Genomic DNA, 114105 nt, shown 5'->3' with positions numbered 1-114105 from the left:
TTGGTCGACATCACCGGCGTCCCGGCCGTGCGGCTACTCTTCTTAGTCACCGCTTTCGTGGGCGCCGTAGGCGTAATGAACTCCACCCTCTATTCTGCCGCCAGGATGATGTACGGCCTGGCCCAGTTCGACTTGGTGTCCCGCTGGTTCGACCGGCTCCACCCGAAATACGGCACACCCACCCGGTGCATCTGGTTCACCGCCTCCTTCGTGCTGCTGGCCCCTTTTACCGGGAAGCTTTTCTTCCTTCCCCTCATCAATATTGCCTCCTTGGCCACCATCGTCATGTGGGTCATGACTCTCGCCGCGGTGCTGTGGCTGCGGAAAAAGTATCCCGACCTCCACCGCCCGGTTTATATGCCGGGCGGACGGCCCATGGCGGCCTTTGGTATCGCCGCCTCTTTGTTTCTCTGCGCAAACATTCTCCTCCCCTTCTTCCCCGGGGCGCTTGGCACATTGGAATATGGGGTGGCCGCTGCGCTGGCTGTGGTGGGCGCTCTGCTCTACCACCACAGGGACCGCATGGTCACAGACGCGCTCCGGGCGTCAAGCATGTTCGGCGGTCTTCTCACAAGAAAGCCTTAGTCGGCCGCACCCGCACAAACACGCCGGGTTCCCCTAGAAAATCCTTTCTCCCCACGATCGTTTTACCGCCCCGAAACGCCGGACGCAGATTCTGCGTCCGGCGTTTCTTATGCGCGCGCCACTCTGACCTGGAGCTCCGTCACATACTCCTCCTCCCGGTTGGTATCGTGGGCGTCGATGTGGTAGAGCTCCAGAGGCGGGCCGTCCGGAGTCAGCCCCTGGGCCTCCAGACCGGCCCGCAGTGCTCTCCAGTGTTCCTCCAGCCGATCATAGGCCCCGCGGTAGAAGAGACTGGCATACTCTCCCCCAGGAAGCGCCGCGTCGTGGGGACGCTCCTGCTCTGTGAGGAAAAACACGCAGGAGAAGTGGTTGTATACGCCCTTCTTCAGGCTCTCACCGTCCAGGATCGCGCCCATAGTCTGCTTTCCAATGATCTTGATGGAGTCCTGGTGGCGCTTCTCCAGCTTCTTGAGCAAAAAGTCGATCTCCCGCTCCAGGATCACGTCTTCCCGCAGGAAAACATAGGGCCGCGCCCCTATGGTTCTGCTTGTCACCCGCCCCGTCGCCGCCCCGCCATACCGCAGCAGGCGGCTCCGGCGCTCCGACGCCTCCGCCCTGGCCGCCTCCAGTTCGGCCATTTTCCGGCGGAGCAGCGCCTCCTCCTCATCCAGAAAATCCAGGGTCACCTCCACCGTGCGCCGTTCCAGGTAGGCTCCGATCTCCTCCACCGGCACCCCCAGCTCCCGCTGGGCCCGGATGATATTCAGAGTGCAGATGTCCTGGATGGTATACATTCGGTAGCCGTTCTCCCCCCGCTCCGGGTGGAGCAGCCCTTTTTCCTCGTAGTACCGCAGGGTATCCGGATGCAGACCGAAGAGCTTGGCGATCTCATGGATTTTATAGAGGTCTTTCATTTTTCTTCCTCCCGGGTATTGACTTTCGGATAATACGAGGGTTTATAGTTGTGATGAGAGAAAAGGAGGTTTTACTTTGGACCTGCTCAAGAGGTTTTTCAAGTTCGTCATCCCATCCATCGTCTCCATGTGGATCTTCTCCCTTTACACCATGGTGGACGGCATCTTCGTGGCCTGGGGGGTGGGAGAACACGCCCTGACGGCCGTGAATCTGTCCATGCCCTTTACCTCGCTGGTCTTTATGGTGGGGATCCTGCTGGCCACCGGTACTTCCACGGTCATCTCCATCGCGCTGGGCCAGGGGGATCTGGACCGCGCCCGGAATTATTTCAATCAGAATCTGTTCGTCACCGGCATTGCCAGCCTGCTGCTGGGTGCCCTGGTCCTCCTCAACCTGGAGCGGGTGGCCCTGTTCCTGGGTGCCACCCCGGACACCCTGGTGTATGTAAAAGAGTATGTAGGCACCATCGCCGCCTTTGCCATCTTCTTTACCATATCCTATAACCTGGAGGTCCAGGTCAAGGCCAACGGCGCCCCCCACATCAGCACCATCGGTGTGATCTCCTGCGCCCTCATGAATATGGTGCTGGACGCCGTTTTTGTACTGGTCTTTCATTGGGGCGTGTGGGGGGCCGCCTTTGCCACGGGTCTCGCCCAGGTCACGTCCACCTGTGTCTTTTTCGGCTACTTTCTCACCCACCGGGAGCGGCTGCGGGTGGGGAGGTTCAAGCTGGATCTTGCCGCTTATCGCCGCATTCTGCCCCTGGGCCTGTCCGAGGGCCTCAACGAGCTCTCCAACGGTCTGGTCATCTTTCTTTTTAACCACACCATTCTCCGGGTCATCGGCGAGGGCGCGCTGGCATCCTACACCATCATCAGCTACGTCAATACCCTGGTCCTCATGACCATGACAGGCACCGCCCAGGGCATGCAGCCACTGGTCAGCTTCCATTTGGGGGCAGGGGAACGGAAAAACTGCCATAGACTGTTGAAATACGGCGTATCCCTGATCGCCGCATTTTCCGTCGTCTCCTTCGCGCTGGGAGAATTAGGGGCTCCCGCCATCGTCTCCGCCTTCCTCCCCACCGACAGCGCCGTTTTCTCCTACTCCATTTCAGCCCTTCGGATGTATTCCTCCTCTTTCCTGGTACTGGGCTTTAATGTCATCTTTGCCGCCTTCTTCACCGCTGTGGAGCGGCCTGTTTTCGCCTTTTCCATCTCCTTTGGCAGGAGTCTGGTATTGCTGGTGGCCTCCCTGTTAATCCTCTCTTCTCTGTTTGGCGACAAAGGCATCTGGTTTTCCACACTCTGCTCCGAGCTTCTCTGTCTGTGCCTCACCGCGTTCTGCGCCTGGCGTTACTTCCGCAGCCACCGGCATGAGAACCCGCTTCCGGCGGCGGAACAAGTCTGAGGCTATCATACCTCAATTTCATGCTTCTCCGCAAGGGAAAAGGCGGTCTGCTGTGGCAGACCGCCTTCTTTTATCCTCGTCTTGCTTTGACTGCCCGCTCTATACGCCTGAGCGCCTCGTCCAGAATGCAGCGGGGACAGGCCAGGTTGATCCGCACAAAACACTCCCCCGCCTCACCGAATTCATAACCTGCGCAGAAGGCCACGCCCGCCTTCTGGACCATGAAATGTTCCAGTTCCTTTCCCCGCAGACCCAGCGCGCCACAGTCCAGCCACGCCAGATAAGTCCCTTCCGATGGAATCATGCGGATCTCCGGAATGCGTTCCCGCAGAATCCGCTCCAGATGCCGCTTGTTCTCCGAGACATAGTCAATGGCCGCATCCAACCACTCCTCTCCGTCGTTATAGGCGGCAATGAGGGCCTCTATACCGAAGATATTGTCCAACCGGGTCTGGGCGGCCAGCATTTCGCTGTTGAACCGTTCCCGCAGCCCCCCGTCTTCCAGGACTACCGTAGCCATGCCCAGCCCTCCCAGATTGAAGCCCTTGTTCGCGGAATAACAGATCATGGATCTTTTTAGCACGTCCTCCCCCAGAGTACCAAAGGTCACATGGGGATGTTCCTTCGGGACAAAATCACAGTGGATCTCGTCCACCATCATAAAAATGTCATGGCGCAGGCAGATATCGGCCAGTGTCCGCAGTTCCTCCCGGGTCCAGACCCGTCCAGTGGGATTGTGAGGGCTGGATAGGAGCAGGGCCTTTACACCGTTTGCCGCCTTGGTCTCCAGATCCGCAAAGTCGAAGGTGAACCGCCCCTCTCTCCAGACCAGCGGGGTCTCCACCAACGTCCGCCCGCTCTTCTGTACCATGTCAAAGAGAGGGTCGTAGTTGGGCATCGGGATCATCACCTTGTCTCCCGGTTCTGTGATGAGCCGCAGAAGCACATACATCGCATAGATGACGCCCGGAGGCGCGAAGGCCAGATGCTCCTGCTTCACCTCAAACCCATGGCGGCGCTTGAGCCAGCCCATCACCGCGTCGTAATAGGGCTGCTGGCGGATCCCATAGCCGTAGATGGGATGCTCCGCCCGGCGCTTCACCGCGTCCACCACCGCAGGGGCACAGGGAAAATCCATATCCGCCACCCACATGGGGATCACATCATCCCGGCCATAATATGTGCCGTTGGCATCCCACTTAAAGGAGGCTGTCCCCCGACGGTCGATCCATGTATCAAAATCAAATTTCATTCCGCCCCACCTACCCATACCACAACGATCCAAAGAGTTATGGCGGCCGCTGTCGATGCCCGCGCCCGCCGTTGTCCGGCCAATTTCTGCACATAGAAGCGCCGCTCCTGCCTCCGTTTCTCTCGGATGGCCCCCTCTTGGCGCGGCTATAGCTTGACCATTCAAATAATTTTATTTCATATTGATTATAATTTATTATCATATATTTTGTCAAGAGTAAAATTTTTTATCCTCCAGGATTGAATTTTTTCTCTTTCTGCGCTAAAATGATACTGCTACGCGGCAAATGGCAGAAAGTAGGGATACTATGAGCAACCGCGCACAACTGGAGCGCTACATTCCCATGGTCACTTTTATCAGCGAAATTTGCGGTAAAAACTACGAAGTCATTCTCCACGATGTCTCTGATCCGGAGAATTCCGTGATCTCAATCTTTAACGGCCACTTAAGCGGGCGCAAGGTGGGGGACCCCATGACGGAGCTGGCCCGTAATCTGGTCCGGGATCAAATTTATGAAACACAGGATTTTATCGCAAATTACGAGGGCCGTACCCGCAACGGAAAGCAGTTTGTCTCCTCGACGTACTTTATCAAGGAGCACGGAACGCTGATCGGCCTGATTTGCATCAACCACGATGTCTCTGATTTTTTTGCGATCTCTCAGCATCTTCACGGCCTGATGCGGGCCTTTTCCCTGCCCGGTGAAGACAGCCGGAACAGCTACACGGAAGATCTGGACGACTCCATTCCGGGCCTTTCCACCACTCTTATCCATAACACTGTGCTCAACTTCGGGGTGCCGCCATCCCGGATGACGCCTCAGGAAAAGGAGCAAGTCATCCAAGCCTTAGAGCACCAGGGGGTATTCTCTACCAAAGGTTCCGTCGGTCAGGCCGCCAAAGAGCTGAATATCTCAGAACCCACAGTCTATCGCTATCTCCGCCGTATCCGCACCTGGGGCGACTCCGACGTGTGATCTTCTCCAGCCTCGCTGTTTTCAGGGAGGCCGTTTTCCTTTGCAAAAAAGATCGCCTGTCCTTACGTAAGGACAGGCGATCTTTTTTGTTCTACGCGCCATCTCATTTTTATTTTGTTCTATTGTTCAGAACAGATTATTTATTTTGTTCTATTATTACATTTTCCATTTTTCTCTTATAAAATGAATATAAATGTAATATAATTAATTTATACAGAATTTTTCTTTATTTTCTGCATTTTATCACTTAACTTTTTTGTGCAAAGTGCTATGGTTTTATTTGGGAAATACTCGTATGGGAGCGGCAGGTCACCTACTGTTCCATCCCGCTTTTTTGAAAGGAGCGTATACCATGGGAAAAATAACACAGGACCACTTTGATCTCTATATCAGCGGAAAGTGGGTCCCCGCCAAGGACGGGGCCACGTTTCAGACCCGCTGTCCCGCCAACGGGGAGCTTCTGGCCGACTGCGCACAAGCCACTCGTGAGGATGTGGATGAGGCCGTGAGCGCAGCTTGGGATGCCTTTCAATCCTGGCGCAACGTCACGACCAACGAGCGCGCCGCTATTTTGAACCGAATCGCCGACGTCATCGAGGCCAACGCGGAGCATCTGGCTATGGTAGAGTCCATGGACAACGGCAAGCCCATCCGTGAGACCATGGCCATCGATATTCCTTATTCTGCCCGCCATTTCCGCTATTTTGCAGGCTGTATCATGGCGGAGGAGGGCTCGGCCAACATTCTCGATGGCAACACCCTTTCTCTAATTCTCCGGGAACCCATCGGCGTTGTTGGGCAGATCGTCCCCTGGAACTTTCCCTTCCTTATGGCCGCCTGGAAACTGGCGCCCGTGCTGGCCGCCGGCTGCTGTACTGTGTTCAAGCCCTCCAGCGATACTCCGCTCTCTGTCCTGGAGTTGGCCAGACTTACACAGGATGTGATTCCGACCGGTGTCTTCAATGTCATCACCGGGTCCGGCTCCAAGGCCGGGCAGTACATCCTGGACCACCCCGGTTTCCGTAAGCTGGCCTTTACCGGCTCCACCGAAGTGGGGGGCTGTGTGGCCTGCGCGGCTGCGGAGCGGTTGATCCCCTCTACCCTGGAGCTGGGCGGCAAGTCGGCTAACATCTACTTTGACGACTGTAAATGGGATATGGCCATGGACGGCGTGCAGTTGGGCATTCTCTTCAACCAGGGGCAGGTCTGCTGCGCCGGTTCCCGTGTCTTTGTACAGGACACCATCTATGATCAATTTGTCGAGGAGGCCGCCCGCCGCTTCAACGCCGTAAAGGTGGGAATGCCTTGGGAGCCGGACACCCAAATGGGCGCTCAGATTAACGAGCATCAGGTGAAAAAGATTCTGGAGTACATCGAGATCGCCAAGCAGGAGGGCGCCAGGGTCGCCTGCGGAGGCGAGCGCGCTACCGAAGGCGACCTGGCCAAAGGCTGCTTTATGAAGCCCACCCTGTTGGTGGACGTAGACAACCATATGCGGGTCGCCCAGGAGGAAATTTTCGGACCTGTGGCCTGTGTCATCAAGTTCCACGACGAGGATGAGGTCATCGCCATGGCCAACGACAGCGCCTACGGTCTGGGCGGTGCCGTCTGGACCCGGGACATCAACCGTGCCATCCGCGTGTCCCGGCACATAGAGACCGGACGCATGTGGGTCAACACCTACAACGCGATCCCCGAGGGCGCCCCCTTCGGCGGCTATAAGTCCTCCGGCATCGGCCGTGAGACCCACAAGGTCATTCTGGAACATTATACGCAGATGAAAAATATTATGATCAATCTCTCTGAATCTCCCTCCGGGTTCTATCCCGAGAAGTGAGGTATCCCCTTTCAAAGCGGAGCGCGGAGACCGATATCGGTCTCCGCGCTCCGCTTTGCTCTCCCCTGCCCTATTTCCAATAGTATACCACCAACAGCGTCCCACGCTCTACTGACACGCTGCCCGCAACTCCCGTGAACTCATTGCTTACGCCCAAGGGGAAATCACAGGTAAGCGCCGCGCCCTCCAGCGGATATTTGAGCCCCCGCAGCCAGACCCCCTCCGCTCTGTCCCCCATGCAAAATACAGAGAGGAGTCCCCGATGCTCGGGACCGAAGCTCCACATCCCATTGGTGACCGCCCTGGCAGTCCACCCATCTCCGATGAGGGCGCCCTGACAGCCCCTTCGGGACAGCCAGACCAGGGATTGGAGATTTGCCAGCGTATGGTCCACCCGCCCTCCGGTCCCGCCATAGAGGCAAAAGGAGCGGAACCCCCGCTCCCGTCCCAATCGGATGGCCGCCATCATATCGGTATCGTCCTTTTCCACGGGCAGGTCCACCACATTCGGATGATCCGGCCGAAAGCCTATGGAATCAAAGTCCCCCACTACCAAATCCATAGTGACGCCCCGCTCCAGCAAGATCTGATATCCGCCGTCCGCCGCAATGACAAAGTCTCCCCGTTCAGGCGCAAAGCCCTCCTCATAGAACGTTCCCGCGCCCACAATATAACAGATCGGTCCCTCCATATGGCGTATCCTCCCGCTCGTTTTCCTCTATCTTGCCGCAAATCTCTGAAAAAAGCAATACCGGCCCGACTTTTTGCAGAGGCCGAACCCACCGCAGGAGCGGACCGCTTTCCCTTTCAGGCGGAATCTCGCCAAGCAGAACCGCCTCCGGGTCACCGGAGGCGGTTCTCACTTTACCGCTTCTTATTTTTGCCGCAGCGCTTGCCACAGGATGCACAGTTCCCGGTGCACCCTCCACAGCCGCAGTCTCCCCGTATCTGACTTTGAATGTGGCGAATCAAGTAGAAAAGGGCCCAGACGACCAGCACGGCAATCCCGGCATAAATCACATATTTCATCCCATGCGCCTCACCGGAACAGCAAGCTTCCGATCTGGAATACCAAAAAGGACCCCAGATAGGCCGCTCCGATCTGCCAGGCAATGGACCGCAGCGTCCACTGGAGAGAGTTCATCTCCTTGCGAATGGTGGCTACTGCCGCCACGCAGGGGACATAGAGCAGTACAAAGACCAGAAAGGCGTAAGCGGCCACCGGCGTCTGGAAGGTGCCCGACAGCGCCCCGGCGATGGCCGCGCCGCTGTCTCCCAGGGAGAAGCCATAAAACATGCTCATAGAAGACACCACCGCCTCCTTGGCGACCAGGCCGGAAAGCAGGGCCACCGCCGCCTGCCAGGTACCGAAGCCCAGCGGCCGAAGGACAGGGGCGATCAGGCCGCCGACGGCCCCCAGGAAAGAGTCCCCGGCATCCGCCACCATGGTGATCCCTCCGTTCCAGCCAAAGCTCTGGAGAAACCACAGCACTACGCTCATGGCCAGGATCAGAGTACCCGCCTTGACCAGGAAGCCCCGCACCTTTTCCCAAACGTGCATCATGCAGTTCCGAAAGGTCGGCAGGCGGTAAGGAGGCAGCTCCAGCACAAAGGCTGCCGGCTCCCCCCGAAACATGGTCTTCTTCAGGATGAGGCCGGAGAGAATGGCGCAGCATATCCCGATGACATAGAGGGAAAAAACCACAAGCCCGCTGTACCTGGGAAAGAACGCCGAGGCCATCAGTCCATATACCGGTAACCGCGCGGAGCAGGACATGAAAGGCACCAGCATGATGGTCATGCGGCGGTCCTTTTCATTCTCCATGGTCCGCGCCCCCATGACCGCCGGAACCGTACACCCAAACCCCATCAGCATGGGGATGAACGCCTTTCCCGAAAGGCCGAAGCGGCGCAGGAGCCGGTCCATGATAAAAGCGGCCCGCGCCATATAGCCGGAGTCCTCCAGGATGGAAAGGAACAGAAACAGCAGGGCGATCTGGGGCAAAAAGGTAAGCACACCCCCCACACCCGCGATCACACCCTCCACCAACAGGGAGTTGACCCAAGGCGCCACTCCGGCGGCAGTGAGAGCCCCGTCCACCCATCCGGCAAACCAGTCTCCCACCAGCGTCTCCACTCCGTCGGAGAGAAGGGAGCCCAAGGGGCCAAAGGTAAGCGCGAACATAGCCAGCATCATCAGGAGAAAGACCGGTATGGCCAAATATTTGTTGGTCACAATGGAATCGATCTGATCCGAGCGGGTCAGCGCACCGTGGGGTCGGCCCTTTTTCACAGACACCCGGACCACATTTTGTATGAACTGGTATCGGCTGTCCGCGATGAGCGTCTCCCGGTCACCCAAGGCATAGGCATCCTCATATTCCCGGCAGACGGACTCCAGTCTGGATTTTGTGATCTCGTTGAGGTCCAAGGCCTTTTCCACCAGCTCATCTCCCTCGATGAGCTTGATGGCCGTCCAGTGGGCGGGCAGCCCCACCGCATAGGCTCGGTCATGGATCAGCTCCCCCACCCGATGATGGATCTGGTGGGTATAGTCGTCGTAGAGGTCGTCGGGCTCTACCGTAACTCCCACGTGCATCTGCTCATGAGCGATGCGGAGCATCTCCCCCACATTCTCACCCGAGCGGGCCGTGATAGGGATGACCGGTACGCCAAGGGTCTCGGAGAGCCGTGCCACATCGATCTGATCCCCGTGCTTCTCCACCTCGTCCATAAAGTTGAGCGCAATGACCATCGGCCGCTCCAGCTCCAGAAGCTGGGCCGTGAGATACAGATTGCGCTCGATGTTGGTGGCGTCTACAATATCGATGATGGCGTCGGGTTTTTCTCCCACGATGAAATCCCGGGCCACGATCTCCTCCATGGAGTAGGGAGAGAGAGAGTAGATGCCCGGCAGGTCCACAATGGTGACATCCTTACCGTCTACCTGGGCCCTGCCCTCTTTTTTCTCCACCGTAACACCGGGCCAGTTGCCCACATATTGGTTGGACCCGGTCAGCGCATTAAAGAGCGTGGTCTTGCCGCAATTGGGGTTTCCCACCAGTGCCAGCTTCATCTCCCGGGTATCGTGACTGGCATAGTCCGGCGGACCCGCGTGGTATTCCCGCTCATGCTCATGGTCGGCGTTCATCCGCCGGAGCATCTCCTCATCGGGGATGTGCTGGACCATTCCTTTCCGGCGGCTTCGCTCCATACGACAGGCCTGCGCCTCCGCGTCGCTGGCGGTGACGGCGATCTGGGCCGCATCCTCCTTCCGCAGGGAGAGCTCATAACCCCGTATATTCACCTCAATGGGGTCCCCAAAGGGCGCCACTTTCCGCACGGTAACATAGGTTCCCGGCGTAAGGCCCATATCCACCAGTCGGCGTTTGACGGGCCCCTTATCGCTCCCCACCCGCAGGATCACTGCGCTGTCACCCGGGGTGAGGTCCATCAGGGTCCCGCCCCGCCGCTGCTCTGTTGTTGCTTCCATTGCAACTACCTCGTTTATTAGTTCGTTTTAACTTTCGACGCGCTCATTATACTATACCTCGTGTGGAATGACAAGCGAAACTCTCCCGTGTCTCCAGCGGAGCCGGGGCCTACCCCCAAAAACTGTGGAAATGCTGGAAGTGTCCCCACTTTCCACTCCCATCGCTGGCAAAATTTATGTCAACTAATTTTCTCCCGTTCCATTGACGAATTCAGTCCTATCCTATAAAATAAAAGGGATTTTTCCGACTAAGGAGCGGTCCTCATATGCGACAAAAAATTCCATCTCTCCTGCTGGTCCTGGCCCTGCTGTGCTCTCTGACGGCGGCTTGGGCGGCCCCGCCCAACGGAAGTCTCTCTATTGAGCTATGCGACTGGAATGCCAAAACCTATACGCCTGCCACTGCGGAGGCAGTGCGTTTGACCCTCAACGGTGAGACGCTCTCCGGAGACGTACCGGCCATGATCATCGATGGGCGCACCCTGGTCCCTGTGCGGTTGGTAGGTGAGGCGCTGAGCGCCCAGGTTTTGTGGGTCCAGCAGACCGGACAGGTTATTTTAAAGCGCGGAGAAGACCTTATCGTTCTTACACTGGACAGCGACAGCGCGGTGGTCAACGGCGTCCCCGCCTCTCTGCCCGATGGCGTCCCCGCCCAAGTGGTCCGCTATCAGGGCGCGGACCGGACGATGATCCCTCTCCGTTTTGTCTCCGAGCAGCTGGGCGCGGAGGTCCTCTGGGATCAGGAGACCTACTCGGCCCATATCACGGCGGACACATCGGAGGAACCCACGCCCGACCCGCTTCCACCCGAACAGTCGGATAAACTGGTCACCGATATTCAGGCCGACGCCAATGCGCAGACCGTGCTGATCACCACGGACCACACACCTGAATACCAGGTCATGGACCTGGGCGACCGGCTGGCCGTGGATGTACTGGGTGCCTCCCTGAGCTCCGGTTTCCCGGGGACGATCGTTGTAGACAATGAGCTAATCTCCGCTGTTCGCTATGCAGAGCACGGACCGGGCCTGCGCGACGGCTATGACCACGTCGTCCGGGTAGTGCTGGACTTGCAACCCGGAATCTCCTACGCGAAAAATGTAACGGTAGAGGCCCAGGAAAATGGCGTTCTGCTCACCACCTTCCTGGAAAACCGGGACGATGTGGACTTTACTCCCACTGTCCCCATCGACCCGGAGAAGTCCACCATCGTCATCGATCCCGGCCACGGCGGCAGCCGCCCCGGCGCCCGGTATGAGGGCATCGCCGAAAAGGATATCAACCTGGCGGTGTCCAAAAAACTGGAGACTCTCTTGAAAAATCACGGCTACAATGTGGTCATGACCCGCAGTACCGACGTCGATGTGGGACTCTATGAGCGTGCGGACATTGCCAACGCCGTAAACGCCGATCTCTTTGTCTCCATCCACTCCAACGCTGCGGAAAACCGCCCGGACTATCAGGGCATCTATACCTATTACCACCCCTCCAGCCGTCGGGGCGCCCGGCTGGCGCAAGCCATTCAAACTCCGCTGTGCCGTATGACCGGCGGCATTGACCGCGGCATCAAGGACGCCGATTTCGTGGTCATCCGTGAGACCAAGATGTGCGCCGTACTGGTGGAGATGGGTTTTATGACCAACCACGAGGAGCTCATGAATCTTATTGATGACAGCTATCAGGACAAACTGGCCCAAGGCATCTCCGAGGGCATTGTCAGCTACCTGAATAGCCTCCAATCCTGAAAAGGGTCTCTGCAATGCAGCCTCAGACTGCGGGTGGACGGAATACATGAAAAAGTGATGGGTGCAGCCGGATCTGGCAGCGCCCATCACTTTTTCAGCATACCCTCTGGAGTCCTATTTTTACAATGGGTCTCTTCCCTCTACCGAAACAGCCAGGCAGCCACGCCCATCAGTAAAATGCCCACACCGTTCACCACCAGGAACAGCCCCAGATAGCTCCCTGGCCGGGCCCCCTGTGAGCGGAGATACAATTTGAGCGAGATCAGGCTGGCCAGAGAGGCGATCGGCGTCCCCAGGCCGCCTACATCCGTGCCGACCAGCAGCCCGCGCCAGTCTTCCGTAAATCCGGAGAGCAGCACGGCGGCGGGCACATTGCTGATCACCTGACTGGCCAAGCCTGCGGTCATGGCCGTGTTGCTCCCCAGCAGCCCCGTGAGCAGCTCCCGCACTGTCGGAATGCGCCCCAAATTGCCGGAGAAAAGGAAAAAGCAGACAAACGTGGCCAGCAGCCCATAGTCCACCCGCAGGAAAAGAGGTCGTGTGCAGAAAAGCGCCGACAGCACCACCACTGCGAACAGCACGCCGTATGGCAGCACCCGAAACACGGACAGCAGACTCAATCCAAAAAGGACCAGCATCAGCCATAACAGCCCTTTGTTCTCTATGTTGCGTGCTTGACAAAATTGTACCTCAATCGCCTCGCCGCTGACACAGAGCGCCGCGGTGCAGAGTCCCAGCAGGCTCACCGCCGTCAACGGCAGCATGACTGCGAAGAAATCTCCCATCGGAATCTCAAATTTGGAGCAGAGAAACAGATTCTGTGGATTTCCTACCGGTGTGGCCATGCTGCCCAGGTTTGCCGCTACCGTTTGAAGCACAACAAGATACGCCAGACGTTCCTGCCGTCCGATCAGCTCCAGCATCAGGATAGCAAACGGGACAAATGTAAGCAAAGCCACATCGTTAGTAATGAGCATGCTCGAAAAGAAGGGCAACAGGACCAGCGCCAGGCTGAGGATACGGAAGCGTTTCCGACCGACCAGCAGACGTTGGGCCAGGACCTGGAAAAGTCCAGTCTCCTCCAATCCAGCCACCACCAGCATCAAACAAAACAGCAACGCGAGCACCCTTATATCCAGGTAGCCCAAATAGGTCCGGTCCGGCGGCACAAACAGCATGGACACTACAGCGCAGAAGAAGGCGATGCACAGCACCGCCTCCCTCTTTGCGAACCTGCCCAGTTCAGAACAGACCCGTGATTTTCCCATTTTCGTCCACATCGATGTTCTCCGCCGCGGGTACCTTGGGCAGACCGGGCATGGTCATGATGTCTCCGGTGAGCACGACCACAAAGCCCGCTCCGGCGGACACCTTGGCCTTTTGTACCGTGATGCGGAAGCCCTCAGGAGCGCCCAGCTTCGCCGCATCGTCGGAGAGAGAGTACTGCGTCTTTGCCATACATACCGGAAGCGTTCCATAGCCCAGCTCTGTGAGGCGCTGGAGCTCCTTGTCCGCAGCAGGGGCATAGTCCACGCCGTCCGCGCCGTAGATTTTCCGGGCCACGGACTCGATTTTCTCCTTCAGAGACAGCTCAGAGGCATAGGCGAAGCGAAAATGCTTCGCCCCCTCCTCCAGAATGCGCAGGACCTCTTCCCCCAGCTCCACGCCGCCGGCGCCGCCTTTGCCCCACACCTCGGAGAGGGCCACCCGGACGCCGTATCTGCCGCAGGCCTCCCGAATCATCCGCACCTCGGCGTCCGTATCGCTCTCAAACTTGTTGATGGCCACAACGGCGGGCAGACCGTATACCTTTGTAATATTCTCCACGTGCCTGAGCAGGTTGGGCAGGCCGCGTGCCAAGGCCTCAAGATTCTCTTTCCCCAGCTCGGTTTTGGGGCAGCCACCGTGGTGCTTGAGGGCGCGGACGGTGGCCACAATGACCACCGCGTCCGGTGAGAGCCCGGCGGCGCGGCACTTGATATCCAGGAACTTCTCAGCGCCCAGGTCCGCGCCGAAACCCGCCTCCGTAACCACATAGTCCCCCAGCTTCAGAGCGGCATCTGTGGCGGAAACGGAGTTACAGCCGTGGGCGATGTTGGCAAAGGGTCCACCGTGGATGAAGGCGGGCGTATGTTCCAGCGTCTGGACCAGATTGGGGCGGATGGCATCCTTCAGCAGGGCGGTCATAGCCCCCTGCGCCTTCAAGTCAGAACAGTATACCGGCGCCCCCGCACGGTTGTACGCCACCACCATACGGCCCAGCCGCGTCTTCAGATCCATGAGGTCAGAGGCCAGACACAGCACCGCCATGATCTCGGAGGCCACTGTGATATCAAATCCGTCCTCCCGGGGCACACCATTCACCTTGCCGCCCAGCCCACAGACGATGTTCCGGAGCTGGCGGTCGTTCATATCCACGCACCGCTTCCAGGTGATGCGGCGTACATCGATATCCAGCGCATTCCCCTGCTGAATATGGTTGTCCAGCATAGCGGCCAACAGATTGTTGGCCGCGCCGATGGCGTGGAAGTCTCCGGTAAAATGGAGATTGATGTCCTCCATGGGCACCACCTGGGCATAGCCGCCGCCGGCGGCCCCGCCCTTTACGCCGAACACCGGGCCAAGAGAGGGCTCCCGCAGCGCCAGCACCGTCTTTTTTCCCAGCAGCGTGAGGGCGTCTGCCAAGCCTACGCTGGTGGTGGTCTTTCCTTCGCCGGCAGGCGTAGGATTGATGGCGGTCACCAGAATCAGCCTGCCTTTTCTGGGCCGGTCCCGCAGGGCCAAGGTATCCACCTTGGCCTTGTACTTACCGTAGTATTCCAGCATCTCCTCGCCAAGTCCCACCTTGGCTGCGATCCGGGAGATGGGCAGCATTTCCGCTGCCTGTGCGATCTCAATGTCCGACTTCATCCATGTTTAACCCCTTTCCATTCTCTTTCGGAGCATCCGCTCTGTCATATGTCACGGGTTGAGGAGCGCCGCGGCGGCGGTGCCGATCAGATTTGCATCCGCCACCTGCCGGAAGGCATAATATCTGCCCAGCCGTCCGGTGATATATTCGGCGCACAGCCGCTCCAGCTTGCCCCGGAACAAATGTCCTTTGTAGAAGGTGGACCCCTCCGCCACGATACAGGCGGGCCGATGGATCCGCATACCCGCACCGGTCTGGAGCAGGATTCCCGCCAAGTTGGCGCACACCAAGCGGGCCGAGCGTTCCACCAGGCGATCAATGATGGTATAGACCATCTCCCGGTCCTCCTCTTCCTGGCATATACCGGCCAGCACCCCATTTCCATAGGGTCGGGCGCAGAATGCGTCGGCCTGGACCATGGTAAGACCGTCCAGCTCCAACAAGCGCTGAGAAGAGCCCGGAGTAAAAAGTCCGTCCATGGCCCCCTGGCGCAGAGTCCGGTAGACCACCTCTCCCTGGTAGCGGCCCGACACCATTTTCTCATAATGGCACATGCCAGGATCCACCGAAGCCTGGTCCAACTGCCTGTCAAACTCCCCCTGGCACCCTCCGTCAAAGCGCGCCGACTCCATATTGACGAGCATATCACCCTTCTCCCAGGGCGTCGTCACCCGTTTCAGGCGCTCCGGCCGCTCTGCATAGCAGGTATTGACGCCGGTGCCATAGATGAGTCCCACATAGCCGTCGAACACCTCATCCCGCAGCTCTGCCACGCCGCCCAGCAGTGCGGCCACCGTGTCGTTCAGGACCACAAAGCGTACCCCCGCCGCCCCCTTCGCCTCCAGAGCGGCGGAGAGGTCCCGTCCCAGCTCCATGCCCTCAAACCCAACGATCCGGACCTGTTTGGCGATCCCAAGCACCCTCCCATCCCGGTTTGGAAGGCTCTCGGCGGCATAGGAAAAGCACAGCCCCACCCGGCGGCTCCGGTCCGTAAGGGGCAGGATTGCATCCGAGACCTGTTCTATGAACTCCGCCCAAGTGATGGCGCTCTGGGAGCCGGGCATGGGAAACACGCTCAGGTCCTCCACCTCCGTTCCTTCTGGGTGGACAGTAACAAGGCCGATCCTGAAATTGGTGCCCCCGGCGTCGATGACGATGGTGGGCTCCTCCTCAGGGACCTCTCCCTCCAGGGACAGATAGGTGGGCAGCATCATCATCCAGGCATCTTTTGCTCCCTGGAGCCCCCGCTCCATATCTCTTTGAAACGCCCGGGCACAGGCATCCACATCTGTAAAAGAGGGGTCCATGCCATATGCTTTGAGAAATTCTTCCACACGTTCCACCGCGTTGGGCATTTTTCGTCACCTCACTTGTTCATTGCAAAAAGCGGGACGGGTTGTCACCCGCCCCGCTTCTCTATTCTACCTGTTTTCTTACTTCTTGGCAAGGTATTTCCGCATATCCAGCGCACATGCAAAGAGAATAATGGCGCCCTTGATAAGATAGAAAAAGTTCTGATTCATGCCGGGGATCATATTCAGACCGATAAAAATCAGCCGGAGCATGAGCACGCCGATCACAATACCGCTGATCTTGCCAATACCGCCGACAAAGCTGACTCCGCCGATGACGCAGGCCGCGATCGCGTCCAGCTCATAGTTGAAGCCGGTATTGGCCGTATTGGAGGCGATACGGGCACCCTCGATAAAGCCGGTAAAGCCATACATGGCGCCGGCCAGGGCAAACACCATGACCGTAGTGAGAAACACATTCACCCCGGAGACCCGAGCGGCCTCCTCATTGGAGCCCAGGGCAAACATGTTCTTGCCAAACTTGGTCTTATTCCAGATGAACCACATAACAAAGGTGAGGATCACGGCGTAGAGGACGTACCAAGGCACGGACGCACCGCCGATATTGAACATTTCCCCCTTGACGAAGTCGGTATAGCTCTTATCCAGGTTGGCGATGGCCATACCGTTGTTGTTACCCATGGTCACGTAGATCAGCAGCAGGGTATAGACGATGAGCTGGGTGCCCAGGGTGACGATAAACGGATGGAGCTTGAACTTGGCCACAAAGAAGCCGTTGAAGGCTCCGATGGCGGCGCCGATGACCATGGCGACGACGATGACCACGGGGATGGGCAGCGCGCCGATCTCCGGCCACATCTTATTGGCCATGTTGAGGGTGCTCTGCAGCAGGGAAGCAGATACACAGGCGGTCAGGCCCACGATACGTCCGGCCGACAAGTCGGTACCGGTGAGAACAATACAGCCGCCGATGCCCAGAGCCGCGGGCAGATAGGCCGCCGTCTGGGAAATGATGTTGACAATGGAGCCGGTGCTCAGGAAATTCGGGTTGATGATGGCAATGTAGATGACGGCAATGACCATCAGGATGATCAGGGCGTTATTGAGGACGAAGTTGCCCACCTTTTGGGGTGTGATCATGCCACGGGCCGACGTCTGAAGATTCTTGGACTCTTGACTCATATCGCTTTCCTCCCCTTATACATATTTGGCCGCCAGGGTGAGGATTTCCTCCTGGCTGGTATTCTTGGCATCCACCTCGCCTGCCACCTGGCCGCCGGACATCACCAGGATACGGTCGCACACGCCCAGCAGCTCCGGCATTTCAGAGGAGACCATGACGACCCCCTTGCCCTGGTTTGCCAGATCGATGATGAGCTGATAGATCTCGTACTTTGCGCCCACATCAATGCCGCGGGTCGGCTCATCCAGCAGCAGGACTTCCGGCTTGGTGAGGAGCCACCGGCCGATGATGACCTTCTGCTGGTTGCCGCCGGAGAGGGCACGGATCTGGGTGCTCTGACCAGGCGTTTTGATGTGCATGGCCTGGATCGCCCAGTCGGTGTCCTCCTTCATCTTTTTGTCGCTGAGGCAGATGCCCCCCATCAGGTAGCTGTTGAGATTCGAGATCACGGTATTTTCCCGGATGTCCCGGATACCGAAAATACCGGTGGCCCTGCGTTCCTCCGTCAGAAGGGCGAAGCCGTTTTTGATGGATTCCTTGGGCGTACGGTTTTGGATCGTCTTTCCATGGAGCTTGATCACGCCGCCGCCCTTAGTCATGGCGCCGAAGAGATTCTCCAGCACCTCAGTACGGCCCGAGCCGTCCAGACCGGCGATCCCCAGGATCTCTCCCTTCCGGAGCTGGAACGAGGCGTCCCTGAGGCGGGTATATTTGCCGGAGAGATGTTCCACCTCCAGGATGGTCTCACCCGGCTCGTTGGTCTTGGGCGGGAAACGGTTGGTGAGCTCACGGCCTACCATCAGCTTGATGATCTCATCCATGGTAAGCTCCTTGGCGGGCCGTGTGGCCACCCAGGTCCCATCACGCATGATCGTAACATCGTCGGAGATACGGAGGATCTCCTCCATCTTATGGCTGATGTAGATGATGCCGCAGCCCTGGTCCCGCAGCATATTGATGATGCGGAAGAGATGCTCCACCTCGGTCTCCGTCAGGGAGGAGGTAGGCTCGTCGAACACAATGATCTTGGAGTGGTAGCTCACCGCCTTGGCGATCTCCACCATCTGCCGCTTGGAGACGGGCAGCGTACGCATGATGGCGCTGGGGTCCACCTCCACCTCCAGATCGCTGAAGATCTCCTTTGTCTTTTTCCGCATGATCCCCTCGCTGACCATGATACCGCCCACGGTGGGGTACCGTCCCAGCCAGAGGTTGTCCTGAACGCTGCGGGTCAGGGCCTGATTGAGCTCCTGGTGGACCATCGCCACACCGTTCTCCAAGGCCTCCTTGGAACTCTTGAAGTTGACCTCTTTGCCATCCAGGACGATGGTACCGCCATCCTTGCTGTAAATGCCGAACAGGCACTTCATCAGTGTGGATTTTCCCGCGCCGTTTTCTCCCATCAGGGCGTGAACGGTACCGGGACGGACGGTGAGGGAGACCTTGTCCAGGGCCTTGACGCCCGGGAACTCCTTGGAGATGTCACGCATCTCCAGCAATGCGTTTTCTTGCATTTGCATCCTCCTCTCTGTTCTGTGGCTCCTTGTGAAGCCGACGCTTCAGACGCGACGGAGCGCGGCGCGGCTGAAGCAAGGGCTTCCCAAGTCGATTGGGAACGAGCGGGGCTGCCGATGGTTGGCAGCCCCGCTCGGCCATTTGTGCTATTGATGCCGGGGATCTCGCCAGGCGGGGCCGATATCAGTCCTCGCTGTTGGCGTCGTAGATGCCGTAAGGCACGCGGATCTTGTTGACCTTGACGCTTCCATCCTCGTTCAGGTCGACATTGTACCCGCCGTCGGCATTGATACCGTCCATCAGCCCGGCGCCGCCGCTGACGTTGCCGACCAGGGCGGTGATGGTCTCCGCCATACCCACGGCGTCCTGTTTGACGGTAGCCGTCATCTGGCCGGCCTTGATGAGGGCCTTGGCGGAATCGGTGGCGTCCACGCCAAAGACGGGGATGCTCTTGCTGCCCTCCTCGCCGGTGTTATAGCCGGCGGACTGGAGCGCGGAGACAGCACCTTCGGCCATACCGTCGTTGTTGCAGATGACCAGCTCGATCATATTGCCGTTGGCCTCGGAGTAGGAGGACAAGTTGGTGCTCATAAAGTCGAAACCGGCCTGAGAAGACCAGGAGCCGTTGGGGTCGACCTGATACTTGGTGGCGGCGTCGGCGCCCATGAAGTACTCCAACTCAGGCTTGCCGGCCTCGACCAGGACAGCGTTGGCGTCCTCCACGCCGTACTGGGTGCGGGCCTCAGCCTCGGCATTGCCTTCCTGCCCCTTCATCATAGCATAGGTGATCTTGCCGTCGCCGTTGAGGTCCACGGCGTCCCAGTTCTCTACCAGGTACTCGCCGATCATCTTACCCTGCAGGTGGCCGGCCTCGGGAGCGTCGGTGCCCACAAAGGCGCACTTCTCGTAGCTGTTGACCACGTCGTCGGAAACCTCGCGGTTGAAGAAGATGATGGGAATATCCTTGGCCTTTGCGGCGTCAACGGCGCTCTGGGCGGCCTCGGGAGAGGCGGTCTCGACAATGTTGACGATCAGCAGATTGTAGCCGTCGGTGATGGCGGTGTTAATCTGGTCGGTCTGGGTGGGCTGGGAGTTGGCGCCGTCAAAATCCTGATAGGTCACGCCCAGCTCGTTCAGCTTGGCGTCCAGGTTGGTACGAACGCTGGTGATGTACACGTCGGAGTACTGATAGTAGAATACACCGACCTTCAGATCGCTGGCAACGGGAGCGCTGGTATCTGCGGGAGCAGGCGTGCCGCTGCCGCTGCCGCCGGAGCAAGCGGCAATGCTCAGGCACATGGCCCCGGCCAGGAGCAGAGCAGACAGTTTCCTCAGTTTCATGGAAAAATCCTCCTTGATTTTGATTGGCGAATGTTCGCCTAGTAGTATCCTACCGAAAAAGGGGACAAATAGCTATAGGAAAAATTACTTGATTCCATAAATAATCTCTCCACACCCTCCGTGTTTTTGGCTATGTTGTCCAATCCATGAAATTTTTTATGCTTCAAAAAGTCCTGCAACCCTTGCAATTACCAGCTTTTTTGCATGTGCATGGGGATCAGCACCGTCTGATCCTTGATTTCTGCCGCCTCCTCGGGCGTCTCATTCAGAGCCAGGGCCCGTGCCAAGCGGAAAATGGTCTCTCCATGGGCGGCGTAGTCCATGACCACCGTCCCCAAAAGTCTCTCCTCTCTCACCGCCTCCAGACCCTGGGGCGTCCCATCGATCCCCACAATGTTATGAAAGTCCATGCTCAGCCGCTCCACGGCATCGGCGGCGCCAAGCGCCATATCGTCGTTGTTGCACAAAATGAGCTCCAGATCCGGATACCGCTCAAAATATCCCTCCGTAAGAGCGGCAGCCTGGTTCCGGTCCCAGTTTGCAATGCCGCCGTCCACCCGTTCCAAGGGTATCCCCCCATCCTTCAGCGCCTGTACGGAGACCTCGGTACGGATCATGGCATCCTGGTGGCGGCTCTCACCCTCCAGCATCACGTATTGGAGCACGCCGTCCCCGTTAAGATCCAGGGACGCGGGGTCCTCCTCCCACTTGTCCAGCACGATCTGGGCCTGGAGCTGGGCGGACTGCCGGGCGTCGGAACCCACATAGTATACCCTGTCCCAGGTCTGCAAATCCTCCTGGACGGGTTCCCGGTTAAAAAATACCACAGGCACATCGGCGGACCGTGCCTTATCGATCACGTGGGCGGCGTCGGTGCGGTCCACCAGATTCACACACAGCACATCGTAATCCAGGGAGAGGAACCGGTCTATCTGCTCGTTCTGGGTGGTCTGGCTCTCTCCGGCATCGGAAATGGTGAGATAGACCCGCTCGCCGTTCTCCTTGCTCCACGCCTCCACGCTCTCCTGCATGGCCGCAGTCATATTGGAGATGTAGGTGTCGTCTCCTTTATAGACTGCCACGCCGATCCGCAGGGGGGACTCCTCATGTTTGCCCTGGCCTCTGCATCCGGACCCGGCCAGCAGCAGGAGCGCGCCCAGCACAAGCGCGCTTGCCGCCCGTCTTTTCACAATGTCCCCTCCCTTCTATCCGATGGGGAACAGGATCTGATCCATGGGGTCGGTAAACATGTTCTCCGCCGTGGCCACATAGGACTCCAAAACGCGGTTTTCCTGGCGCTCCCCCTCCAACTGGGCAATCACGCTCAACAAGCCGAGATAACCCGCGTCGTAATCGCTTTGGACCGCCAGCGCTGCGGCCTTCCCCTCCTCCAGATCGTGGAGGAGCTGGTTGGACGCCCCCATGCCGTATACCTGCAACGTGCCGCCGCTGCGCTGACACAGCGCCTGGGTCATCTCCGGCTCCAGTGCCACGGCGGCCCGACCGTCCGGCAGTACAAAGTCCTCCTCCGGGTCCACAGTAACTTGTTCGCAGGCGATCCTCCTCTCCAAAAGGCGGGTGACCAGCCCCTGATACCGCTGGGACGCGGCCTCCCCCGCCCCCCGGGAAAGATATACAGTACAGGCGCTCTGCCCGTCGGCAATGATGGCGTCGGCCAGTTGTCTTCCCATCTCCGCCGGGTCGGATGAGATATAGCATCCCACATCCGCCCCCTTCAGCTCCGGACCCACCACCGCCACCGCCAATGTGGAGGGGGCCTCCCGCAATCCCGCCGCAAGCAGTGTTCCGTCCACCGGTATGAGCACCACGCCATCGGCTTCCGCCTCCCACTCCCCGCGTAGCGCATCCACCTGAGCTGGCCCCGGCTCCCCCTCATAGCGTGAGAGGAACCGCACGTCCACATTGTGCTTCTGCGCCGCCTGGTTCACCCCCCGACGAAAGCTCTGCCAGTAGTCCTCGCCCGCTCCATCCAGCAGGACGGACACCCGGTAGATCCTGGGAGCATCCGTGGCAAAGGCATTCTGAAACAGCATGGCGCCCAGCGCGGAGAGCAGCACCAGAAGGACACCGAAAAAGATGCGCTTCTCGATCCTTCCCATCACGTATCCTCCATTTCCCCATAAGGAACCGCGGGCAGATGCAGCGTGACCGTGGTGCCCTCGTCTGGCTCCGACTGGATACTCACGCCGTACTGAGGGCCGAAATAGAGCCGGATGCGCTCCTGCACGTTCTTCAGACCGATCCCCGAGCCTTTTTTTGTGCTGTCCCTGCGGTTGGATTCCGGTCCGGTGGTGAGAAGGCTCTCCACCACATCCTGGGTCATGCCCAGGCCGTTATCGGCCACCGTGATGGAGAGCGCTCCATCCGAGACCCCGGCCCTGATCTCGATCAGCCCGTCCCCGTCCATAAAATCCATGGAGTGGTAGATGGCGTTCTCCACGATGGGCTGGACCACCAGCTTGATGGTGGAGAGATTTTCCGCCTCAGCGGGGCAGTCGATCCGATAACGGAACTTATTCTTGTAGCGCATCTCCTGAATCAAGAGATAGTTGCGCACATGCTCCAGCTCATCCTTCACCGGGATGATGTTGCGGCCCTTGGAAAGGCTGATGCGGAAAAAGCGGGCCAGAGCGGTGACCACCCGTACGGCGTCCTCCCGCTGTCCGTTTTCGATCATCCAGACAATGATATCCAACGTATTATAGAGAAAATGGGGATTGATCTGTGCCTGAAGGGCATTGAGTTCACTTTTCTGCTTCTGCTCGTGCTCCCGCACCATGTCTTCCGTAAGCTGCCGCATCCTGTCTACCATACCCTGGACCGCTGTGCCCAGCTCCCGCGTTTCGGAGGTCCCGCCCACATAGATCGGCAGGCTCTCCCCGCCCTCCTCCACCCGTCCTACCGACTCCTTCAGCTTCTGGATGGGATCGGTGAGCTTTTTGGAGAGGAGCACATTCATGAAGATCAGCAGTTCAAAGTAAGCGCAGAAAATGACCAGTACAAAGAGGAGATCCTGACTGGACCCCATCGTAAATCCCGGCTGGTCCACCACGCCGACCACCTTCCACCCGGTATACCCCACGCCCCGGACAATGATGGAGCGCTTCTCTCCATTCCACGTCTGCGTATAGATACCGTCCCGGTAAGCCGCCGCCGTCTGGTTTCCTTCCGTCACCAGCCCCGACGCGATCAGCGAACGCTCCGGATGATAAATGAGCACCCCATCCCCGTCGATCAGGTACACGTATCCGCTGCCGGAGAGCTTCACGCTGCTGAAAAGACTGGCAAGGGCGCTGTATTTGAGATCAATGAGCAGAACGCCCAACTGCGTGTCCTTTCCCCGCGTGAGTTCCACGGCGCAGGAGAGGGAGATCACCCACTTGTAATTGTGCTCTGCATCCACGAAAAGGTTTTGGACCGCCGGTATCCCGAAATGGAGGTTTTCCGTGCGCTCCATTGCCCGGGCAAACCAGGGCGTCCCCCGGACATCCACCCCGGAGCGCAGCTTGGCCGCAGGCGCGGTGGCCACCACCTCTCCGTCACCGGTGAAGAGGACCATATTCTCCACATAGTCGCTGTAGGTATTATAGAGCAGCCGCATCTCCTCGCTTACCGAATGTTCGTCCAGGTCGGTATTTTTGACCACATTGTAGTAGATGGAATCAGAGAGCCGGATCATGTCCCGGAGATAGGTGGCCAGGGACTGGTTGACCTGCTCCACCAACATCTGATTTTCCCCCTCAATGGTGTCGTCCAGTTGGGTGGAGAACCGGGCGTACAGCGTGACGCCGGTGAGGAGAATGGCCAGCAGCGCGCTGACAGTAAAGGAGGCGAACATGGCATAGCGGATGGTTCCCCTGGAAAATCGCGTCCCGATCCTCTCGATCAGCTCCCGCAAAACCGGACCTCCCCCCTTCTGAAACGGTTTTTAGGCGCCGTATGCAGCCGCCCCTTGAAAACAGCCTATTTGCGGAACTGCGACGGCGATATTCCAAACCTCTTTTTGAAGACGTAACTGAAATAGTTGGGCTCGTCATAGCCCACCTTTTCGGCCACCAAATAGGTCTTGTCATCCGTAGTGCGCAGCAGCTCCACCGCGTGCTCCATCCGCACGTCGGTGAGATACTGCACATAGCTGCGCCCCGTCTCCTGCTTAAAGATGTTGGAGAAATAGGACTGACTGATGTGCAGATGTCCGCACAGCCGTTCCACCGACAAGCCGGAGTCAGGATAGTTCTCCCGGATGTACCGTTCCGCCTCCTCCACCAGCCGTTTGGCCGTGGAGACCCGGCGCTGGTCCATGCTGCCGCTCATCTTGAGACAAACACCCAGCAGCCAATCTCGCTGCCGCTGATCCGGAACCTCCCCGGTCAGGAGTGGGAGCCACTCCCCTCGGTCGCCCAGCATCTCCTTCTCCCCCAGGCGGTACCGCTGGATGATGGGCAGAAGCGTTCCCAAAATGCCGATCAGCCGGGCCTGGCTGCTCCAGCCCTCTTCTCCGGCATAGAGAAGCTGATCCACCAGAGCGGCGATCTGCTCCTTCGAGCCGAACTTGATTGTGGACAAGAGTTGCTGCTCCCGGTGGTTATCCTGCTCCACCGGGCTTCGGTCCAGGCGCTCCATGTCCTGGATGTAGATGGGCTTTCCACCGCCGGTGACCGCCTTATATTCAATGGCGGCGCGCGCCTCCGCATAAGAGCCGTGGAGCTCCCCCACGTTCCGGCAGGGCCGCCCGATGCCCACGGTCACCGTCACACCCAGGATCCGGGCACACTGATCGCACACCTCTCCCATCAGGCTCATCAGCGTTTCAATGGGGTCCTGGTCCCAGCCCGTCATCACGATGACGGAGGAGAGGCTCAGGAAAATCTCCCGGCGGCAGCGTCCCCGCAGAGCGTCGTCCACCATCTGGCGGACCGAGACCGGCACCAGTTCGTCCGAAAGGGGCTGGCTCTGCCCGGTCCGGTGGCCGATCTCACACACGGCCACCACCTGTTGGGCGCACATCCCGATATCCATGCCGAAGCGTTCTATCTGCCGCTCCAGCTCCCCGCGCTCCATGGGGCCCAGAAGCAGCTCCTGCAAAAATTTCTCCCGCAGCAGCGGCAGGCTCTTTCGGTATACCTCCGTGAGTTGGGCAATGTTCCTCCGCTGGGCGAATTCTTCGTCCAGCAGGTTCCGCACCCTGCCCAGAATGTCCGTGAGCTCTTCGGCGTTTACCGGTTTGAGTACATATTCCACCACATTGAGCTTGATGGCCTCCTGCGCGTATTCAAACTCGTCAAATCCGGAGAATACGATCAGCTTCAGATTGGGCTTGCGTCGGGACAGCTCTGCCCCCAGCTCCAGCCCGTCCATGAAGGGCATTTTGATGTCGGTGAGCACCACATCCAGGTCCAGCGCTTCCGCTTTCTCAAGGGCGTCTCTGCCGTTCTCCGCGTCGGCCACGATCTCAAAGCCCACTGCTTTCCAGTCTATCTTATGGGCGATGCCCTCCCTGATCTCGGCCTCATCGTCCACGATCATGATTTTATAGAGGCTCATTCGGGCACCTCCCATCAGATTCAGTCATGGCGGAATGCGAACACGATCTCCTGCTGATAGATCTCGCCCGCCGCCAGCACAACGGTGGGGAAGGTCGGTTCGTTGACGGCGTTTGGAAAGCCCTGCCCTTCCAGTGCCACTGCCCCCCGCGGCACATAGGACGCGCCGGACTTGCCCTGCCTGGCGCTCAGTCCGTTGGCGGTGTAGACCTGGAGCCCCGGCTGCGTGGTGCTCAGATGCAGCGAGATCCCGCTCCCCGGCGCCCGGAGCACAGCTGCCTCCCGCAGGCCGTCGCCGCGCAGGATCCAGTTATGGTCATAGCCTCCTCCCAGTCTGATCTGGGGATGGGTCGTGTCCCAGCCCTCCCGCAGGGCCCTGGGCTCCCGCAAATCAAAGGGAGTACCCACCACTGAGGCAATGGTCCCGTTGGGACAGCCGTCCTCCGCCAGTTCGGTAAAGGCAATGGCGTCGATGGACAGGGTGTGCTCCCCCACCTCCCCCGCCCCCTGGCCATTCAGATTCCAGTAGGCATGACCGGTCAGATTTACCACCGTATCCTCATCCGCCTCCGCAGTCAGCCGCAGACACAGGGCGTTGTCCTCCGTGAGGGTATAGGCCGCTTCCACACGCAGGAGGCCCGGATAGCCCTCCTCGCCGGCCGGGGAGGTGCGCGAAAAGACGACGCTTTCTCCCTCCAGACGGTGCTCCCAAACATACCGGTCGAATCCCCGCGCGCCGCCGTGGAGGTGGTTCGCCCCCTGATTGACGGTCAGAGCGTACTCTCTGCCGCCCAAGCGGAAGCGCCCTCCCCGGATCCGGTTGGCACACCGCCCCACCAGCGCGCCCAGATAGTCGCCGTTCGCTTCGTACTCCGCCACGGAATCAAACCCCAGGCACACGTCCCGGGGCTTCCCATCCCGGTCCGGCACGACCATAGACCGGAGCCGCGCCCCATAATCCAGCACCTCGGCACAGGCTCCCGCGGCGTTCTCCATGCGCAGCAGCGTCACCGGGCGCCCCTCTCTGGTATGTCCAAAGGAGCGGATGGTGATACTCATGCCTCCGCCTCCACAGGGACGCCGCCCGCCGGACGGACGGCCAGGACATGGCAGGCGCCCGCTCCGAACACCTTCTCGATCTCCTTTCGGAAGCGCTCCAGGCCGGCCACGGGCACAAAGGCCTGCACCGTGCCGGCAAACCCGCCGCCATGGACCCGCCAGGCCCCGTCTCTCTCCAGCAGGCGGGCACAGAGGGCCAACGCCAGGGAGACGCTGCGCTCCTCCGCCTTATGGGCGGGATAGATGTTTTGCAGAAGGTCCATGGAGGAGCGCCCCGACTCCCGCACAAGGGCCAGGAAGCACTGGAAATCCCCCTCTTTCAGCGCCGCTGCCTGGCGGAGCACCCGCTGATTGTCCCCATAGAAGTGCATCGCCCGGAGAAGGGCCCGGTCCGACACCTTTCCCCTGAGCTCACCCAGGCGGGTATAAAACTCCGCTTCGCTGGTCCTGCCCAGCACATCCTGCCCCAGGCATTTGGCCACGGCGCACATCTCCTGGGGAATGGCCGCATATTCGTCGGTGAGATCTGCATGGCTGCCCCCGGCGTCGATGAGGCACAGCGCGTAGCCATAGTCAGCGGGCCGGCAGGGAATGGACTCCACCACCGGGGTTCCGGGGTCTGCGAAGTCGATGAGGCAGAAATCTCCCACCGCAGAGGCGCACTGATCCATCAGCCCGGAGGGCTTTCCAAAGTAGACGTTTTCAGCGAACTGTCCCACCTTGGCGATCAGCACCGGCGACATTTTTCCATGATTATACAGGCCGTTGAGGATGGTCCCCACCAGCACCTCATAGGCGGCGGAGGAGGAGAGCCCCGAGCCGGGCAGCACATCGGAACTCACATAGGCATCAAAGCCACCAAACCGCAGGTCCAGTTCGTAGAGCCGGGCCACAATGCCGCGGATCAGCGCGGCGGTGGTCCCGTTCTCGGCGGGTACGATCTCCAGCTTTTCCAGGTTGATGCGCTCCTCGCCGTGTCCTTCCGAGTAAATACGGATCACATTGCGGTCATTTTTGGCGCAGATGGCCACCGCATCCAGCGTCACTGCGGCGGCCAGCACCCGCCCCTGCTGGTGGTCGGTGTGGTTGCCGCCGATCTCGCTGCGGCCCGGTGCGGAATAGAGTTCTATCGGCCGGTCTCCGCCAAAGCGTTCGCCGAATTCCTCCGCAATATGGAGATACCTCTTCCGCTGCCCCTCCCAGCAGCCGGGATACAGCCTTTGAAAAGTCTTGTCATACGCCCCCGCGTGCAGTGCGGCCTTTAGTTCCTGTACGTTCATCTTCTCACTCCGCCCTTCTCAAGGCCCGGGCGCGCCTCCATACCGTCCGCGCGCGCCGATCCGGTTTCTTACATTTTAACCTGTTTTGCGCCCCATGACAAGGCTCAATTCGTTGAAAGCGCAGGGGGACGGACGCCCATCGGCTTCCGCCCCCTGCGCTTTCTTTCAGTTCCCCTGTTCGGCCCGGTAGAGCTCCAGCTTTTTTGCAAGTCGCTCCACCGCGTCCTCCAGAGTCTCCCCTCCGGCAAAAAAATCTGCGGTCTCATTTTCCAGAATAGACTGGACGGCACCCTCCTGAAACACCGGCTGGTCCAGGGATCGGATCCGTCGAGCCCAGGCCCTGCGGTATTCCTCGGGCGGATAGGAGATATGCAGGAAAATAGGGACATCGGCCCCTTCCCGGTCCACCAAGGTGGTGCCATAGGTGGAATAGTAACCGCCCCGGGCCGGGTCTTCATCCGTCTGGACGGATGCCTCAAACGCGGCGGAATTTATCGGGATACCACCGCCGACCCCCGCACTCTGTACCTCCTCGGAGAGGGCCGTGCGGAGGAAGGCTCTGGCCAAATCGGACACACCGCTCCGGGCATTGACCCCCAACATGGTGCGGGGCGAAAACAGCCCACCGCCGAAGAGAGTGTCGGTCTCACCATCTCCTTTGTCCTTGCTGGTCTGCCACGCAGGGTAGAGGCCCCCGAACGTGCAGAGCAGACCCATATCCATGCCGCAGCCATCCACCGACCAGTTCAGCGCTCCAAAATTGAATTCCGGCTTCCCATCCTGCCCGTCCTCAATGGGGCTGGACTTCTCCATATCCCAGATGCGTTTCATCTGGGATAAAAACTCCGTTAGGACCGTCCAGTCCCCGCTTTGGATCGCCTCTTGCTCCGGTATGGAGAAAAAAGAAAGCAACCAGTACAGTTTTTCCATGGCCAGGGGGTGGTTGAACGACTTCCGGTTGGACTCCAGCCAGTCCGCCAGCCCCCTCAGATCCCGGCTGGCCGCAATAGCCGCAGAGGAGCCGTGAAGCAGCGGCACATCAAACTGCGCAGGGAGAGCCGGGCATGTCCCGTCCGCCCGGACGCAGGCCCCGGCAATATTCTCCAGCAGTTCTCCATCGGCGCTGAGCTCCGCCAAGTCACCTGACAAGTCCAGGAGCACCCCCTTCTCCGCGTATGACTCCCAAGGCAATCCGGTCAGGTCCAGCACGTCGGGCCCCTTCCCCGCAAGGAGCTGTGTGGAGAGAGATTTCAGAGCGTCCTCCCAGTTGAAGCCTTCCTCGCCGGCGCAGCCTATTTCGTAGGAGATGTACACATCCGTATGTTCCCGCTGGAACACACCGATGGCCTGCCGCAGCAGCATATCTTCCTCCATGGACCAGATGCGCAGCTCCTTCCCCGGTAGAGTGGGGACTTCCGGGTCATAGACATAAGTGTGAAGCTCCCAACCCTCTTCCGTCCAGGAGAGGATCAGAAAGCTGTCCTCCAGCACGGCAAAGTTTTGGATGAGGAAGGAGGGTGTACTCAAGCTGGTGAGGCTCCCGTCCACCACCTGTTCCAGCATGCTGTTTCCCTGGCGGGCTCGGTAAATCCCCGTAGTGTCGGCATAGCAGATGGTCCCATCCGGGGCAAACTCCGCCAGACGGCTCCAGGTGCTGTTGTCGTTGCTGCTGCTCACAGCAGTCGCGGACCAAACCTCGCCGGACTCTTCTCCCTGTTCCATATCGTAGAAGACCAGCCTGTCCTCCCGGCACCACATCGCCTGATTGCCCTGAACAGCATAGCCCTCCACCGAACCGCTCTCCGGCGTTATGACGTTCCGTACCTCGCCGGTCTCTCCATCCACATGGAACAGGCTGCACCAGCAGTCCACCAGCAAATCCCCATTGTCCACCGCCCGAAAGCTACGCACCATAGCCCCGTTTGGGTCTTCCGGCGCCTGGAAGGGGAGGCGCTCCAGCGCTCCGCCCTCATCCATGCGGAAAAAGCAACCCTCTGTTTTTCCGTTCTCCTCCGTCGCACCGTAATCATAGGCGAACAGATAGAGTCGTCCCTGGTCGTCCCAGCAGGCCGCCTCTACTTGAACATCCCCCTGCGCTTCCACCATGCTGTCCAAGTCCGTCTCGTCCGGCTCCCAAGTGTTCCCGGCGTCATCCGAGTGGAACACTGCCAGCTCCACCCACCGTTCCGGCTGTTCCCGGCTGGTCATATAACATAGCATATCCAGGGTTCCCGCTGCGTCCGTGCGCAGGGCCAGCACCTGGCGTATGCCCTCCGGCAGAGCCCGCTGTTCCTCTACATAGCGCCCCATGGCGGGTGCAGCCGCTCCGCCACCGCCTCCGCAGGCCGTCAGGGTCAGGATCAGCAGCGCCAGCGCAGTGGCAGCGTATTGTTTTTTCATTTCGGTCCCTCCATCTCTCTTGTATTTCAAGCAGTCCTACTGCCGGCTGTCAGACACAATACCTCTGGAATCTCTAAGTCTTTCTCCAAGCCGGCTTACCGACAGATTTTCAGGAAATTTAGAGACAGATATGATACAATTTATTCTGGCATCTGCAGGAAGGGGGACTCTTTGTGCGTATCCTGATGATAGAAGACGACGAAAAGCTCTGTGAAGTGGTCTGTTACCACCTGGAACGGGAAGGCTTTACAGTGGATGTATGCCACGATGGGGATGACGGCCTGCGCTGGGTACGCCAACAAGCTCACGACCTAGTGATCTTGGATCGGATGCTCCCTACGCTAAGCGGCACCACTGTACTGGAGCGGATGCGTGCCGACGGCATTTCCACCCCTGTCCTCATCGTCACCGCACTGGACGCAGTGGCGGATCGAGTCCAGGGTCTCAACGCCGGCGCGGACGACTACCTAGTGAAGCCCTTTGACCTTGCCGAGCTCACCGCACGAGTCCAAGCTATGGCCCGGCGGCCCCGCCGTTGGGAGCGTCCGGGTCCTCTGCGCCTGGGGGATGTGGTCTTCGATCCCGGGCAGCGCATCCTCATAGGCACAGAGGGGGAGTGCTCCCTCTCCAAGCGGGAGTCCGCCCTGCTGGAATCCCTTCTTCGCCACCCGGGACAGACCTTTACCCGTGAGGTCCTTCTCTCCCGGGTCTGGGGTCCAGATGCCCCTGTGGAGGACGGAAATCTGGATAATTACGTCTATTTCGTCCGCCGGAGGCTCCGGCAGGTGGGCAGCGTCCTGGAAGTCTGCACCGTACGGGGCGTGGGCTACCGTTTGGAGCGAGGCCATGTTTGAGCGAGCCCGGCACAGGCTGGCACTGCAGTGCACCCTGATCACGGGCATCATTCTGCTGGCGATGGCTGCCGCCTTCTCCCTGGTATCCCAGCGGCAGCTCTCGGAGAAAGCCGATGCCTCCTTTCAAAGCGATGTAAACGCTATCCTCTATCACCTGCGCAGCCAGCCTGTTTTGGACCATACCTGGCTTTCCCAGACGGAAAACAACGGCGCTCTGATCCTCGCCATAGAGCTCAATGGCGCTCCGCTCCTCTATTCCGGCGCCACTCGCCTGGAGGATCGGGACCGGTTGGTGGCGCTGGCCTGGGCCTCCGCTTTGTCCCAAGGCTTCGATCCGATGCAACCACCGGATTCCCGCCTCCAGGACCAGGAGGTACGCTTTCTCTTTTCCGACAGTGGCGAGCGATTCCGGGCGGCCTGTGCCGTCGTCCCGCTGGACAGCGGCTGGGCCAATATCACAGTGGTGCGCTCCATGGCTCCGGAGCGGGCGCAGATCTCCGCCCAATTCTGGGCCTTCGGTGCCCTCACACTCCTAGGGCTGGGCCTACTCGCCCTTTTCTCCTGGGGCTTTGCCGGCCATGTCCTGCGCCCCATTCAAGAGAGCCAAAAAAAGCAGGCTGCGTTCATCGCCGCCGCCTCTCACGAACTGCGCTCTCCTCTGGCCGTCATCCACAGCGGTCTCACCGCCCTCCAGGAAGCACCGCCAGATCGAGCAGAGCACTTCCGGGTGCTGGCCGACGGGGAGTGTCTGCGCATGTCCCGTCTGGTAGGCGACCTGCTGTCCCTGGCCAACGCCGACAGTGGCTCCTGGTCCATGCTCCCCGGAGAAGTGGAGTTGGAGACCCTGGTCCTTACAGTATGCGAGGGTTTTGAGGCCCAGGCCCGTCAGGCAGATATCCAGTTGACGCCTCTGCTCCCCGCACAGCCCCTTCCCCGCTGCCACTGCGACGGAGAGCGGGTGGCTCAGCTTCTCTCCATTCTCATCGACAACGGCCTAAGCTATACCCCTGCAGGCGGTCGGGTCGAGGTATCCATCTCCGCAGGTGAGGGCCGCTTCCTCCTCCTTGTGTCGGACACCGGCCCCGGTGTCCCGGACGATCAAAAGGAGCAAATTTTTCAGCGTTTTTATCGGGCCGATCCCTCCCGCAGGGACCGGTCCCACTACGGTCTCGGGCTCTCAGTGGCCCGTGAGATCGCCGCTCTGCACAACGGGAGCCTCACGCTCTCCGACGCACCCGGCGGCGGCGCGCGTTTTGTCTTTGTCCTGCCCCAATCACAGTAAAAAGGATGGCGCTCCGCCTTTTCCGGCAGAGCGCCATCCTTTTTTATCGGGAGCTCATGTCACAAAATTTCACACAACAGCGGGACACGATCTCCGTTTTCCCGTTCACAGCAGGTTTTTTCCCGTCTCCGGGTCGAAGAGGTGGACCAAGTCCTCACGGAAGGTAAAGTGCAACTCGGTGCCGTAGCCCATACCGCCCCGCTGCTCTTCCGCCAGCTCCGTAGTGGGGATGCGCAGTACCACATCCTTGCCGCCGGCGTTTACGTGCAGGTGGATCTCGCTGCCCATCATCTCGGACACGTCCACTTTGGCGGCGATGGTGTGCTCCCCCGCGCCGTTCTGGAGATGGATATGCTCGGGACGGATCCCCAGGGTCACGGGCCGCGTCTCCGCACCCTTGTCGGCCAGCCCTTGCTGGATCTTTTCAGACAGGGGCATCATGGCCCCGCACACCTCCACCGAGTAGCCGCCGCCGGTCTTTACCAGCTTGGCGTCAAACAGGTTCATCTGCGGAGTGCCGATAAACCCGGCCACAAAGATATTGGCAGGGTGCTCAAATACCTCCTGCGGGGTGCCGATCTGCTGGATATAGCCGTCCTTCATGATGACGATGCGGTCACCCAAGGTCATAGCCTCGGTCTGGTCGTGGGTGACATAGATGAAGGTTGTGTCGATGCGCTGGCGAAGCTTGATGATCTCAGCCCGCATCTGATTACGGAGCTTGGCATCCAGGTTGCTGAGCGGCTCATCCATCAGAAAGACCTGGGGATTGCGCACGATGGCGCGGCCGATGGCCACGCGCTGGCGCTGACCGCCGGAAAGCGCCTTAGGTTTACGGTCCAGATAGCTGGTGATGTCCAGGATTTCGGCGGCCTCCCGCACCTTCTTGTCGATCTCGTCCTTGGGCAGCTTCCGTAGCTTCAGGGCGAAGGCCATATTTTCGTACACGGTCATGTGGGGATAAAGGGCATAGTTCTGAAAGACCATGGCGATGTCCCGGTCCTTGGGCTCCACATCGTTCATCCTCTTGTCGCCGATCAGGAGGTCCCCCTCGCTGATCTCCTCCAGCCCGGCGACCATACGCAGCGTGGTGGACTTGCCACAGCCGGAAGGGCCCACCAGAACGATGAACTCCTTGTCCGCGATCTCCAGATTGAAATCGTGGACCGCCGTCACCTTGTTGTCGTAAATCTTCTTCACGTTTTTCAGGGTCACAGTTGCCATGTACACAGGCCGTAGGGGCAATGCCTCCGCAAGTACCCCCTCGCCCGCAGAGCGCATAGCTCCGCGGACGTTACGACAGGTCTCCACACTGCCGCACCGCCGGCCCGGCGGGTTAGGTCTCCTCCTTTTTTACGGCTCCCGTGCCCCTATAAGGTAGGAGTAAGGGCCCGGGGCCTTTTTCTATGTCACCGCGGTCAGCCGCGGGGGACACCCATTCCGGTCATTAACACGCTTCCTCACTGGTGTCCGGCAGTCTGGACAGCGCCGCCCGGTCTCCCACCAGGACCACGTCGCCATGAAGCTGCAGGATGGAGCCGGGTACCTCCGGTGTGATCGGGCCGCAGAAAGAGCGGTAGACGGCCTCGGCTTTGTCCTCACCGCTCACCGCCACCAGCACCCGGCGTGCCTCCATGATACAGCCGATGCCCATGGTAATGGCCTGCCGCGGCACCTCATCCGCACTTTCAAAAAAGCGCGCGTTGGCCTCAATGGTGCTCTGGGACAGCTCCACCACATGGGTTTCCTTGATAAAAGCGGGGCCCGGCTCGTTAAACCCGATGTGTCCGTTCCTCCCCAGGCCCAGAAGCTGGAGGTCCGTGCCGCCCAGCGCGCGGAGCATGCTGTCGTACCGACTGCACTCCTCTTCCGGATCCTGCGCCATGCCATTGGGCACATAGGTGTTCTCTTGTCGGATATCGATGTGGTCGAAGAGGTTTTTCTGCATGAAATCACGATAGCTCTGGGTATGGGTAGGGGCGAGCCCTCTGTATTCATCCAGGTTTACCGTGATGACGTCCCAAAAGCTCAGATCGCCCTTCCGGTTCCATTCGGCCAACTGATGGTAGATTCCCACCGGAGTGGACCCGGTGGCCAGCCCCAGCACACAGTCCGGCTTTCGGATGACCTCGGCCGAAATCAAATTGGCGCATCGGCGGCTCATGGCCGCATAATCCGCCTCTTGATAAATTCTCATAAATGACAGACTCCCTTGCCTACATTCTGTAGTCATTATAAATGAAATCGTCCGAAAAGCCAAGTACAATTTTTCCGACGCAGGACGGCCCGCATCTGTCGCGCATCCGCCCCTGGAGCAGAAAGGCAGGGGTCTTGCGGCCCCTGCCTTTCTGTGCGGCAGAATCGTTCCGTCCGGCGGCCCGTGTCTTACCGCTGGCCCTTGTCGTAGGGGATGCCCTCTGCCTTCGGCGCCCTGGACTTTTTGGAGGTGAAGGCCAGCACGATCAGCGTGATCAGATAGGGCAGCATCCGGTAGAAATGGGGGCTCACGCCGATCTGCGCCAGCAGGTACACCCCATCTCCATTGATATCGATGCTGGCGTAGGAGGCCGCCACGCACTTGAAAAGGCCGAAAAGCAGCGCGGCGCCGGCAATGTTCAGCGGCTTCCAATTGCCGAAGATCATGACCGCCAGAGCCAGAAAGCCGAACCCCGCCACATCGCCGGTAGCGGCACAGTTGGCGGTGGTCAGAGCGTAAACGAAGCCTCCCATGCCCGCCAGCGCGCCGGAGATGGTGGTCCCGGCGTAGCGCATCTTATAGACGTTGATCCCCAGCGAGTCGGCCGCCTGGGGATTTTCGCCACAGGAGCGCAGACGCAGACCGAATCTGGTCTTATAGAGGATGATGGACAGCACCACAAACAGAAGGATACAGACATAGGTAGCCAGATAGACCTTATGGAGAAAGGTGTTGCCGAAAAAGCCCAGATCTGCTGTGCGGTCAAAGCCCAGCGTGGTCTTTTTGATCATGAACCAACTGGCGGCATCGCCTTCCGCCATCTGAAGCGTATTCTGGTTGGCCAGGATACGGATGAGAAAGAGCACCAGGGCGGGGGCCATAAGGTTCAGGGCCGTGCCGCCGATGGTCTGATCGGCCCGCAGATTCACGGAGGCGAAGGAGAGCAGCAGGGAGAACACCGCCCCCAGCACCGCCGCCACCAACATGGCCAGCAGCTCAAAGCCCTGAAGCGCCACCCAGTTGTCCGCCGCTTTCGCCGCCGCGAAGATACCGGCCTTCTGCGTCAGGTTGACAAAGAGCACCCCCGTGAAGGCACCGAAGATCATAATGCCCTCAAGAGCCAGGTTGATGATACCGCTGCGCTCGGCAAAGACGCCGGCCAAGGCCACGATCATCAAAGGGACCGCGTAAATCAAGGTCTGCTGAATCAGAAACGTCATGCCTGCTCGCCTCCTTCCTGCGCCCCGGAGGACGGTCCGGCGCCCGTATCCGTCCCTCCGGCCTGTGCCGCGATCGCCTTTTTGCGCTTTTTCCGTCCGTCGAGCAGCATCCGGATCAGCAGTGAGAATGCGCTCAGATATACGATCGTGGCGATGATCACATCCGTGATATACTCGTTGTAAGCGGTCAGGTTGGTAAGCTGCAGACCCACGATATCCAGCATGGACATAAAGCAGCCGGTAAAGATCACCGCGATGGGGTTGTTTGCCGCCAGCAGGGCCACCGGAATACCGTTGAACCCGATGGCGGGCAGGGACTGGTAGGTGGACCAGAAAAACTCGGTATTGCCGGAGAGGTAGTAGAGGGCCGCCGCCGCACCGGAGAGTCCGCCGGCAATGGCCATAGAGAGCACGATGTTGCGCTTGTCGTTGATGCCGGCATAGCGGGCGGCATGGCGGTTGCTGCCGCAGGCCTTGAGCTGGTAGCCCAGGGTGGTCTTGGACATCAGGATATAGACGAGCACGGCGATCACCACGGCAATCACGATCCCGCCGTTGACCTGAGAATTGGGGAAGAGCTTGTTGAGCCCCAGCTTGGCGGTCTCCACGCCGTTGAAGCTCGTCTTATAGATGTAGCCGCTCTTGGTGTTCTCCACCACGTTGCGGAACTGGCTGCCGTCAAACATCCAGGTGACCAGGTTTGCCGCGATCCAGTTGGTCATGATACAGGCCAGCACCTCGTTGATGTTCAGAAACGCCTTTACCAGGCCCGGCAGGCAGCCCCAGAGGGCGCCCGCCAGAATCCCGCCCACAAAGGCCAGCGCCCAGATCAGCCAGGCGGGCACCGTCTCGGAGGGGATACCCAGGGCAATCATCAGGGTGGCCGCAGTGCCCATCAGGTACTGTCCCGGGGCGCCGATGTTGAAGAGTCCGGTTTTAAACGCCACCGCCACTGACAGTCCGGTCAGGATCAGCGGCGTGGCCCGGAAGAGCATGTTGCCCATGTTTGTGGGGTTGAAGCCGAAGGTCAGGCTGCCCGCCGCGTCGCGCCCGGTGCTGACCAGACCACCGAAGACCAGGCGGATCCCATCCCAGGCGCTGGACAGCCCCAGGGCGGGATTGGCAAGGCCCACAATCAGGATGATGACGCTGCCCACCGCCAGGCCGATCAGGATGGAGATCAGGGATGCCAGGACCGCCTTGGTCCCATCCCTGCCGTATAAACTGGAAAGCTTCTGCTTCACACCTGCTCACCCGCTTTCGTCGTTCTCTTGGCGCCGGCCATATAGAGGCCCAGCTCCTGTACGTTGGTGGCCTTGGGGTCCAGCTCGCCCACGATCTCACCCTCATACATCACGAGGATGCGGTCGGACAGGCTCATGACCTCGTCCAGCTCCAGGGAGACCAGCAGCACCGCTCTCCCTTTGTCCCGCTCGGCCACCAGTTGGCTGTGGATGTACTCGATGGCGCCCACATCCAGGCCTCGGGTCGGCTGCACCGCCACGATCAGGGGCTTTTCCCGGTCGATCTCCCGGGCGATGATGGCCTTTTGCTGGTTGCCGCCGGACATGCTGCGGGCGATGGTGACCGGCCCCTGTCCGGAGCGCACGTCATACTGTTCGATCAGATGCTCCGCGTAACTGCGCACAGCGCCCCGGTCGATAAAGCCCATATGCTGGAACTGCGGTTCCTGGAACCGCTGCAGCACCATATTCTGCTCCAGCGTAAAGTCGAGCACCAGGCCGTGCTTGTGCCGGTCCTCCGGAATATGGCTCATCTGGGTCCCCCGCTGACGGATGGAGGCATGGGAAATATCGTGTCCACACAGGGTCACGCTTCCTCCGCCGCTCTTTTCCAGACCAGTCAGCCCATAGACCAGTTCCGTCTGACCATTGCCGTCGATCCCTGCAATGCAGAGGATCTCCCCCGCATGGACCTCAAAGCTGACGTTGTTGACCGCGTTGCGCTTGTGCCCCTTGGACGGGACCACGAGATTCTCCACCCGCAGCACCGCGTCCCCCGGCCTGGCCGTCTCCTTTACGACCTCCAGCTGGACAGGGCGTCCTACCATCATATTGGACAGGGACTGCTTGTCCGTATCCTTGGTCTCCACGGTCCCGATGTACTTTCCCTTGCGCAGCACGGTGACACGATCTGCCACGGCCATGATCTCGTTGAGCTTATGGGAGATGAAGAGGATGGATTTCCCCTCCTTGGCAAACTCCCGCATGGTGGCCATCAACTCGTCAATCTCCTGGGGCGTGAGCACCGCCGTGGGCTCGTCGAAGATGAGGATCTCGTTGTCCCGATAAAGCATCTTCAAAATCTCCACCCGCTGCTGCATCCCCACCGTGATGTCCTCCACCTTGGCGTCCAGGTCCACCTTCAGGCCGTACCGCTCCGACAGGGCCTCCACCTTTGCGCGGGCCGCCTTTTTCTGCAAAAACCCCATTCTGGTGGTCTCCGCGCCCAGGATGATGTTATCCAGTACGGTGAATACCTCGATGAGTTTGAAATGCTGGTGTACCATGCCGATACCCAAGGCGGTGGCGTCGTTGGGATCGTTGATCTTCACAACCTCGCCGTTTTTCTTAATGGTCCCCGCCTCAGGCTGATATAGGCCGAAAAGGACGCTCATCAGGGTGGACTTGCCCGCGCCGTTCTCCCCCAAAAGGGCATGGATTTCTCCCCGGCGCAGCTGCAGGGTGATGTCGTCGTTGGCAATGATCCCGGGGAACTCCTTCGTGATGTGGAGCATCTCGATGACGTTCTCAGATTGCATAATGATCAGCCCGCTTCCTCCGTTAAAATACATAAATAATTATAGTATACCCATCCCAAAAAAACAAGAAATTTATCCATCCCACCCGAAGTCGGCGGCGCACGGCGGATGCGTCTCTCGTCCCACCGCTTTTTCTGAAGGTTTTTTCCTCCTCCAGCGCCTCTACAAAAGGGAAGGGCGGGGACTTGATGTCCCCGCCCCGCTGGTTTCACCACATTCAACTCTCAAAGCGCGCTGAAAGCCGGAGGGATTCGATCCCGACCCACTCGGCTTCCGCCTCGCCGCACAGGGCGGCCAGCGTTTCCGGCCGGCCTGAGACGTAGACGCCGTAAGTGTATGCGCCGTTCTCCTCCACATAGCACAAGGCGTCCCGGTAGTAGCTCCCCGCCGGCCCGCCGATCTTTTCCACCAGGACCGCCCGCTCCGCCTGGTACCCGAGCAGGGCCAGGAAGTGCCCGGTATAGACCTTTCCCAGGTCGCTGTCCTCCCTGTGGAGGGACAGCCACAGGAAGGGATATCGCTCCTCGTCCTCCTCCGCGCCCAGCATGCTCAGCCCCGCCGCGTCAAAGCCCGCCAGGGGCAGGAGCTGCCTGCGCTCCCCATCGTTGATGCGCACTCCCACCCACTGGAACCGCAGGTCCGGATACCGTCCGGCCAGCCCGGCGAATTCCTCCATGGAGAGGTCCCGCGCAAAGGAGAGAGACAGTGTCGCATCCAGATAGTCCGGCAGTTCGGCCAGAGCCGCCGCCGTCTCCTCCGGGCTGTGTCCGGGTACCTGCTCCGTGGCATAATAGGGATAGGTCCCCCGGGTGAATTGGTTGATGGCCACCCACCGGCGATAAAAGTCCTCCTCAAAACGAATGCCCGCCAGATCCATGGTTCCCTTGGTCGCAGTCCACTCCCCCGCCGCCAGGTCGCTCTCATAGAGGGTGAGGTCGTAGGAGCCCAGGCCGGTCTCCTGGGCATACACCGTCTGGCTGGACCACTCCGGGAAATGGAGGCTCTCCAGCACGGCCACTTCCAGCTCCAACGAATCCAGATAGTTGTCGCCGTCTGCCGTCGGATCGTAGAGCACATATCGGTTGAGCAGGGGGACGGCGGCAAACCGCCAGGCCAGGAGGGCTAGAAGCACGAGGACGAAGGCCAACAGGACCGTTCCCGCCCGGACCCTCCGCACCGCCTGTCTAACTCTGCGGACCTCTCCCCTCTCCTCCCCCGTCTCCGGCCCTCCGGGCAGGTCCAGTTCGTCGTGTTCAGCCACGTAGTCGGTAAGCAGGCGGTATTTTGCAAGCTCTTCCTCCACCAGCTCCGCCTCCTCCGGCGTGGCCGTGCCGGAACGATAGCGTTCATAAAGCGTTTCAAATTTCATAGCCGTCCTCCTCCAGAATGGTTCTCAGCCTCTGCCGCGCCCTGCAAAGCGCCGTCTTGGCAGCTCCCTCCGTCATCCCTGTGAGCTCTCCCGCCCGTCTCAGGGAGAGTCCGCTGAAGTAGTGGAGCGTCAGAAGCTCCCTGGGCTGGTCCGGCAGTTTTCTCAGCGCCCGGTAGAGGGCGGCATACCGCTCCTCCCGCAGCAGCCCTTCCAGAACCGCCTCCGGTACCGGCAGGTCCAGCCCCTCCGCCGGCACGGTGGGGCGGCGCTTTCGCCTGCGCAGTTCATCCAGCCACAGGTGCCTGCACACCCGGAGCAGCCAGTAGCGGACGCTGGGGTGGCTGTCGTCAAGGGTCAGCAGCGCTGCCTCGAATGCGTCGGACACAAGGTCTTCCGCCAGGTCCCGGTCCCCGCACAGGGAGAGGGCATAGAGGAGCGCGGCGCGATAGTGATCCCGGTAGAGCGCCTCCAGCGCGTCGGCATGCATCGTTCTCCCCCCTCTATCTCATAAGCGCCGGACACTGAAAAAGGTTACAGAAAAAAGGCGCGGGTCCCCGCGCCTTTTTCGCCTATTTCTGCATATGGCTCCGGGCATATTCCGCCGCGGCCTCTTGCGCCGCCCAGTCGGGGAATGCCTTGGCAGGAAAGACATGAAGCGTGTTGTCCCTGCGGAAGAGGACGAGCCCCTCCTCCTCGGAGCAGACCGCCGCCACCTGGTCCCAGCGGGCGGTCTCCCGCTCGCCTCCATGGAGGCTCACCATTCCGCCGGACCACCACAGCTCCCGCTGGGGGCCGTCCAGCATGCTCCACAGGGCTCCTTTTCGTTCCTGCCGGGACACCAGGAACCGGAGCACGGGCGGGAGCAGCATCAGCAGCGGCACACACAGACCCAGCCCTATCAGGACGATCCCCAGGGCATAGAGCCATTCCGCCGTCCCCTCCCGGGGAATGGACGTCCCCACGCTGATCCCGGTCAGAATGCCTGTGAGCAGTACAAAGGGCCCAAAAACCGACATCACGATCCTGGCGGGCGTCCAGAATAGCCGCGTGTGGGCATAGCGCAGGTTGGCCAGCGTCAACACGCGGCACAGTTCAGGCGCTTCCCAGGTATACTCCAGGGTGATCTCCGCCTGGGGGAGCCGGTCCGCAGCCTCGACATCCTGTTCGTCCGCCTCCCACGGCACGTCTCCGGACACAGCGCCATGCAGCGCCGCCGTGAACGCCTTCCGTTGCGCCTCGTGTTCAAAGGCGCAGGGCGGCAAAACCTCCCATGGCCCGCTTTTCGTATAGAGGAGGCAGAAACCCTTTTTCGTCCATACCTCCGTGAGCTGCCCCCAGGGCAGCACCAGGCGGTTCTCCCCATACCGCGCCGCCACCCCTTCCGCCGTCAGTGTTACCGCATGGGGCCCGAAAAAGGCCGCGTCGGGGCGGTTCACGCGCAGCCGCCTTCCGGCACGCCACTGCGGGGACAGCAGGGCCACTTCCAGCGCGCCCACGATCAGCAGGACCAGCAGCAGACCCAAGACCCGGGTGAACCCCTCCTCCCACTCTCCCCAGACGCAGACCACCCCCAGCATCAAGAGTCCCAGGGCGCCCACTCCCGTCGGCAGCAGGAACAGTAGCCGTGCCGCCAGGCGCAGCACTGACAGAGGCCCTTTCAGCCGCCCTTCGTGGAGGCTGAGTCCCCGGAGATAGTCGTCCCTTGTCAGATTATAGCGCAGTTCCATGGGTCACCTCATCTCCTCTTTTTGCCGTTTTGACGCCCCGTCGCCTGAAAAGGTTGCGGCCCGCGGGAAAATTTTTACCGCCGCCCCTTCCCCGGCTTGGCGTTTTTCCTGGCCTTCGGCTTGGCCCATCCCGCCTTCCGCTTGGGCTGGACGTCGTTGTGCTCCACCCGTTTGCCCCTCTGCTTGAGCTTCTGGTCCTGGGGCTTTCCGGCGGGCCTGGCTCCGCCGCTCTGGGGGCGTGAGCCCGCCGCCGGGCGGTTAGGCCGCAGAAGGCACTCCCGGCCATAGCCGATCAGGTCCTCCCGGTGGGTCCTGCGAAGCGCCTCCAGCACCAGGGGCCGCTTCTCCGGGCGCTTCCACTGCATCAGGGCCCGTTGCATCGCCTTGTCGTGGGCGTCGGTGGGAACGTACACCGCCGCCATGGTCCTGGGGTCCAGCCCGGTGTGATACATGCAGGTGGAAAGGGTGCCCGGCGTGGGATAAAAGTCCTGGACCTGCTCCGGCTGACGGCCCGACTTGTTCAGCCATTCGGCCAGGCGCACCGCGTCGTCCAGGGTGCAGCCTGGGTGGGAGGACATCAGATAGGGGACCAGATACTGCTCTTTGCCGTACTTCTGATTGAGCCGCTCATACTTCTGGCGGAACTTCTCATAGACCTCCACATGGGGTTTGCCCATCTCGTCCAGCACGCCGTTGACACAGTGTTCCGGAGCCACCTTGAGCTGCCCCGAGACGTGATATTTCACCAATTCTGCGAAAAACTCCCCGCTCTGGTCCTTCATCATGTAGTCGAAGCGGATCCCGGAACGGATGAACACCTTTTTTACCCCCGGAATCTCGCGCAGCTTCCGCAGGAGCATCAGATAATCCGTGTGGTCGGCGTCCACATTGGGACATGTCTCCGGGGAGAGACATGCCCGGTTCTTGCAGAGCCCCGCCTTGAGCTGCTTTTTACAGGCGGGCCGGCGGAAGTTGGCGGTGGGCCCGCCCACGTCGTGGATATATCCCTTGAAGCCGGGGTGCCTGGTCAGCTCCGTGACCTCCCGGACCACGCTCTCATGGCTGCGGGAGGAGATGATGCGCCCCTGATGAAAGGCCAGGGAACAGAAATTGCAGGCGCCGAAGCAGCCCCGGTTGTGGATGACGGAGAAGCGGACCTCCTCGATGGCGGGCACGCCCCCCATCTGGTCATACATGGGGTGGGGCTCCCTGACATAGGGCAACTCAAAGACCCGATCCAGCTCCTCGGTGGTGAGGGGCATCGCCGGGGGATTGCAGACCAGCAGTTCCCGTCCGTGGCGCTGAAGAATGGCCTTTCCCACGATGGGGTCGTGCTCGTTGTACTCAGTCATATTGGCCCGGGCATAAGCCCGCTTGTCGGAGGAGACGCTCTCAAAGGAGGGCACCTCTACCATGGGGTAGGCACACGCGCCGGGGTCCCTGGCGGCGAAGCAGGTGCCCCGCACGTCGGTGATCTCCGATATCGGAGTCCCGGAGGCCAGACGCCCGGCGATCTCCCGGGTGGCCGTCTCCCCCATGCCGTACACCAGCAGATCAGCCTGGGCGTCAAAGAGGATGGAGCGTCGGACCTTGTCCTCCCAGTAATCATAGTGCGCGAAGCGGCGGAGGCTGGCCTCCAGACCGCCGATGACCACCGGAATATCGCCGAACACCTCCCGGATCCGGTTGGCATAAACGATGGTGGCCCGGTCCGGGCGCAGTCCCGGCCTATTTCCGGGGGAATAGGCGTCGTCGTGGCGGCGCTTTTTGGCCACGGTGTAGTGCGCCACCATAGAGTCGATGTTCCCGGCGGAGATCAGCACCCCCAGCCGGGGCCGACCCAAGGAGGCAAAGGCCGCGGGCCCCTTCCAGTCCGGCTGGGCCAGGACGGCCACCCGGTATCCCTCCGCCTCCAGCACCCGGGCGATGATAGCAGGACCGAAGGAGGGGTGGTCCACGTAGGCGTCGCCGGTGATGAGCAGAAAGTCGTACTCCTCCCAGCCGCGGGCCCTCATATCAGATTGGGAGACAGGGAGGAATTGGGTGTTCATGGTGTCATACCTCTTATCCATTGTAGTATTTTTCCCGGAAACGGAAACGGCGGGCAGTTCAGGACCACCCGCCGCAGCCGTGCTATTTCCTGTTCTCGTCCGTGCGGCCCATCAGGTAATCCACCGTCACCCCAAAGTGATCGGCAAGAGCCCACAGGTTGTCAAAGCCGGGCTTCTGCTCGCCTTTTTCAAAACGGATAACCTGATTGACAGAAATACCAATGGCAGATGCCAGCATCTTTTGTGTTTCGCCCGCCTCTTTGCGCAATTCCTTCAACCGCACATAAAATTCCATAGTCCACCTCTTGACACACCTAATTAGTGTGTTATAATGATATCACCTAATTAGTTATTTTTTGGAGGGATTTTTATGAATCATTTTTTCAAAAAGAGTCACATCTATCTGAATGCCGAGGCGGAATTCACCCAAAGCGTAGACGCGCTGCGCCGGACGCTGGACCAGCAGCAGCGCAGACTGCTGCTGCGCATTGTGGACAGCAGCACCCTCAAGGAGGAATGCGGGGCCCGGTCCGCCTTCCGGCGGGGCTTTCGTCTGGGCTCCAGGCTCATCGCAGACGCCTTCCGCTGACTCTCCGGCATTGGGCATACAAACAAGCGGCCCTAATGCCCGATGTACTTCTCCATAATGTCCAGAGGAACACGGGTGCCTGCGGCCTCGGCCACCTTGCGGAATCCGTACCGCCTATAAAACCGCTGGGCCACCAGATTGTCCGGCGCGCACCGCAGGCGCAGATACTTCCGGCCCAGAGGCCGGTAGACCGACACCGCCTCTCCGATGAGCTGGACGCCCAGCCCCTGCTTCCGATAGGCCGGCATCATATAGACAAAGGGGATATACCCCACTCCCTTGTCGGCATCCCGGCGGATATCCATCTGCACCAGACCGGCCACCTCGTCCCCCAGCATTACGCAGGAGACCGCCCGGGGGTCGTCCCGCCACTGGAACAGGGCGTCGCGGGCAAAGGCGTCTCCGTCGTAATAGTCCCAGGAGCCATGGATATTGAGCCACGCCTCCCCTCTGCACTGGCGGTACAGGTCGCTTTCGCGCTCCATATCCAGGGGGCGGAACCAGAGGTTGGCGTCGGCCAGCGCGCCGGTGTCCTGCTTCCACCACTTCTGCCGGGCAAAAGTGGAGATCTCCTCTGGCAGGTGGCTGTTGTCGTCGTGAAAAACCACCCGGACCGCGTCCCCTTCAAATTCCAGCAGGGACACGGCGGTATTGTCGCTGTGGTCCAGGGCGGCCGACTCCTCAATGGACATGCCCTGAAACACGGCCAGGGCATTCCGAATGGCGGTGCCGTGGCTGACCACGGCCACCGTCTGGCCGGGGTGGTTACGGGCGATCTGCCGGATGGCGGCGGAGATGCGCTCCCGCAGGCGCTGGAAGGTCTCGCCGCCCTCCACACCCCAACGGGCATCCGTGGCGTTGAACCAAGCGAGCTGCTGTGCGTCGGTGCGGTGGACCTCCCCCCAGGGCCTGTCCTCCCAAACGCCCATCGAAACCTCCCGCAGGGCCTTCCGGGTGACCAGGGGCAGGCCCTTGGGTTTGTAGATGGCCCCGGCGGTGGTCCGGGTGCGGAAGAGGTCGCTGGAGTACACCGCGTCCACATGGATGGATTCGAACCGGTGGGCCAGAGCGGCGATCTGCCGGTAGCCCAGGTCGGTGATCAGGCTGTCGTAATGGCCGTGGATGCGGCGGTAGAGGTTCCCCTCGGCTTCCGCGTGGCGGACCAGGTAGATTTGAGTCATGGGTAGAATGGCCTCGCTTTCAAAGGTTTCATTGGGGCGGAGCGCCTCCGCCTGCGCTCACCAGGGCTGCGCAGCGCCGGTGAGCGCGGAGATGTGGGCGAGTCCCTGCCGCTCCGCTAGGGCAAAGAGTTCATCCCGGACCCGCACCGGCGCGTAGACGTCGGCAAAGGAGGCGGTGCCCACGGCCACCGCCGCAGCTCCCGCCAGCATCAGCTCGGCGGCGTCCGTTCCCTTGGAGACGCCGCCCATGCCCAGAATGGGGATCTTCACGGCGTTCGCCGTCTCCCACACCATGCGCACCGCCACAGGCAGCACCGCGGGGCCGGAGAGACCCCCGGTGTTCATCTTTAGAATGGGGCGGCGTGTGTTCACATCGATGCGCATCCCCCGGATGGTATTGATGAGGCTGATGGCATCGGCCCCCGCCTCCTCTACCGCCCGGGCGATCTCCGTGATGTCGGTGACGTTGGGGGAGAGCTTCACCATAACGGGTACGGTGGAGTTCTTTTTCGCGATCTCCGTGACCTCGGCGGCCAGCTCCGGCCGGGTGCCGTAGGCCAGTCCCCCCGCCTTCACATTGGGGCAGGAGATGTTGACCTCGATCATATCCACCCCCGCGGCGGAGAGCTTTTCGCACATGCCGCCGTACTCCTCCGGGGTATTGCCGGAGATATTGGCGATGATCTTTACGTCGTGCTTTTTCAGCTCGGGCAGATCCCCGGCGATGAAGGCGTCCACACCGGGGTTCTGGAGTCCCACGGAGTTGAGGATGCCCATAGGGGTCTCGGCAATACGGGGGGAGGGATTGCCCTCCCGGGGCTGGGGCGTGAGCCCCTTGACACAGATGGCCCCCAGCTCGCTCAGGTCAAAAAACTGTCCGTATTCCCGGCCGAAGCCGAAGGTGCCGGAGGGGACCACGATGGGGTTTTTCAGCTCCACCCCCGCCAGCGTGACCTTGCTGTCAATCATTCCAGTCCACCTCCTCGGCGCGGAATACGGGACCGTCCTTGCACACATGCTTTCTGTGTCCGTCGCTGGTCTTGCAGGCACAGACCAGACATGCTCCCACGCCGCAGCCCATCCTCTCCTCCAGGGAGACCTGGCAGGGTGCACCGTACCGGGCGCAGACCTCCGCCACCGCCCGGAGCATGGACTTGGGCCCGCAGGCAAGCACTGCCGGGATCGCAGGCGCCAGGCCACAGGCACCGCAGGCTGTACAGCCTTCGCACACCCGGCTCTCCAGGAACTCCTCCACCAGTTCGGTGACAAAGCCTCTGCGCCCGGTGGAGCCGTCGTCGCTGATGACGTTCAGGGAGCGGCAGCACTCGGCGAAGTCTTCTGTAAGCATTTTGTGTTCCGCGTCCCGGAACCCCAGGACCGCGTGGACCTCGCTTCCCCGACTGGCTGCATATTTGGCGCAGCCCAGCATGGGGGGCGCTCCGATGCCGCCTCCCACCACCAGCAGGCTCCCGGCGGCGACGTCAAAGCCGTGGCCCAGCGGGCCCAGCACATCCAGTCTGTCCCCGGCCTTCCGGCGGGCAAGCCATTCGGTGCCCTCGCCCCGAACCTCAAAGACCACCCGCAGGAGATTTTCCTGCCAGTCGCAGATGGAGATGGGGCGGCGGAGCAGACGGGAGTGACCGCACTTGATATGGACAAATTGGCCGCAGGCGATCTGCCCGGCCATCTCCTCCCCCACGTCCAGCGTAAGGGAGCAGGCAAAATCGTTGAGGCGGACGGCCTCCGCCACCGTGCATTTCGTTTGGACCGGCATGGGGCACCTCCCGTTGGTTATTTTTTCTCTTTCCGGCGCTTCTCCTCGTCCCGCTGGATCCAGCGGGGGTCCCGGTAGAACTCATACCGCCCGCACTGGGGGCACAGGTACAGGTCCGCCCGGGCGGAGAGGAAATTCAGCCGGTCCGGCAGCAGGGCCGGGCGGACATATTCCAGCGCCGCCCCGCAGGCGACGCACTTCTTTTCCTCCGCCATGGCTGATCCCTCCGCCTCTTTTAAAGAATGGTCACATATTGACCGATGGCGTCCCGCATGGCCTCGGCGGCGGCGCGGGCGGCCTCCTGGAAGTCGGCCCCGCCCTTTCCGGTCTTCTGCCAGGCGCACATAATGGACCTAGAGGCGTTGACGACGGCCCCACAGCCCTTCCGGTCGAAGGCGTACTGCACGTCCTCGGCGGTGCCGCCCTGTGCGCCGTATCCGGGGACCAGGAAGAAGGTATGGGGCAGGCGGGCGCGCAGCTCTCTGAGCTCCTCAGGATAGGTGGCCCCGGTAACAGCGCCGGCGAGGCCGTAGCCATAGTCCCCTTCGGTGCCCGTGCCCAGCCTTTCGGCCATATCGCCCAGAAGCTGATAGACCAGCCGATCCCCGGCGGTCAGGTTCTGGAGCTCGCCGGAGCCCGGGTTGGAGGTCTTGGCCAGCAGGAACAGGCACTTGCCGTACTTCCGGCAGGTGTCGACAAAAGGGAGCACCGTGTCGGAGCCCATGTAGCCGTTCAGGGTCACGCAGTCGGCATGGAAGGCGCTGCAGGCGCTCTCTCCCACCTGGGTCTCCCCCAGCCAGCCGTCGGCATACGCCTGGGCCGTGGACCCGATGTCGCCCCGCTTGACGTCCGCGATGACGAAGAGCCCCCTCTCCTGGGCATAGGAAATGGTGCGCTCCATGACCTCCATGCCCCGCCAGCCCAGCCGCTCATAGTACGCCGACTGGGGCTTCACAGCGGGGACCACGTCGCTGAGCGCGTCGATCAGCCCTCTGTTGAACTGCCACACCGCCTCGGCGGCGCCAGCCAGCGTCTCGCCATACTGATCGCAGGCCATCTTCAGAATATGGGGCGGAATCTGTTCCGGCTTGGGGTCCAGCCCCGCGACGGTGGGATTTCTTTTCTCGATGATTTTTTTCTGTAATACGTCAAACGACATCCGCGCGTCCTCCCTCATCCCCGTAGACGACTCTGCCGCCTACGATGGTGTATTTCACTCTGCCCTTGAGCTTTCTTCCCTTGAAGGGGGTGTTCCGGCCCTTGGAGGCAAACTGGTCCGGCTCCACAGTCCACTCCTCGTCCGGCGAGAAGATGGTGAAGTCCGCCTCCCCCCCCAGACTCAGCCTGCCCTTTGGGATGCGCAGGATACAGGCCGGGTGGAACGTCATTTTTTTCAGGATATCCGAAAGGTCCATGAACCCGGTGTGGTAAAGGGCGGTCAACGTCACACCCAGCGCGGTCTCCAGGCCCACCATGCCGCTGGGCGCTTCTGCCAGCGGCTTGGCCTTTTCTTCGACCGAGTGGGGCGCGTGGTCGGTGGCGATGACGTCGATGGTACCGTCCCGCAGGCCCTCCAGGATGGCCTCCACGTCCAGCTTTGTGCGCAGAGGGGGGTTGACCCGGGCCAGACTTCCCTGCTCCAGCACCTTATCCTCGGTAAGTGTGAAGTATTGCGGGCAGGTCTCGCAGGTGATAGCCACGCCCTTTTTCTTGAATTGACGGATGATCTCCACGCTTCCCGCAGTGGATACATGACAGATATGGACTGCCGCGCCGGTCTCCTCGGCCAGCATGGCGTCCCGCATGACCATGATCTCCTCCGCGATGGCGGGACGGCCGGGCAGCCCCAGTGCCCGGGAGACCCGGCCCTCGTTCACCGCGTAGTTGCGGACCATGTCGGCGTCCTCACAGTGGGAGAGGATGGTGAGTCCCAGCCGCTTACAGCGGATCATGGCGTCCCGGACCAGATTGGCGTCCTGCACGGGCACGCCGTCGTCGGAGAGGGCCACGCACCCGGCCTCTTGCAGGGCCGCCGCGTCGGTGAGCGACTGCCCCTTCTGTCCCCGGGACACCGCCCCGATGGGCCACACCCGCACGCCGCAGGACTCCCCGGCCCGCCGGAGCACATACTCGATCTGCTCCGGCGTATCCAGCACGGGCCGGGTATTGGGCATACAGGCTACGGAGGTGAATCCTCCCCGGGCCGCCGCCGCCGCTCCGGTGGTGATGTCCTCCTTATATTCAAAGCCCGGCTCCCGCAGGTGGACGTGCATATCCACAAGGCCCGCGCATACGTTGAGGCCCCTGGCGTCGATCACCCGGGCCTCCGGTTCCCTCAAATCGCTTCCGATGACGGCCAGCTTGCCGTCCTCGATGAGAATATCCATCACGCCGCCGATCCCCCCCACGGGGTCCACCAGGCGGCCCTTCCGGATGAGCAGCTTCACTTTGTCGCTCCTTTCCCGCGTTCGTTTTTCCTCTTGGTATACATAAAGAAAGGGACCGGTTCCCCGTTCCCTCCGGCTTGACGAATTGCAGGTATATTATATCGTATCGCGCATTTTTTAGCAATGGATTTTTCTCCATTTCCGGACACAATAACGTCATACCGGAGAAAAGGAGGAGAAAAGCAAATGGAACACCATCACACCCTGCGCAATATTGGTATTGGCATGGCCGCCGGCGCCGCCTTGGGCATGGCGGTCCTCGCCCCCAGGCAGAAGACCCTGAAGGCCACCGCCAAGAAGGCTGTCCGCGCCATGGAGGACGTGGCTGAAAACGTGACTCAGACCCTGGGCATGTAATATGGCCGAACGGTTCTCACAGGGGTCGTTCTCTGTCCCCTTGGGATCCGTCCGGTCATAAAAAGGGCCCGCTCCGCACAAAAATGCGGGGCGGGTCCTTTCTCACGTCCGTGGAGACAGCCTGGGCAGAGGGATCTCCGGCATCAGTTCCCCGGAGATGATATCCAGCATCTCCTCGATCTTTTTGACATCCTCCTCGGGGAACCGCGCGCGGATGCGCGCCATCACCGTGCCCAGATAGCTGTAGCTGATGTTGTAGTAGTCAATGTACTTCTGGGTGACCACCAAATGGTACTCCCGCTTGTCCTCCTCCGACTGTTCCTTGCGCACATAGCCTTTCTGGATCAGATTGTTGATCTTATATGCGGCGTTGGGGGGTGAAATCCCCACAAAGCTGGAGAATTCGTTGACCGTAGGCCGCCCCAGCGCCATGATGATCTCCATGCAGAAGGTCTCCACAGTGGTGAGGCTTGCCTCCCGCTTCTGAAACCGTCCAAAAACCGCGCGATAAAAATGAAGCTTGAATTTGGTATACACTTCGTTAAAGGCCTGCTCCAGCATGCTGCTCCCCCCAAAAACGGCGTTCGTCCTACTTTATTTATTATATCTGATCCGCGCCGTTTTGGCAACGGTCATAGGCGCTTGGAGCTCCCGGAGCCATGCCGGTCGTCAGGTGTCACCCGATGGCAAAGGTCAGCTCGCCCTGAGCCGCCACCTTGCCGTCCACCTTGGCCACCGCCTTACCGAACCCCACGCTTCCCCGCCGCTCCACCAGCTCACAGGAGAGCTCCAGCACGTCGCCGGGCACCACCTGCCGTTTGAAGCGTGCATTTTTGATCCCGCCGAAGAACGCGATTTTTCCTCTGTTTTCCGGCAGAGACAGGATCGCCACCGCTCCCACCTGGGCCAGAGCCTCAATGATGAGCACCCCCGGCATGACGTGGTGCTGCGGGAAATGTCCGGCAAAAAAGGGCTCGTTGACGGTAACCGCCTTTCTGCCTTTGGCCCATACGCCGGGCTCGTAGTCGGTGATCCTGTCCACCAGCAGGAAGGGCGGACGATGGGGAATGATCTCCTGGATCTGATTGGCGTTCAGTTCCATCTCTTTATGCCTCCCATTTCTTCAGCAGAATACTGGCGTTATGGCCGCCGAACCCCAGGGAGTTGGACATGGCATAGCGGAGCAGGGCCTTCCGGCCCTCGTTGGGCACAATATCCAGATCGCACTCCGGATCGGGTTCCCGATAGCCGATGGTGGCGGGGGCAAAGTCCTCCTTCAGGCTGAGCGCGGTGAAAATGGCCTCCACCGCTCCGGCTGCCCCCAGCATATGGCCGGTCATGGACTTGGTGGAACTCATCATCAGCCTGCGGGCGTGTGCTCCAAAGGCAGTTTTGACCGCCTGCGTCTCACAGACGTCGTTCATCGGGGTGGAGGTGCCGTGGGCGTTGATATAGTCCACCTGCTCCGGCTCCACGCCCGCATCCGCCAGGGCCATGGTCATGCACCGGGCGGCTCCCGCGCCGCCGGGTGCAGGGGCCGTGATGTGGTGGGCGTCGCAGGTGGCGCCATAGCCCACCACCTCCGCCAGGATGGGCGCCCGCCGCCGCCGGGCGTGTTTCAGCTCCACCAGCACCAGAATGCCGGCCCCTTCACCCATCACAAAGCCGCTGCGCGCCGCGTCAAAGGGGATGGAAGCCCTGTCCGGCTCCTCCGCCGTGCTCAGGGCGTGCATGGAGGTAAAGCCTCCCATGGCCAGCTCGTTGACAACGGCCTCCGCGCCCCCGCAGAGGACCACATCGGCATAGCCGTCCCGGACCTGTCGGAGGGCGTCGCCCACGGCGTTGGTCCCTCCCGCGCAGGCCGTGGTGGGACATGTCGCCATGCCTGTGATCCCATATTTGATGGCGATCTGAGCCGCGGCCATGTTGCCGATGGCCATGGGAATAAAGAAGGGGGATATCCTGTCATACCCCTTTGCCTCCCCTTTGGCGCACTCATGCTGCATGGTGGTGAGCCCTCCGATGCCGCAGGAGACGATGAGCCCACACCGATAGGGGTCCTCGGCGGAGAACTCCAGCCCGCTCTGCGCCACCGCCTCTCCGGCGGCGGCCAAGGCGAATTGGGCAAAGCGGTCCATCTTCCGCGCCTCCCGCTTTTCCATATAGTCGGCGGGCTCAAACCCCTTTACCTCGCCCGCCAGCTTGGCCTTCATACCGGAGGTATCGTACAGGGTGATGGGTGCGATGCCGCAGGTCCCGGCCCGTACTGCCAGCCAGCTCTCCTCCACGGTAAGCCCCAGGGGCGTGACCGCTCCCATACCGGTAATGACTACCCTTCTCTTCTCCATGGTCTCCTCCTTATTTATACGGCCATGCCGCCGTCCACACAGAGGACCTGTCCCGTCACATATCCGGCCCCGTCCCCTGCGAAAAAGGCCACCGCCTTCGCCACGTCCTCCCCCTGGCCCAATCTCCCCATGGGGATAGAGGCCAGCATGGACTCCCGCGCCTTTTCGGGGAGCGCCGCTGTCATATCGGTATCGATAAAACCGGGGGCCACCGCGTTTACCGTGACGTTCCGTCCGGCCAGCTCTTTGGCCATGGACTTGGTAAGGCCGATGAGCCCCGCCTTGCTGGCGGCGTAGTTGGCCTGTCCCGCGTTGCCCCGCAGGCCCACAATACTGGAGAGATTCACCACACGGCCGTATTTCTGTTTCATCATGGGCCGGTAAGCCGCCCGCATGCAGTGAAACGCCCCCTTTAGGTTAGCGTCCAGCACCGCATCCCAGTCGGCGTCCTTCAGCATGGGCATCAGGCCGTCCCGGGTAATCCCGGCGTTGTTGACCAGGATATCCAGCCGCCCAAACCGGGACAGCACCTCTTTGACCATGGCGTCACAGGCCGCGGCATCCGCCACGTCGGCCTGTACGGAAAAGGCATCCACTCCCATCGCTTTGCAGGACTCCACAGTCTCCTCCGCTGCCGCCGCGTTTCCCGCATAATTCACGGCCACACATGCGCCGCGCCGGGCCAGCTCCAGGCAGACCGCCCTTCCAATGCCGCGGCTGCCGCCGGTGACCAGCGCCGCTTTCCCTTTCAGCTCCATGGGTCACGCTCCTTTCAGGACGGAGACGACATGTTCCAGGTCCTCTGCCGTCTCTACCGCATAGGTCTTGATTCCCTTGGCTGTCTTTTTTACAAAGCCGGAGAGCGCCTTACCGGGCCCGATCTCCACCACGGTGTCCACCCCCTGGGCCTCCAGGAAGCGAATGCTGTCCTCCATGTGGACACTGTTCTGCACCTGCCGCACCAGAAGGCCTGGAATGGTATCTCCCTCCCGCATGGGACCTCCCAGGCAGTTAAAGAGCGTGGGCACCTCCATGGGCCCGAACTCCACTCCCTTCAGCCGCTCCTCCAGGGCCCTGCCCGCCGGCGCCATCAGCGAGGTGTGGAAGGGTCCGCTCACTTTGAGGGGGATCACACGTCTGGCACCCGCCTCCAGTGCCAGACATCCCGCCTCTTCCACAGCTAGGGCGTCTCCCCCGATGACGATCTGTCCGGGGCAGTTGAGGTTGGCGATCTCGGCCACCCCTAGATGGGAGGCCGCGTCACAGCAGGCCTGGAGCTCCTCCCTGCCCAGCATAAAAATGGCCGCCATGGCACTGAGGCGCCCCTGGACCGCTTCCGCCATGGCCTTTCCCCGGAACGCCACCAGCTCGATAGCCGTGGCCGGGTCCAGCACTCCAGAGGCGTGCAGGGCAGAGTACTCGCCCAGGCTGAGCCCTGCGGTCACGGAAGGCCGGACGCCCTTCTCCTGTAATACCTCCGTCACGCCGGTGGCAAAGGCCACCATACAGGGCTGGGTGTACTGGGTTTGATTCAGAGTCTCGTCCGGGCCCTCAAAACAGACCTTTTCCAGATCGAAATCCACTTTGGCGCTTTCAAATACAGAGCGAAAGGCGGGATAGGTCTCATAGAGATCCCGCCCCATCCCCGGGTGCTGGGTGCCCTGTCCCGCATACAGAAAAGCCACTTTCATGAGAAAACCTCCTGTTCCAATTCCCGCAGGTGGGCGCCGCAGCCGCCACACAGCTCCTCCAGGATGGCCCGCAAAGGGCGGATCTCCCGAAGCATGCCGGACACCTGTCCCGCCATCAGGCTGCCGTTTTTCACATCTCCATCGAAGACGGCCCGGCGCAGGCTGCCCAAGGTAAACTGCTCCAACTCCATCTTGTCCGCGCCCTCCCGTTCCCTGGCCACATAGGCCCGGGCCATGGCGTTTTTCAAAATGCGCACCGGCGTACCGCCGATGCGGCCCGTCACCACCGTACCGCTGTCCTTCGCCTTCAGCACGGCCTCTTTATAATTGGGGTGGATGGGGCATTCCTCACTCACCAGCAGGCAGGTGCCCACCTGGGCGCCGCAGGCTCCCAGAGCATAGGCCGCCAGGAGCTGACGGGCGTCCGCGATGCCTCCGGCGGCCACCACCGGGATGCCCACCGCGTCGCAAACCTGCGGGACCAGAGCCATGGTGGTGAGCTCCCCCACATGTCCGCCGGACTCGGTGCCCTCGGCGATGACCCCGTCCGCGCCGGCGCGCTCCACCAGCCGGGCCAGCGCCACCGCAGCCACCACCGGAAATACCTTGGCGCCGGACTCCTTCCAGCGCGGGATGAAGCGTGCCGGATTCCCCGCGCCGGTGGTGATCACCGCCACCCGCTCCTCCGCTGCGATATCCGCCATCTCCTCCGCCTGTGGGTGCATCAGCATGATATTCACGCCAAAGGGACGGTCCGTCAGGGTCCTGCACCTGCGTATGCTCTCCCGAAAGCCCGCTGCATCCATGCCGCCTCCGCCGATGAGTCCCAGGGCGCCGGCGTTGGAGACGGCGGCGGCAAATTCGGCGGTGGCAATATTGGCCATACCGCCCTGAACAATGGGGAATTCCGTACCCAGCAGCTCATTGAGTCTCGTCATCGTCTTTTCTCCTTACTTACCATTCCAGCAGCGCGCCGCCCCAGGTAAGGCCCGCGCCAAATCCGATGCACATGACCTTCTGGCCCCGCAGCAGCAGGCCAGACTCCGCCATCTCATCCAGGGCAATAGGAATACTGGCCGCCGAGGTATTTCCATAGCGCTCCATATTCTGATAAAAACGGCCCTCCGGGAGGCGCAGCTTTTTTGCCACATGATCGATGATCCGGCGGTTGGCCTGGTGAGGCACGAACCAGTCGATGTCCTCCAGTTCCAGTCCTGTCCGCCCCAACAGCTCTTCGATACAGCGGGGGATGGCCTCCACCGCAAAGCGGAACACCTTCTGCCCGTCCATCTTAATGTAGGGGCGCGCTTCCTGTCCGGGACCCGGCACGAGGATGGCCTCTTCCTCTCCCCTGGCGCCCAAGGTACTGGCCCAAACCGCCTGTTCCTCCAGCGTGAGCACCGCCGCGCCGGCTCCGTCCCCGAAGAGGACGCAGGTGCTCCGATCCGCAAAGTCGGTGATTCGGCTGAGCACCTCCGCACCGATCAGCAGTGCATAGCGCCTCGGGCTCTGCAGCAGCAGCCCCCGGATCACCTGGAGCCCATAGAGAAACCCGGTACACCCCGCATTCAGGTCAAAACAGGGGATGTCTTCCGGGAGCCCCAGCCGCCGCTGGAGCAGGCAGGCCTCACTGGGGGCCAGATAATCCGGTGTGATCGTGCATACCACACAAGCTCCCAGCTCTTCCGAACGGATACCTGCCCGCTCCATCGCCTGTTGGGCCGCACCGGCCGAAAGGTCCGCTGCCGTCTCCTCTCCGCAAAATCGCCGGGTCCGGATGCCTGTCCGTGAAAAAATCCACTCATCGTTGGTCTCCACCAGCTCGCTCATGTCCTTGTTGGTCACACTCCGCCAGGGCAGACAGCGACCGGTGGATATCATCTTCAATCCTCTCATGGGGCCTCCCTACGGGACCGGGGCGCGCCCATCCCGCGAAATTTTTCGTACCTTTTCTGTGCAAAATCCCCCTCCCGCAGGACTTGCTCCAGTCCCAGCGAAAGGGCCCGGTCCACTGCCGCAAAGGCGGCCTCCGGGCAGGCATGAGCCCCTTCAGGCGGTTCAGGAATGACCTCGTCCACCACGCCTAGGGTCTTGAGGTCCCGTGCGGTCAGCTTCATGGCCTCCGCCGCCTCGCTGCTGCGGGCGGCATCCTTCCAGAGGATGGCCGCAAACCCCTCTGGCGAGAGAACGGAGTAAACCGCGTTTTCCAGCATGAGGACCCGGTTGGCCACCGCCAACGCCAGGGCTCCTCCGCTTCCCCCTTCTCCGGTCACCACGGTGAGCACAGGCACCCGGAGCCCGCTCATCAGGGCCAGTGTGGAGGCGATGGCCTCTCCCTGGCCCCGGGCCTCCGCCTCCGGGCCGGGGTAAGCGCCCGGCGTATCCACAAAGGTAATGACCGGGCGGCCGAACTTTTCCGCCTGACGCATCAGGCGTTGGGCCTTCCGGTACCCCTCGGGGCCCGGCATCCCGAAATTCACCTTCAGATTTTCAGCCCGGTCTCTCCCTTTCCGATGTCCCAGGACCGTGACCGGGAGTCCCCGATAGCGGGCGATGCCTCCCAGAATGCTGGGGTCCTCCCGGCACCGGCGGTCCCCCTTCTGCTCAAAAAAGTCGGTAAACAGGGCTGCGATATAGTCCGCCGTCCCCGGCCTGCCGGCATGACGGGCTAGAGCTACCCGCTGAGCCGCGGTGTAGTCAGCCATTTCCCCTCCCCCCTCTCTGGTGGAGCCGCAGAAGCTGCGAGATCACCTGGCGCATCCGGTCCCTGGAGACGATTTGATCCACAAATCCGTGTTCCTCCAGATATTCGGCGCACTGAAACCCGTCCGGCAGTCTTTGTCCGATGGTCTGCTCGATCACCCTGGGACCGGCAAATCCGATCAGTGCCCCCGGCTCCGCCAGCGTCACGTCACCCAGGGAAGCAAACGACGCAGTCACGCCTCCGGTGGTGGGGTGGGTAAGCACAGAGAGGTAAAAGCCTCCGTGGGAGGAAAATCTGCCTAGGGCGGCGCTGGTCTTAGCCATCTGCATCAGGGATAGGATTCCCTCCTGCATCCGAGCTCCGCCGCTGGCGGAGAAGATCACCAGCGGCAGCCCCATCCGGTCGGCATACTCCACCGCCCGCGTCACCTTTTCCCCCACAGCGGCTCCCATACTGCCCATGAGGAATCGGCTGTCCAGCACGCAGAAAATCGCGCTGCTGCCGTCCACCTTTCCCCGCGCCGCCACTGCGCCCTCGGTAAGGCCGGTGGCCTTCCGCGCTGCACGGAGCTTTTCCTCATACCCGGGAAATCCGAGCGTGTTGGGCGCCGCCAGCCGCTCCTCCAGCTCGCAGAAGCTCTTGGAGTCCAAAAGCATGCTCAGGCGCAGGTAGGCGCCGATCGGGTGGTGATAGCCGCACTGGGGACAGACATACAACGTCCGCGCCAGCTCCCGCTTCGATACCCCAGCGCCGCAGTGGGGGCACTTGCTGAAAGCCGCCTTTGCCGCATGCCGGCGGGGAACGTCGGTCTCCACCCCCTCACGGCGCGCCTTGAGCTGAATCATATGCGCCCGGCGCCGGCTGAAGGAATCGCTCATCTCTCTCCCTCGCCCTCCCACTGTAGCAGCGCCTCCAGATGCCGCTCCAAAAAGCTTGTGTCGTACTTGCCCTTGACAAAATCAGGATGATACAAAATAAGATGGCAGAGATCGGCGGTGGTGGGATAGCCCTCAATGACCACTTCCTCCAGCGCCCGCCGCATCCTGCGGATCGCCTCCAAGCGGGTGTGGGCGTGTACCACCACCTTTGCCGCCAGTGAGTCATACTGGGGCGGCATGACACACCCGCAGTACAGCGCCGTGTCCACCCGCACACCGGGTCCGCCGGGCAGGTGAAGGAACCGCGTGGTCCCCGGTCCGGGCCGGAATCCGGCCCCCGGATCCTCGGCGTTGATCCGGCATTCCAGCGCATGGCCGTTCTGCCGCACCTCGCTCTGGGTCATTCCCAACGGCAGCCCAGCCGCGATGCGGATCTGTTCCCGCACCAAGTCTACCCCCGTGATCATCTCGGTCACGGGATGCTCCACCTGGATCCGGGTGTTCATCTCGATAAAATAGAACGCACCCGAGCCATCCAGCACAAACTCCACGGTCCCGGCACTCTGATAACGGGCGCACTGCGCCGCCCGGACAGCGGCCGCCCCCATCGCCTGGCGCAGGTCCGCATCCAGTCCTCTGGACGGGGATTCCTCCACCAGCTTCTGGTTTTTTCTCTGGATGGAGCAGTCCCGCTCCCCCAGATGGACCACGTTTCCATGGCTGTCCGCCAGGACCTGAAATTCAATGTGGCGCGGATGCAGGATCAGCTTTTCCACGTAGAGCTCCCCATCACCGAAACAGGCCACCGCCTCGGCCTGCGCGGCAGCATAGAGCCCGGGCAGCTCTTCCGGCGCATCTACCCGGCGCATCCCCCGACCGCCGCCGCCGGAGGAGGCCTTAACCAGGACGGGATAGCCGACCGCCCCGGCCACTGCGGCCGCCTGCTCCAGGCTCCGCACGGGGCCGTCGGACCCCGGCACCACAGGGACGCGGTTCTCCCGCATAAGCATGCGGGCGGCCGCCTTGTTGCCCATGGTCCGGATCACGTCCCCGCCAGGGCCGATAAACTTGAGGCCGCATTCTGCACACAGGTCTGCCAGCTCCGCGTTCTCTGAGAGGAACCCATAGCCGGGATGGATGGCGTCACATCCGGTCTCCACCGCCGCCGTGAGGATGGCCGGCAGGTTGAGGTAGCTGTCCGCCGCGCGGGCCGGGCCAATGCACACCGCCCGGGTGGCCAGCTTTACATGGAGCGCCTCCGCATCGGCCGTGGAGTAGACGGCCACGGTCTCGATCTCCATCTCCCGGCAGGTACGGATGATGCGGACGGCGATCTCTCCCCGGTTGGCGATCAGGATCCGATGGAACATAGGCTCACTGCTCCTTGATCCGGAAAAGCGGCGTGTCGAAACCAACCAATTCTCCGTCCTTTACCAGCACCTCCAGAATGGTGCCGTCCGCCGGCGCCAGGACCTCGGACATCATTTTCATGGCTTCCAGAACACAAAGGGTCTGCCCCTTTGACACCCTGTCCCCGGCAGAGACAAAGGGCGCGGTGCCGGGTGCCGGGGAGGCATAAAAGGTCCCGACCTGAGATGCCTTCAGCAGCGTTGCTCCGTCCTCACCAGCCGGCCTTTCTCCGCTCCCGGCCTTTTCTTCCGCCGCGGGCACAGGCCCGGTCACAACCCCTACGGCCTTGGCCGCACCTTTTCTCAGCCGCAGCTTCCACCCGTCCGCCTCCAGCTCCAGCCGATCCGCCGCAGAGCCATCAAAGCGGTCCAGCAGCACTAAAACGTCTGCAAGTTCCATGGCTCAGCCCTGGTGGGCTTCCAGATAGCGGACAATATCGCCCACTGTTTTCATATTTTGAAGCTCCTCGTCCGCCACAGAGTATCCCAGGGCCTCCTCCAGCGCCATGTTCAGCTCCACGGCATCCAGAGAGTCTGCCTCCAGATCCTCCACCAGCCTGGCCTCCATCGTGATATCTTCAGGCTCACAGCTCAAAGAATCCAGGATCACAGCTTTTATTTGTTCAAACATTGTCATGCGCTCCTTTCGCAATACGAGGGTTAGTTTTTATTATTTTAATTAAATATATTTAACTAAAATAATTTAAGCGATATTTTACCAGAATCCTAGAAAATGTCAACCGTTAACTTGCACAATCTTGTTTGATGTTCAAATTTCTATGCCGCCGCATTTCCCCTCCGAAAAATAAATTTTTCTGTTGACAAGCTCATCGCCCGATGGTAAAATAATACACGTTCTGTGCAGGACATCTTGTTCTGGAGCAGGGTCAGCTTTTTGGGGGTATAGCTCAGCTGGGAGCGCAAGCAACCGGGTGTGCTCCCCCGCAACGGAGAGTAAAGTCAAAAAATTGAATAGCTCAGAAATCCAGCAAAATCAAGGGTTTCTGGCAACATGGGGGTATAGCTCAGCTGGGAGAGCGCTTGAATGGCATTCAAGAGGTCAGCGGTTCGATCCCGCTTATCTCCACCAAAAACAATGACTCACACAGACCAAATGTGTGAGTCATTGTTCTATCCATACGAAAACACAAAGAGGACGGACACCTGATTCCCTTCCCCCGGAGAAAAACCAATATAGTTATTGAAGCGGAGATTCGATGATAGAATCTCCGCTTTTTTGTTGTCGTCCCAACAGATAAAAAAGAAATGAGGTTTAACCATTGAAAAAATTTTTTGAAGAACTTTCCCGGCGCCTGAGAGAAGGCGGAGTTGAATCATCCAATGTAGAGGATAGGCGGCTGGAGATTTTCCTCCATGGTCAGCCTGTCCTCTTTGTTTCTCCAGGAAACGATGTGTTCCTTTTTCCTGCCGGAAGCAATAATCCGGAGGCCAGTGAATTGTACCACAGAGTCGCACAGACCGCAGATGAAGTGTACACTTATGTTGAGGAGGTTCAAACTGCGCCCACCCTTCATATCAGCGGTCTGAGCGAAAAATTCCATCTGCTGGCGGATTTTGGCGGCGCAGTGCTGGCTGGCCGGGAGTTGGAAAATGGCAGGGGCTATCAGTTTGTCACTTGGATCTGGGACTATAACAGAACCGGCGTGAGCTACGGACATTATTATGATGAAGATTTTTGCGGGGCCAAGCAGGATTTTGCCGTCCGCTCCGGGCTGATCTCCAAGACCCAGCTTTTCTCACCGGAGGAGCTAACTGAACTCTACCGGGCCACAGACTACCTGCTGGATGAAGGCCCAGAGCTGGAAGATGGACACCTCAAAGCCATGCAGACCGCAAGGACAAAGATCGAATACACTGTCCCAGATCTGGCGGACAGACTGGAGCAGGGACAAGCACAGGAGCCACAAATTGATATGTGACATCAGAAAAAGCGGGAGCCGCATCTGCACACACTGTGCAGCATAAGCAGCTCCCGCTTTTTTGTTTTGAAAGAAGGAGTGTGCCATGACAAGATATTTCGCTCAGAATACCCCTCGAGCTGGTCTGGAGCATATGATGATGAGCGTCCCTGGCTTCCAGAAGCGCGGCGGCGGGATGATGATCCTCAGCCGCTTCTGCTACAAGCCGGAGGATGTGGATTGCCGGTACTGCCTGCATTACCGCCGCCGATCCTGTCAAGTCCGCACCTGTCCGTATATCGCGGAGCGGTTGAAGTCCGGCGCGATTGAGTACCTGGATTTGATTCTGGAATATTTCGGACACATCCCTCATGCCGGCCTGCACAAGAGGATTCAGGCTGTGGAACACTGGAGCGGGCCGGATCAGGCAGTCCTGCACACAGTGTCCGTCCACCTCAGAAGCCGCTTTGCGGACAGGGTATGGGATGATGCGCCTCCTGGCTATCTGGCGGCGCTCTATCTTCTCGCCTCAAAGGAGCGACTCTGGCAACCGGCGCTCCCCGCTCTTTCACACGATTCCATTGATTTCAGCCGCATCGTATCCAAACCCCATGGATTTGCGATACAGGATTACCCCATCTTTTATTCCGCCAGACGGCTGTATGACCTGAAGTCACCCATGGAGGCAGAAGATTTGGCACACCCAAAACTGGTGAGTGATCTGGACTTCCACAATATTATTTACGCAACCATGATTGCCAGATATGGAAAGGCGGTCATGGATGCGAGTAAGGAGGCACCAGAATGGGCTATGTGCTGAAAGCGGTACTGAGCAGCGCTCAGCACCCGGAATATGGGCAGATTACGGTTCCATTCCCTATCCCCGATGAGAAATATGACCGCATGATCGAACTGCTGGAGCCATTGGAAATCGGTGACGCGCTCCGGCAGGATTGCCGGGTGGATGAACTGGACAGCTTCTATACCGTACTGAACAGGCTGGTTGGCTCATTGGTCAATTTTGATGAGCTGGACTATCTGGCCAAACGGCTGGACAGTTTTGATGACGGTGAGGCTGCCCAGTTCCAGGGAATGGCCTGCAAATTGGGCGTCTCAAATATAAAGGATTTCATCAATCTGACCTTTTGCTGCCAGCAGGCCACGGTCATCACAGACTTCTCCGACCTGGACGCCATTGGGCGGCAGCACTACATGACGATGCAGGGTGGGGGCTGCAGAATCGAGGAGCTCGAGCGGCTGGATGGCCGCAAGTTCGCTCTGGACCTGATCCTCAATCATCTTGAGGGAAGGATTACCCCTTATGGCGTGGTCTATGATAACGGGATGAAACTGGAGCAGCTCTATGACGGCCGCCACTTCCCCTGTTACCACTACCAGCCGAATCTGCTGGCGGTAGGGCTTTCCTCCCGGCAGGAGCCGGAAAATACAGATCAAATCACTTGGCTGCTCCTGCCCTGCTCCGAGCAACAGCTCCAGCGTGGAATTGCACGCTCAGGCGTTAACATCCACGATGCCCGCATCTGGTATGAGGACAGTCTGCTTCCATCCGAGGTGGAGGAGGTCCTGGAGGGACAACGGGAGGATCTATTCGCGCTGAATGATATGGCGACGGCCATCGCTGCACTGTCTGATTTGGAACAGAAAAAGTTGACGGCGGTCATGGAGATGGCCAAGCCGGAGTGTGCCGGCGAGATACGCGAACTGGCCAAAAATCTGGAGCTGTTTGAGTTTGCACCCAAAGTCCGCACTCCCGCCGAATATGGCAGATACATGATCCAGGACTCCGGCCATTATGAATATGACCCCAATCTGGAGGAGTTCTATGATTATGAGCGTTACGGCAAACTCCGTATGGAGAAGGAAACAGGAGCCTTCACGGAGAAAGGATATGTGGCCTACTGTGGCACATTGACATTGGGGGAGCTGATGGCCGGCGGTCCGGCAGAGCAGCACCAGCGGGAACAGGAATTTCAGATGGGAGGAATGTAACGATGATTCTGTTGACTCTGAGCCGGGGAAAAGGAGAAGAAACTGTCCGTCTGCAACTGCCCGCCAGTCCCGCTGAGATTGGGGAGACATTTGCCTTCCTGGACAGAATCAGCCTCGATACCACAGCCACCGCCATCCTGGATGTGAGCAGCAATGTACCGGTCCTTTACCGATGCCTGTACGATGTGGATGTAGAAGATTCGGAGCAGTTTCAAAAACTACAAAAACTGGCGGAACGCACAGAGGCACTTTCTCCGGCGAAAGCCGCCATCTTTTCCGGGGCATTGGATGCGGAGTGTGTCTGGAACTTGGAGGGGGCCCTTACTGTGGCGGACAGGCTGGATGAGTATATGCTCGTCAACAATGTGTCGTCTGATTCAGAATTGGGCATCTACCTTGTGAACAAAGGGATCACACCATTTCCGGATCGCTTCAAGCCCTATATCAATTATGCCCGTGTGGGGGCTGAATATCGGGAAAAGCATGGAGGAGAATATTCCAGCGGCAATTATGTGCAGAAAAAGACACCTGAACTTTTGGAGAACGAGAGATTGGACGGCGTTTTCCGGATATGGATGGAAAACCCCTGCCCTGTTCGTGTACAGAGCGAAACAGCGCAGATCACTCTGCCTGCGACCTTTGAGCAATTGGAGAGCGCCAGACAACTTCTGGGAGTGGACAGCCTCAATATGGCGAAACTCACTCGGGTGGAGGCCCTGCGGCCTTATCTGGGGGAATATCTTCCTCTCCAGGGGATGGATCTGAGACTGGAGCAATTGGACGAGTTGGCGGAAAATATCCGGATAATGGATCAGGAGGATGGCGCATTGCTGAAATACCTCTCTGTCCTTGAGGTGGAACAGCCGGCAACGCTCCAGGAGGCTTTGAGGTTTTCCATCGAACTGGATGACTACGAGCGTGTACCGGACGATCCGGAGGAATATGGCAAGCAGGTGTTGGAGCGGATCGGGGCGGACGAGGAGCTGATCTCTACCCTCGATGGCTTTACGGATTTCGAAGCAATGGGCAACTTTTATATGCGGGAGGATGGTGTGAGAAGGACCGAATTTGGCCTGCTCCGAAAGCTCAGTGATCCGTTCCCTGAAGTACAAGATGGGTTGCAGATGCATTAATCCCTGTACGCAGATACAAGATACGCTGTGGAACCAGCACGAGTGGGAAAACACTGTGAATATGGGAGGGATTAAATGAGCATTAACATCTGGACAGACTCCATGCAACACGCAGCGTTGCTTGGAAAACCTGTGCTGTTCACCAACTGGCTGATTCAGCGGGATATCATTCCTGATGGGTGGTACTGCTATGACCTGCGGGGGACACATAAATCTCCCAGCACCCGAACCACTCTGGTGGATCATGCCGCTGACTATCATGCAGGAACCGTACTTTCTCCAATCCCTTTAAAGCATGAAGGTACTGCTTCGCGCCGGGTCAACGGCACATTTTATCTGCTGGGAGAAGAAATGACGCTGGAGCAGTTTTGCGAGGAGCATGATCTGGCCTACCCCCAGGATAATCGTGAGTTTGTACTGCGCCCCGCCTCCCTGGATGAGGTGGGGCTGTTCTATTCCGAAGAAAAGCTGGACGAGGCACTGGGTACTGTAGGCCACCTCCGCATGGATTTCGGCCATGGTGAGAAGGAGTTCTGGCACACCTGGTGGCCCCATAACGAGGATAGGTTCAACACCCCGGAGTTCAAAGAGGTGCTGTAGCGATTTGTGGACGACCTGCGTCAGACTGGACTCCTGAAGAATCTGGGGGCCATGGACGCCTACTGCTGGCAGCATGGCGGCTCCATCACAGAGGACCGCAGGAGTTATGGCTATATTGCGGAAACAGAAAATTACCGTTTCTGTCTACGCTGTACTCCCTTTCCCGGCGAGTATCAGGGGTACCTCTATTGCTATGATCTTTGCCAGCAGGAGATGTACCGACAGGAACACCCTGTGGTAGGTCGGGTAACCTTCGCCAGCGGCGAACAGCAGGAGTTCACGGATTCCAAGGCGTTGCTCCAGGCCATCCGGGAGGAACTGCCCTTCCGCAGCACAACCGGCTTCCGCTTTGAAACGCTGACAGACGATCCGGAGGTCAAAAAAGCGGTAGACGATATCCTGTTGGATTTTGCCGGTGAGGACAATTCACGCCGTACCTGCAACTATGGACTGACTGAAACTGGGAAGCAGGCTCTTAGGAAAGCCGCAGATCCCAGCATTCCCCACACCTATGCCTGGTTTGTCATGGCGGACACCAATACCCCGCAGGAGATAATCAGGCAAGATCTGACTCTGGAGGAAGCAATCCAAATCTACCAGGACAGCAATACCAGTGAGAAACGGCTGGGCGTTATTAAGGACGGTATCGCCACAGTGGACTTTGTTCATTTCCAGAGCGGTGAACAGCAATTCTTTACGGATCACGAAAAACTGGAAAGCTTCCGGTCGGACCTCGTGGTGGCGGAGGCGATGGAACGGCTCTATCAACAATTAAATCAGCCGGATATTGGGATTAGAATGGGAGAGATGTAAATGCAAAGCGTACCGAGAGAGTGGCTGGACTTCTTGCGGCAGCAGTTCCCCAAGGATTCCCGCATCCAACTCACAGAGATAGGCGGTAATCCCCGGCCCATTTCCCCCGGCAGTACCGGGAAACTGGATTATATCGACGATGCCGGGCAATTCCATGTAAAGTGGGACAATGGATGTACCTTGGCTCTGGTGCTGGGAGAAGACCGATTCTCGGTCTATCTGCCAGAGCCTCAGACATTCAAATTGTATATGCCGCTCACAGCGGACTTCTATGGACGGGACGAGTGGGGGGATATGTCAGAGGACGGTGAGGAGTGGGATGGCCACACCCTCATGGATTATGAGGGACAAATTCTGTCCGCTCTGGTAAAAAACCGGGTACCAGAGGAAAACGAGAGCGGCCTCATGCGCTGGTACGGTGAGGACGACAGTGTAGATCACAAGGTCCGCTCGGCGGTGTTTACTGTTGAGGTCAGGAATCGCCAGCTCTGGGGCGTAGCGGAGTGCCGGGTGGCCGGAGAGCTGACTCCGGAAGAGCTTACCATCTTAAAAGAGTACCTGGGTGGACAAGCCTCTGACGGATGGGGCGAAGGCTTCGAGCAGCGCCCCATCGAGGTGGACGGCGGCGAGCTGTATGTCCATCTGTGGCAGCCTGATGATTGGAGCATCCAAACCGAACAGGAACGGTTTGCCCCCAAGGTGGCCGAGGGGTTGCCGGAACTGTGCTTCTCCACCCTGCGGACCACCGGACAGCTTATCTGCATCAAACGGGGTGAAACTGGCTACTACCCCTCCGACTGGGATACCGGCGACAAGGAAGGGAATGTGGAACTGGCGGATGAGTTGAACGAAGACCTGGGCGTCACCCCCATCCAGCGGCAAGCTATGGAGATAGGAAGCATGGCTGGGTGGGATGTGCCTGGTGCTGACCCCAAACACTATGAAGAGTCATACTCGGGACAGACAAGTTGTGCAAACTTTGAGCAGAAACAGTAAAATGGGAGGATTTTGTAATGTCGCAGCAAAAGCAGGCCCCACTTCCCCGGCAGGAGTTTCAAGAGTGGCTGGAAAATGCCGCTGTGCCAGTTTTAGTTCTGCAAAAGGGCAAGCATTTGGGCTCAGTAGTGAAAGTTCCCGCAACGCCAGAGATTGATTACCTCTTTGGATGCGAAACATTTTATGGAGAGAGGATCAGCTGGAGCGACCGTTTGGAGTTCTGCGGCCTGTACGACCGGCAACACCAGGCGCTCCATCTTCTGGATGACCCCCTTCCCAACTTTGTCTCCGGACTGACGGAAGAAGAATGCCAGGATTCTACGGCGTTTGGGAAGCGCATCGCTCAGGAGGTCGACCGCTATGTTGAGGCGGCCATTTCCAATGAGCGAAGTCGCCTCTCTGTCAGGGAACTCACCAGTGAGAGGAACATCAATTCATACCGGTATTACAAGGGAACCGAGGCAGGGCGGGAGGCAGCTTCCCTCGTTTTTTCTGGGGAGAAACCCGATGTACAGTTTCACAGTGAGTATTATACATCCTTGACAGAAGACACCCTGCTCTCCTACCTCAAATCCCCGGAGGATTATATAAAAACAACTGCGGAACAGTACATGCGGGACAACCAGGAGGAATTTCTGGCGCAGTTTCTAAAGAAGGATGCGTTGCTGGCAGAGTATCAGATGCTCAGCCAGGACAGCGATGCACCGGTCTATCGGATGCGGGCGATTACAGATGCCCTCCAAAAAAGTGGCGCAAAGACGGTCAATGTCACGGTACAGAAGGACGGAGTGGAACTGACCTTCAAAACATCGGCTGAATCCCTGAAAGGGCTGAAGTCTCAGTATTCCACATGGTACATTGCTCCGTCAGACCGCCTGCAGTTCAGGCATCTTTTTGGCGCTGGCTCCGACTACTCCGCAGAGGATATCATCCGCATCGCTTATGGCCGAAGCACACTCTATGAGGCCCCTTCCGCTCCTGCAGAAGATATTGAGATGCAGGGAATGAGTTTATAGAAAGAGGCGTATAAAATGGATCTTGATGGGAGAACGCGGCAGTTTTTTTCGGTATTGTCGGAGCGGTTAAAGGAAAAGGGCTTCTCCTCACGAATTGCCGATGACGGATGCCTGGCAGTGAAATCGAAAAAGATGCGAGGCAAAGAGCAGACACAGTGCTCTGTGGGAAAGGATGGCGAAGTATACTGCCGCTCCGTGGATTTTGCGAATATTTCTCGGAAAAGAGACTTGGAATCCATATTGGAAACCGTAAACGAAGTTCACTCAGACATGGAACCGCCCGAGGCTCCTGAGCAAGAGTCTACACAGGGAGGGATTACTCTTAGATAAGACAATTTTCGAGGTGGAGATCAGCAACAGTGGACCTAAATCTTATGAGACGGCCACGGTAATGAAAATGCCAGCATCCTTTGCGGAGTTCAGCGACGCACTCCAAAAGGCGAGAATCAAAGACGGTAGCTTCTGCAAAAATGAGCTAACCTGCATCCATTACAATGGCCTCACGCATGCCATGATTGGGTGGAATGCTAATCTATACGACCTAAACCTGTTTGCCCAGCGATTGGCCTCACTGACAGAGGAGCAGAAAAAAGGGATGGATGCTCTTTTGAAAATCAAGCAGAATCACCGCGTCGCTCCCATTCCGCTGAACCAATTGATTAACCTGACCTACAATACCGATATCTGCTGTTTTGCGCCCCGAGTTTCCAATCATGAAGAACTGGGGGCGTTTTTATACGCAAATGAAATGCTCTCAAATGAGGCTATGGCTCTGCTTGACACCACAGAGGAGGGCAGCGGCTTTCAAGAAAGACTGCTGGAACTGTTGGGAGAACAGCATCAGGAGGATCATGGCGGCGTGTTCACCGACTTCGGCTATGCGGAACTGGGTGGAGAAATCAAGGACATCTATGTGTGCCAGTCCAATGAAACGGCTTGCTTCCATCGCTCCGATGCTCCGGTGATGCTGGAGGTGCGTAAGGGATTTTTCAATGACCCAAGCTATGATAACGACAAAACCGCAGTGCTGAATCTTCCCGCAGCGGATGCCGGTATATGGAGAGCGGTGGAAAAAGTAGATGCCGCCTCAGTGGATGAATGTGCATTCCGCTGTGTGGATTGCCTGATCCCCTTCCTGCGAGATGCTATCAACAACGCTATCGACGATGAGGATGGCATTGAACAGGCCGACGAATTTGCCAAGCGGTTGGCTCAAATAGAACGGGAGTGGCCCGAATCGGATATGGTCAAGTATAAGGCGCTTTTATCCGTGGTTGACCACCCCAGTCTGCAGGACGCCACACGGTTGATGGGCGAGATTGACCAGTACGAACTCCGTCCCGAGGTAGCGCAGACCTGGGGCTATGCGGAGATGATGTTCCGTGAGAAGTATTCTGCTTTACCAGAGGAGCTGTTCCAGACCCCGCAGGCGGCCCAGATCGGCCAGAAGATGCTGGATGACCGGCTGGGGGTTATCACAGAGTATGGTCTGATCCGCAGAAAGGACGGCCAGCCTCTCCCGGTATTTCAGCCGGAACAGGAAATAGGACAAGGACTGGAGATGATGTGAGCGATGTCAGATCAAAACGCCGCCCTCTTTGACAAGCTGGACGGCTTCTATGTTACAAAATCGGAGCATGACTGGCTGGAGCGGCGCTTTTCCAATATGACAGAGAAAGAAAAGATCCTGTTCCAAGGGGCGATGGAGTTGGAGAAGCCCCAAGAGATCGGCCATGTGATGCGGATTGCGTCCCAACTGGACTGTTACGACCTCTTCTATGGCGCGGGAGACGAGGCCGCGCTTGGAAAATTTGTCATGGAGAGCATAGAGTGTTCCTCGGATGCCGCCCGTCCATTCCTGAATGCGGAGCATTTGGGGGCCGCCTACCACCAGTCGCAGAATGGAGCCTTTTGTAACGGTCACTATGTGCGGAACATCAAACTGGCAGATCCCTTCGTAGAGGAAGATCCCACCCTCCAGCCGGTCGCCGGTGACTATGCCATACGAGTTAAACTGGCCAGCCGGAGCAATATGGAGGGGATTTGGGTTGGCTTCCCGGATTCCGGCGAGTATATCGACTCAAACCATCCGGACGAACTCCTGCTGGGGCTGGACTCGCTACAGGCAGAGAGCCTCAGCGAGTGCATCGCGCTGGAGGTGGACTGCTGCCTGCCCCAGCTGACGGGTATTCTCGACCAGTACGACTCAGCCAGCGAACTGGTTCGCCATGCCATTGACTTCGGTTATGTTTGGGCGGAACAGGGTCAGGGGGCACCCCACTGGTTGGACAAATGGCAGGCGGTGCTGGAGCTGGAGGACTGCCACCGGCTGGATTTGGCTCTGGATCTCGCCCAGAATCTCCAGCACTATGAGTTCTTCCCCCGCGGCATGGACTTGGCCGCATACGGGCGGGAACTTGCGGTCCGAAACGGCGTGATCCCGCCCAGCAGACTGATAACAGACGCCTTTGACGGGGCTGCCTACGCAGAGGCCAATATGGGTCAATATGGCCTCTCGACCACCGACCACGGCTATGTAGCCTGGAACGGTGGAGAGCGCCGGTATGAGTATAGCCAGCCTGAGCACCACAGTCCCGCTCTGTCAATATAGCCGATCTATTGCCAAGTCACAAAAACCGCATCTGTCCGCTGCGGGAGCTGGGGGTGATTCGATGAAGTAAAAACAGGATATAGAATATGACACAGGGGCCGTTTTCCGAAAGGGGAAAACGGCCCCTTCTTTTTATGCCCTTTTTCGGAAAACAGGCCCGGAAAGGAGGCATTCATGGAGAAAGAACGGCTGGCGGAATATCTGGAGCAGTACCACATGGGAGCTCTCAACGCCGCCACCAGCCGGGAGTTGGAACTGACCTTCGGCATCAAAGGGATTCAGGTTCGACACATGGTCAATGCCCTGCGGCGGGATGGCGTCCCCATCGCCAGCAACGGGAGTGGATACTTCTATGCCGCCACGGACCAGGAGGTGCGGGCCACCATCGCCCATCTGACCAGGCGGATCAGCGGAATCGCGGCCGCCATCCGGGGACTGGATCGGACTCTGGAGCGAGAGGATACCGCACAGACCCGCCTGCCGCTGGATGGGGGTGATACGCCCTGAACAGTTTCATGTCCTGGATTGGAGGCAAGAAGGCCCTGCGGGAGTTGATCGTCCGGCTGTTCCCCCTCTACTATGAGCGGTACATTGAGGTGTTCGGCGGCGGGGGCTGGGTACTGTTCCACAAGCCTCCCGGCAACGACTTTGAGGTCTACAATGACTTCAACGGCCTGTTGGTCAACCTGTACCGCTGTGTGCGGGACAAACCGGAGGAACTGATGGAGGCTCTGCGGTATGTACTCAACGCACGGGAGGACTTTGACCGCATCCGCTCCGCCTTGGCGCGGGACAGCCCCGCCAGCGATGTCCAACGGGCGGCATGGTTCTATCAGCTCATCCGCTACAGCTACGCCTCCGGGCTGACCAGTTTTGGCAGCCAGCCCCACGATATGCGTAGCAACTTTTCGCTCATCGAGCAGGCCCACCGGAGGCTTGCCAAGGTGGTTATTGAGAACAAGGACTTTGAAAAACTGCTCCATCAATATGACCGGCCAGTGAGCTTTTTCTATCTCGACCCGCCCTACCATGCCACCGAGGGGTATTACCAGAACATTGGTGAAGACGGTTTCACCGAAGCCGACCACATCCGCCTGCGGGACGCCCTGATGCGGATCGAGGGCAAATTCCTGCTCTCCTACAACGACGACGCCTTTGTCCGCGGGCTGTACGACAGGCCAGGCATCTACCTCATGGAAACCACCCGTATCAACAACATCAAGCAGAGGTACGACAATGGGGCTCAGTTCCCGGAACTGCTTATCGCCAACTATGACCTGCGGGAGCGGAGCCGGGCGGTTCCCTCTCAAATGACGCTGTTTGACTGGAACGGGGGTGAGGCAATTGGATGAACAGCTCTCTGAACTGGAAAAGCTCCAGCAGGCGGCTCAGCTGATTGAGGAAATGAGTCAGGGCCGCCTTCAGGTCTGCCCCAGCGTAGTGGGTCAGGTCTATATCCGCCCGCAACACGATTCCAACTTGGGAATGGATATGCGGATCGACAGCATCCCCGGCCAGCCGCATTACCGAATCACCTTTACCGTGCAGCTCCGCCGGATGGGGACGGATATGGTTGCGGACGATCTTCGGGCACTGCTGTCCGAGGTTGGCCAGACCTATGCGCTGATGGCCGCCCTTGAAGCAAGACGCTATACGCCGACAGGAGAAGATCTGACAGCCTTCCGGGACGGGCTGGCTGCCCAACAAGGACAGGAATGGCCGGGAGCATCCAATCCAGCCCGTTCTACAATTTCAATGTAATAAGGAGAAGAAGATGAAATTCAACAAACAGATAAACAATGGTACTCTTTTGATTCCCGGCGGAGCGTTCAAGATCAGTGGCTTTGAGGGCGGAGAAAAGGTCGAGATCCACACGCTGGACAGCGCGGTGGTCGTTCTGAAAAAGCAAATGACCACCATGGAACTGATCCAGGCGATGGATGCCCTGCACCGGCTGGCCACGGAGCTCACCGTCCATCTGGCCAGAGTCTGTGGCACCTGTGATGACTGCGAGGATGGCTGCCCATTCGATGATCTGGAGGACGGCATGCTGGAACTGCCAGACTACCTGCGGGAAGAAGCCGGCATCCCTGCCGGGGCCAAGCTCTGTGTCTATGTGGATGACGAAGAAAAGACCGTCACCATTGCCGAGGCCGGATATGACCATGACCTGCGGGATGTGCCTCCCTACCTGCTGGAGATGCTGGGTGAAGCCGGAATCTGCCTGGGCGAGCTGGAGGAACAGCTGATGGTGGGGAATCTCATCTACGGAGAACGCACCGCATGCAATGGGCAGGAGGAACACGGCGATGAGTAAGATCCATACAACGGTTCGGGTCGGTGTAGACGGGTCTCTGACCCTGCCTGCATTTTTCATGCGCGGAATGGGCTATGAGCCGGGGGAAGAAGTTCCCATCACCACCCCAGCGAACCAGTACATCTGCGACTGTGACGCAAACAGACTCCTGGTGACCAGAACCTGTGACGACGCTGAGTGTACCGGATACACCAGCAGCGGTATGGAACTCAATCTGCCCGCCGCACTGTTATCCGAGGCATCTATCCCCGTGGGAGAAGAAGTCGCGGTTCTGGCCGCGGATGGAGCGCTCATCATCGTCCCCTCAACGGAGGAACTGCGGGAGCTTTCGGTGGAGCTTTGCTGCCTGCTCAATGAGCTGGGCATCAGCCCGCTGACGATCCCCCCAGCGGGCAAATGGCGCCTGCCGTAAAGGAGGCAAGATGGAACAGGATATCTACCTCTATCCCGGCTCACAGTCAGAGGCCCACAGACTTGGGGAAGCTGCGCTCTGGGATGCAAGTTTCCACGCCAATGTATCCTGTGCGCGGGACATCGAAGCCGTCATCCGCGTCTATGGCGACGGCCGCAGCGCATTAAAGCCGGAAGCATCCCAAATGGTGCTGAAACGGTGGGGCTTCAAGCGGACCAATTTCGTCCTGGCCAACACGATAGAAAGGCTGGGGCCTTACAAGGAGCAGCTCAGCGCGGAAAACCAAGAATGGCAAAAGAAAGCCTATGTCCCACCCGATGATGCCCATAACCGTTATTTTGAAGTGGACACCGCCCTGGCGTATCTGGACGCATTTATCAGTCAAGTGAGGGAGGCATACGGCAAGCTGGAACTATTTGGGCCGGAGCACTGCGAACCCAACTCCTATGAATCTCTGGACTATGAGGGCCGGGTGTTGGTGCTCAGTCCAGACACCCTCAAGGAGTCCTGCTGGACGCCCCAGAACCAGCTCTGGCTGGCCCATGACGGCTTTGGATGCAGCCCCCACGCTGTCGGTCGGTCTATCCGCTGTACCTGCCTGGGCGATGGAGAGCAGACCAGATGGAACCGCACAGACTTCACCGGCGTTCTGAAAGAGGAATTCCTCCCCGGCTGGGCCAGAGAAAAGCTGGAGGAGTTTCAAGGGCAGAACGCAGGCATGGGAGGGATGGAAATGACTTAACCGCAGAAAGGAGATATGCCGCCATGCGAAGTGTGGAAATGAAAAATCGATGTCTGCTCTACTATGGGAATCCAGTGGGCTACAGGACAGAACAAGGAGTGGTGGCGGACTCCATGTTCCGCCGTGAGGAGTTGGAGGACTGGCTGGCAAGGAAGGGGCTGGCTGTCCGGTGGGAGGACGGCATCTATGACCGTCTCTCCAGCGGTGGATACCAGAAGGCAGCAGACAACGGGCCAGCCCTGAAATCCTGCCGTATCTGGCAGCTCGGCCCCTCAGCTCCCGCCGCCATGCGCTTCATTGGGCTGGACCGCATGAGTGGTGAATATGGCGGACCTGACCTTACCCGTTACCAGGCAGTGTTTGACGGCACTGTCAGCACCAACAGTCTGGATGGGATCTGGGAGGCATTCTGTCGCAGGTCCCTGGGCAGCGACGGACAGCCGCTGGCCATCTCAGACCTTGTCGAACTCTACGACGATTCCGGCAGCGAGTTCTACTATGTGGACCGCACAGCTATCGTCCCCGTCCAACTGAAAGCCCCGGAGCAGGAATCAGGCATGACCATGACCCTGTGACCCAAGAGCGGAAAAGCCACTTATTTTTTATATTCAGAAAAGGAGGAACCCACCATGGCAAAAGCGCAGACCACAAGTGAAAACCCCCAGGGAGAGGTTTCCCAGCAGGATACTCCTGTCCTTCCCATGCAGTATGATGTCCGTATCCACTCTATCCAGTTTGACGGTCCCTGCCGGGCCACCGCATCGCTGAACATCAACGGCTGTTTTGCCGTCCGGGGCGTCAAGCTCATGGAGGGCAGCAATGGGCTGTTTGTATCCATGCCCGGCCAGATCAACAGCAAGGGTGAAATCAAGGACATCTGTTTTCCGTACACACGGGAGGCACGCGCCGAACTGGAATCGGCTGTCGTGACCGCCTACCAGCAGGCACTGACGCAGGGGATGAACCGCTCTCCCCAGTCCGCGCCGGACCCCACGGCACAGCAGGCTCAGAAGATGGGTATGTGACCCACTGACCACACAACAATCAACAATCTAAAATTTTGAGGAGGAACTCTCTATGAAGAAGATGTTCAACAAGATGTCCAACACCGTAAAGACGATGACCTGCAAGGCCCACTGCGCCATGACCTGCGCCCGTGCCCACCTGTCCGCCCCTCTCTGCAACACTCGCGGCGAGGGCTACATCGACACCGCCATCAAGATCCTGATTGCCGTGGTGCTGGGCGCCCTGCTCCTGGCTGGCCTCTACACTCTGTTCGGGGACACCGTCCTGCCCACCGTGACCGAGCGCGTAGAGGAAATGTTTGACTACAAGGGCTGATACCCGGTGCAGGCGTTCCTGTTTCTCACGGCACTGGCCGCTGCCTCTGCGGTGGACTGCCGCAAGCGTACTATCCCGGATTTCCTCTGTCTTTTGACCGCCGCGGCGGGGCTGATCTCCTTCAGCCCCGCCCAGTTTTTTGGAGTGCTGGCGGCTCTGCCCCTGCTGATTGCCGCCCTGATCCGGCCGGAGTGCATGGGCGGCGGCGACATCAAACTCACTGCTGCGGCCGGCTTTGTGCTGGGCTTTTGGCGGGGGATCTGGGGGATGGCGCTGGGTCTGCTGCTGGCGGTGCTGTATTTCTGCACCGCTATGTTATTTCAAAAATTCATTCATCATCCGCTACCCGCAATGACACGGGCGGCGCTACCGCTGGGACCATTTTTATCCATCGGCTTTGCCGCACTATACTGTTTTGGAGGTTGACTGCTATGAAGAAGTTCCATGTAACGAGAAAGACTGTGCTCACCATCGTTGGCGTGACCCTGCCCCTGACGGCGGCCGCCATTCTTCTGCCCCGGTTGAAGCGGAGCAGAAGGGCCAGATCGGTCCGGGCGTAATGCCCGGACTTTCCGACCCAACATGAAATCAAGGAGGAAATGCCAGTATGAGTTTTTTGAAAAATCGCACCGTGGTCGGTGTAATCTGCATCCTGCTCTCCCTGCTGATCTGCTTCGGTCTGACCCCGCTGTTCAACCAGAGCGTCAGCCAGAAAGCTGAGATCGTGCGGGTAGTCCAGCCCATCCGGGCCGGCGATGAGATCACCGAGAGCATGGTTCAGATCGTGGAGGTGGGCGGCTATAATCTCCCAGAGGATGTCCTTCGGCAGAAAGAGAGCGTCGTGGGTAAATACGCTACTGCGGATCTGGCTGTGGGCGACTATATCATCCCTTCCAAACTCTCAGACGCCCCAGCAGCGGAAAACGCCTACCTGTACAGCCTGGACGGGAGCCAGCAGGCCATCTCCGTGTCCATCAAAAGTTTTGCGGAGGGGCTCTCCGGCAAGCTGCAGAGCGGCGACATTGTGTCGGTGATCGCCCCGGACTACAAGCAGCAGGGCCAGACCGTTGTCCCCGCTGAGCTGCAGTATGTGGAGATTATCAGTGTTACCGCCTCCTCCGGCTATGACGCCAACACCGGTGAGCCTGTGGACGAGGAGGATGACAAGGAACTGCCCGATACTGTCACCCTGCTGGTGTCCCCCGAGCAGGCCAAAGTGTTGGCCGAGCTGGAGGCCGAGGGGACCATCCATCTGGCGCTGGTCTACCGGGGCGACCGGGAGAATGCCGACAAGTTCCTGACCTCTCAAGACGAGATCATTCTGGAATTGTATCCCCCGGAGCCGGACCCCGAGGAGAAACCACAGGAGAATCCCGCAGAGTCCGAACCCGCCGCTGACTCCAGCGAAACCGCAGAAACGGAGGCGCCCGCGAAAACCGAGGAGGTGGCCTGATGCTGAACTTCAAGAAAGCGGGTATTTTTTCCCGAGGAAGTGGCCAGGAGGACGCCTGTGAGCAGGAGGATCAGAGCGGCGGGGTGCTGGCGGTGTGGGGCAGCCCCGGCAGCGGCAAGACCACCGTGGCCGTGCGGCTGGCCAAGTATCTGGCCGACAAGCGCCGGAATGTGATCCTCCTTCTCTGCGACATGACAGCCCCAATGCTTCCCTGTATCTGCCCGGCGGCAGATCTGGAGTGCGAGCGTTCCCTCGGGAGCGTGTTGGCCGCCGCCCATGTGTCGGAGAATCTGGTCAAGAACAACCTGGTCACCCACAAACGCCTGGGTTACCTCACCATGCTGGGGATGCTCAAGGGAGAGAATGAGTACACCTACCCGCCTTACAACGAGGTGCAGGCGCGGGAGCTCATCGACTGCCTGCGGGAGATCGCTCCTTATGTGGTCATTGACTGCGGCAGTTACATCGCCAACGACATCCTCTCCGCTGTGGCGCTCATGGAGGCGGATTCCGTCCTGCGGCTGGCCAACGCCGACCTCAAGAGCATCAGCTACCTGTCCAGCCAACTTCCCCTCCTGCGGGATGCCAAATGGGATACGGACAAGCAGTACAAGACCGCCAGCAATGTAAAGTCCCAGCAGGCCGGGGATCACATGAGTCAGGCGCTGGGGACAGTGGCCTTCACGCTGCCCCATTCGGCGGAGCTGGAGGGACAGTATCTGGCCGGCAACCTGCTGGCGGACCTATCCATGAAGGACAGCCGGGTATTCCGCAAGGAGATCGAGAAGATTGCCAGGGAGGTGTTTGGGTGTTAGGCGAGAAGCGAAGTCAGTCCCTGTTCGCTCCCAAAGCGTCCGCTGAGAAAGCCGCCGCAACACATATCACGACAGGTCCGGACGGGCGGAAAAAAGAACTCCCCCTCTATTTCGGCCCGGACTGCCCGGTAAGCGGCAATATGGGTCAGAATCAGCATGAAGCCGGCGTTGGAGAACCCCAGCCCGCAGATGAGCCGCTGCGTCACGCCCCAGCTGATGATGGGACAGGGGTTGAAGCTGATCCCACAGATAGCGTGAACATGGCGGAGGATCTCCCCAGGCGGTCCCTGAATACAGAGTCTGCAGGCGGCTATCGGGCGCATTCTCTCTTCTTCACCCCGGAGAATGAAGGGCAGGATTTCAACACCGTCCTGCAGGATGTGCAGGAATATATCTCCGGCAAGTATTCCGCCCTCATCACCGAGGGCGGCGATGAAGACGCCAAGGCCCAGATCAAACGGTACATCACCAAATATGTGCAGGACCGGCGCATCGCGGTCAAAGGCTATTCCGGCGACCAGCTGGTGGACGCCCTCTACACGGAGATGGCCGAGTTCGGCCTGCTCACCAAGTACATCTTCGGAACCGGCATTGAGGAGATTAATGTGAACTCTTGGCGGGATATCGAGGTGTTGTACGCCAATGGCGAAACGGTCAAGCTGGAGGAACATTTCGACAGCCCTGAACACGCCGTCAATGTGATCCGCCGTATGCTCCATGTCAGCGGTATGGTGCTGGACAATGCCAGTCCCGCCGTCCTGGGCCATCTCAGCAAGAACATCCGCATCGCGGTCCTCAAGACCCCTTTGGTGGACGAGGATGTGGGCGTCACGGCATCCATCCGTATCGTCAACCCGCAGAATATGCAGAAAGAGGACTTCGTAAAAGGTGGAACAGCCACAGGCCCCATGCTGGACTTTCTGGCCGCCTGCCTGCGTTACGGCGTTTCCGTCTGCGTTGCCGGGGCCACCGGTTCCGGCAAGACTACGGTGGCAGGCTGGCTCCTGACCACCATCCCGGACAACAAGCGTATTTTCACCATCGAGAACGGCTCCCGTGAGCTGGACCTGGTGCGGGAGAAAGATGGCCGGGTGTGCAACAGCGTCATCCACACCATCACCCGTGAGAGCGAGAACGCCAAGCAGAATATCGATCAGGATATGCTGCTGGACATGGCCCTGCGGTACCACCCCGACATCATCTGTGTGGGCGAGATGCGGTCTGCGGAGGCGTATGCCGCACAGGAGGCCGCCCGTACTGGCCACGGCGTGTTGACCACCATTCATTCCAACTCATCCCAGGCTACATGGCGGCGTATGGTCACCCTCTGCAAGCGTAAGCACGAGATGGCCGACGATACCCTCATGGATCTGGTCACCGAGGCATTCCCCATCGTGGTGTTCGCCAAGCAGCTGGAGGATAAGAGCCGTAAAATCATGGAGATCATGGAGTGTGAGATCCTGCCCACTGGGGAGCGCCGGTACAACACCCTTTATCACTTCAAAATCGAAGAAAACCGGTTGGAGGACGGCAAATACCGTATTAAGGGCCGCCACGAGGCGGTCAACCCCATCTCGGAAAGCCTGCAGAAGCGGTTCATCGACAATGGTATGCCGCAGGAGGTGCTGACTCAGCTCGTGGGCAAAAAGTCCGCTCCCTCTAAGGGTAAGTCAGGCTCCAGTCCGGCAAAGGCAGGACAGGCAACGCCCGCTCCGAAGACCAGGAGCGCACAGTCCAAGCCGCCTGCCAAACCTGAAACCGGCAAGGAAGGAGGCGAATCTGTATGAATCTGATCCAGTTGATTGCCTGTATAGGGCTGATCACAGGTTGTTTTGTCCTTTTACACATCTCCCCTATGGACTTCACTGAAGGGGTGTTCCGCAGAATCACCAGTAAGCCCAAAAGCATCCGGTCGGAGGTTAATGAGAGTACACGGCGCAAAAAGAAATCCTTTCTGCGCCGGGAAATCGAGGAGACACAGACCATTCTGCGGATGACTGGCCGGGCCGCCAAGTTTCCCATGGTGTGCGCCCTGTCCCTGCTTCTTTTTCTGGTAGGGGCCGCCTTCGCCCTGACGCTGGGCAACCTCTTCCTGGTGCCGGTGCTGGCGGTGGGCATGATGTTCGTGCCGTTCTGGTTTATCCGTCTGACCGCAAATCACTACAAAAAGAACATTGCCGCTGAACTGGAAACCGCCCTCTCTATCATCACCACAGCTTATCTCCGCAATGAGGACATCCAGACGGCAGTGGAGGAAAACATTGACTATCTCAACCCGCCCGTCCGGAGTGTGTTTGTGGAGTTTCTCACCCGGATCAAGCTGGTGGACCCCGATGTGGACGCCGCCCTCCAGGACATGGGGACGAAGATCGACAACGCCGTGTTTCGGGAGTGGGTGGCCGCTCTGCTGACCTGCCGACACGACCGGGGGCTCAAGACCATCCTGACTCCCATCGTGGCTAAACTCTCCGATATGCGGATCGTCAACGGTGAGCTGGAGAATCTGGTGTTTGAGCCCCGCAAGGAGTTTATCACCATGCAGGTGCTGGTCATCGGCAATATCCCGCTGTTGTACTGGCTCAATCAGGACTGGTACGATGTTCTGATGCACACCCCGCTGGGGCAGGCGCTGTTGGCAGCCATTGCCGCTGTGATGTTCATCAGCACCGCAGCGGTCATCAAGCTGACCCAGCCCATTGAGTATCGGAGGTGATCCTCATCAGTAACCAGGAAAAGGGCTATTTTATTACCGCAACGATCAACCATGGTTCCTATATTCCGGAGGCCCTCCATGTAGAACGCATCGATGACATGGCGCTCTATGATGGAGATTTTGAAGCAGCAAAGGCAGCGGAGCAGGATGGGGTCCGGCTCATCTATGGGATGGACGGCATCCCGGACGGTATCTATATTGACACCCCGGAAAACCGGGAGCTCATCCGAAAGGGTTTGGGACTGTATCCTGACTATCGAAACTGGCGGGATGACTTTGATCCGTCATTTGTTGCGGAGTTAGATGTGATGCAATAATGCTATAGAAAGAGTGCCTTGTAATACAGCATAAGAAGAAAAACAGGGCCGGTACACATCTGTCGTGTACTGGCTCTGTTTTTATGTGGAGGTGAACAAAACAACCATGACTTTCCTTCTGTTTTTATTTGGCATATTCCTTGCGCTGGGTATGTTTCTTTTGACGGCTGATCTGCTCAGGCTCCCCCGTCTGGCCACCCAGCGTGCCATGCTCTCGGTGGGCCGCCAGGAGAAGAAGCAGGCCCGCAGTGTGGAGGCCCTGCTCATGGGCTGGGCGATCAAGCTGGCCCCACACATCCATATGGATGAGTATAAGCGGGGCCGTCTGAAAAATACGCTGGCCGCTGCTGGGCTGAACATGACACCGGAGGAGTACACCGCCTTTGCCATGATCAAGACCGGTGCAGTGCTGCTGACGGTGATTCCGTGCCTGTTGATTTTCCCAATGTTGGCGTTGATAGTTGTTCTTCTGGCGGTGGCGGTTTATTTCAAAGAGATTCGCAGGGCGGAGGAAAAACTCTCTGCCAAGAGGGACGAGATTGAGGCGGAACTGCCCCGGTTCGTGGCCACCATCACCCAAGAACTGGCCGCCAGCCGGGATGTGCTGAGCATGATTGAGCATTATAAGCAGAATTCCGGTCCTGTTTTCTCCGCTGAACTGGATGTCCTCACCGCGGATATGCGTTCCGGCTCCTATGAGGCGGCGCTGACCCGCTTTGAGGCCCGGTTCAACTCTCCGCTGCTTTCGGACATTGTCCGCGGACTCATCGGCGTGCTGCGAGGCGACAACGGGGTCCACTACTTTCAGATGCTCAGCCACGATATGAAGCAGCTGGAACTCCAGCGCCTCAAGGCAAAGGCCATGAAAATCCCGCCTAAGATCCGTGTATTCTCCTTTGTCCTGCTCATGTGCTTCCTGGTGACTTATCTGTCCATCATCATCTACGAGATTATCCATTCCCTGGGCGGGATGTTTTAAGAGAGGAGGTGCCCAATGGACTATACAGGCAGCATCTATCGATTGATTGATCGTGCGGAAGATGAAATGAAGGAATATGCTCAAAGGGTGAAGCAGCTATCTGCCGATGAAATTTATCGCCATTCAGCTGAAACTGCGGCAAAGGAAAGCCTGCTTTCTGCTCTTATCCATGACAGTTATGAACTCGACGATGATGACTTGGATTTAATCCTTAAGCCAAAAAATCCTGTGGAAGCACTATACCAATTCCTGACAAGTGATAAAACTGATCTTTCATCGGAAAGCTCTATCTCCAGTATTTTGAGCGAATATAATGCTCAGTGTCAGGAAAGGGATCTGACTTTAGGCGAGGAGGTAACCATGTGCTGAAACGGATTTTGAGATCCCGACGCGGAGAGGGATACATCGATGTGTGCGTCCTGGTGCTCTGCGCCATGCTGGTGATCGCGCTGGCAGTGCAGGTCCTCCCAGCCTTTATTGCCAAACAGCAGCTCGATACCTTTGCCACTGAACTGGTGCGTGAGGCGGAAATCGCCGGCAGGATCGGGCCGGAAACTGACCGCCGGGAACAGGCCCTGCGGGAGCAGACCGGCCTGGACCCGGAGATTGAATGGAGCGATACCGGCCGCATCCAGCTCAACGAGGAGGTCACGGTCACGCTCACTCATGAGATCGACCTCGGTCTCTTTGCCGGCTTTGGCAGTTTCCCCATCACCCTGCGGGCAGATGCCACAGGAAAGTCGGAGGTGTACTGGAAATGAACAGACTCAGGCAGATTTTGAAAGACCGGCGCGGCGTGGCCTTCCCCCTGATTATTGCCATTGTGCTGGTGCTGGTAATGCTGATGTGCTGCATCAGCGAATATTTCCGTCTGCTCATCGTGGCCCAGGGGGTTCGGGATGCGGTGCAGGAGGCTGTGATCTCCACCGTCAACGACAACTATGACGATGTGTACCATGGCGTCCGGGAGGGCTACTCCGGCGCCTACCAGCCGTTGGCGGGAGATTTTGAGGAATCACTGGACTATGGCGATATCTATGGACGCTTGGACGATATCCTTGGGCTGACCTATCGGGGCGGCTACCATACTCAGTACACAGAGGATGGTGGGATGGAGTTCCGTGTGTGGGGCCTTGATGTGGAGATCCGCAACGCACCGTTCGCTTCCGGCGACAGCGCCGGCGACCGTTTTGTGGCGGACTGTGAAATCGAATTGGAGGTTCCAGTGTCTTTTGGAGGAGAGCTTCTGCCGCCCATGCGGATGACAGTCAAGGTCAGCGCGGGCTATGCCCCTCGGTTTTAACGCAGTTTTCAAAAAGTTTTCTATTGTCCCAATAGACTTCTCTGCCTGTTTGTGGTAGGGTTCGTGTTGACAAAGGACGGGCGGTATAGGAAAATGTAGGCAGCAGATCTTAAAGCCGAACTATCCTTGGCCGCCTGAAGTCACACAGACAGTTTGACAAGAAGCATAATCAACAGAAAAAGGAGGAATCCAAACGATGACGGAGAATACCAAGAAGTGGCTGACCGTGGCCGGATGTCTTGTGGTCTGCGCAATCCTGGTTGCTGTGATCGCAAGCAGCTTCAGCAAAGACAAGGTCACCGATGACCTGCTCCCGCCCAGCAGCTCCCAGCAGGGCGATGTAGTGGTGGACCCGGACAGCAGTACCCCGCCTCCCGCAGAATCCGGGGATGACCAGAAGCCGGGAGATAATGTGACCGTTAACCCGGAAACCCCGGATGCCAGTACCAACACCGATGATGGAAACGGCGCTGATTTTACCGGCACAGAGCAGACCATTCAGCCGGACCCGGTCAAACCGGAATATACAGAGGATGAACTGAAGGACCCCACCAAGACGCCGGATGGGACTCCGGTCGAGGGTACTCCTGAGCCGCAAGATCACAACAATGTGACGCCTCCCCCTGAACAGCCCTCCACCAACACCAGTGGCGGCCTGCCTGGTTTCGATAATGTTCCCAACGCAGGCGCAAATCAAGGTGGAAGTATCGATAGTGATGGAGATATCAATACTCAGGTTGGCATAATGGGATAAAGTAATATCGCATCTTCAAAAAGCACAGCTTTGGCTGTGCTTTTTATTTTGTGGGAAAGGAGATCAAGTGAAACGACTCTTTAACCTGTTTCTGGCCGTTGTGATGATATTTTCCTTTACTTGCATACAAGTTTATGCCGCGAATGGAACTGGCGGGTCTGGTAACATTGATGGTGGCGGCGGGAGTATGGGGGATGCGACGAGTCATGGCAGTTGGAACCCCGGAAACGAAGGGGTGCGTGTAACCGTAGTGCGGGCAAGTGACCATGCCGTTGTTACTACACCATTTGATTTGACCAACAAAACACCATCTGCAGGAATATATCATTTCGGAAAGGTCAGTAAAATCCAGTACAATAATGGTACTGGGCTCTCTCCCGTACAAGGCGGGTATAGCTATAAAAACCCTGTACAACCAATGCCTCGCATCATAAGTACAAACGGGCGTAATAACATCGAGGCCATCAAAAAGTATTTTTGTTCAGAATATGTTGTCAAGTTCATTGCGGAAGAAACTGGTATGGATTATGACACGCTCATCAGCGGCGAATACAAAATTCTGCTGGAACCCATCGCCTATTATAAGTTCCAAGGTGTCATGATTGCCACAACAGCGACAGAGGCCGCCCTTTATGACGAGGTGGTTGGAGGACAACTCCGCTATTGGATGGGATCGCTGACGGCCAAAAACCTTCCCCTGTCCATGTTTCTGGAAACCCCAGATTTAGGCTATCCCGCATGGTCCGGCCCCACCAATAAGAATGTGTCCAACTCGGACATCAAGTCCTCCCTTGGGCTTGGTATCGTCCGCTTTGAGGAGCAGCCGGAGGAGCCGGAGATCAGCACCTATGACTATGAATACCGAACCAATACCGAGGTCATCACGGCGGTAGAGGTCAGCGGTGGCCAAAGTGACCCGGATGATCCGGTCACTGTACAGTTCCATATTGATGGGACGACCTATACGGTCAGCAATGTCTACTACCCGGACGGAGATTCCCAATTGGCCTGGGTACGCTGGACTACACCGGACGAGCCGCAGGACATGACCATCGATGTGGATGTATCCGGCCCAGGATCAGCACAGGCCACCATCCACTGTAAGATCGTAGATCTGGACGAGAATCCGCCGCCCAATCCAGTAGCAGATGACCGGAACGACTCCTTCACACCCTCCCCGGTCCCAGACCGGCCGGAGAAAACCTCGGCCCAGTGGACCATTTGGGACCCATGGTGGCAGGAGTATTGGGTATGGCATGGCGATGATGAGGACGGATACTGGTGCGACCACGGCTGGTGGGAATTTGATCTGGACCGCTACAGTGCCAGCCTTTCCGCTGCTATGGAAATTACTCCAGACGAGAAGAATCCCACCGCCAGCGACAGCACCATGAAGTCCGGCTATGGGGTCAATCAGGTGGTCACCGCCAGAGTGAACAGTTCCCAGAGGTCGGCTACCACCGCCCTGCAGAATGCAGTCAGTTACTTCCCAGAGTTCAACTATGAATCCTTTTGGCGGCTATTGGATCGCATTTCCATCAGTTCCTCGTCTTCCAGGCTGGAGTTCCAGAAGAACGAGTATAGCACCTATAACCGGCGTACCCATTTCACTCCTATCTGGTACCCGGATGGCTCCTATACAGTCAACACCTGGGTCATTGACTGCTGGACCCCGGCAGGGATGCTCTCGGTCAACCTCACCGATTCACTGAATATCCGGGGCAATCTATGGGACGATTGGCATATCGCTCCGCTTGATCTATAGGCGGGAGGTGAAGCCATGGGATACATCCGACTGGATGAGCAGCCTGGCGAGGTCTACCACTACACGCACCGAAAGAATCTGGACAGCATCCTGCGGGATGGCCGAATCAGGCGTATGGGCGATAGGGAGTGCTGGTTTTGCGCCTCTTTGGAGGATACCCTGACGCTCATGCGGGCCACGGTCATGATGGAGGGAAAGCCCTACTATAAGGTGGGCGGCAGCATCGGCCGCTATCCCAAGTTTGTGCCGGAGGACTATGTGATCCTTCGGCTAAATCCCCGCTTTCAGAAAGGTGAATGGGTACAGTGGATGCAGGAGATGCCTCCAGGATCGCCGCCCGAACTGCTGAAGGCCGCCGAAACATTCAGTAACCTGAAACTGGGCTTCCGGGGAGATTTGAAGTTCCAACAGAATCCAGAGGTCATTGAAGTAGCCCCACTGGTCGAGGCTGCTCAAACGCAGTTTTTAGATATTTCTTTCTTGATGTAAAGAGGCGGTTGACAATGTGCAAAAAAGGGCTTCCGGCAGTATGGACCAAGGAGAAAATCGAAGAAGCCTTTGCGGGATTTGTAGAAAAGAACAGAAGGCTGCCAGTGGCAAGGGAAATGAAGCCTCAATATGGGCTGCCGACACGCAGAACATTTGAACGCTATATGGACACGACCGCCCAAGAGTATGCTGAACTTCGTTACCCCACGCTTCTCTCCGCAAGAGATGAGCGCCATGTTCAAACCGTCTTGGCATATCGGAACGAAGTACGTGAGTGGTCTATTGAGCGGCTTATGGAGGCGGAAAAGAACTTTTTTGCAAAATGCGGGCGGTTACCTGAACCGTATGAATACACGGCTGAGAACGGTCTGCCTATGTACTCTGTCTTCTGTAGGTTAGCAAAGGAAGCGTTTGAAGAAATAATCCGGGCTCAGTTCCTGGAAACACAGGAACTGAGTGGACCTGTGCTCACGATGTAAGCATTCACAGTAACAAAATCAGAAAAGAAACGGGCCGTGGGAAAGTGCCTCGCGGCCTGTTCGGGATAGATCATCCATCCGCGGGAACACCCCTGCGGCCTTTCTTTTTTCAGCAAAGAAAGGTGGTATTTGATGATGAAAACGAAAAAGATGCTCTGTGCGGTCGTAATGGTAATGATGCTGGCCATCATGTTTACGGTACCCGCATTTGCGGCAGGAACCGGGGATGTGGCTGGTGCCATTGAAGGCACTTGGACGGACGCATCCGCCCAGATCAAAACGGTTGTCAATAATGTGGTCTTTCCCGTGATTGACCTTGTTCTGGCTGTGTTCTTCTTCGCCAAATTGGGCATGGCGTATTTTGACTATAGAAAGCACGGCCAGTTCGAATGGACTGCGCCGGCCATCCTGTTTGCCTGCCTTATCTTCACCCTGACGGCTCCCACCTATGTCTGGACGATCCTGGGAATGTAAAGAATTATTCTGAGAATACAGGAGGAAGGAAGCAATGGAATATCCAATTCCAAATCCATCCGGAAATAAAATGCTTTCATTGGTTAACGAGCTGTACCAGCGGTCTACCGGGATGTGCAGAGCAGGTGCAGGTCCATACGGCATCGGGGTAAGCGTGGTAGAAGATACTCCCATTGATGTGTTTTTCACCTTTGATCCAGATCCGGTTCTGGATTGTAAAATACTGCCGGAGGAAATCCCTGAGTACACTGTCGGCGTGATTGGCTCCTGGAGCGGAGAACGCAAATATCTTTCGCGGGAGGAGGTGGGGCAGCTTCTCTCTGCCTCGGACCCGAAGACCAGAATATTGGCGGAAATGCTCCGGTACTTTGAAGGAAAGACCTGGATCGTGAGCTGCGCAGATTGTCAGGAAGCGTTCGGGATTCTGGCGGATGCGGAAATGCGCGAGGCATTTGGGCTGGATGAGCAGGAGCAGATTGGACCGAAACTGGAAATGTAGGACAAGAATGATGAGGCGTAAGCCGGAAATGGGAGACGGTTTCTATGGGCTGTTGGGGAATCACCGCACTGGAGTCCGACAATGGACTGGATGCGGTTAGATGTGTCCGGTACAATTTACCGGCAGATGGACAACTGGACTTGGGAGAAATGCTTGAACGATTAAAGAAAGACCGATGGAATGCCCCCTGTGATGTAAAGCTGGGGTGTGCGCATACCAGCCCTATGGCACTGGCTGAGATCGTTGTAAAGTATCTTGACGGTGATCCCGGCAGTTTGGACTATGATGAGGAGTGGGCGGCCGAGGACAACAAGTTCCGGTCCGTCACCTCGTTTACAGCATCAAGGGCTTCTCTCCGGGAACTCCGGGATTACCTTGCGGACACTTTGAAATACGCCAGGATCAGAGCGGAGCGGCAGATCAAAGCCGGCGAGCTGCCCGGCGGCTGGTTTGATCCGAAGGATTGGGACGGATGGCAGAAACACATGGAGGGCCTTATTCACCGGCTGGATGGCGTTCTGGCCTTGGAAGGCAGTACGCTGGAGTTAGCTCATCCACCGGCGCCGACTGTCCCGGAATTAACCATGTAGGGAGGGAAAGAAGAAAATTGAATCCATTTGGACAGGAGTTGAGGAAAATCCTCACTCAGTGCAAAACCAGCGGCGTTGTGTCTTATGCGGGCAGATCCGCCTATATCCAGCTTGACCCGGATTTGCGGGCCAGGCTGGAGTTTGTTTCTCTGAACATTGCCGGCCAGTACAATGCCCTCAAGCTGACGATCCTGAACCGGACCGAGGGCGCGGTGGATGTGAATATCCTACGCTTTGGCGATTTACTGGGAAAGAAAAAAGTGAGCAATCCCAACTTCTCGGATGGTATCTTACCACACCTCTGGGACGATTATGGGAAGGTAGACTGGTATGTTTACCAGCCTACTCAGGCGGATTACAGGCTGCTGGCGGGTACGGTGGACGAATATCTGCAGGTGTTCCAGCGTCAGGAGGAGGCGCAGGAACACAGCCCGCAAATGTGCTAAGAAAATAGGAAGCGAATACAAGCAGGGGCCGTGCCCAGCCACGGCCCCTGTGCCTTTGAGCAGGAGTATGCGTCCAATGCTGGCACGGTCCCCCTTACGCAAAGGGGTGAAACCACCAGATGTTTATATTGGACTTTTTCCTTGGCGGGCTGATGGATCAGTTTATCGACTGGGTCTACAGCCAGCTTGTTGGTTTCTTTGGCAACTTTTTTGCCGAGATGGGGAACATGGGCGTCGAGCTCTTCGAGATGAGCTGGGTACAGTCCATTGTTCTCTTTTTTTCTTATCTGGCCTGGACGCTGTATGTCGTCGGGCTGGTGGTGGCCGTGTTCGAGGTCGGAATCGAATACCAGACCGGACGGGCCAGTATCAAGGACGCGGCTATCAGCGCCGTCAAGGGCTTTATGGCCGTGGGGTGTTTTACCCTGGTGCCGGTGGAACTTTATAAACTCTCCGTCACGCTGCAGGCCAGCCTGACCTCTGGAATTACCGGGTATGGCGAGAGCTTTGATGCCCTTTCCACTGATATCATCAACTCCCTGCAGGGCGTGGATATCGGGGCCGCGGCCTCCTCCGGCGTATTCGGCGGGATTGGCAGCATCACCAGCCCCATCATGGTAATTTTTATTATCATCATGATGGGGTACGCCGTCATCAAGTGCTTTTTCTCCAACCTCAAGCGCGGAGGAGTCTTACTCATCCAGATTGCTGTGGGTTCCCTGTATATGTTCTCGGTGCCCCGCGGCTATATGGACGGTTTTGTGCAGTGGTGCAAGCAGATCATCGGTCTGTGTCTGACCACCTTCCTGCAGGCCACCATCCTTACAGCGGGACTGCTGGTGCTGAAGGATCATGCGCTGCTGGGCCTTGGCCTGATGCTGTCGGCCGGTGAAGTGCCCCGCATCTGCGGCGCCTTTGGGCTGGACACCTCGACACGCGCCAACATCATGTCCGCCGTCTATGCAGCACAGTCAGCGGTCAACACCACCCGCACCGTGGTACAGGCAGTGGGGGCGGCGAAATGAGCAGAGAAAAACTGATTTACATCGCCTCTCCCTATGCAGGAGATATTGAGACAAACACCGCGTTTGCGAAAAAGGCGTGCTGGTATGCCATCCATCAGGGGCATACGCCCATCGCCGTCCACCTGCTCTACCCACAGATGTTGGATGACGCTGAGCCAACAGAACGGGAAATTGGACTGCGGCTGGGACACCGGGTGCTGGAAGTCTGCGATGAACTGTGGCTCTGCGGCGGCAGGGTCAGTTCCGGCATGGCCCGTGAGATTGAGGAGGCCCAACGGCTCGGCATCCCCATCCGACAGATTGGGGAGCTGGAAATCAAGCAGGAGGCTCTGCCCGCTGAGATGGAGCAAAGCGAAGCTCCAGGGCAGAGCATGGGTATGGCATAATGCCCACGCTGGGCAGCCTGTTCGATGGAATCGGAGGGTTCCCACTCGCGGCGGTCCGCAACGGCATCGAGCCGGTGTGGGCCAGCGAGATCGAAGCCTTCCCCATCGAAGTGACAAGAAAGAGGTTCCCCTCCATACTCCATGTCGGGGACATCACGAAACTGAATGGTGCCGAACTTCCCCCGGTAGACATTATCACAGGAGGCAGCCCTTGTCAGGATCTCAGCGTGGCGGGGGCCAGAGCCGGTCTTGCCGGAGAGCGTTCCGGCCTGTTTATGGAGCAGATCCGCGTTGTAAAAGAAATGAGGGATGCAGATGAGCGGCGCGGCAGAACAGCTCACACTGTTCGACCTCGATATATGTGCTGGGAGAATGTACCAGGATCATTCAGTTCAGCGGGCGGCGAAGATTTCCGCATCGTCCTCGAGGAGATTGTCCGAATTAAAGACGGCTCCTGTTCAGTGCCTCGACCTGACTCCGGGCGCTGGGAATCTGCTGGGGCAATCATTCTGGGAAATCAATTCAGCCTGGCTTGGAGAGTCATGGATGCTCAATTCTGGGGTGTCGCCCAGCGTCGCAAGAGAATCTTCCTTGTCGCAGATTTTGCAGGACGATCCGCCCCGCAAATACTATTTGAGCAAAACCGCCTGCCTGGGTATTCTGCGTCGAGCGGAGGCCAGAGGCAAGGAACTGCCGCCTCAGCTCCGGGATGCTCTGATCCTCCAGGCGGGACTGGCCCCATCGGATTCGACGGATACAACGGAGACCTGACAGGAGAAAAGGCAGCCACTCTCGGTGTTAATTGTGGTATGTCCACTGGACGAAACGGTGTGCTCACCGCCTTTGCCGCCAATCAGCGGGACGAGGTGCGGGATCTTCATGATGTAGCCGCGGCGCTGACCGCCCAGCCAGGGATGAAACAGCAGACCTTTGTGGCCGGAATCACGGCCAAAGGCAACGGTGATTGCTTCCTTTCCGAGGAGCGGCACACAGCACTAAGCGGAGGCGGCGGTATGCCCGGACAAGGGTATCCCGCCATTTTTACAGCTGCTTTTTCTGCTGGAGCTGGTGCTTCTGCGGGCAGTATTGGCTATGGAGAGGAAGTCTCGCCTACCTTGAAAGGAACCGCCAGCGGGAACTGTATGCCATCCATCCTGTGCCTTAATGACCAGGGCGGAAGCGCCATTGCCTGCAGCGAAAATGTTGCCGGAACACTTCGGGCACAGGAGCATGGCCACCAGCCACTTGTATTCGAGAACCACGGGATCGATGCCCGCTACACCGGCCCACATTCTGTGGCGCCCACAATGTCAGCCCGTTACGGTACGGGTGGGAACAATGTCCCGCTGGTCGCAGAACCGGACACGATATTCTGTATCACCGGAAATGCCATTGACCGGCAGCCTATGAACGGCGGGAACGGGATTGGGTATCAACAGGGCATCGCCTATACTCTCACCGCCACCGATCACCATGCCGTGTTCAGCCGCCAGCGTGTGGATGTGTTCAAAAGCAACGAGGTGGTCAGCACTCAGAGCGCTCGTCAGCACAAAGACGCAACAGATTTGGTCGTGGATATGGACGAGCCAGATAACAGCGCCTCCGCTCCAAGAGGTGCCTCGGTTCTTCTGATCCGCCGTCTGACCCCGCTGGAATGCGAGCGCCTGCAGGGATTTCCGGATGGTTGGACTGATATCGAGGGTGCTTCCGACTCCGCCCGCTATAAAGCACTGGGCAACAGTGTAGCGATTCCTTGCGTCGACTATGTTTTGCAAGGAATCGCATGGGCGACCACAGCACAGATAGCTTGAATGATTATGAATAGGAGATGCGATCATGGAACCGATGAAAAACCTCTGCGGCTTGATTCCCGAGTCGCTTCACAAGCGGCTGATGGAGGGCAAAAGTCCTGAAATGACAAACGGTGAGTATCTCACTAAGATACTCACTACCTATCTGGACCAGCCAGCCACAGCAAAGCAGGAACAGCGCACCCTGGCCGTTCAGATCTCAGATGACATGTTTCAGCGGCTGAAGTCCTACCTGGATGCTCATGCGCCCCTCACCCAAAAGGCACTGGTTCAGAGCCTTTTGAATCAGGCACTGGATCAGTGGGAACATGGCGAGGAACCGCTCCAGAGTGCGGTCCTTCAGGACAACAAGAAAGAACGGACGCTGGCCATTGCTATGCCCGAATCTCTTTTCCACCGCGTTGAGCAGTATGTGGAGGCGCATAATGGCGTATCCAAACGAGTCTTCGTTGTGGGGTTGGTGGCACAGGAACTCCAATCTTGGTTGATGGAACAAAGCCCAGACGAAGTACAAGATCAGGAATTCGGCCCCGATCAGGATGAACAGGGGTTTGGAATGAGCATGACGATGTGAGGTGAAACATGTACATTTATCCCGATAATCTGAAATCCAAAGCCGTACTGTGGCTGTGGGAACTGCGGGACATCGCTATCATTGGCGTGGGCGCCCTGATCTCTGTGTTTGCCATGGCCCAACTTGGCTTCCTGCCCCCAGTGGTAATCACTGCGGCCTATGCCTTCCTCTCGATTCGGCTGGAGGATACCAGTATCTTGGACTTCCTGCGCTATGCAATCCGATATTTCCTCCTGGGCCAGCAGACCTATGCCTGGGGGCTGTGTAATCCATCAACGGATAGGAGTGATAGAAAATGAGCAGAAAAAAAGAAGCAACGGCCAAACAGACTACCCGGCAGCTCATCGGGATCGACGAGATCACCGACAGCGGCCTAAAGACCAGTCATGGGAGGCTGATTTTCTTTGCCATCAAGCCCACCAACCTCTCGGTCCAGCCCCCGGAGGCTGTGAGCAATCGCATCTATGCCCTCATGACCGTCCTCAAGGGGCAGGCTGAGATCGAGATGTTGGCCCTCAACTCCAAGGAGAGCTTTGAGGACAACAAGAGGCACTATCGCCAGCGGGCTGCCGAGGAGGACCTGCCGGTCATCAGCCGGCTGCTGGAGGCGGACGCTAAATCACTGGACCGTCTACAGATCCAGATGGCGACCGCCCGTGAGTTCTTCATACTGGTCCGGTTGCGTGAGGAAACAGGGATGGAGCTGCACACCCACCTCTCCCGCATCCAGAAAAGCCTCGAGGATCAGGGCTTCAAGGCAAGCCTCGCCAGCGGCGAGGATCTCAAGCGCATGCTGGGCGTGTATTTTGAGCAGAATGCCACCACGGAAAAATATGAGGATTACGACGGGGAACGCTGGATCATTCTGAATGACTGACCCGTGCCCCACAATTTAATTGATATGGCCGTCAGGAGAACTTCCGGGCCATATCAGGAAGAAACAGTGCGATAAAAGATCTCCTGCCGGCCTGGACAGGAGGTTTTTTCATTGCCGAAAAACAGAACAAAGAACTCTCCCCGGCCTGTGGTGGAGGAACCATATATCAAGGATTTCCTCGACATGGTCGCCCCCTCGGTCATCGACTTCAAGGTGGACCACTACCTGTGCGGCAACACCTGCCGCTGTGTATGGGCGCTGCGGGAGTACCCCACTTCTACCGATGAGCAGGCCATCCTGCGGCATCTGGGCGAGATGGACGGGGTCACCATCCGCATCTACACCCGGCAGGTCACCCCCAGTGAGGAGCGCCGGATCATCCACAACGCCGCCAACAAGCACCGAATGTCCCGCTCCAGCACCGAGGATCTCCAGCAGACTGTCACTGCCGAGGCCAACCTGCAGGATGTGGTTACCCTGGTCTCCTCCATGCACCGCAACCGGGAGCCGCTCCTCCACTGTGCGGTGTTCCTGGAGCTGACCGCCCCGGACTACGACACCCTCAAGCTGCTCCAGACCGATGTGCTCACCGAACTGGTTCGCTCCAAGCTCAATGTGGACCGGCTTATGCTCCGTCAGCAGGAGGGCTTTGTTTCTGTTATGCCAGCCGGCCGCAACGCCTTCGGCGCCCAATTTGAACGGGTCCTTCCGGCCAGCTCGGTGGCCAACCTGTATCCCTTCAATTATTCTGGCAAGACCGATCCTCACGGATTCTACATCGGCAAGGACAAGTACGGGGCCAATATCCTCGTAGATTTTGATAAGCGGGATGACGATAAGACCTCCGCCAACATCCTGATCCTCGGCAACTCCGGCCAGGGTAAGAGCTATCTGCTCAAACTGCTCCTGCTCAACTTCCTCGAGGCGGGCAAATCCGTGATTTCCCTGGATGTGGAACACGAACAAAAGGATATGTGTGAGACGGTGGGCGGCTGCTTCATGGATCTGATGGGCGGCGTGTACCGCATCAATCCGCTGGAGCCCAAGTGCTGGGATGACGGCAGTGGCCCGGAGGACAGGGACGCGCCGGAGGCATTCCGCAAATCCACCCGGCTCTCCCAGCACATCTCCTTTCTCAAGGACTTTTTCCGGGCCTACAAGGATTTCTCAGACCGCCACATCGACGCCATTGAGATCATGGTGGGCAAGCTGTACGCCAAATGGGGCATCAGCGACAGCACCAACTTCGCCGGCCTCAAGCCCCAGGACTATCCCATCCTTTCCGACCTCTATAAACTCATTGAGCAGGAGTACAGAGAGTACGATGGGAACTGCCACCAGCTCTACACAGCGGAACTGCTGCAGGAGATCCTGCTGGGCCTCCACTCCATGTGCCAGGGCGCCGAGGCTCAGTTCTTCAACGGGCACACCAATGTGACCTCCTCCCGCTTTATCGTCTTCGGGGTCAAGGGGCTGCTGCAGGCCAGCAAGAATGTGCGCGGCGCCATGCTGTTCAACATCCTGTCCTATATGTCCGACCGCCTGCTGACCATCGGCAACACCACAGCGGCGCTGGACGAGCTGTATGTGTGGCTGTCGGATAATGTGTCGGTGGGTACCACCATCATCGAGTATATCCGCAACACTCTCAAGCGGGTCCGCAAGAAGGAATCCAACCTCATCATGGCCTCGCAGAATCTGGAGGACTTTGACCGGGAGGGCATCCGGGAGTTGACCAAGCCCCTGTTCGCTATCCCGCCCCACCAGTTCATCTTCAACTGCGGCTCCATTGACAAGCGGTTTTATATGGATCTGCTCCAGCTGGAGGAGGCGGAGTACAACCTCATCCGATTCCCCCAACGGGGTGTGTGCCTGTTCAAATGCGGCAACGAGCGGTATCTGTTGGAGGTTCACGCTCCAGCCTATAAGGAGGCGCTGTTCGGCACAGCGGGCGGGCGATGAATGTGGTTGGGTATGGAGGCGGAACGGACAGCACGGCAATGCTGGTAGGACTGTGGCGGCACCATGTCCCAGTCGACCTGATCCTTTTTGCCGATCCCGGAGCCGAGCAGCCGCATACCTATGCCTACCTGGACACCATGAGCCGCTGGCTGGAGAACCATGGGATGCCGGCGATCACGCGGGTGTGGTACACCGAGAAGAACGGCCAGAGGCTGACGCTGGAGCAGGAGTGCCTCCGCTCAGGAACGCTGCCCTCCATTGCTTATGGGTACAAAAAATGCTCCCTCAAGCACAAGGTTGCCCCGCAGGAAAAGTTCTGCAGGCACTACCAGCCCTGCATTGATGCCTGGGAGAAAGGAGAAAAGGTCGTCAAGTTCATTGGATACGATGCCGGAGAGGAGCGCCGTCTGCTCAACGCCCTTCCTCATGACCTTCAGGATAAAAAATACCAGAAGGAATATCCCCTGATGGAGTGGGGCTGGAGCCGAAAGGACTGCATCCAGGCGATCCGGGATGCCGGCCTTCCCCTGCCGGGCAAGTCTTCCTGCTTCTTCTGCCCCAGCATGAAGCGGTGGGAAATTCGGACATTGTACCACCGCTACCCGGATTTGCTGCGGCGGGCTTTGGCGATTGAAGACGCAGCCATGCCAAACCTCACATCAGTGCGGGGGTTGGGCCGGAACTGGGCCTGGCGGGATTTTATCTGCGCGGATGAAAATCAGCTGGCGATTCCGGGCGCTTTCTCAGATGAGGATCTGCCCTGTTCCTGCTGTATGAAGGGTGAACTGCCAACAGCAGATCTATAAAAGAGAAAGGAAATTCGAATGAAAAAAATTGAATTGGAGCAGTGGGAGCCGTTTCCGGGAGATCCCCGGAGGATGCAGTATGCCGGTCAGCGCGTCGCACAGGAAGTCTTCGAGGAACTGAAGCACCGTCTGGAAAGTATGGGATATCTTCCGGACGAGTATTTTCTCATGGACCGGGAATGGGAAAATGGCCGGGAGATCCCCAAAGACGCCGACATCTTCTGTACCACCGACTACGGCGGCAACGAGGGCGTCTATTTAGATGTGTACCTGAAGTGGTATGAAGACAGCCGCCCCGTCACCAAAAGTTTCATCACCGGCAAGACGCTGGGCGAAACCGGCGCAGATCTGGACCGGATGTTCCTCATCTCCTCCGCCATCACCAAGGCGTTCCACGGGGACGGCGAAACCTATGCCCGACATCTCCGTCAGGGTGAGCGGGCGGAGCCGGAGGGCATGATCGTCCACCTGAATCCTACGGAGCAGCGCACCATCATCGAGGCGCTGGTGGAACAGCAGGAACGCCAGGAACAGGCCATGTCCCAGACGGAACAGCTCCTGCGGCGGATGACCGGGAGCATCACCGCCTATATGGATGAGGTGGGACGGTACCCCCTGCACATCAGCGACTACGATAAAACCGTGTTGGCCATTCGGGACGGAGAATTTGACGCCTTCAAAAACCTTTATCCCAGGGTATCAGACCAGACGGATGACCTGCTGATCGAGGTGGCGGGACGCCCCGGTGTCGTGGGAGGAAATATGACCCTGATACTTCTTGCGGCGGTGGAGAGGTTTTCCCCGGAGGCATATCTCACTGCCTGTAAGCGGGCGGTGGAAACGGGAGACAGTTGGCGGGTACAAACATTGGTGAAGGAATCAGAAGGCCGCCTCTCGGAGCCGCTCCCCTCCCTCCACGGTGAGGTGATCCTCTATGCCTATACAAATAACTGCCGGAACATCGCCAAAGACCTGATCGCCCAATGCACGCCGGAGCAGATTGCTTCTGTGCCCCCGAAGCTTCTCCGCTGGGTTGCGGAAAAGCTGGACTTCCAGACCGCGGTGGATCTGGTGGACAAGGGCGTCCGACCGGGCGATGAGGTGGCCGGCATCCTGCGCACCCTCACGGGCCAGCATCAGGAGTGGATGGCAGAGAGACTGCTGGAACACGGGATGCCGGTGGAGCCGGACAACTACGACGCGCTCTATGCCTGTGTCAGCAATCAGGCGGTCGGAGCCGCCAAGCTCCTGCTGGACCGGGGAATTGATCTGGAGCAGTACCAGCTGTGGGCGGAGCATCGGCCCAAAGGCGATGGGTACACGGAAACCATGGAGGAGCTGGCCGCGTACTGGTCTGAACTGCAGAACAGTACGCAGCCAGAGGATTCGCCCATGAAAGGTATGAACCTATGAGTGCCACCGTTGCAGCGGCCGTCAAAGCGGCGATAGTAATTCTTTCCAATGAGGAAGCCCGCAAAAAGGTGGGCTGGGGCATTGTGGCTATCCTTTCCCCGCTGATCGTTCTGGTGGTTCTGCTTTGCGCCATCCTCTCAGGAACCTCACAGCACAATGTGTCCGCCGTGGAGCTGTGCTTCCACGGCGGCTCCATTTCCGCCAGCGCCACGCCGGAGTACCAAAGATACATCGAGGATATGCGGAACAGCTTTGACCAACTGGACGAAGTGATCGCGGAGATCAATAGTCAATGCGAAGATGGAAAAAGCCTTGACGATACCCGCGTCAAGGCCATTTTTTATGCTCTGTATTTCGCCGCAGAACAGCCAGATACAGATGGCATCCATGAGTTTGCGGACTGTTTCGTGGATTATGAGGAGCGAACCCGAACGGTTACCACCACCGACGAAGAAGGCAATGAGGTGGAGACCACAGAAACCTACATGGTGGCCGTTCCTATTGAAGACCTGGCTGAAATTTATGAGCGGATCAGCCATGCCATTGGAGTCGAGGTCACCGCGGACCATCAGGCCAACGCTGACAGTATCTATCATCTCATCCTTTATGGCAGCCCCAGCGGGGAAAGCGGCGGCTGGTTCCCTGGGGCTGATGTCCCGTTCATTGGGGTGGATGGCTTCTGCTCTCCCATCGGAGCAGGCTGGGAGTCCGTGGTCACCTCGGAGTTCGGGTATCGCAGCGACCCCTTCACTGGCGAGACACGGGGACACACCGGGATAGATCTGGCAGTACCCACAGGCACCCCTATCCGGGCCGCACTGCCTGGGACGGTCACAGTTTCCCAATATAACAGCAGCTATGGTTACTATGTGATAATCGACCACGGCAATGGACTATCCACCTTGTATGGCCACAATTCCCGTCTACTGGCCCAGGTTGGCCAGACAGTGGAGGCTGGGGATATCATTTCCCTCTCCGGTTCCACTGGGAGGTCTACAGGTCCGCATCTGCATTTTGAAGTGCGGGTCAATGGGGAGCGTACCAATCCCCGCTATTATTTACCGAAGACTGGAGGATGATATTTTGCGGCTGAAACTTCAATTGCCGGCCAAGGCCGGACGCTTCCACATCTTTGAGTGTGAGGCAGTTCGGCTGGTTACGCTGCCGGACGAGGAATTCCAAGACTTTTTGAATGGCCCTCACCAGGATGGCCGCTGGGCTGCAGAGCCGTTCTATGCTGATGAACACGGTAGACGGATCTACCAGGGCGTCCTCGTTTTGGGAGAGGGGCATAAAGACGGAGTTTTTGCCTATGATGGGGGGAAACACTTTGCCTACTTGCCCGGAGCAAGAGCGGTGGTTGATTCCATTCTGGAGCAGGCAGTGGAAAAGATCATCAGGGAGGGAGCGGAAAACACCAACGAGGGTAGCTGGTGCTATTATTTCAGTGAGCTTTATGAGCAAATGGGATTGGTGATAGAGGACGGGAACGGCTTCGATACCATGCTCCTTGAGAAGCTGGAGCAGCGGCCGGAGGCGGCGGATGTCACCCTGACGGACGAGTGCTTTGATGTCTGCTATTATCTGGACTACTGCAAAAACCTGGCGCCGGAGCAGCCCGCCCCCTCTCTTTCCGCAGAGCGGAAGGAGGAGATCATATCAGGCATTCTGAACTATATGGCAGAGTATTTCGATGACAGCAGCCTCTACGATATCCTTCATAACACATTGGAAATCTGCAACGATGAAATTGGATGCCTCGGCTTCGCTCTGTATGATGAATATGTGGACGAGCAGATCGAAGCATCTGAGGTGCAGTCTGACCTTCTCCCAAAATCAGGGAAGCTGGTGAATCTGCTTTCCGCCTATGAAGAATTACAACAGATCCCAGATGAGGAACGAATCACCCGCCTGGCTCCAGGGGCTTTCGGTTACTGCCTTGACCCAAATGTGCCGGATGAACGGCTTCATACCGCGTACCAGCAGGCTCTGTCCGCTCTCGAACTGGAGAGCGATGAAATCCAGGAGGCCGAGAGCTTCACCTCCCGTGATGAAATCATTTCCCGTATGCGGGACTGCCTGTTAGCTAAGGAGCTGACGGCTGGAGACAAGGTGCTGTTTGTCGCTACCGAGCCATATGGAGGCCCCGGCGATTTCGATCTACGCGGTGGAGTAATAGAGAGCGTGGATGAAAAGGACAAGACTTGCTCTGTGCGGGGAACTTTTTTCACAATGGAAAAAGTCCCCCTTCACTATGTGCTTGGGCGGTACAACCCAGCGGTTGGTGAGGAGCACTATGGGGTCCGCGGCATCGTCCCCTTCTTTTGCGAGGACAAAGAACTGGCTGGGTATTACCTGAATGAGGTCCGGACCATGTGGGATGTGGAGATGGGTGAGGAACAGGATCTCTCTATGTAAAACAGACAGAACACGGTAATAAAACGATGGGAGGGATACTACGGCAGTGCTGTATCAAGTAGAGCAACGGGGACGGCAAACCGCTTTTGTAGGCGAGGATGGAGCTGGGCTTGTGGGGCTGTATCCACTGTTAGCGCGGGCCGCTGCCATCGCGGAAAATGAGAACAGCAGCTTCGCGGAGGCTCTTTCTCTCGCTGCCGCTGAACGCGGCACTCCACTCAGGCGGGTATTTGCAGATGAAGCGGAGGCCCTGAGCCATGACCTTGGTCATGGCGGGGCTGCGGAACAGCGGGCGGTCATTGATCTGGACAATGGGCGAATACGGTTGGAATATGACCACCGGGCCGGCAGCCTGCGGGAGAGCTTGGATGCCCTGGCAAACCATTTTCCAACGGCAGGCGCCAACAGAATCCAGAACAGGCTCATAGCTTTCCTTGCGGAGCATGACGGAAGTGAGGAACTCTACAAGACGCTTCACAATGAGTTGGGACTGACTAATCAGGAGATTGAGGCCATGGGCTTCGATCTCGCCCACCGCTATGAGCCTGACTGCGATGACGCATACCAGGACATCGTGGACTACATTCGCTTTGAGCAGGAAACCTCGAAGATGTGGCCCTGGCTTATCTCCGGCGATGAGATGCTTGCCCAGGAAACGACCCTGCGGGAGATCGCTGGCCGGCTGACTGCCGCTGGCGAATGGGATACGGAGAGCATCTACGAGAGCTTGACGGAAGCCTTTGGAAACAATCTATCGCTGGATAAACAGTCCAAGGATGACACGAAAGAGGAGGAAAGAAACATCAATATTAAACAGGATCAGTTGGATCTGCTTTGGCAGTTGGAGGAGTTCAGAAAGAAACATGAACATCAGGCAGAGCCGTCCGACTGGGCGATCCGGATGTGTGAGGCGTTTGTTGCCCGAAGTATGGGCTTCACAGACCGGGTACAGTGGACGGAACTGCTCCGGCAGAAGGGTGAAACTCTCTTCACCTTCGACTGGAAGTCCGGCAGCGTCAGCGACCATGTAGTCCAGTGGTGCAAGGAAAATAATCGGAACTGGAGATACAGCCATCTTGGGGAGTTGCAGGTTGCCCATGGCGGCGAGTGGAGAAAGGTCGATTATTTCTGCAGGGATGGCAGTGAAACCAGAGTGTATTTTCCACCAGAGCCTGTGCAGGAGCAGCAGCTCCATGCGCTGGCGGAAGCCCCGGCCGTCCATCTGCGGGATCTGTTGACACTTGGACTGCCGGATCATGATGTCTATTTAGTTCATGCCGCCGAAGATGTTGGCTGGGTGCCCGCAGCGGACCTTCCCCGTCTGACCGCCCAGGGCAAAGAAGAATTCTCGGCTCTTCTGGATGCCAAGATTGCCGCCATCCGCCCCGGCCCCTATGGAGTGGAACTGGTTCTGGACGGCGTCAATTCACAGCTTCTGGCACAATACGATGAAACACTTGCCAACAGTTCCAGGGCAGAACATGCCATGGAACTGTTTCTGTAATGGAGGGATCACGATGAAAAAAGCCACAGTCACGGTTTCATTTGAGCAGGAAAAACTCAAAGCCGTCCAGTTCTATGCGGGAAAGAACGGTACCTCTTTAGAGTTGGAACTGGATATGTTCATGGAGAAGCTCTACAAAAAATATGTGCCTTCTCAGACCAGGGAGTATATTGAAAGCATGGCGGAGCCGGAGGAACAGCCCCGCCCGCGGCCTGCCCGGTCCCCTCGAAGCGCCGCGCCGGATACTTTTGACGAGAAGAAGGGGGTTGAATAATGGCCGATTCTGTATCTACCGAGGCGTGGCTGGATCAGCGGCGCTGGGCGGCGCTGGAGGAGGCGCTGAAGGCGCAAGGCAGTAATGTTAAACGGCATCTGCAGGATTATTTGATAACGCTGTACAACGAAACTGTTCCATTAGAACGGTGGGTACAGATTGAAACAGCTATCACAAAGGAAGAACTGGAGTCAGCACAGGCAGCGGAAGACCAGAAAGTCTATGCGGCTTTTCATATTCGGGAGAATGGCCATGACAGTATCTTCTCAACGGGTAATGGCGAGGAATTTCTGGATGTGGCCATACGGCTGCGCCGTTATCTGCAAGGAGACGCCGAGGCGGTGAAGGGCGGTTTCTCCCACCACTTTTATAAGACACAGCCCATTACGCGGGAGCGGTTTGATGAATTGGCCGCCTTGCGCCTCGAAAATACTGGCAAAGTATCAGGTGCGTTTGAGATTGATCTGGATGCCGGCTGGTGTTCCGCGCTGAATCTCGCAGACGGTTGGCAGACCTTCAAAAACAAGGATGTATCTACGGCCGCCTACCACGCCAACCGAACTCGCAACCTCCAGAGAAACGAACAATGGCGCAGACTTGTAGATTATCTGTACGGCCGGAATATTGAATTGCAGACCTTTGGTTCGATTGAAACCAGAGGAATCCGACCTCTGCGGGAGGGCGATCTTACCTTCTCGGAGGAGATCATTCTGTCAGGCCATGGACTGAATTTTCAGTTTGACTTCACCAGCGATGAGGCCCAGCGGGAGGTTCTTGGCCCGGCGGCGGACTGTTTAGAGCCGGGGGGCTGGCTGGATATTCTCTGCAATTACGACGCCGCACGGCAGGAGGCCGACGCCACCCTTTCCCTTACTCTACATCGCCAGGATGGAGTGGTACAGAAACTTTTCACCTATCCCCTGGGAAAAGAAGAACGGGCTCTTTTGCGAAAACAGATGGAAGCGGACTACCTCGGCAGGACCGGGAAAACGCTGAACGATTACTACGCACAGTTGGATATGGAGCGTGAAGCCCCTCCGGAACTCACTGCAGGTACCAAAAGGCTGCCGGTAGATGCGGTATCCTTCACCGATGAGATCACAGAGTGCGATGGGAAACTGAACTTCTATATCCCCATAAACTTCGATCCTGACGCAGTATTTGGTACCAATGTTGCCTCTGCCTTCAACGATGACTGGCTGAATGTGTACGCCAATTTTGGCTGGAAGACCGGGCGGATAGACAGCGCATTGACCGTATGTCTCGTCTGCTCTGACGGTCATGAGTTTGAGTTTTTCTACCCGCTGACTTCCGCGGAACAGGTCCAGTTGTGGAACCAGATGGACGCCTACTGTCACCAACAGAATGGACAGAGCTTGGGGGAAACAAGGACCGCCCTGCTGCGGGAGCAGGCGGAAGAAGGGCTGGAGATTCGGCTGTAGGAAACGCCGCTCGGTAAATTTTATCGACTTCCCACAGCTTCTCAAGCCGCTTTTTATTGGCAATGATGAATGGATTTCTCTCCGGAAGTGTGGCATTGTGTTGTTGCATGGGCAGCCAACCGGCGCCTGAAACAAACCAAAAATCCGAGGAAAGGAGTTCAACGAATGAAAGCCAAACAAGTATGTAAACTGCAGGAAAATCTCGCAAAGGAGGCCATTGCATACCTTATGCTCTATGGAACAGCTGTGGATGTAACTCCATATCGAAAGGCTGTGACACAGGTTGGAACGGCATGGGGACTTCCAATACCAGACACACAGCGGTGGCTGGACTTGATCCGTCAGGAAGAAATCGCAGTTACCCAAGCAGCCGAGCCCGAAAAGGTGAATCATGTGATGGAGGAAAAAGACCTGCCGATAAACGCCAGCGGCCTCCAAACCCTGGATAATATCTGGGGCTTGTTCGAGACAGCAGTGAAGCTGAACAGCGCCGATGGCCGCCGTGAAATGTACGCACTGGCCAGGGAATTGAGTGAATGCCAGAACCTGACGGACTGGATCATCAAGAGCCAGACAGAGAACGAGGGGGCCCAGGTGTCTATGGCCTGCACACAGAACTGAGCAAACCAATAGCCGATGCTCCATGAGAAGCCGTGCGGCAGCACGGCTCTTTTTGTGAAGTGGAGCGCATTCCCCCGCCATTGCCCCCTGTGCGGCCCGGTGTGCCCTTTTCCGGGGCTGGGTGGCATCCGTACCCCTGCCGTCCCTCCCGGCGATTTGTGGGGGCTTTGTGCGGGCCGTTCCTAAAATGAGCAGTGACCGTCCTGCGTTGATGGCCTCTCACTTTCGCCTTTAGCGAGGGTGAACCGAGGGGTCGAAAACAGTGCAGGATAAAGAGCGGGGGTCGCAAAGCGTCCCCCGCTCGGCTCACACCGCCCCGCAATGCGGGCCGGGGAACGGTTTTGCGGGGGTCACTTTTCAGGGGATGGGATCACACCGGGGGTCACCACGGCTGGAATGGCCCATCACTTCGGCGTTTATCCGGCATTATAACAGGGATATGGACAGAAAAGGAGGCACAAAAGCAAAGTATGGGCGGCATTCAGCTTTGAAGTAAAGAAGCCTCTTAAAGAAAACGAATCCCTGGCCATGCAAAGGTCAGGGATTTTTGATTGGAGGAAAGTATGGCGAGAGAAAAAATCAAGTTCGCTCTGCGTATTGCTCCCGAAACACAGCAACTGGTCAAAGAACTCTGTGAAAGGGATAACTGCCAGAGCCAGAACGAGTTTATTGAAAAGGCAATCCGCTTCTATGCCGGCTATGTTTCCGGCAAGGAAGCCACAGCATATCTGCCGCCCGCACTGGTGGCAGCCATGCGCGGAACCGTCCAGGACAGTGAGAACCGCATCGCCCGCCTGCTCTTCAAACTGGCGGTGGAGGTCAACATGATGATGAATGTACTGGCGGCGGGCATGGAAATCAGTGACGAGGATCTCAAGACACTCCGCGCCCGGTCCGTCCGTGAAGTGAAGCAGACCAATGGGCGCATCAGCTTCAAGGACGCCATCGACTACCAGCGGGGCGTGGAGTGATGCACAAAGGTGGTGACAGTCTGTGCCGCGCCTGATTTTCAAGTGCCCCTACATCAAGGGCGGTACCTCCTCCGCCACCGCTCATCTTGAAAACTATGTGAAATATATGGCCACACGGAATGGTGTGGAGCGCATCGATCCGGGACGCAGTGAGTGGCCGGCCACCTCAAAGCAGAAAAAGATGGTGGAACAGATCCTGCGGGACTTCCCGCTCAGCCGTGGGATGTTTGAATACGAGGACTATGCGGCCGAGCCGACACGCACCAACGCATCGGAGTTCATCACTCGCGCTCTGGAGGACAACTATAACCAGATCGCCAAGAAGGATAACTATCTGAAGTACATCGCCACCCGCCCCCGCGCCCAGCGCGTCGGTTCCCATGGATTGTTTACCGGTGAGGAAGATCAGCTCGTACTGGCGCAGGTAGCGGAAGCGGTCGCGGCCCACCCCGGTAATGTGTGGCTGCCCATCATCTCTCTGCGGCGGGAAGACGCTGCCCGTCTCGGCTATGATAAGGCGGAAGAATGGAAAGCACTGCTCTCCGAGTATGCCATGGAAATGGCGGAGGCGATGAAGATCCCCTGGGAGGATTTTCGGTGGTACGCTGCATTCCATGATGAAGCACACCATCCCCATATCCACATGGTCTGCTACAGCGCCGATCCGTCGAAAGGCTTTCTCACCACGCAGGGCATCGCCCAAATCAAGTCGGGACTGGCAAAAGAGATCTTCCGGCAGGAGCTGACAGAGCTTTACCAGCAGCAGACCCAGAGTAGGGACACGCTGAATGAGGATGCCCGCTCTATGCTGGAGCAGTTAATTGAACAGATGTGGAGCGGCGCCGTGGTCAACCACCGCATGGAGAAGCTCATGGAGCATCTGGCGGAACGCCTGCGGCACACCGGAGGCCGGAAGCAGTACGGCTACCTCAAGGCTCCGCTGAAGGCTGTAGTGGATGAGATTGTGGACGAGCTGGCCAAAGAGCCATGTGTCGCCGCAGCCTATGCCCTGTGGTATGAGCTGCGGGAAGATGTGCTGCGTACCTACAAGGATGACCTGCCTCCACGCCTTCCCCTTTCCCAGCAGAAGGCATTCAAGCGGATCAAAAACATCGTCATTGAGGAAGCGGTAACACTGGGGGCGCGCCAGCAGGTTTTCCATCCAGATGACCAGCAAGACCGTGTCCCTGTGGAGGACCAGGAAGAAGCGCCGCTGCCGGAGGCGCCCCAGCCTGATAATGACTGGAATGATTTCTCGGAGTCCCCACCGGACGATGTCCCAGACAAAACGGTGTCTGCGCCAGCCAAAGCGCAGATGAACTGGAGCGATGAGTACCGCCTGGCCCGCCGCTGTTTGTTTGGCGGCAAGGATCAGCCCCAGGATCTTGAGCAGGCGTTTACCCTGTTCCAACAGGAGGCGCAAAAAGGCAATGCGCTGGCCATGCACGATCTGGGCCGGATGCTTGCGGACGGGCTGGGCCGGAAGATTGATATGCAGGCCGCCCATGTGTGGTACAGCAAGGCGCTGGCCGCTTTCTATGCTGTTGAGAGGCAGAAGAAAAAACGCTATGCGGAGTACCGGATCGGCAAACTGTATGCCGCGGGCCTCGGCTGTGAGCAGGACTATGGTGATGCCGCCCGGTGGTTCCAACTTTCCGCAGACAAAGGGTACAAGTATGCGCAATATTCCCTTGCCGGCCTGTTTCGCCGTGGACAGGGTGTGGAACAGGACGATGCGCGGGCGCTGGAGTTATACACAGCCTCCGCACAGCAGGACTTCCCCTATGCCGCCTACGAGTTAGGAAAGATGTATCGGGACGGCATTGGCTGTGAGAAGGACGCCGAAGCGTCGGAACAGTGGTACCGGCAAGCCTTCGCCGGATTTCTCGAATTGGAACAGCAGAGCCATGACGATAAATTGCAGTACCGCATCGGATGGATGCTCCTCCATGGTGTAGGGACTGGTAAAGATGAGACGGCAGCCAGGGAGTGGTTTGAACAGGCGTCCAAACTGGACAATCCCCACGCGCAGTACCAACTGGCCCGGATGATTTTCAATGATCCATCCTCTACACCGGAGCAGACAGCCCAGGCATTGGAGCGGCTGACAAAGGCGGCGGAAGCCGGCCAGGACTGTGCTCAATACGCGCTCGGCAAAATCTATCGGGATGGTCAGGGCGTGGAAAAAGACATTCAAAAGGCGGTGGCTCTGTTCACACTTGCGGCAACGAAGGAAAACAGCTTCGCCGCCTTTGCTCTTGGCAAGCTGTATCTTGCCGGTGACGCAGCCCTGCCCAGAGACCCGGCGGCCGCACTGAAATGGCTCACATACGCTGCGGAACTTGGGAACCAGTTTGCCCAGTACCGCCTGGGAAAACTGCTGCTGAAGGGAGACGACGGTATCCCAAAGGATGTAATAACCGCCATCCGCTGGCTTACTGCCGCGGCCAAACAGGAGAACGGGTATGCGGAATACGCCCTGGCTCTGGTCTATCTCACAGGAGAAGATGCACCCAAAGACAGCGTAAAAGCACTAAGTCTGCTGAAGCGGTCAGCAGGCCGGGGTAATCAGTTTGCGCAGTACCGGCTGGGCAAGCTGCTGCTCCAGGGGGAAGATGCGCCAAAGGATGTGAAAGCCGCCATCCGCTGGCTCACCGCCGCAGCGGAACAGGGCAATCAATACGCCCAGTATGCCCTCGGCAAGCTCTATCTGCTTGGGAAGGAGGTCCCAAAAGATAGATCCAGTGCGATCAAGTGGTTCCAGCTGGCAGCGGATCAGGGCAATGAATATGCTCAATATTTCCTGAAACACATGGATGACCGCTTGGGCCAGCCTCCTGTGGCGGCCGTCATTTCGCTGTTCCACCATCTGGCCAACATTTTCCAGGAGCAAAACCAACCACCGCCCTCCGGTGGCGTTCGGGTCGCGGTGGATCGGAAGCTCCTACGAAAAATCAAGGCGAAGAAGATCGCTCAGGGCCACAAGGCGGATGACCATGAGCCGGAAATGCAGCTATAAGGGAGGTAATCTTTTGAAACAGAAAGTGCAGTTTAAACAGCAGATTTTATTGGCGCAGCCAAAAGGCATTCAAGGGCTGAAAAGGCAAAAGCCAATCCCGTGCAGACCTGTTCTGTTCCACCGGAAACTCAAGGGAAGGAATCAGTGAGAGGCATATGAGGTATGAACCTGCGGACTCCCATTAATAGCCTCTGGAGCTTCAACAAGAAGTTCTGAAATCTTTTTCTCTTTTTCAGTTACCCTTTCAGGCACCTTTCCAGTCACACTATCGCTGTGGTCTATGGGCGTTGGGATCAAGTCCAAGAGCTCCGAAAGATGCCAACCAACCGAATGAATTAACACAGATTTGAGAGGCCGCATACTGCGGTCTCTTTTTTGATAAGGAGGGATGTAGCGTGCCATATATCCACTTCACAGAGGACCAAAAACTCCGTGCCAACTCCGTTGACCTGGTGGAGTTCCTGCGCCGGCAGGGAGAGAAACTCATCTCCTCCGGCCAGGACAAACGCCTCACCTCAGATCACAGTATTACTGTGCATGGGAATGAGTGGTATGATCATGCTGCAGAAAGGGGTGGCCATGCAATCTCCTTTGTCCAAAATTTCTACGGCCTGACTTACCCTGAAGCAGTGACCCGTCTGCTCAATGGTGAACAGGGGGAGGTGTATATACCGGCGGAGAAAAAAGAAAAAGAGCCGCCAAAGGAATTTGCCCTGCCTCCCTCAAACCAGGCCATGCGGCGGGTATATGCTTATCTGCTCCAGCAGAGGCACATCAGCCGGGAGGTACTAAGCGCTTTCGCACAGAAGGGACTGATCTATGAGAGCCGGGAATTGTCCATAGATCAGACAAAGGTGTATCACAACGCCGTGTTCGTCGGATTCGATGAACGCGGCGTTGCCCGTCATGCCCACAAGCGGGGGCTCTATACCCAAGGCAAAAGCTACCGGGGCAACATAGAGGGCAGTGATCCCCGGTGCAGTTTCCACTGGGTCGGTACCAGCGACCGTCTCTATGTATTCGAGGCCCCCATCGATCTGCTTGCCTTTCTCACCCTGTACCCGGACGGCTGGCAGCAGCACAGCTATGTGGCTCTCTGTGGTACGGCGGAACATGCCATGCTGTGGATGCTGGAGAAAAATCCAAATCTGCGGAAAACCATCCTCTGCCTGGACCACGACGCTGCCGGAATTGAGGCCGTCGGCCGGCTCTCGGATGTTCTGCGGGAGCATGGCTATTCTCAAATTGCCCCGCTGCAATCCGAATACAAAGACTGGGACGAGGATCTGAAAGCACGGCATGGACTGGAGGCACAGCCCGCCGAGGAGCATCCGCAGTTTGTGGCGGCAGACCTCGTCTGCCAGCGAATCGGGACCAGGTGCAAGGAAGTTCAGCCGGACCGGGCGGCTTATCAAATCCCCGGCCTGCTCCTGCAGTACCGGAACGACCTTCATTGGGGACGCTTTGACCAGGCGATGGAGCACATGGAAACCATGGCGGCGCTGTCCCTCTCGGTGGTGCTGCGGGAGTGCAAACAGATGGGTACCGCGCTGACCGTTGAGCAGGGAGTCCGGTTTTTAGAAAGCCACATCCTGCCTCACCAGAACCGGAGTATCCTCAAGAACCGGGCGGATGAGATCGCCATGCAATTCCAAAGCGTATTGGCCAAGAACAATCGCCAGGGTATCCGTACCCAGGCAGAGAAAAAAGAGGTGGCCAGCGCATGGCTGGAGCTGGCCATCTCCTGTGCCAAGGTGCCGGTCAAGTACGAGGCCGACGAGATCAAACGGCGGCAGAAAGAGGAAAAGACCCAGAGGGAAACTGAGCCAGTGATGGCCTAAGCCTGAAACAGCAAAGCGGAGGAATGGCTCAGTCCCACTCCTCCGCATCTTCCTGGCTGCTTGTTTGTCTGCTGAGATATTCTGCCCGCTCCTGCTTATTGGCTGGCCGGGTTGCCTGCTTTCCACAGTCCGGGCATTGCTCCGGCAGTTCCGGCGCCTCAAACAGATAGTAGCAATGGTCACATGCGCAAATCAAAGCAATCACCTCATACCAATTTATTATAGCAGACAAAGCGAAAACTGAACATCCCCTTCTGATATTAAGGCGTAGATATCAAAAGGAGGATCATGTGCCAACGCAAGTTATAACACTTATCGTGGTAGGCGCCATCATGTTTCTCGTGATCGGCGGCCTCGCGTTTCTCTCCCATTACTATACCCTTGACGGAATCAAATCCAAGACTGTGGGCGACGGCCAGCACGGAACCGCACGCTGGGCTACCAAACAGGAGATTCGGCAGACCTATGCCCATGTCCCTTTTGAACCAGAGCTGTGGCGCAAGGGAGAGCATCTGCCGGAAAAGCAGGGCCTTGTCCTTGGCTGCGAAGGGCCCAAAGACCATGTTACAGCTCTGGTGGACACCGATGACATCCACGCCATGGTCACCGCCGCCAGCGGCGCCGGAAAGACCGCGTTCTTTTTGTACCCCAACATCGAATATGCCCTCGCCAGCGGGATGTCCTTCCTCTGCACGGATACCAAGGGCGACCTGTTCCGCAATTATGCCGGTATTGCCAAGGACTGCTACGGATACCAAATCGCCGTGTTGGATCTGCGTAATCCCACCCGCTCGGACGGCAACAACCTGCTTCATCTGATCAACAAGTACATGGATATCTATAAAGCCGACCCCAAAAACCTGGCGGCAAAGGCCAAGGCAGAGAAATACTCCAAGATCCTCGCCAAGACCCTCATCAACACCAGCGGCGGCGACAGCGCCCAGTATGGGCAGAATGCTTTTTTCTACGATTCCGCCGAGGGCCTTCTGACTGCCATGTTCCTGCTGGTGGCCGAGTACCTGCCCACCGAGGACGCGGACGGCAATCCCATTGAAAAGCGCCACATCGTGTCGGTGTTCAAGTTGGTGCAGGAACTGCTGGCCCCCAGCCGGGTGAAGGGAAAGAATCAGTTCCAGCTCCTGCTGGAAAAGCTCCCGCCTAATCATAAGGCCCGCTGGTTTGCCGGGTCCGCCCTCAACACGGCGGAGCAGGCCATGGCCTCCGTAATCTCAACGGTACTGTCCCGCCTAAACGCCTTCCTCGACTCGGAGATGGAGCAGATCCTCTGCTTTGACACCGCCATTGACGCGGAGAAGTTTTGCAATGAGAAATCCGCCATCTTTATCGTACTGCCCGAGGAGGACCAGACCAAGTATTTTATGGTCAGCCTGATCCTCCAAAACCTGTATCGGGAGATCCTCACTGTGGCCGACGAGAACGGCGGCCGGCTCAAGAACCGGGTGGTCTTCTTCGCGGACGAGTTGGGCACCTGCCCGCCCATTCAGTCGCTGGAACTGATGTTTTCCGCCTCCCGGTCCAGAGGACTCATGCTGGTGCCTATCGTCCAGAGCATTACGGGACAGCTGCAGAAAAACTATGGAAAAGAGGGCTCTGAGATCATCGTGGACAACTGCCAGGTCAACCTTTACGGCGGCTTCGCCCCGGCCAGTCAGACCGCGGTGGAACTGTCCAAATCTTTGGGCAGCCGGACGGTAATGAGCGGCAGTATCTCCCGCGGAAAAAACGATCCCAGCCAGTCCCTCCAGATGATGGAGCGTCCCCTCATGACCCCGGATGAACTTAAGTCCATGCCCAAGGGCAGCTTTATTGTGGCCAAGACCGGCGTCCACCCAATGAAGGTCAAACTGCGGCTGTTCCTTGACTGGGGCATCCGGTTCGGCATGCCCTATGAAGTACCGGAGAAGGCCCAGCGGTTCGTTGCCTATGCTGACAAACAGGAGTTGGAGGAGTCCATCATCCGCCGCCACTATGGGACGATTGTAATGGATAGTGAGCAGCCGCAGGGAGGCGGCACATCCGCTGGCGGTATGGCTCAGGGAATTCAGGCCGCACCGGATTCCCGCAAAACGGTATTTCGGCCTTGACGGAGGGAAACAGAATGAACAGCTTTAGAAATATCTACAATTCCAATCTAAGCCACAGAGCCAAGAGCGTCTATATGTACCTCAAGGATCGGGCAGACAGCGAGGGACGCTGCTGGCCGGCCATCAGAACCATTGCTCTGGAGTTGGGGCTTTCCCGCTCTACGGTCAAGCGGGCACTGGATGATCTCTGCAGGGCTGGTCTGCTGCAAAAGGACCCACGCTGGCGGGAGAATGGGAGTCTTACTTCCAATCTGTATCATGTGGTATGACGGAGGTGTCCAATGCTGGTTGAGATCGATCTACTGGATTATTTGGCTTATCAAATGGGATGCGGAATTCTTTCTGATCTTCGGCTGTTCCAGCAAAGTGAACGGCTGCACAGGCTCACTGCCGCGATCCCTTTAGGTGCATGCAGCGAACAGGAATGGCTGGATGCGGCACAGTATTTGACAGGCCATGACTGCGCATCAGCACTGGAAGCAAGAAACCGTCTGGTGAGATAGCCTGTAAAAAGCAGACCCTCCCGCCAAGGGGAGGGTCTACATATCATGTGAACCGAGTCCCGGTTCATAATGAACCAACCAGAAGCGCCCACTCTAAGGATTTTATTTAAGACAGAAAATAACAAACAATATCTGGCCTTAAAGGTTATACCGCCTTGCGTTGTGTCCGGCTTTTGAAATTTAATCGTCTTTCTGTGCAGCTGTAATGCTGACAGCAAAACCGTTGACCTCCACGCCATCTTCAGTAGGGATTAGGAGGTACTTGCGCCCGTTGATAATTTGAGTTTCCACCAGGTAACTATACTCTGGATCAGCAGAAATGGTGATCTCAGGTGTCTTGATCTCAAAGCGGCTGCTGTCGATCAGGTTTGCCGGATTCAGGACAACCCCCGAACCAAACTGCTCGCCGCAGTTTTCCTGGAATGCTGCCACCTGTTCATCCGCAATCCCGCAGCTTTGAAGGATTTGCCCTATTTCTGAGGCACTCATCTCCAGAGGTTCCGAACTCCTGCTCTCCCTGTGCTCCTTGATTTTCTCACGCAGCTGTTCATGAACAGTCTGCATCACTTCCAGACTGCAGTCAAACGCATCGCTCAGAGCTGACTGGAATGCTTCCTTCTGCTCAACGGCAGACATCGGCGCTTCCACATGGAAGATCGCGTCAATGAACTCCTGGTGAATTTCATTGGCCTTCCTGCTGTAAAAGAGAGCGTTATAGATATTTGCTGCCCGGTCATCGAATGCCGGGAAGAGAAAACCCAGCTCAGGAGGAGCGACGGTTTGCCCGGCAGCACAGTGGAATTCATTGTCACCGGGAAAATATCCCAACTCTACCTTGCCCTCCTTGATGGGGCACACAACACAGACGATGTAGGTGAACACCTCATCCGAGGCATCCGCTTGCAGGGAATCATCCTTGCCCCGATGGGGAACATCGTAGCTGTCACAGGTCAGGAGCAACAGGTAACTGCTGTCCCCCATGTCCAGACTGTCAATTACCTTGTGGTAAAAGGTCTGGCGGGCCTCGTTGTCCTTAAGCTGGGAATCCCGCAGTGTGGTGAGCAGGCGGTGTTCCTCACTGTCCACTACCTGCTGAGTGGAGAATACGATATCAATGAGGTTTTTCCCCAGGGAACCGGACAGTCCCTTCTTCAAAAGGCTCAAATACTTCTCGGACTCCTCCTGCGGCATCATGCCCAGGGATTCGTCCAGATCGGAAACGATCTCTTTACTGCTGTTGACATAGCATCCATAAACACGGCTGATGGCGCTTTTTTCCGGGCGAAAACGGCGCCGCAGCTCATTGATTTCTTTTTGGTTCATTTTTTCCTACCTCGCTTTGTAATCGGAACGGTTGATAACAGACGATGAAATCCATTTTAGTGGAAAGAGCTTGAAATTTCAATAGCCGGAAGTTCTTTCCCCCAAGAGCGCAAAAAAGAAACCGCCCATGTCAGAAACTATCAGGAACTGACTGAGCGGCATATTTTTCATGTCAAACGCCAGTAGGAGCGGTTATTTTCTGATCCAGTCCAGAAAAACAGCTACTTTCTCCAAGTCTTCATCCGGCAGGGCAAGCAGCTTCTTGCCTATGATCCCACGCAGGGAATCCGGATCGTCCATAGGAGCAAAGAAAAGAGTTGGCGTCAAATCAAAGTATTCCATGATGTTGAACAGCTCCCGGAGAGAGGGCATAGAAATTCCATTGGTGATGCTTCTGATGTAGGAGCCGCTCTTTCCAAGCTCCAGGCTCATCCGATGCTCAGAAACGCCCTTCTGTTCCCGCAGCTCTGTGATGCGGTTCCGCACAAACGCTTCATAGCGGCGGTTATCGTCCATGATCCTCTCCCTCCAATCTCTACTTATTATTTTAATATAAGGGAGCGTCGCGGGTTCGCACTTAAATCATCAACTTTCGCTTCACACAA

General features: G+C 58.2%; 118 protein-coding genes and 1 tRNA gene (1 of these 119 cut by a window edge). 70 read left to right on the top strand and 49 right to left on the bottom strand.

Going from position 1 to position 114105, the window contains the following annotated elements; all coding sequences use genetic code 11:
* Nucleotides 1–585 carry the 3' end of an APC family permease gene (locus tag ABUA09_RS04320; RefSeq protein ID WP_279202282.1) on the top strand. It extends 837 nt beyond the left edge of the window, so 585 of the gene's 1422 nt are visible here — the last part of the coding sequence; its start codon lies off the left edge, out of view; it ends in the stop codon at nucleotides 583–585.
* A gap of 107 nt (nucleotides 586–692) precedes the next feature.
* Here the strand turns inward: ABUA09_RS04320 and ABUA09_RS04315 are convergent, their stop codons facing one another.
* Nucleotides 693–1499, bottom strand: coding sequence for a MerR family transcriptional regulator (locus ABUA09_RS04315; RefSeq protein ID WP_227151964.1), 807 nt, complete (start codon nucleotides 1497–1499; stop codon nucleotides 693–695).
* Nucleotides 1500–1575: 76 nt separating this feature from the next.
* Between ABUA09_RS04315 and ABUA09_RS04310 the strand changes: the two genes are divergently transcribed.
* Nucleotides 1576–2910 (top strand): MATE family efflux transporter, encoded by a 1335-nt coding sequence (locus ABUA09_RS04310; RefSeq protein WP_227151963.1) that lies wholly within the window; start codon nucleotides 1576–1578, stop codon nucleotides 2908–2910.
* Nucleotides 2911–2980: 70 nt separating this feature from the next.
* On the opposite strand, the gene ABUA09_RS04305 is transcribed toward ABUA09_RS04310, so the two are convergent.
* A complete protein-coding gene (locus tag ABUA09_RS04305; RefSeq protein ID WP_279202279.1) occupies nucleotides 2981–4162 on the bottom strand; it encodes a MalY/PatB family protein in 1182 nt (393 codons plus the stop codon).
* 307 nt (nucleotides 4163–4469) lie between these two features.
* Here ABUA09_RS04305 and ABUA09_RS04300 point away from each other — a divergent pair, with 307 nt between their 5' ends.
* Both ABUA09_RS04300 and ABUA09_RS04295 read left to right on the top strand, forming a co-directional pair.
* Nucleotides 4470–5138 (top strand): helix-turn-helix transcriptional regulator, encoded by a 669-nt coding sequence (locus tag ABUA09_RS04300; protein WP_349949104.1) that lies wholly within the window; start codon nucleotides 4470–4472, stop codon nucleotides 5136–5138.
* A gap of 352 nt (nucleotides 5139–5490) precedes the next feature.
* Complete coding sequence (locus tag ABUA09_RS04295; RefSeq protein ID WP_208318897.1) at nucleotides 5491–6975, top strand: aldehyde dehydrogenase family protein; 1485 nt, start codon at nucleotides 5491–5493, stop codon at nucleotides 6973–6975.
* Between the two features lie 70 nt (nucleotides 6976–7045).
* Here the strand turns inward: ABUA09_RS04295 and ABUA09_RS04290 are convergent, their stop codons facing one another.
* From ABUA09_RS04290 to feoB, 3 genes are all read right to left on the bottom strand, one after another.
* Entirely contained in the window at nucleotides 7046–7666 is a 621-nt protein-coding gene (locus tag ABUA09_RS04290; RefSeq protein WP_208318902.1) for a thiamine diphosphokinase, read from the bottom strand.
* Between the two features lie 173 nt (nucleotides 7667–7839).
* On the bottom strand, nucleotides 7840–8004 hold the full coding sequence (locus ABUA09_RS04285) for a hypothetical protein (RefSeq protein ID WP_158453383.1): 165 nt from the start codon (nucleotides 8002–8004) through the stop codon (nucleotides 7840–7842).
* Nucleotides 8005–8014: 10 nt separating this feature from the next.
* Nucleotides 8015–10468 carry a ferrous iron transport protein B gene (feoB, locus tag ABUA09_RS04280; protein ID WP_033118178.1) on the bottom strand — a complete coding sequence of 818 codons (2454 nt, stop codon included), beginning with the start codon at nucleotides 10466–10468 and terminating at the stop codon, nucleotides 8015–8017.
* A 266-nt stretch (nucleotides 10469–10734) separates the two neighbouring features.
* Here feoB and ABUA09_RS04275 point away from each other — a divergent pair, with 266 nt between their 5' ends.
* Nucleotides 10735–12213 carry an N-acetylmuramoyl-L-alanine amidase family protein gene (locus ABUA09_RS04275; protein ID WP_033118179.1) on the top strand — a complete coding sequence of 493 codons (1479 nt, stop codon included), beginning with the start codon at nucleotides 10735–10737 and terminating at the stop codon, nucleotides 12211–12213.
* Nucleotides 12214–12353: 140 nt separating this feature from the next.
* Here ABUA09_RS04275 and ABUA09_RS04270 read toward each other — a convergent pair whose 3' ends face one another.
* The 13 genes from ABUA09_RS04270 to ABUA09_RS04210 all read right to left on the bottom strand — a co-directional run bounded on the left by ABUA09_RS04270 (nucleotide 12354) and on the right by ABUA09_RS04210 (nucleotide 30779).
* The gene (locus ABUA09_RS04270) at nucleotides 12354–13481 is read right to left on the bottom strand and encodes an SLC13 family permease (protein ID WP_208318904.1); all 1128 of its coding nucleotides are present in this window, start codon (nucleotides 13479–13481) and stop codon (nucleotides 12354–12356) included.
* Entirely contained in the window at nucleotides 13456–15123 is a 1668-nt protein-coding gene (locus ABUA09_RS04265) for a formate--tetrahydrofolate ligase (RefSeq protein ID WP_208318906.1), read from the bottom strand. The genes ABUA09_RS04270 and ABUA09_RS04265 overlap by 26 nt, the downstream gene beginning before the upstream one ends.
* 51 nt (nucleotides 15124–15174) lie before the next feature.
* Nucleotides 15175–16479 carry a hexokinase family protein gene (locus ABUA09_RS04260; protein ID WP_058118081.1) on the bottom strand — a complete coding sequence of 435 codons (1305 nt, stop codon included), beginning with the start codon at nucleotides 16477–16479 and terminating at the stop codon, nucleotides 15175–15177.
* A 78-nt stretch (nucleotides 16480–16557) separates the two neighbouring features.
* Nucleotides 16558–17619, bottom strand: a complete 1062-nt coding sequence (locus tag ABUA09_RS04255) for a galactose/methyl galactoside ABC transporter permease MglC (protein ID WP_075704273.1) — start codon at nucleotides 17617–17619, stop codon at nucleotides 16558–16560.
* Between the two features lie 15 nt (nucleotides 17620–17634).
* Nucleotides 17635–19134 (bottom strand): sugar ABC transporter ATP-binding protein, encoded by a 1500-nt coding sequence (locus ABUA09_RS04250; RefSeq protein WP_033118183.1) that lies wholly within the window; start codon nucleotides 19132–19134, stop codon nucleotides 17635–17637.
* A 184-nt stretch (nucleotides 19135–19318) separates the two neighbouring features.
* Entirely contained in the window at nucleotides 19319–20476 is a 1158-nt protein-coding gene (locus ABUA09_RS04245) for a galactose ABC transporter substrate-binding protein (RefSeq protein WP_058118082.1), read from the bottom strand.
* A 188-nt stretch (nucleotides 20477–20664) separates the two neighbouring features.
* On the bottom strand, nucleotides 20665–21666 hold the full coding sequence (locus ABUA09_RS04240) for a galactose ABC transporter substrate-binding protein (protein ID WP_338135505.1): 1002 nt from the start codon (nucleotides 21664–21666) through the stop codon (nucleotides 20665–20667).
* Nucleotides 21667–21681: 15 nt separating this feature from the next.
* A complete protein-coding gene (locus tag ABUA09_RS04235; protein ID WP_349949102.1) occupies nucleotides 21682–22596 on the bottom strand; it encodes a sugar ABC transporter substrate-binding protein in 915 nt (304 codons plus the stop codon).
* Nucleotides 22596–24395 carry a sensor histidine kinase family protein gene (locus ABUA09_RS04230; RefSeq protein WP_343120946.1) on the bottom strand — a complete coding sequence of 600 codons (1800 nt, stop codon included), beginning with the start codon at nucleotides 24393–24395 and terminating at the stop codon, nucleotides 22596–22598. The genes ABUA09_RS04235 and ABUA09_RS04230 overlap by 1 nt, the downstream gene beginning before the upstream one ends.
* Before the next feature lie 65 nt (nucleotides 24396–24460).
* Complete coding sequence (locus ABUA09_RS04225) at nucleotides 24461–26041, bottom strand: response regulator (protein ID WP_058118084.1); 1581 nt, start codon at nucleotides 26039–26041, stop codon at nucleotides 24461–24463.
* A gap of 20 nt (nucleotides 26042–26061) precedes the next feature.
* Complete coding sequence (locus ABUA09_RS04220; protein ID WP_208318911.1) at nucleotides 26062–27099, bottom strand: aldose epimerase family protein; 1038 nt, start codon at nucleotides 27097–27099, stop codon at nucleotides 26062–26064.
* Complete coding sequence (locus ABUA09_RS04215) at nucleotides 27096–28379, bottom strand: galactokinase (RefSeq protein ID WP_033118188.1); 1284 nt, start codon at nucleotides 28377–28379, stop codon at nucleotides 27096–27098. Before ABUA09_RS04215 ends, ABUA09_RS04220 begins: the two co-directional genes overlap by 4 nt.
* Before the next feature lie 165 nt (nucleotides 28380–28544).
* A complete protein-coding gene (locus tag ABUA09_RS04210; protein WP_349949101.1) occupies nucleotides 28545–30779 on the bottom strand; it encodes a hypothetical protein in 2235 nt (744 codons plus the stop codon).
* A gap of 173 nt (nucleotides 30780–30952) precedes the next feature.
* On the opposite strand from ABUA09_RS04210, the gene ABUA09_RS04205 reads away from it, so the two are divergent.
* Complete coding sequence (locus ABUA09_RS04205; RefSeq protein ID WP_349949099.1) at nucleotides 30953–31633, top strand: response regulator transcription factor; 681 nt, start codon at nucleotides 30953–30955, stop codon at nucleotides 31631–31633.
* Entirely contained in the window at nucleotides 31626–32915 is a 1290-nt protein-coding gene (locus tag ABUA09_RS04200; RefSeq protein ID WP_195974134.1) for a sensor histidine kinase, read from the top strand. Before ABUA09_RS04205 ends, ABUA09_RS04200 begins: the two co-directional genes overlap by 8 nt.
* 105 nt (nucleotides 32916–33020) lie before the next feature.
* Here ABUA09_RS04200 and ABUA09_RS04195 read toward each other — a convergent pair whose 3' ends face one another.
* From ABUA09_RS04195 to ABUA09_RS04150, 10 genes are all read right to left on the bottom strand, one after another.
* Nucleotides 33021–34139 (bottom strand): ABC transporter ATP-binding protein, encoded by a 1119-nt coding sequence (locus ABUA09_RS04195; protein ID WP_195615343.1) that lies wholly within the window; start codon nucleotides 34137–34139, stop codon nucleotides 33021–33023.
* 223 nt (nucleotides 34140–34362) lie between these two features.
* Nucleotides 34363–35112, bottom strand: a complete 750-nt coding sequence (gene nagB, locus ABUA09_RS04190) for a glucosamine-6-phosphate deaminase (protein ID WP_058118089.1) — start codon at nucleotides 35110–35112, stop codon at nucleotides 34363–34365.
* 188 nt (nucleotides 35113–35300) lie between these two features.
* Nucleotides 35301–36332 carry an ABC transporter permease gene (locus ABUA09_RS04185; RefSeq protein WP_033118194.1) on the bottom strand — a complete coding sequence of 344 codons (1032 nt, stop codon included), beginning with the start codon at nucleotides 36330–36332 and terminating at the stop codon, nucleotides 35301–35303.
* Nucleotides 36329–37576 carry an ABC transporter permease gene (locus ABUA09_RS04180; protein WP_033118195.1) on the bottom strand — a complete coding sequence of 416 codons (1248 nt, stop codon included), beginning with the start codon at nucleotides 37574–37576 and terminating at the stop codon, nucleotides 36329–36331. Before ABUA09_RS04180 ends, ABUA09_RS04185 begins: the two co-directional genes overlap by 4 nt.
* The gene (locus ABUA09_RS04175) at nucleotides 37573–39114 is read right to left on the bottom strand and encodes an ABC transporter ATP-binding protein (RefSeq protein ID WP_033118196.1); all 1542 of its coding nucleotides are present in this window, start codon (nucleotides 39112–39114) and stop codon (nucleotides 37573–37575) included. Before ABUA09_RS04175 ends, ABUA09_RS04180 begins: the two co-directional genes overlap by 4 nt.
* A 217-nt stretch (nucleotides 39115–39331) precedes the next feature.
* Entirely contained in the window at nucleotides 39332–40483 is a 1152-nt protein-coding gene (locus ABUA09_RS04170) for an anti sigma factor C-terminal domain-containing protein (RefSeq protein ID WP_208318914.1), read from the bottom strand.
* Nucleotides 40473–40970 carry an RNA polymerase sigma factor gene (locus ABUA09_RS04165; protein WP_058118091.1) on the bottom strand — a complete coding sequence of 166 codons (498 nt, stop codon included), beginning with the start codon at nucleotides 40968–40970 and terminating at the stop codon, nucleotides 40473–40475. The genes ABUA09_RS04170 and ABUA09_RS04165 overlap by 11 nt, the downstream gene beginning before the upstream one ends.
* 82 nt (nucleotides 40971–41052) lie before the next feature.
* Entirely contained in the window at nucleotides 41053–42210 is a 1158-nt protein-coding gene (locus tag ABUA09_RS04160; protein WP_349949098.1) for a hypothetical protein, read from the bottom strand.
* Nucleotides 42211–42284: 74 nt separating this feature from the next.
* Nucleotides 42285–44261: a YgiQ family radical SAM protein gene (locus tag ABUA09_RS04155; RefSeq protein WP_033118200.1), complete on the bottom strand. Its 1977-nt coding sequence runs from the start codon at nucleotides 44259–44261 to the stop codon at nucleotides 42285–42287.
* 82 nt (nucleotides 44262–44343) lie between these two features.
* Entirely contained in the window at nucleotides 44344–44556 is a 213-nt protein-coding gene (locus tag ABUA09_RS04150) for a helix-turn-helix domain-containing protein (RefSeq protein ID WP_033118201.1), read from the bottom strand.
* 75 nt (nucleotides 44557–44631) lie between these two features.
* Between ABUA09_RS04150 and ABUA09_RS04145 the strand changes: the two genes are divergently transcribed.
* A complete protein-coding gene (locus ABUA09_RS04145; RefSeq protein ID WP_058118094.1) occupies nucleotides 44632–44850 on the top strand; it encodes a DUF6809 family protein in 219 nt (72 codons plus the stop codon).
* Between the two features lie 32 nt (nucleotides 44851–44882).
* Here ABUA09_RS04145 and ABUA09_RS04140 read toward each other — a convergent pair whose 3' ends face one another.
* The 6 genes from ABUA09_RS04140 to ABUA09_RS04115 are packed head-to-tail and all read right to left on the bottom strand — an operon-like array spanning nucleotide 44883 to nucleotide 50252.
* Nucleotides 44883–46031: a GNAT family N-acetyltransferase gene (locus ABUA09_RS04140; RefSeq protein WP_279203712.1), complete on the bottom strand. Its 1149-nt coding sequence runs from the start codon at nucleotides 46029–46031 to the stop codon at nucleotides 44883–44885.
* Between the two features lie 57 nt (nucleotides 46032–46088).
* Entirely contained in the window at nucleotides 46089–47000 is a 912-nt protein-coding gene (locus tag ABUA09_RS04135; protein ID WP_279203714.1) for a dihydroorotate dehydrogenase, read from the bottom strand.
* The gene (locus tag ABUA09_RS04130) at nucleotides 46993–47805 is read right to left on the bottom strand and encodes a dihydroorotate dehydrogenase electron transfer subunit (RefSeq protein WP_279203716.1); all 813 of its coding nucleotides are present in this window, start codon (nucleotides 47803–47805) and stop codon (nucleotides 46993–46995) included. The genes ABUA09_RS04135 and ABUA09_RS04130 overlap by 8 nt, the downstream gene beginning before the upstream one ends.
* Nucleotides 47806–47822: 17 nt before the next feature.
* Nucleotides 47823–48020, bottom strand: a complete 198-nt coding sequence (locus ABUA09_RS04125) for a hypothetical protein (protein ID WP_033118206.1) — start codon at nucleotides 48018–48020, stop codon at nucleotides 47823–47825.
* Between the two features lie 20 nt (nucleotides 48021–48040).
* Nucleotides 48041–48964 carry an orotidine-5'-phosphate decarboxylase gene (gene pyrF / locus ABUA09_RS04120; RefSeq protein WP_033118207.1) on the bottom strand — a complete coding sequence of 308 codons (924 nt, stop codon included), beginning with the start codon at nucleotides 48962–48964 and terminating at the stop codon, nucleotides 48041–48043.
* Nucleotides 48954–50252, bottom strand: coding sequence for a dihydroorotase (locus ABUA09_RS04115; RefSeq protein WP_279203718.1), 1299 nt, complete (start codon nucleotides 50250–50252; stop codon nucleotides 48954–48956). Before ABUA09_RS04115 ends, pyrF begins: the two co-directional genes overlap by 11 nt.
* Nucleotides 50253–50438: 186 nt before the next feature.
* On the opposite strand from ABUA09_RS04115, the gene ABUA09_RS04110 reads away from it, so the two are divergent.
* Complete coding sequence (locus ABUA09_RS04110; protein WP_156113780.1) at nucleotides 50439–50609, top strand: hypothetical protein; 171 nt, start codon at nucleotides 50439–50441, stop codon at nucleotides 50607–50609.
* A 102-nt stretch (nucleotides 50610–50711) separates the two neighbouring features.
* On the opposite strand, the gene ABUA09_RS04105 is transcribed toward ABUA09_RS04110, so the two are convergent.
* From ABUA09_RS04105 to acpP, 12 genes are all read right to left on the bottom strand, one after another.
* The gene (locus tag ABUA09_RS04105; RefSeq protein WP_033118209.1) at nucleotides 50712–51170 is read right to left on the bottom strand and encodes a MarR family winged helix-turn-helix transcriptional regulator; all 459 of its coding nucleotides are present in this window, start codon (nucleotides 51168–51170) and stop codon (nucleotides 50712–50714) included.
* Nucleotides 51171–51285: 115 nt separating this feature from the next.
* Nucleotides 51286–51711 (bottom strand): 3-hydroxyacyl-ACP dehydratase FabZ, encoded by a 426-nt coding sequence (gene fabZ / locus ABUA09_RS04100; RefSeq protein WP_033118210.1) that lies wholly within the window; start codon nucleotides 51709–51711, stop codon nucleotides 51286–51288.
* Between the two features lie 4 nt (nucleotides 51712–51715).
* Nucleotides 51716–52957, bottom strand: coding sequence for a beta-ketoacyl-ACP synthase II (fabF, locus tag ABUA09_RS04095; RefSeq protein WP_349949097.1), 1242 nt, complete (start codon nucleotides 52955–52957; stop codon nucleotides 51716–51718).
* A 14-nt stretch (nucleotides 52958–52971) separates the two neighbouring features.
* Nucleotides 52972–53715 (bottom strand): 3-oxoacyl-[acyl-carrier-protein] reductase, encoded by a 744-nt coding sequence (gene fabG, locus ABUA09_RS04090; RefSeq protein ID WP_033118212.1) that lies wholly within the window; start codon nucleotides 53713–53715, stop codon nucleotides 52972–52974.
* A gap of 3 nt (nucleotides 53716–53718) precedes the next feature.
* Entirely contained in the window at nucleotides 53719–54648 is a 930-nt protein-coding gene (gene fabD / locus ABUA09_RS04085; RefSeq protein WP_227151949.1) for an ACP S-malonyltransferase, read from the bottom strand.
* The gene (locus ABUA09_RS04080) at nucleotides 54645–55586 is read right to left on the bottom strand and encodes a nitronate monooxygenase (RefSeq protein ID WP_033118214.1); all 942 of its coding nucleotides are present in this window, start codon (nucleotides 55584–55586) and stop codon (nucleotides 54645–54647) included. Before ABUA09_RS04080 ends, fabD begins: the two co-directional genes overlap by 4 nt.
* Nucleotides 55587–55602: 16 nt before the next feature.
* Nucleotides 55603–56544: a beta-ketoacyl-ACP synthase III gene (locus ABUA09_RS04075; protein ID WP_279203725.1), complete on the bottom strand. Its 942-nt coding sequence runs from the start codon at nucleotides 56542–56544 to the stop codon at nucleotides 55603–55605.
* Nucleotides 56541–57353, bottom strand: coding sequence for an acetyl-CoA carboxylase carboxyltransferase subunit alpha (locus ABUA09_RS04070; RefSeq protein WP_033118216.1), 813 nt, complete (start codon nucleotides 57351–57353; stop codon nucleotides 56541–56543). The genes ABUA09_RS04075 and ABUA09_RS04070 overlap by 4 nt, the downstream gene beginning before the upstream one ends.
* Nucleotides 57346–58230, bottom strand: a complete 885-nt coding sequence (gene accD / locus ABUA09_RS04065) for an acetyl-CoA carboxylase, carboxyltransferase subunit beta (RefSeq protein WP_033118217.1) — start codon at nucleotides 58228–58230, stop codon at nucleotides 57346–57348. Before accD ends, ABUA09_RS04070 begins: the two co-directional genes overlap by 8 nt.
* The gene (accC, locus tag ABUA09_RS04060; RefSeq protein ID WP_058118105.1) at nucleotides 58227–59600 is read right to left on the bottom strand and encodes an acetyl-CoA carboxylase biotin carboxylase subunit; all 1374 of its coding nucleotides are present in this window, start codon (nucleotides 59598–59600) and stop codon (nucleotides 58227–58229) included. Before accC ends, accD begins: the two co-directional genes overlap by 4 nt.
* A 4-nt stretch (nucleotides 59601–59604) precedes the next feature.
* A complete protein-coding gene (locus ABUA09_RS04055) occupies nucleotides 59605–60039 on the bottom strand; it encodes an acetyl-CoA carboxylase biotin carboxyl carrier protein (protein WP_033118219.1) in 435 nt (144 codons plus the stop codon).
* 3 nt (nucleotides 60040–60042) lie between these two features.
* Complete coding sequence (gene acpP / locus ABUA09_RS04050; protein WP_371744279.1) at nucleotides 60043–60270, bottom strand: acyl carrier protein; 228 nt, start codon at nucleotides 60268–60270, stop codon at nucleotides 60043–60045.
* A 383-nt stretch (nucleotides 60271–60653) separates the two neighbouring features.
* Between acpP and ABUA09_RS04045 the strand changes: the two genes are divergently transcribed.
* The 58 genes from ABUA09_RS04045 to ABUA09_RS03760 all read left to right on the top strand — a co-directional run bounded on the left by ABUA09_RS04045 (nucleotide 60654) and on the right by ABUA09_RS03760 (nucleotide 109569).
* A tRNA-Ala gene (locus ABUA09_RS04045) sits at nucleotides 60654–60729 on the top strand.
* Between the two features lie 367 nt (nucleotides 60730–61096).
* Nucleotides 61097–61579 (top strand): hypothetical protein, encoded by a 483-nt coding sequence (locus ABUA09_RS04040; protein ID WP_227123572.1) that lies wholly within the window; start codon nucleotides 61097–61099, stop codon nucleotides 61577–61579.
* Nucleotides 61580–61664: 85 nt separating this feature from the next.
* On the top strand, nucleotides 61665–62378 hold the full coding sequence (locus ABUA09_RS04035) for a hypothetical protein (RefSeq protein WP_006874038.1): 714 nt from the start codon (nucleotides 61665–61667) through the stop codon (nucleotides 62376–62378).
* Entirely contained in the window at nucleotides 62363–63568 is a 1206-nt protein-coding gene (locus ABUA09_RS04030) for an antirestriction protein ArdA (protein WP_021631398.1), read from the top strand. Before ABUA09_RS04035 ends, ABUA09_RS04030 begins: the two co-directional genes overlap by 16 nt.
* Before the next feature lie 2 nt (nucleotides 63569–63570).
* Nucleotides 63571–64701, top strand: coding sequence for a DUF6329 domain-containing protein (locus ABUA09_RS04025; RefSeq protein WP_006874036.1), 1131 nt, complete (start codon nucleotides 63571–63573; stop codon nucleotides 64699–64701).
* A 75-nt stretch (nucleotides 64702–64776) separates the two neighbouring features.
* Nucleotides 64777–65301, top strand: a complete 525-nt coding sequence (locus ABUA09_RS04020) for an LPD28 domain-containing protein (protein WP_227127589.1) — start codon at nucleotides 64777–64779, stop codon at nucleotides 65299–65301.
* A 6-nt stretch (nucleotides 65302–65307) separates the two neighbouring features.
* A complete protein-coding gene (locus ABUA09_RS04015; RefSeq protein ID WP_227127590.1) occupies nucleotides 65308–66114 on the top strand; it encodes a hypothetical protein in 807 nt (268 codons plus the stop codon).
* Nucleotides 66115–67110: a DUF4314 domain-containing protein gene (locus ABUA09_RS04010; RefSeq protein ID WP_006874034.1), complete on the top strand. Its 996-nt coding sequence runs from the start codon at nucleotides 66115–66117 to the stop codon at nucleotides 67108–67110.
* Between the two features lie 17 nt (nucleotides 67111–67127).
* On the top strand, nucleotides 67128–68126 hold the full coding sequence (locus ABUA09_RS04005) for a hypothetical protein (protein ID WP_006874033.1): 999 nt from the start codon (nucleotides 67128–67130) through the stop codon (nucleotides 68124–68126).
* 391 nt (nucleotides 68127–68517) lie between these two features.
* Entirely contained in the window at nucleotides 68518–69696 is a 1179-nt protein-coding gene (locus tag ABUA09_RS04000; RefSeq protein ID WP_006874031.1) for a hypothetical protein, read from the top strand.
* 3 nt (nucleotides 69697–69699) lie between these two features.
* A complete protein-coding gene (locus tag ABUA09_RS03995; RefSeq protein WP_006874030.1) occupies nucleotides 69700–70737 on the top strand; it encodes a hypothetical protein in 1038 nt (345 codons plus the stop codon).
* A 174-nt stretch (nucleotides 70738–70911) separates the two neighbouring features.
* Entirely contained in the window at nucleotides 70912–71244 is a 333-nt protein-coding gene (locus tag ABUA09_RS03990) for a hypothetical protein (RefSeq protein WP_006874028.1), read from the top strand.
* 8 nt (nucleotides 71245–71252) lie between these two features.
* On the top strand, nucleotides 71253–72089 hold the full coding sequence (locus ABUA09_RS03985) for a DNA adenine methylase (protein WP_006874027.1): 837 nt from the start codon (nucleotides 71253–71255) through the stop codon (nucleotides 72087–72089).
* Nucleotides 72073–72498 carry a hypothetical protein gene (locus tag ABUA09_RS03980; protein WP_227123568.1) on the top strand — a complete coding sequence of 142 codons (426 nt, stop codon included), beginning with the start codon at nucleotides 72073–72075 and terminating at the stop codon, nucleotides 72496–72498. The genes ABUA09_RS03985 and ABUA09_RS03980 overlap by 17 nt, the downstream gene beginning before the upstream one ends.
* A 13-nt stretch (nucleotides 72499–72511) precedes the next feature.
* Nucleotides 72512–73054 (top strand): hypothetical protein, encoded by a 543-nt coding sequence (locus ABUA09_RS03975; protein ID WP_006874025.1) that lies wholly within the window; start codon nucleotides 72512–72514, stop codon nucleotides 73052–73054.
* Nucleotides 73047–73466, top strand: coding sequence for a hypothetical protein (locus tag ABUA09_RS03970; RefSeq protein WP_006874024.1), 420 nt, complete (start codon nucleotides 73047–73049; stop codon nucleotides 73464–73466). The genes ABUA09_RS03975 and ABUA09_RS03970 overlap by 8 nt, the downstream gene beginning before the upstream one ends.
* Nucleotides 73467–73476: 10 nt before the next feature.
* Entirely contained in the window at nucleotides 73477–74208 is a 732-nt protein-coding gene (locus ABUA09_RS03965) for a DUF3849 domain-containing protein (protein WP_006874023.1), read from the top strand.
* A 23-nt stretch (nucleotides 74209–74231) separates the two neighbouring features.
* Nucleotides 74232–74783 (top strand): YodL domain-containing protein, encoded by a 552-nt coding sequence (locus tag ABUA09_RS03960; RefSeq protein ID WP_006874022.1) that lies wholly within the window; start codon nucleotides 74232–74234, stop codon nucleotides 74781–74783.
* 54 nt (nucleotides 74784–74837) lie between these two features.
* Complete coding sequence (locus tag ABUA09_RS03955; RefSeq protein ID WP_006874021.1) at nucleotides 74838–75233, top strand: SpoVG family protein; 396 nt, start codon at nucleotides 74838–74840, stop codon at nucleotides 75231–75233.
* A gap of 52 nt (nucleotides 75234–75285) precedes the next feature.
* Nucleotides 75286–75549, top strand: coding sequence for a DUF6133 family protein (locus tag ABUA09_RS03950; protein ID WP_006874020.1), 264 nt, complete (start codon nucleotides 75286–75288; stop codon nucleotides 75547–75549).
* A gap of 6 nt (nucleotides 75550–75555) precedes the next feature.
* Complete coding sequence (locus ABUA09_RS03945) at nucleotides 75556–75975, top strand: prepilin peptidase (protein WP_006874019.1); 420 nt, start codon at nucleotides 75556–75558, stop codon at nucleotides 75973–75975.
* Nucleotides 75976–75980: 5 nt separating this feature from the next.
* A complete protein-coding gene (locus tag ABUA09_RS03940; RefSeq protein ID WP_006874018.1) occupies nucleotides 75981–76109 on the top strand; it encodes a hypothetical protein in 129 nt (42 codons plus the stop codon).
* Between the two features lie 47 nt (nucleotides 76110–76156).
* A complete protein-coding gene (gene cpaB / locus ABUA09_RS03935; RefSeq protein WP_055244980.1) occupies nucleotides 76157–77002 on the top strand; it encodes a Flp pilus assembly protein CpaB in 846 nt (281 codons plus the stop codon).
* Nucleotides 77002–77817 (top strand): CpaE/TadZ family protein, encoded by an 816-nt coding sequence (locus ABUA09_RS03930; RefSeq protein WP_006874016.1) that lies wholly within the window; start codon nucleotides 77002–77004, stop codon nucleotides 77815–77817. The genes cpaB and ABUA09_RS03930 overlap by 1 nt, the downstream gene beginning before the upstream one ends.
* On the top strand, nucleotides 77811–79604 hold the full coding sequence (locus tag ABUA09_RS03925) for a CpaF/VirB11 family protein (RefSeq protein WP_006874015.1): 1794 nt from the start codon (nucleotides 77811–77813) through the stop codon (nucleotides 79602–79604). The genes ABUA09_RS03930 and ABUA09_RS03925 overlap by 7 nt, the downstream gene beginning before the upstream one ends.
* Nucleotides 79601–80530: a type II secretion system F family protein gene (locus ABUA09_RS03920; RefSeq protein ID WP_006874014.1), complete on the top strand. Its 930-nt coding sequence runs from the start codon at nucleotides 79601–79603 to the stop codon at nucleotides 80528–80530. The genes ABUA09_RS03925 and ABUA09_RS03920 overlap by 4 nt, the downstream gene beginning before the upstream one ends.
* Complete coding sequence (locus ABUA09_RS03915) at nucleotides 80527–80847, top strand: hypothetical protein (RefSeq protein ID WP_006874013.1); 321 nt, start codon at nucleotides 80527–80529, stop codon at nucleotides 80845–80847. The genes ABUA09_RS03920 and ABUA09_RS03915 overlap by 4 nt, the downstream gene beginning before the upstream one ends.
* Nucleotides 80848–80953: 106 nt before the next feature.
* Complete coding sequence (locus ABUA09_RS03910; RefSeq protein WP_006874012.1) at nucleotides 80954–81826, top strand: type II secretion system F family protein; 873 nt, start codon at nucleotides 80954–80956, stop codon at nucleotides 81824–81826.
* Nucleotides 81827–81841: 15 nt separating this feature from the next.
* Nucleotides 81842–82195 carry a DUF3848 domain-containing protein gene (locus ABUA09_RS03905; protein ID WP_006874011.1) on the top strand — a complete coding sequence of 118 codons (354 nt, stop codon included), beginning with the start codon at nucleotides 81842–81844 and terminating at the stop codon, nucleotides 82193–82195.
* Nucleotides 82192–82587: a DUF4320 family protein gene (locus tag ABUA09_RS03900; RefSeq protein WP_154250560.1), complete on the top strand. Its 396-nt coding sequence runs from the start codon at nucleotides 82192–82194 to the stop codon at nucleotides 82585–82587. The genes ABUA09_RS03905 and ABUA09_RS03900 overlap by 4 nt, the downstream gene beginning before the upstream one ends.
* Nucleotides 82584–83129 (top strand): TadE/TadG family type IV pilus assembly protein, encoded by a 546-nt coding sequence (locus ABUA09_RS03895; RefSeq protein WP_006874009.1) that lies wholly within the window; start codon nucleotides 82584–82586, stop codon nucleotides 83127–83129. Before ABUA09_RS03900 ends, ABUA09_RS03895 begins: the two co-directional genes overlap by 4 nt.
* A gap of 196 nt (nucleotides 83130–83325) precedes the next feature.
* Entirely contained in the window at nucleotides 83326–83883 is a 558-nt protein-coding gene (locus tag ABUA09_RS03890) for a DUF6550 family protein (RefSeq protein ID WP_006874008.1), read from the top strand.
* A gap of 67 nt (nucleotides 83884–83950) precedes the next feature.
* On the top strand, nucleotides 83951–85648 hold the full coding sequence (locus ABUA09_RS03885; protein ID WP_006874007.1) for a DUF8193 domain-containing protein: 1698 nt from the start codon (nucleotides 83951–83953) through the stop codon (nucleotides 85646–85648).
* A gap of 15 nt (nucleotides 85649–85663) precedes the next feature.
* A complete protein-coding gene (locus ABUA09_RS03880) occupies nucleotides 85664–86137 on the top strand; it encodes a hypothetical protein (protein WP_006874006.1) in 474 nt (157 codons plus the stop codon).
* A gap of 14 nt (nucleotides 86138–86151) precedes the next feature.
* Nucleotides 86152–86616, top strand: a complete 465-nt coding sequence (locus ABUA09_RS03875) for a hypothetical protein (protein WP_006874005.1) — start codon at nucleotides 86152–86154, stop codon at nucleotides 86614–86616.
* A 132-nt stretch (nucleotides 86617–86748) separates the two neighbouring features.
* Complete coding sequence (locus ABUA09_RS03870) at nucleotides 86749–87090, top strand: DUF3852 domain-containing protein (RefSeq protein WP_006874004.1); 342 nt, start codon at nucleotides 86749–86751, stop codon at nucleotides 87088–87090.
* 34 nt (nucleotides 87091–87124) lie between these two features.
* Nucleotides 87125–87589, top strand: a complete 465-nt coding sequence (locus tag ABUA09_RS03865; RefSeq protein WP_009261079.1) for a hypothetical protein — start codon at nucleotides 87125–87127, stop codon at nucleotides 87587–87589.
* Nucleotides 87590–87633: 44 nt separating this feature from the next.
* A complete protein-coding gene (locus ABUA09_RS03860) occupies nucleotides 87634–88179 on the top strand; it encodes a DUF4259 domain-containing protein (RefSeq protein WP_006874002.1) in 546 nt (181 codons plus the stop codon).
* Between the two features lie 17 nt (nucleotides 88180–88196).
* Nucleotides 88197–88625, top strand: coding sequence for a hypothetical protein (locus ABUA09_RS03855; RefSeq protein ID WP_009261080.1), 429 nt, complete (start codon nucleotides 88197–88199; stop codon nucleotides 88623–88625).
* A 119-nt stretch (nucleotides 88626–88744) separates the two neighbouring features.
* Nucleotides 88745–89650 carry a conjugal transfer protein TrbL family protein gene (locus tag ABUA09_RS03850; RefSeq protein WP_006876414.1) on the top strand — a complete coding sequence of 302 codons (906 nt, stop codon included), beginning with the start codon at nucleotides 88745–88747 and terminating at the stop codon, nucleotides 89648–89650.
* Entirely contained in the window at nucleotides 89647–90036 is a 390-nt protein-coding gene (locus tag ABUA09_RS03845; protein WP_006876466.1) for a DUF7768 domain-containing protein, read from the top strand. The genes ABUA09_RS03850 and ABUA09_RS03845 overlap by 4 nt, the downstream gene beginning before the upstream one ends.
* The gene (locus ABUA09_RS03840) at nucleotides 90036–91847 is read left to right on the top strand and encodes a DNA cytosine methyltransferase (protein ID WP_006876465.1); all 1812 of its coding nucleotides are present in this window, start codon (nucleotides 90036–90038) and stop codon (nucleotides 91845–91847) included. Before ABUA09_RS03845 ends, ABUA09_RS03840 begins: the two co-directional genes overlap by 1 nt.
* Nucleotides 91848–91872: 25 nt before the next feature.
* Nucleotides 91873–92421: a hypothetical protein gene (locus ABUA09_RS03835; protein ID WP_006876464.1), complete on the top strand. Its 549-nt coding sequence runs from the start codon at nucleotides 91873–91875 to the stop codon at nucleotides 92419–92421.
* Nucleotides 92422–92429: 8 nt separating this feature from the next.
* On the top strand, nucleotides 92430–92720 hold the full coding sequence (locus tag ABUA09_RS03830) for a hypothetical protein (RefSeq protein WP_006876463.1): 291 nt from the start codon (nucleotides 92430–92432) through the stop codon (nucleotides 92718–92720).
* Nucleotides 92717–93298: a hypothetical protein gene (locus ABUA09_RS03825; protein WP_006876462.1), complete on the top strand. Its 582-nt coding sequence runs from the start codon at nucleotides 92717–92719 to the stop codon at nucleotides 93296–93298. Before ABUA09_RS03830 ends, ABUA09_RS03825 begins: the two co-directional genes overlap by 4 nt.
* Nucleotides 93299–93481: 183 nt before the next feature.
* Nucleotides 93482–95260, top strand: coding sequence for a VirB4 family type IV secretion system protein (locus tag ABUA09_RS03820; RefSeq protein WP_227127601.1), 1779 nt, complete (start codon nucleotides 93482–93484; stop codon nucleotides 95258–95260).
* Nucleotides 95257–96066, top strand: a complete 810-nt coding sequence (locus tag ABUA09_RS03815) for an adenine nucleotide alpha hydrolase family protein (RefSeq protein WP_006876459.1) — start codon at nucleotides 95257–95259, stop codon at nucleotides 96064–96066. The genes ABUA09_RS03820 and ABUA09_RS03815 overlap by 4 nt, the downstream gene beginning before the upstream one ends.
* Before the next feature lie 18 nt (nucleotides 96067–96084).
* The gene (locus tag ABUA09_RS03810) at nucleotides 96085–97479 is read left to right on the top strand and encodes a hypothetical protein (RefSeq protein ID WP_006876458.1); all 1395 of its coding nucleotides are present in this window, start codon (nucleotides 96085–96087) and stop codon (nucleotides 97477–97479) included.
* A complete protein-coding gene (locus ABUA09_RS03805; RefSeq protein ID WP_006876457.1) occupies nucleotides 97476–98558 on the top strand; it encodes a M23 family metallopeptidase in 1083 nt (360 codons plus the stop codon). Before ABUA09_RS03810 ends, ABUA09_RS03805 begins: the two co-directional genes overlap by 4 nt.
* 4 nt (nucleotides 98559–98562) lie before the next feature.
* The gene (locus tag ABUA09_RS03800; RefSeq protein ID WP_009261384.1) at nucleotides 98563–99897 is read left to right on the top strand and encodes a hypothetical protein; all 1335 of its coding nucleotides are present in this window, start codon (nucleotides 98563–98565) and stop codon (nucleotides 99895–99897) included.
* Between the two features lie 112 nt (nucleotides 99898–100009).
* Nucleotides 100010–101401, top strand: a complete 1392-nt coding sequence (locus ABUA09_RS03795; protein ID WP_227144452.1) for a hypothetical protein — start codon at nucleotides 100010–100012, stop codon at nucleotides 101399–101401.
* 13 nt (nucleotides 101402–101414) lie between these two features.
* Entirely contained in the window at nucleotides 101415–101675 is a 261-nt protein-coding gene (locus ABUA09_RS03790; protein WP_006876454.1) for a DUF6103 family protein, read from the top strand.
* On the top strand, nucleotides 101675–103117 hold the full coding sequence (locus ABUA09_RS03785; protein ID WP_006876453.1) for a hypothetical protein: 1443 nt from the start codon (nucleotides 101675–101677) through the stop codon (nucleotides 103115–103117). The genes ABUA09_RS03790 and ABUA09_RS03785 overlap by 1 nt, the downstream gene beginning before the upstream one ends.
* Nucleotides 103118–103282: 165 nt before the next feature.
* Nucleotides 103283–103738 (top strand): hypothetical protein, encoded by a 456-nt coding sequence (locus ABUA09_RS03780; protein ID WP_006876452.1) that lies wholly within the window; start codon nucleotides 103283–103285, stop codon nucleotides 103736–103738.
* A 563-nt stretch (nucleotides 103739–104301) separates the two neighbouring features.
* On the top strand, nucleotides 104302–104709 hold the full coding sequence (locus ABUA09_RS03775; protein ID WP_006876451.1) for a hypothetical protein: 408 nt from the start codon (nucleotides 104302–104304) through the stop codon (nucleotides 104707–104709).
* Between the two features lie 22 nt (nucleotides 104710–104731).
* Nucleotides 104732–107728 (top strand): MobP3 family relaxase, encoded by a 2997-nt coding sequence (gene mobP3, locus ABUA09_RS03770; RefSeq protein WP_006876450.1) that lies wholly within the window; start codon nucleotides 104732–104734, stop codon nucleotides 107726–107728.
* A 13-nt stretch (nucleotides 107729–107741) separates the two neighbouring features.
* Nucleotides 107742–107876: a hypothetical protein gene (locus tag ABUA09_RS03765; RefSeq protein WP_255654015.1), complete on the top strand. Its 135-nt coding sequence runs from the start codon at nucleotides 107742–107744 to the stop codon at nucleotides 107874–107876.
* Nucleotides 107877–108123: 247 nt separating this feature from the next.
* On the top strand, nucleotides 108124–109569 hold the full coding sequence (locus ABUA09_RS03760; RefSeq protein ID WP_006876448.1) for a DUF3991 and toprim domain-containing protein: 1446 nt from the start codon (nucleotides 108124–108126) through the stop codon (nucleotides 109567–109569).
* 28 nt (nucleotides 109570–109597) lie between these two features.
* Here ABUA09_RS03760 and ABUA09_RS03755 read toward each other — a convergent pair whose 3' ends face one another.
* Nucleotides 109598–109765, bottom strand: coding sequence for a hypothetical protein (locus ABUA09_RS03755; protein WP_006876447.1), 168 nt, complete (start codon nucleotides 109763–109765; stop codon nucleotides 109598–109600).
* 94 nt (nucleotides 109766–109859) lie between these two features.
* Between ABUA09_RS03755 and ABUA09_RS03750 the strand changes: the two genes are divergently transcribed.
* The 3 genes from ABUA09_RS03750 to ABUA09_RS03740 are packed head-to-tail and all read left to right on the top strand — an operon-like array spanning nucleotide 109860 to nucleotide 112177.
* Nucleotides 109860–111674 carry a type IV secretory system conjugative DNA transfer family protein gene (locus ABUA09_RS03750; RefSeq protein WP_009261382.1) on the top strand — a complete coding sequence of 605 codons (1815 nt, stop codon included), beginning with the start codon at nucleotides 109860–109862 and terminating at the stop codon, nucleotides 111672–111674.
* A 14-nt stretch (nucleotides 111675–111688) separates the two neighbouring features.
* The gene (locus ABUA09_RS03745) at nucleotides 111689–111943 is read left to right on the top strand and encodes a helix-turn-helix domain-containing protein (RefSeq protein ID WP_006876445.1); all 255 of its coding nucleotides are present in this window, start codon (nucleotides 111689–111691) and stop codon (nucleotides 111941–111943) included.
* Between the two features lie 12 nt (nucleotides 111944–111955).
* Entirely contained in the window at nucleotides 111956–112177 is a 222-nt protein-coding gene (locus tag ABUA09_RS03740; protein ID WP_006876444.1) for a hypothetical protein, read from the top strand.
* A gap of 180 nt (nucleotides 112178–112357) precedes the next feature.
* Here ABUA09_RS03740 and ABUA09_RS03735 read toward each other — a convergent pair whose 3' ends face one another.
* On the bottom strand, nucleotides 112358–113500 hold the full coding sequence (locus ABUA09_RS03735) for a DUF4317 domain-containing protein (protein ID WP_006876443.1): 1143 nt from the start codon (nucleotides 113498–113500) through the stop codon (nucleotides 112358–112360).
* Nucleotides 113501–113692: 192 nt separating this feature from the next.
* Nucleotides 113693–114016, bottom strand: a complete 324-nt coding sequence (locus ABUA09_RS03730) for a helix-turn-helix domain-containing protein (protein WP_006876442.1) — start codon at nucleotides 114014–114016, stop codon at nucleotides 113693–113695.
* Between the last annotated feature and the right edge of the window lie 89 nt (nucleotides 114017–114105).

This window comes from Intestinimonas sp. RTP31139st1_F5_RTP31139_211217 (genome assembly GCF_040226735.1).
GTDB lineage: Bacteria > Bacillota > Clostridia > Oscillospirales > Oscillospiraceae > Intestinimonas > Intestinimonas butyriciproducens.
The sequence above is the reverse complement of the archived record's forward strand: the minus strand, read 5'-3'. Positions and strand labels throughout refer to the sequence as shown.

Bases quoted from the DNA above. Each gene is read 5' to 3' on its own strand.
- ABUA09_RS04315 (WP_227151964.1), bottom strand. From the start codon at position 1,499: ATGAAAGACCTCTATAAAATCCATGAGATCGCCAAGCTCTTCGGTCTG.
- ABUA09_RS04305 (WP_279202279.1), bottom strand. From the start codon at position 4,162: ATGAAATTTGATTTTGATACATGGATCGACCGTCGGGGGACAGCCTCC.
- ABUA09_RS04300 (WP_349949104.1), top strand. From the start codon at position 4,470: ATGAGCAACCGCGCACAACTGGAGCGCTACATTCCCATGGTCACTTTT.
- ABUA09_RS04295 (WP_208318897.1), top strand. From the start codon at position 5,491: ATGGGAAAAATAACACAGGACCACTTTGATCTCTATATCAGCGGAAAG.
- ABUA09_RS04290 (WP_208318902.1), bottom strand. From the start codon at position 7,666: ATGGAGGGACCGATCTGTTATATTGTGGGCGCGGGAACGTTCTATGAG.
- ABUA09_RS04285 (WP_158453383.1), bottom strand. From the start codon at position 8,004: ATGAAATATGTGATTTATGCCGGGATTGCCGTGCTGGTCGTCTGGGCC.
- feoB (WP_033118178.1), bottom strand. From the start codon at position 10,468: ATGGAAGCAACAACAGAGCAGCGGCGGGGCGGGACCCTGATGGACCTC.
- ABUA09_RS04275 (WP_033118179.1), top strand. From the start codon at position 10,735: ATGCGACAAAAAATTCCATCTCTCCTGCTGGTCCTGGCCCTGCTGTGC.
- ABUA09_RS04270 (WP_208318904.1), bottom strand. From the start codon at position 13,481: ATGGGAAAATCACGGGTCTGTTCTGAACTGGGCAGGTTCGCAAAGAGG.
- ABUA09_RS04265 (WP_208318906.1), bottom strand. From the start codon at position 15,123: ATGAAGTCGGACATTGAGATCGCACAGGCAGCGGAAATGCTGCCCATC.
- ABUA09_RS04260 (WP_058118081.1), bottom strand. From the start codon at position 16,479: ATGCCCAACGCGGTGGAACGTGTGGAAGAATTTCTCAAAGCATATGGC.
- ABUA09_RS04255 (WP_075704273.1), bottom strand. From the start codon at position 17,619: ATGAGTCAAGAGTCCAAGAATCTTCAGACGTCGGCCCGTGGCATGATC.
- ABUA09_RS04250 (WP_033118183.1), bottom strand. From the start codon at position 19,134: ATGCAAGAAAACGCATTGCTGGAGATGCGTGACATCTCCAAGGAGTTC.
- ABUA09_RS04245 (WP_058118082.1), bottom strand. From the start codon at position 20,476: ATGAAACTGAGGAAACTGTCTGCTCTGCTCCTGGCCGGGGCCATGTGC.
- ABUA09_RS04235 (WP_349949102.1), bottom strand. From the start codon at position 22,596: ATGGGAAGGATCGAGAAGCGCATCTTTTTCGGTGTCCTTCTGGTGCTG.
- ABUA09_RS04225 (WP_058118084.1), bottom strand. From the start codon at position 26,041: ATGAGCCTCTATAAAATCATGATCGTGGACGATGAGGCCGAGATCAGG.
- ABUA09_RS04220 (WP_208318911.1), bottom strand. From the start codon at position 27,099: ATGAGTATCACCATCCGCTCCTTTGGACATACCAGAGAGGGGCGCCCG.
- ABUA09_RS04215 (WP_033118188.1), bottom strand. From the start codon at position 28,379: ATGAACGTACAGGAACTAAAGGCCGCACTGCACGCGGGGGCGTATGAC.
- ABUA09_RS04210 (WP_349949101.1), bottom strand. From the start codon at position 30,779: ATGAAAAAACAATACGCTGCCACTGCGCTGGCGCTGCTGATCCTGACC.
- ABUA09_RS04200 (WP_195974134.1), top strand. From the start codon at position 31,626: ATGTTTGAGCGAGCCCGGCACAGGCTGGCACTGCAGTGCACCCTGATC.
- ABUA09_RS04195 (WP_195615343.1), bottom strand. From the start codon at position 34,139: ATGGCAACTGTGACCCTGAAAAACGTGAAGAAGATTTACGACAACAAG.
- nagB (WP_058118089.1), bottom strand. From the start codon at position 35,112: ATGAGAATTTATCAAGAGGCGGATTATGCGGCCATGAGCCGCCGATGC.
- ABUA09_RS04185 (WP_033118194.1), bottom strand. From the start codon at position 36,332: ATGACGTTTCTGATTCAGCAGACCTTGATTTACGCGGTCCCTTTGATG.
- ABUA09_RS04175 (WP_033118196.1), bottom strand. From the start codon at position 39,114: ATGCAATCTGAGAACGTCATCGAGATGCTCCACATCACGAAGGAGTTC.
- ABUA09_RS04170 (WP_208318914.1), bottom strand. From the start codon at position 40,483: ATGAAATTTGAAACGCTTTATGAACGCTATCGTTCCGGCACGGCCACG.
- ABUA09_RS04165 (WP_058118091.1), bottom strand. From the start codon at position 40,970: ATGCATGCCGACGCGCTGGAGGCGCTCTACCGGGATCACTATCGCGCC.
- ABUA09_RS04160 (WP_349949098.1), bottom strand. From the start codon at position 42,210: ATGGAACTGCGCTATAATCTGACAAGGGACGACTATCTCCGGGGACTC.
- ABUA09_RS04155 (WP_033118200.1), bottom strand. From the start codon at position 44,261: ATGAACACCCAATTCCTCCCTGTCTCCCAATCTGATATGAGGGCCCGC.
- ABUA09_RS04150 (WP_033118201.1), bottom strand. From the start codon at position 44,556: ATGGAATTTTATGTGCGGTTGAAGGAATTGCGCAAAGAGGCGGGCGAA.
- ABUA09_RS04145 (WP_058118094.1), top strand. From the start codon at position 44,632: ATGAATCATTTTTTCAAAAAGAGTCACATCTATCTGAATGCCGAGGCG.
- ABUA09_RS04140 (WP_279203712.1), bottom strand. From the start codon at position 46,031: ATGACTCAAATCTACCTGGTCCGCCACGCGGAAGCCGAGGGGAACCTC.
- ABUA09_RS04135 (WP_279203714.1), bottom strand. From the start codon at position 47,000: ATGATTGACAGCAAGGTCACGCTGGCGGGGGTGGAGCTGAAAAACCCC.
- ABUA09_RS04130 (WP_279203716.1), bottom strand. From the start codon at position 47,805: ATGCCGGTCCAAACGAAATGCACGGTGGCGGAGGCCGTCCGCCTCAAC.
- ABUA09_RS04125 (WP_033118206.1), bottom strand. From the start codon at position 48,020: ATGGCGGAGGAAAAGAAGTGCGTCGCCTGCGGGGCGGCGCTGGAATAT.
- pyrF (WP_033118207.1), bottom strand. From the start codon at position 48,964: ATGTCGTTTGACGTATTACAGAAAAAAATCATCGAGAAAAGAAATCCC.
- ABUA09_RS04110 (WP_156113780.1), top strand. From the start codon at position 50,439: ATGGAACACCATCACACCCTGCGCAATATTGGTATTGGCATGGCCGCC.
- ABUA09_RS04105 (WP_033118209.1), bottom strand. From the start codon at position 51,170: ATGCTGGAGCAGGCCTTTAACGAAGTGTATACCAAATTCAAGCTTCAT.
- fabZ (WP_033118210.1), bottom strand. From the start codon at position 51,711: ATGGAACTGAACGCCAATCAGATCCAGGAGATCATTCCCCATCGTCCG.
- fabF (WP_349949097.1), bottom strand. From the start codon at position 52,957: ATGGAGAAGAGAAGGGTAGTCATTACCGGTATGGGAGCGGTCACGCCC.
- fabG (WP_033118212.1), bottom strand. From the start codon at position 53,715: ATGGAGCTGAAAGGGAAAGCGGCGCTGGTCACCGGCGGCAGCCGCGGC.
- fabD (WP_227151949.1), bottom strand. From the start codon at position 54,648: ATGAAAGTGGCTTTTCTGTATGCGGGACAGGGCACCCAGCACCCGGGG.
- ABUA09_RS04080 (WP_033118214.1), bottom strand. From the start codon at position 55,586: ATGACGAGACTCAATGAGCTGCTGGGTACGGAATTCCCCATTGTTCAG.
- ABUA09_RS04075 (WP_279203725.1), bottom strand. From the start codon at position 56,544: ATGAGAGGATTGAAGATGATATCCACCGGTCGCTGTCTGCCCTGGCGG.
- ABUA09_RS04070 (WP_033118216.1), bottom strand. From the start codon at position 57,353: ATGGCTGACTACACCGCGGCTCAGCGGGTAGCTCTAGCCCGTCATGCC.
- accD (WP_033118217.1), bottom strand. From the start codon at position 58,230: ATGAGCGATTCCTTCAGCCGGCGCCGGGCGCATATGATTCAGCTCAAG.
- accC (WP_058118105.1), bottom strand. From the start codon at position 59,600: ATGTTCCATCGGATCCTGATCGCCAACCGGGGAGAGATCGCCGTCCGC.
- ABUA09_RS04055 (WP_033118219.1), bottom strand. From the start codon at position 60,039: ATGGAACTTGCAGACGTTTTAGTGCTGCTGGACCGCTTTGATGGCTCT.
- acpP (WP_371744279.1), bottom strand. From the start codon at position 60,270: ATGTTTGAACAAATAAAAGCTGTGATCCTGGATTCTTTGAGCTGTGAG.
- ABUA09_RS04035 (WP_006874038.1), top strand. From the start codon at position 61,665: ATGACAAGATATTTCGCTCAGAATACCCCTCGAGCTGGTCTGGAGCAT.
- ABUA09_RS04030 (WP_021631398.1), top strand. From the start codon at position 62,363: ATGGGCTATGTGCTGAAAGCGGTACTGAGCAGCGCTCAGCACCCGGAA.
- ABUA09_RS04025 (WP_006874036.1), top strand. From the start codon at position 63,571: ATGATTCTGTTGACTCTGAGCCGGGGAAAAGGAGAAGAAACTGTCCGT.
- ABUA09_RS04020 (WP_227127589.1), top strand. From the start codon at position 64,777: ATGAGCATTAACATCTGGACAGACTCCATGCAACACGCAGCGTTGCTT.
- ABUA09_RS04010 (WP_006874034.1), top strand. From the start codon at position 66,115: ATGCAAAGCGTACCGAGAGAGTGGCTGGACTTCTTGCGGCAGCAGTTC.
- ABUA09_RS04005 (WP_006874033.1), top strand. From the start codon at position 67,128: ATGTCGCAGCAAAAGCAGGCCCCACTTCCCCGGCAGGAGTTTCAAGAG.
- ABUA09_RS04000 (WP_006874031.1), top strand. From the start codon at position 68,518: ATGAAAATGCCAGCATCCTTTGCGGAGTTCAGCGACGCACTCCAAAAG.
- ABUA09_RS03995 (WP_006874030.1), top strand. From the start codon at position 69,700: ATGTCAGATCAAAACGCCGCCCTCTTTGACAAGCTGGACGGCTTCTAT.
- ABUA09_RS03990 (WP_006874028.1), top strand. From the start codon at position 70,912: ATGGAGAAAGAACGGCTGGCGGAATATCTGGAGCAGTACCACATGGGA.
- ABUA09_RS03985 (WP_006874027.1), top strand. From the start codon at position 71,253: ATGTCCTGGATTGGAGGCAAGAAGGCCCTGCGGGAGTTGATCGTCCGG.
- ABUA09_RS03975 (WP_006874025.1), top strand. From the start codon at position 72,512: ATGAAATTCAACAAACAGATAAACAATGGTACTCTTTTGATTCCCGGC.
- ABUA09_RS03970 (WP_006874024.1), top strand. From the start codon at position 73,047: ATGAGTAAGATCCATACAACGGTTCGGGTCGGTGTAGACGGGTCTCTG.
- ABUA09_RS03965 (WP_006874023.1), top strand. From the start codon at position 73,477: ATGGAACAGGATATCTACCTCTATCCCGGCTCACAGTCAGAGGCCCAC.
- ABUA09_RS03960 (WP_006874022.1), top strand. From the start codon at position 74,232: ATGCGAAGTGTGGAAATGAAAAATCGATGTCTGCTCTACTATGGGAAT.
- ABUA09_RS03955 (WP_006874021.1), top strand. From the start codon at position 74,838: ATGGCAAAAGCGCAGACCACAAGTGAAAACCCCCAGGGAGAGGTTTCC.
- ABUA09_RS03950 (WP_006874020.1), top strand. From the start codon at position 75,286: ATGAAGAAGATGTTCAACAAGATGTCCAACACCGTAAAGACGATGACC.
- ABUA09_RS03940 (WP_006874018.1), top strand. From the start codon at position 75,981: ATGAAGAAGTTCCATGTAACGAGAAAGACTGTGCTCACCATCGTTGGC.
- cpaB (WP_055244980.1), top strand. From the start codon at position 76,157: ATGAGTTTTTTGAAAAATCGCACCGTGGTCGGTGTAATCTGCATCCTG.
- ABUA09_RS03930 (WP_006874016.1), top strand. From the start codon at position 77,002: ATGCTGAACTTCAAGAAAGCGGGTATTTTTTCCCGAGGAAGTGGCCAG.
- ABUA09_RS03920 (WP_006874014.1), top strand. From the start codon at position 79,601: ATGAATCTGATCCAGTTGATTGCCTGTATAGGGCTGATCACAGGTTGT.
- ABUA09_RS03910 (WP_006874012.1), top strand. From the start codon at position 80,954: ATGACTTTCCTTCTGTTTTTATTTGGCATATTCCTTGCGCTGGGTATG.
- ABUA09_RS03905 (WP_006874011.1), top strand. From the start codon at position 81,842: ATGGACTATACAGGCAGCATCTATCGATTGATTGATCGTGCGGAAGAT.
- ABUA09_RS03895 (WP_006874009.1), top strand. From the start codon at position 82,584: ATGAACAGACTCAGGCAGATTTTGAAAGACCGGCGCGGCGTGGCCTTC.
- ABUA09_RS03890 (WP_006874008.1), top strand. From the start codon at position 83,326: ATGACGGAGAATACCAAGAAGTGGCTGACCGTGGCCGGATGTCTTGTG.
- ABUA09_RS03880 (WP_006874006.1), top strand. From the start codon at position 85,664: ATGGGATACATCCGACTGGATGAGCAGCCTGGCGAGGTCTACCACTAC.
- ABUA09_RS03875 (WP_006874005.1), top strand. From the start codon at position 86,152: ATGTGCAAAAAAGGGCTTCCGGCAGTATGGACCAAGGAGAAAATCGAA.
- ABUA09_RS03870 (WP_006874004.1), top strand. From the start codon at position 86,749: ATGATGAAAACGAAAAAGATGCTCTGTGCGGTCGTAATGGTAATGATG.
- ABUA09_RS03865 (WP_009261079.1), top strand. From the start codon at position 87,125: ATGGAATATCCAATTCCAAATCCATCCGGAAATAAAATGCTTTCATTG.
- ABUA09_RS03860 (WP_006874002.1), top strand. From the start codon at position 87,634: ATGGGCTGTTGGGGAATCACCGCACTGGAGTCCGACAATGGACTGGAT.
- ABUA09_RS03850 (WP_006876414.1), top strand. From the start codon at position 88,745: ATGTTTATATTGGACTTTTTCCTTGGCGGGCTGATGGATCAGTTTATC.
- ABUA09_RS03845 (WP_006876466.1), top strand. From the start codon at position 89,647: ATGAGCAGAGAAAAACTGATTTACATCGCCTCTCCCTATGCAGGAGAT.
- ABUA09_RS03840 (WP_006876465.1), top strand. From the start codon at position 90,036: ATGCCCACGCTGGGCAGCCTGTTCGATGGAATCGGAGGGTTCCCACTC.
- ABUA09_RS03835 (WP_006876464.1), top strand. From the start codon at position 91,873: ATGGAACCGATGAAAAACCTCTGCGGCTTGATTCCCGAGTCGCTTCAC.
- ABUA09_RS03830 (WP_006876463.1), top strand. From the start codon at position 92,430: ATGTACATTTATCCCGATAATCTGAAATCCAAAGCCGTACTGTGGCTG.
- ABUA09_RS03825 (WP_006876462.1), top strand. From the start codon at position 92,717: ATGAGCAGAAAAAAAGAAGCAACGGCCAAACAGACTACCCGGCAGCTC.
- ABUA09_RS03820 (WP_227127601.1), top strand. From the start codon at position 93,482: ATGGTCGCCCCCTCGGTCATCGACTTCAAGGTGGACCACTACCTGTGC.
- ABUA09_RS03815 (WP_006876459.1), top strand. From the start codon at position 95,257: ATGAATGTGGTTGGGTATGGAGGCGGAACGGACAGCACGGCAATGCTG.
- ABUA09_RS03810 (WP_006876458.1), top strand. From the start codon at position 96,085: ATGAAAAAAATTGAATTGGAGCAGTGGGAGCCGTTTCCGGGAGATCCC.
- ABUA09_RS03805 (WP_006876457.1), top strand. From the start codon at position 97,476: ATGAGTGCCACCGTTGCAGCGGCCGTCAAAGCGGCGATAGTAATTCTT.
- ABUA09_RS03790 (WP_006876454.1), top strand. From the start codon at position 101,415: ATGAAAAAAGCCACAGTCACGGTTTCATTTGAGCAGGAAAAACTCAAA.
- ABUA09_RS03785 (WP_006876453.1), top strand. From the start codon at position 101,675: ATGGCCGATTCTGTATCTACCGAGGCGTGGCTGGATCAGCGGCGCTGG.
- ABUA09_RS03780 (WP_006876452.1), top strand. From the start codon at position 103,283: ATGAAAGCCAAACAAGTATGTAAACTGCAGGAAAATCTCGCAAAGGAG.
- ABUA09_RS03775 (WP_006876451.1), top strand. From the start codon at position 104,302: ATGGCGAGAGAAAAAATCAAGTTCGCTCTGCGTATTGCTCCCGAAACA.
- ABUA09_RS03745 (WP_006876445.1), top strand. From the start codon at position 111,689: ATGAACAGCTTTAGAAATATCTACAATTCCAATCTAAGCCACAGAGCC.
- ABUA09_RS03740 (WP_006876444.1), top strand. From the start codon at position 111,956: ATGCTGGTTGAGATCGATCTACTGGATTATTTGGCTTATCAAATGGGA.
- ABUA09_RS03735 (WP_006876443.1), bottom strand. From the start codon at position 113,500: ATGAACCAAAAAGAAATCAATGAGCTGCGGCGCCGTTTTCGCCCGGAA.
- ABUA09_RS03730 (WP_006876442.1), bottom strand. From the start codon at position 114,016: ATGGACGATAACCGCCGCTATGAAGCGTTTGTGCGGAACCGCATCACA.